We start from the raw sequence: 112,634 nt of genomic DNA, 5'->3' as shown, positions 1-112,634 counted from the left end.
CCACCCCGGCCAGGACCGCCGCCCGCCTGGCCACCGCCCCCAAGGCGCGCCCCGCGCTGCGCCGCCTGAACGGCTGAACCACCCCGTCGCTCCCCGCACTTCCCAGGAGAATCCCGTGTACCCCGTTTCCTTCGCCCAGCGACGGCTGTGGTTCCTCAACCGGATGCCCGAGACCGGCCCGGCCTACAACTGCCCGCTGACCACCCGCCTGAGCGGCAGCCTCGACCGGGTGGCGCTGGCGGCGGCCCTCGACGACGTGACCGCGCGGCACGAGGTGCTGCGGACCGTCTACCCCGAGGTCGACGGCGAGCCCGTACAGCAGGTCCTCCACCGCACGCCCGCCCTGCGGGTGGTCGAGATCACCGAGGACGCCCTGCCGTCCGCCCTCGCCGACGAGGCCGGTCACGTCTTCGACCTGAGCGTCGAACTGCCGGTACGGGCCGCTCTGTTCACCCTGGGCGACGACGAGTTCGTCCTGTCGCTGGTGATCCACCACATCGCCACCGACGGCTGGTCGTGGGGCCCGCTCCTCGGCGACCTGGCCACGGCGTACCAGGCACGCCGCGACGGCCGCGAGCCCGAGTTCGCGCCGCTGCCGGTGCAGTACGCCGACTACGCCCAATGGCAGCGCGAGACGCTGGGCGAGGAGGACGACCCGGAGAGCGTGATCGCCCATCAGCTCGGCTACTGGCGCGAGGAGCTGGCCGCGCTTCCGGCGGAGCTTTCGCTGCCCTACGACCGGCCGCGCCCGGCGGTGGCGAGCTTCGCGGGCGGTTCGGTGCCGGTGGAGCTGGACGCCGCGCTGCACGCCCGCCTGGCCGAGGTGGCCCGGGAGCACGAGTGCACCCTGTTCATGGCGCTCCAGGCCGGTCTCGCGGTGCTGCTGTCGCGGCTGGGGGCGGGGACGGACATCCCGCTGGGCACGGTGGTGGCGGGGCGTTCGGACGAGGCGCTGGACGACTTGGTCGGGTTCTTCGTCAACACCCTGGTGCTGCGCACCGATGTGTCCGGTGATCCGACGTTCGCCGAACTGCTCGGCCGTGTACGCGAGGCGGATCTGGAGGCCTACGAGCGGCAGGACGTGCCCTTCGAGCGGGTCGTGGAGGCACTCAACCCCGAGCGCTCCCTCGCCCGCCACCCCCTCTTCCAGGTCATGATGACCCTGGAGAGCGGCGAGGGCCCGGCGTTCGCGCTGCCCGGTGTGGCCTGCGCCGAGCAGCCGGTCGGCTGGGACATCGCCAAGTTCGACCTGACCGTGGACTTCCACGAGCGGCGGGACGCGGAGGGCGCCCCGGCCGGAATCACCGGAGCGCTGGAGTACGCGACCGACCTGTTCGACCGGGAGACCGCCACCGGTGTCGCCGCCGCGCTCGCCCGCGTACTGGAGCAGTTGACCGCCGACCCCGCGCGGCCCGCCGCGCTCGCCGACCCCCTCTGCGCCGAGCAGCGCCACCAGGTCCTCGGCGGGTGGAACGACACCGCGGCCCCCGTGCCCGAGCAGCTGCTGCCGGAGCTGTTCGAGGCGCAGGCCGCCCGCACCCCGGACGCCACCGCCCTGGTCTTCCAGGACACCGCGCTCAGCTTCGCCGAGCTCAACAAGCGGGCCAACTCCCTCGCCCACCGCCTGGTCGCGCACGGAATCGGCCCCGAGGACCTGGTCGCGCTTGCACTGCCCCGCTCGGCTGAATCGGTGGTCGCGCTGCTCGCGGTACTCAAGGCCGGAGCCGCCTTCGTCCCCGTCGACACCGACTACCCGGCCGAGCGCATCGCCAAGCTGCTCGCCACCTCGACCGCCGTCGTCACCGACCGCGCCACCGCGCCCGACCTGCCGGCCACGGCCGCGGGCCTTGTCCTGGTCGACGCCCCCAGCCGCTTCCCGGCGAGCGACCTGGGACGAGCGATCCACCCGCACCACGCCGCGTACGTCATCCACACCTCCGGATCCACCGGCGAACCCAAGGGCGTGGTGATCGACCACGCCGGACTGCGCAACCTCTACGCCTTCCACCGCGCCGGGGTCATCGCCCGCGCCGAGGAGCTGGGCGGCGGCCGCCGGATGCGCATGGCGCTGACCGCCGCGCTCTCCTTCGACACCTCCTGGGAGGGGCTGCTGTGGATGGTCGCGGGCCATGAGCTGCACCTCGTCGACGACGACACCCGCCGCGACGCCGCCGCCCTGGTGCGCCACCTCGCCGCGCGGGGCATCGACGCGCTGGACGTGACGCCCACCTACGCCGAACAGCTGGTCGAGGAGGGGCTGCTGGACGGTCCCGGCCACCGCCCGAGCGTCCTGCTCCTCGGCGGCGAGGCGGCCGGCCGGGCCCTGTGGAGCCGGGTCCGCGCCGCCGAGGGCCTGCTCTGCCACAACCTCTACGGCCCCACCGAGTGCAGCGTCGACACCCTGTGGTGGGACGCCGCCGAAAGCGAGGAGCCGCTGGTCGGCCTCCCGCTCGCCAACACCCGCGCCTATGTCCTGGACGAACGGCTGCGCCCGGTCGGCCCGGGCGTCGCGGGCGAGCTCTACCTCGCCGGCACGGGCCTGGCCCGCGGCTACCTGGGCCGCCCGGCCCTCACCGCGGGCCGCTTCGTGGCCTGCCCGTACGAGCCGGGTGCGCGGATGTACCGCACCGGCGACCTGGTCCACTGGGACCGCCACGGCCGCATCGACTACCTCGGCCGCGCCGACGACCAGGTCAAGATCCGCGGCTTCCGCATCGAGCCCGGAGAGGTGGAGGCCGCGCTGCGCCGCTGCCCGCAGGTCGCCCAGGCCGCGGTGATCGCCCGCGACGGCGGCCCCGGCGGCAAGCGCCTGGTGGCGTACGTGGTCCCGGCCGCGGGCCACAGCGCGCAGGCGTCCTCCTTGCGCAAGCAGCTCGCCGAGCACCTGCCCGACCACATGATCCCCTCGGCGTTCGTGGCCGTGGAGAGCTTCCCCATGAACCGCAACGGCAAGCTGGACCGCGCCGCCCTGCCCGCGCCCGACTTCACCGCCGAATCCGCCTCCCGGTCCCCGCGCGGCCCGCGCGAGGAGATCCTGGCGGGCCTGTTCGGGCAGGTGCTCGGCGTGCCCTCGGTCGGCGCCGAGGACAGCTTCTTCGACCTCGGTGGGCACTCGCTGCTCGCCACCCGGCTGCTCTCGCGGGTCCGTTCGGCGCTCGGCGCCGAGCTCGGTATCCGCGACCTCTTCCAGCACCCCACCGTCGCCGGGCTCGCCGCCCGCCTCGGCGGCGCCGACGGCCCGGCCCCGGCGCGTCCGGCGCTCGCCCCGGCACCGCAGCGCCCCGCCGCCCCGCCGCTCTCGCCCGCCCAGCGCCGCCTGTGGTTCCTCAGCCGGGCCGGCCAGGGCGCCGCCTACCACTGCCCGTTCGCGCTGCGGCTGCGCGGCCCGCTGGACGCCGACGCCCTGGCCTCGGCCCTCACGGACGTGACCGGCCGCCACGAGACGCTGCGCACGGTGTTCCCCGAGACGCACGGCGAGCCGTACCAGCGGGTGCTGCCCGCTGCCGACGCGGCCGTCCGCCTGGACGTCGTCCCCTGCGGGCCCGAGGAGCCCGGCGCCGCCCTCGAGGCCCTGCTGGCCGAGCCGTTCGACCTGGCCACCCGCCCGCCCGTCCGCGCGGCGCTGTATCGGACGGCCGAGGAAGAGCACGTCCTCGCGCTCGTCGTGCACCACATCGCCCTCGACGGCTGGTCCTGGGACCCCCTCTTCCGTGATCTGGCCGAGGCGTACGAGTCTCGTCGCGACGGGCGTGCGCCCGAGTTCGCGCCGCTGCCGGTGCAGTACGTCGACTACACGCTCTGGCAGCGCGAGCTGCTGGGCGAGGAGGACGAGCCGGCCTCACTGATGTCCCGTCAGCTCGACTTCTGGCGCGGTGAGTTGGCGGACGCCCCCGTGGAGCTGGCGCTGCCCTTCGACCGGCCGCGACCGGCCGCGCCGGGCTTCACCGGCGCGGCGGTGCCGGTGGAGGTGGACGCCGCACTCCACGCGCGCCTGCTGGGACTGGCACGCGAGCACGGATGCACCCTGTTCATGGTCGTCCAGGCCGGTCTCGCGGTGCTGCTGTCCCGGCTGGGCGCGGGCGGCGACATCCCGATCGGCACCCCGGTGGCGGGGCGCGGTGAGGAGGCGCTGGACGACTTGGTCGGGTTCTTCGTCAACACCCTGGTGCTGCGCACCGATGTGTCCGGTGATCCGACGTTCGCCGAACTGCTCGGCCGTGTACGGGAGGCGGACCTGGAGGCGTACGAGCGGCAGGACGTGCCCTTCGAGCGGGTCGTGGAGGCGATCAACCCCGAGCGTTCCCTGGCCCGTCACCCCCTCTTCCAGGTGATGCTCCAGGTCCAGGACGGCACCGACGGCGCACTGGAGCTGGCCGGTCTGGATGTGCTGCCCGAGCCGTTCCGCTTCGACGTGGCCCAGTTCGACCTGACCGTGGACGTCCAGCAGCGGTACACCGCCGACGGCGCCCCGGCGGGCATCGCGGGACACGTGGAATACGCGGCCGAGCTCTTCGACCGGGCCACCGCCGAGACCGTCGCCGCCGCGCTGACCCGGGTGCTGGGACAGCTCGCGGCCGAGCCGCACCAACCCGTCGCCGCCGCCGACCCGTTGACGCCGGCGGACCGGCACCGGCTGCTGACCGAGTGGAACGACACCGCGCTGCCCGTCCCGGCAGCCACCGTGCCCGAGCTGTTCGCGGCGCAGGCGGCCCGCACCCCGCAGGCCACCGCGCTCGTCCACGACGAGACCCGGCTCTCCTTCGCCGAGCTCGACGCCCGCTCCAACCGCCTTGCCCACCGTCTGATCGCCGCAGGTGCCGGTCCCGAGCGGGTGGTCGCGCTGGCCCTGCCGCGCTCGGCCGACTCCGTCGCCGCGCTGCTGGCCGTCCTCAAGGCGGGCGCCGCCTTCGTCCACGTCGACACCGAGTATCCGAAGGAGCGGATCGCCCACATGCTGGCCGACTCCGCCCCGACGCTCCTGGTGACCGACACCGCGACCGCCGCCGGGCTGCCCCTGGACGACACGGTCCGCCCGCCCCGGCTCCTCGTCGACGACGAGGCGGCCCTGGCCGCGCACCCCGCCGACGGGCCGGGCACGGCGCCGCGCCCCGGCGACGCCGCGTACATCGTCTACACCTCCGGCTCCACCGGCCGCCCCAAGGGCGTCGTCGTCGACCACGCGGCCTTGCGCAACCTCCACGCCTTCCACCGCGCCCGCACCATGGCCAGCGCCGAACAGGCCGTGGCAGGACGGCAGCTGCGGGTGGCGCTCGCCGCATCGCTCTCCTTCGACGCGTCCCTCGACGGCCTGATGTGGCTGGTGGCCGGGCATGAACTCCATCTGATCGGCGACCAAGTCCGCCGCGACGCGGCCGCGTTCGTGCGCCACATCGCCGCGACCGCCCTCGACGTCGTCGACGTCACCCCCACCCACGCCGCGCAACTGGTCGAGGAGGGGCTGCTCGACAGCCCGCCGAGCGTGCTGCTCATCGGCGGCGAGGCCGCGGACGAGCAGCTGTGGACCCGGCTGCGCCGCACCGACGGGCTGGTCGCCTTCAACCTGTACGGGCCGACCGAGTGCACCGTCGACGCCCTGTGCTGGGAGACCTCCCGCAGCGAACGCCCGCTGATCGGCGAGCCGGTCGCCAACACCCGCGCCTATGTGCTGGACGAGGCCCTGCGCCCGGTGGCCCCGGGTGTACGGGGCGAGCTCTATCTCGCCGGGGCCGGGCTGGCGCGCGGCTACCTCGGGCGGCCGGGGCTGACGGCGGAGCGGTTCGTGGCCTGCCCGTTCGAGCCGGGTGCGCGGATGTACCGCACCGGCGACCTGGTCCGCTGGGACCGCCAGGGCCGTCTCGACTACCTCGGCCGCGCCGACGACCAGGTCAAGATCCGTGGCTTCCGCATCGAACTCGGCGAGATCGAGGCCGCCCTCGCCGGCGCCCCGGGCGTCGCACAGGCGGCGGTCGCCGTACGAGGCGACGGGCCGGCCGGCGAACGCCTGGTCGGATACGCCGTCCCGGCGCAGGGCGCCGCCGCGGCTTGTGAACCGGACGCGCTCCGGGCCCACCTGGCCGCCGTGCTGCCCGACCACATGGTGCCGTCGGCGTTCGTCGTCCTCGACGCGTTCCCGCGCACGCCCAACGACAAGCTCGACCGGGCGGCGCTGCCCGCACCGGATCCCGCCCGCACGGGGGGTACGGCTCCCCGTACCCCCCGGGAGAAGGCCATCGCGGACCTGTTCGCCGAGGTCCTGGGCCTGCCGGAGGGCAGCGTCGGCGCGGACGACGGCTTCTTCGCGCTCGGCGGCCACTCCCTGCTGGCGGCCCGGCTCATGTCCCGTGTCCGCGAGACGCTGGGGGAGGAGCTGGGTGTCCAGGACCTGTTCGCCGCCCCGACCGTAGCGGGCCTCGCCGCGCACGCGGCGACCGGCCGCACCGACGACGAGCCGACGGCGCCGCTGATCACTCTTCAGCCCGGCACCGCCACCGAGCCCCCGCTGTTCTGCGTCCACCCGGGCGCGGGCATCGGCTGGGTCTACCGGGGACTCCTGGACCACCTCGGTCCCGACCGGCCCGTGCACGCCCTGCAAGCCCGCGCGCTGAGCGAGCCGGGGGCGCGGCCCGCGAGCGTGGCGGAGATGGCCGACGACTACGCGGCCCTCATCCGTACGGTGCAGCCGTCCGGTCCGTACCACCTCCTCGGCTGGTCCTTCGGCGCCCTCGTCGCGCACGCGGTCGCGGTGCGGCTGCGCGAGGCGGGCCAGGAGGTGGCGCCGCCGGTGCTGCTCGACGGCTATCCGGGCGCGGAGGCGGGGCCCATGGCGGACCCGCTGCGGGAACTGCTGGACTCGCTCGGGTACCCCACCGGATCCCTTCCCGCCACCGGCCCGCTGTCCGCGCCGGACTTCCTGCGCACGGCCCGTACGGAGGACGGCCCGCTGGCGGCGCTCGACGAGCGGACGGTCGCCGCGCTGGGCGAGACGTTCGTCCACCACGACACGCTCGCGACGGGCCACCACCCGGGCGTGTTCGACGGGGACCTGACCCTGGTGTCGGCCGCGCACGAGGCCGACACACCGGATCCGCAGACCTGGCGGCCCTACCTGACGGGCCGGATCACGCACCACCAGGCGCCCTGCACCCACGGCGAGATGATGACGCCGAAGGCGGCCTCGGAGATCGGGGCGCTGCTGCGCCAGGCGCTGGTCGGCGAGGTACCGGTCGGCGAAGCGCTGGTGCGCCGATGAGGGCGGCGACGACGGCCCGGCCGGACCGGGCGCCGGGCCCCCTGCGCCACCGGGACTTCCGGTTGCTGTGGACGGGGGAGTCCGTGAGCCAGTGCGGCAGCGCGGCGACCCGGGTCCTGCTGCCGCTGATCGCGGTGGACGCGCTCGGTGCCGGGTCGTTCACCATGGGCCTGTTGAACGCCGCCGCTTGGCTGCCCTGGCTGCTCATCGGCCTCCCGGTGGGCGCCTGGACGGACCGGATGCGACGGCGGCCGGTGATGATCGTGTGCAACACGGTCTCGGCGGCCCTGATGTTCTCCCTGACCGCCGCGGCGTGGCTGGACGCCCTGACGACCAGTCAGCTTCTCGTGGTGGCGCTGCTGCTGGGCACGGCCGATGTGTTCTTCCGGGCGGCCTACAGCGCGTATGTGCCGGCTCTGCTGCCCGCCGAGGAACTCGCGGACGGCAACGCCCGGCTGCAGACCAGCGAGTCCGCCGCCGAAGTCGTGGCTCCGGGCGTGGGCGGCGCCCTGGCCCAGGCCGGGAGCGCGGCCGTCGGCTTCTTCGCCGACGGGCTGAGCTTCCTGGTCTCGGCCGTCCTGCTCGCCAGGATCCGCACCCCGGAGAGCCCGCCGGGCGGCGCGGAGCGCGTGCCCGGGGAGAAGGGGCTGGTGCGGGAGATCCGCGACGGCGTCGCCTTCCTCTCCCGTGATCCGTTCCTGCGGACGATCCTGGTCTGCGACGCGGCGATGAACCTCTTCCTCGCCGGTGCCCAGTCCCTGGCGATCCTCTTCCTCAGCCGCACGGTCGGCGCCGACGGCACCGTGGTCGGCGTGCTGATCGCCCTGGCCGGGCTCGGCGGCGTCCTGGGCGCGGTGCTCTCGCCGCGCCTGGCCCGCCGGTTCGGCACGGCCCGCGCGGTCCTGCTGTGCGCCTTCGGCGCCGGTCCGTTCGGCCTGTTGATCCCCTTGACCACGAACGGGGTGGGGCTACTGGCCTTCCTGGTGGGCGAGTTCTGCCTGATGGCCGGGATCGTCGCCGGAAACGTCGTCATCGTCAGCTTCCGCCAGGTGTACTGCCCGCCCGAGATGCTCGGCCGGGTCAGCTCCGGCATCCGCTTCGTGATGTACGGAACGGTGCCGGTCGGCAGCCTGCTGGGCGGCGCCCTGGGCACGGCCGTCGGCGACCGCGACGCCCTGTGGATCCTGTACGCGGGCAACGCCCTGTGCGCCCTGCTGCTGTTGAAGGGCCCACTGCGAACCCTGCGCGACCTGCCGACGCCGACGGCGCAGGCCCCGAACTAGCCGAAGCGGCACCCGGGGCGGGGCGCCCTCTGCGTGGGCGCCCCGCACCCGCCCGGAGGGCGCCCCGGGACCGCATGCACAAACGGAGTGCCTGTCTGTTCCGGGGAGCGGTGTGCGGTGGCTGGTGACACCGCGATCCCACGACGAAACGAAGTGACCTGTCGTCAAAGACCGCTTTGAGATTCTGAGTTACCCCGCCCTGCACACTTCCGGTGCGCTCTCCTTCAGGCCGAGCATCCGGTAGTAGTTCTCCCCGAGGGCAATGTCACGGAAAGCCCGGTCGTCCAATGCCTTGTTGATCCGGCTGGTGACCTCAAGCTCCTGCTCGTATACGTGGTAGTCCTTGTCGCGTGAGGCCACGAAGTCCGTCCCGGGAATGGCCCTGGTCGGATACCGGTCGAAGAACGCGGCGTACTTCCGCCTGACTCCCGGCTTGCTGAAGTAGCTGTCTTCCAGCACCCGCCAGCTGAGGTCCAGCGTGAGATTGGGGTCCGCGTCCAGGAGTCTCTTCATCATTCCGATGTGCCGGTCGGGATCCATGGTGGTGAGTTCCTTGGACAGGCCCATGTGCGCCCACACGATCTTGTTCTTTGGATACAACCGAAGGGTCTCCTCCATCAGATGGAGATACTTCGTCTGGTCCGTGTCGCTCCCGAGATCCGAGTGGATGGTGATCGGAATCCTGCGGTCCCGCAGCACCTTCATGAACGGCGCCCAGCTCTTGATGTTCTCGCTCGTCGCGGGCGTGTGGCGGTTGGGGAACAGCGCCTGCTTGACGAGGTTCACCTCCCCGGCCCACCGGAACACCCCGGGGTACTCCTTGTCGTAGAGGGCGATTCCGGGCGGGATGGTCTTCGGGTTGTTCAGGTCCATAAACGTCATGGAAACCGTGAGCCCGGGGTCCTTGGGCTTCGTCTCCACATAATTCTCGGCGTTGGCGAAGTCGTTCTTCATACTCGGCACCACGGGAGTGCCGGGACAGTTCAAGTAGTACGTGCAGTTGGAGTTCACCGGCAAGGTCTGCCCGATGCCGTACATGCTCGCGTGCCGGACACCGCTCTTGTGCAGATACCCGGTGAGTTCCTCGAACGGAATCGCCTGCCCGCCGAACGGGCGGAAGTGCAGATGGCTGTCGACCTGCGAGGTGTAGGGATCTCTCGCTCGGTCGAAACACCCCGTCCCCGCCCCCGCCGGGGACGCGGCGACAGCCACTGCTGTCAGTACCGCGCCGGCCACCCCGAGGCGTCGGCTGATGTGTGACATGACGATGATGACCTCCGTTTGACACAGGCGTCCGTCGCGCCCCGGGAACGATGGCGGGCCACTCCGCTACAACACCTGGACCTCATTCAGGAGGGTGCCCAGGGGGCGCATCTCGAAGTCTTGTCCCAGACGCCCGGTGCCGACGTGAAGTTGTTCGACAACTCACCCGGATGCCGGTCCCCTACGGCCCGGCGCGTGCCTCGGTCTGGCCGGGCTCGTGCTCAAGGGGTCGGCTTCAGCGGAGAGAGGGGCGGTGTGTGGAGATTGTGTTGCTTTCGAGGTGATGGCGTGAACATCGAGGCTGGAAAGCGGCTGTTGTGCTGTGTGGCCAGGCCGATAGGAACGGGATGTCAGATCGCGTTGGCTGATTTCGGATCCAAGGAGCTCACCATGTCCCGTTTGCGTACCGCCACCATGGCCCTGGCCGCTGCTGCCGCGGTGTCCGGCCTCGCCGCCGCGCCCGCCCAGGCGGCCCCGGGTGACGTGACGACCACCTGCGCCAGCACCGCCACCCCGGCCGGCTACGTCGACGTGAACTGGGGTTACAGCAACACCTGCGGCGGCCAGAACTTCGCCCCGAACATCAAGATGATCAAGCAGCTCACCGGCCTGCCCATAGGCACCGTCGTCCAGGCCTGTGGGTCCACGTACTACCCCGCCGGCTGGGTCCAGACCAGCTCGTACTACAGCGGCTCCTGCGTCTCCTTCCCGAACCAGGGCTTCAACAACAACGCCTGGACCATCCAGCGCGTCTCCTGATACCGCGGCGGGCGTGCCCCGTATGTGTCTTCGGGGGCCGTGCCCGTGGTGTCTTCTGGGCGGTGTGACGGGGACTCGGTCCTCGTCACACCGCCCCGGCGTGGCGGTGCCGGGGCGGGAGTTGGTCTCGGCTATCGGTGATGTGCGCCGTCAGCCCGCGGTCTGCTCCGGGGGGAAGTCGGCGCCGAGAGTCACCTCCCGCCAGTCGTCGAAGGTGGTTTTGAGGGAGTCGAGTTTGGCGGTGGCGATGTCGTACGCGGCTTTGCCCAGCAGCAGGCGCAGCGGTGGCCGTTCGGCGGTGACGGCGTCGATGACGGCCTGGGCGGCGCGTGCCGGATCCCCGGGCTGGTGGCCGTAGGTGGCCAGGGTGCCGGTGCGTCGTGTGCCCGCGGTGGGGGCGTAGTCGTCGATGGTTGCGGCGGACTGGCGCATGGAGGGTCCGGACCAGTTGGTGCGGAACGCGGCGGGTTCGACGATCGTCACCCTGATGCCCAAGGGGGTGACCCCGGCGGCGAGGGACTCGGAGAGACCTTCCACGGCGAACTTCGTGGCGTGGTAGTAGCCGGTGGCGCCGAAGCCGACGAGGCCGCCGAGTGAGGAGATGTTCACGATGTGGCCGCAGCGACGGGCCCGCATGCCGGGCAAGACGGCCTTCGTGGTGTTGACCAGGCCGAAGACGTTGGTGTCGAACAACGTGCGAACCTCGTCGTCCTCGCCCTCTTCGACGGCGGCGAGGTACCCGTACCCGGCGTTGTTGACCAGTACGTCGATCCGTCCGAAGGCTGCCTGAGCCTGGGCGACCGCCTTCGCGATCTGCTCGGCGTCGGTGACGTCCAGCGCCACGGCGAGGGCGCGTTCCTCGTGCCCGGCGACCACGTCGGCGACCTTGTCGGCATCCCGGGCGGTGACCACGGCACGCCACCCGTGTTCCAGCACGGCGCGGGCGAGTGCCCGGCCCAAACCCGAAGAGCAGCCGGTGATGAACCACACGGGCGAGTCCACGGAGGAGTCAACGCAGGAGTCAGGGGCGCTCATGCGGGATGTTTCCTTCGTCTTGAACGTCGTGGAAGTCGGTGAGGGCGAGGCTGCCCAGCAGGGCCAGCGACTGTTCGGCGGCGCTGCCGGGCTCAGCCCGGTAGACCACCAGGTGCTGGCCGGGGGCGCTGTTGACGGAGAAGGTCTCGAAGTCGAGAGTGAGGTCGCCGACCAGCGGATGCCGGAAACGCTTGGCTGAGGCCGTCTTGGCCCGCACGTCGTGGCGCGCCCACATGCGGGCGAACTCGGGGCTGCACACCGACAGTTCGCCGACGAGTTCTTGCAGCCGCTGATCGTCCGGGGTGGGATTGGCGGCCCGCAGCGCGGCCACGCACCCCTGCGCCACGACGGCCCAGTCGCGGTAGAAACCCTGGGCGGCCGGGTTGAGGAACATGGCCGTGATCAGGCTGGTCTCGCTGCCGAGCCAGGAGAACAGCGCCTCACCCAGGGAGTTGACGGCCAGCAGGTCGAGGTATCGGCCGTAGACCAGAGCCGGGGTGTCCGCCCAGGCATCCAGCAACGACACCAGTTGCGGGCCGACGTGCTCTCGAACGGGCCGGGTCCGTGGTCGCTGCGGCGGATCGACCATGGCGCGCAGGTAGGCGGCTTCCTCGTCCTCCAGCAGGAGCGCGGCCGCCAGGGCCCGCAGGACCTGGGAGGAGGGATTGCGCTCGCGTCCCTGCTCCAACCGTACGTAGTAGTCGGTACTCACCCCGGCGAGGACGGCAACCTCCTCACGGCGCAGACCAGGAGTACGGCGCGCCCCCGCGGGCATCCCGTGGTCCTCGGGGCGCACCAGTGCGCGGCGGGCCCGCAGGAACTCACTCAGCCGGTTGTTGTCCATGCCGACCAACGTACGGGCCGACATCGCGAAGAGGGTGGCCGTGCCGCACCCACCCGGAGGACCGGATCAAGAGCTGCCGGAGGCCGACCCAGACGCGTTCAACGTCGAGGATCGGCCTCGGATCGGTTCAGCTTTCCCGGACGAGCCCGATCGCCTCGATCTCGATCATCCACTCAGGGGCGGCGAGGGAGGAGACCTCCACGAACGACTCCGCGAGGTGGGGCTTGCTCGGGAAGTGCTCCGCGCGCAACTTGGCGTAGATGCTCCGACGGTGGCTCCCTGGGCGTCGATCGGGGCCTGTCCGGATGTGTAGACCAAGTTCCCGACCCGGACGCCGAGCGAGATACCGGCCGACTCGTACCAGTCGGGGTCCGCGGAGACACGTACACGCTCGACGGCGGGCTGTATAACGGCCATGCTGCTGACACTCCCTCAAAAACCACACACACGAAACCGGGTGGCCGCAAGCGCCACCTGGCATGATCCATGGACAACAGCCACGGGATGCCGAGATCCATTCCCGAAGGCCCGCAGCGGGCAGCGGCGCACGAACGCTCCGCGTTCGGCAGTTGGAGCGCTCCGTACTCCTTGGTGGACACGCGGTGCGGCTCCCCGAACGCCCGGTCGGTCGTTGCCTGATCGTAATCTGCGGCTACCTGGTGGTAACAACATGTCGTGTGTCACCTTTCCGTTGCCACCGGCCGGCGGTACCCCCACCTTCCCCAGCCATGCAACGGAGTTGATCCTGGCTTCGCCATGGCCGAACGCAGGAGTTCCGCCGTGATCGAATTCCGCAACGTCAGCGTGAAGAAGGACCGGGCCGTTGGTCGGGTGCGACGGCTGGTCGCGATCGGGATGGCCGTGCCGCTTGCCGCCGGCGCGTTGGTGACCGCGGGTGCCGGGAGCGCCGTCGCCGCACCCGGGAGCGGGCCCACCGCCGTCGTGTCGATGGGCGACAGCTATATCTCCGGTGAGGCCGGGCGCTGGAAGGGCAACAGCCTCACTGACTCGGGCAGCAGGGACGGCACCGACCGGGCGTGGAACGGGAGTTCCTACGACCCGGTGAACGTGTACGGGGCCACGTCGGGCGGGTGTGACCGGTCCGACTCCGCCGAGGTCAGGAGCGCCGGGGCGATCGCCGATGTGGCGGTGAACCTGGCCTGTTCCGGGGCGACCACGGCGAACGTGTTCCGCGCCTCCGACGGCGGCGTCGCCCTCAAGGGTGAGGCGCCGCAGGCCGATCAGCTCGCCGCCGTGGCCGCCACCGACAACGTGAAGGTCATCGCGTTGTCGATCGGCGGCAACGACCTCGGCTTCGCCGACGTCATCGCGCAGTGCGCGCGCGACTACATCGTCTGGAACTCGTACTGCTCCGACGACCAGCAGGCCACGGTGGACCAGAAGATCGACGGTGCGATGGCGAACGTCGGCAAGTCCCTGGACGAGATCAGGGCCGTGATGCGCGCGGCCGGATACGCCGACTCCTCGTACCGGATCGTGCTGCAGTCCTACCCGTCGCCGATCCCGCGCGGCGCCGAGAACCGCTACACCGAGAGCGGCTGGAGCCGTGTCAACACCGGCGGATGCCCGTTCTGGGACCGGGACTCCGACTGGGCGCGGGACTCGCTGGTTCCGCAGATCGCGGGCCGGTTGAAGGACGTCGCCGCGGCCAAGGGCGCGCAGTTCCTCGATCTGCGGGACATGCTGCAGGGGCGTGAGGTGTGCGCCACAGGGAGCACGTTGGTGAGTTCCACGGCGTCGGCTTCGGCGAAGACCAGCGAGTGGGCGCGCTGGATCGACAGCAGCGAGACGCAGGGGCCGCTCCAGGAGGACATGCACCCGAACTACTTCGGGCAGCTGGCCGCCGGGCGCTGCCTCTCCCTGATCGCCGCGCAGCCCGCCACCGCCGTCGGTTTCACCTGCCGGAACACGGCGGGGGCCGACCGGAGCGGGATGTATCTCGCCCCGGTGTCGTGACCGGCGGCGTGTGACCGGCCGCATGTGAGCGGCCGGGCGTCACCGCTCGACAGGCTCCGGCTCCGTTGCCGGTTCGGGTTCCCGGTCCGGTTCGGGCTCTCGGTCGAAGGCGAGCGGCTGGGCGGCGTAGGTGATGCGGACGACGCCGTCGGCGTGCCGTTTCGTACGGCCCCGTACACCGAAGACGCGGCGCAACAGGTCCGGGGTCAGGACATCGAGCACCGGTCCCGCCGCCACCACCGCACCCTCGTGGAGTACGACGAGGTGGTCGCACAGCCGGGCGGCGAGGTCCAGGTCGTGCAGGACCGCCAGGGTGGTGATCTCGGTGCTGCGGATCAGTTCCAGGAGCTCGAAGCGGGCGCGGATGTCGAGGTGGTTGGTGAGTTCGTCCAGGACCAGGAGCTGCGGCCGCTGGGCTAGGGCGCGGGCGAGCAGGACACGTTGGCGTTCGCCGCCGGAGAGGGTGGCGTAGTCGCGGTCGGCGAAGGAGGCGACGCCACAGCGGGCGACCGCGTCGGCCACGGCCTCGCGGTCGTCCGCGCCGTCGCGGCCCATCAGGCCGTGGTGGGGGGTGCGGCCGAGGGCGACGATCTCGGTCACCGTCAGACCGGTGGTGGTGCCCGCGTCCTGGAGGACGGCGGCGGTGCGGCGGGCGGCGGTGCGTGCGGACAGCTCCCACACGTCGTCGCCGCCCACCGTGACCACTCCACCTGCCGGGCGCAGCGAGCGGTAGACGGTGCGCAGCAGAGTGGACTTACCGCTGCCGTTGGGGCCCACGAGACCCACGATGTCGCCCTTGGCGGCCTGAAGGTTCACCGCATGGAGGATCGGTCGGCCGTCCAGGGCGACATGGAGGCGGTCCACGGTCAGTTTCATACGGAATCCAGGCCCTTGTTGCGGCGCAGCAGCCACAGGAAGAAGGGGGCGCCGAGCAGCGCGGTGAGGATGCCCAGCGGCAGTTCGTTGGGGCGGGTCAGAGTGCGCGAGAGCAGGTCCACCACGACCAGGTAGACGGCGCCGAGCAGCGCGGTCAGGGGCAGCAGTCTGCGGTGGTCGGCCCCGACCGTGAGGCGGATGAGGTGAGGGATCATCAGGCCGACGAAACCGACACCACCGGCGACGGCGATGACCGTACCGGTCAGCAGTGCGCTGATCACCAGCAGGACGGCGCGCAGCCGGTTGACGTCCACGCCGAGTGCGGTGGCGGACTCGTCCCCGGCCAGCAGGGCGTTGAGCCGCCGCCCGAACAGGGTCAGCACGACCGTGCTCGCCAGCACCACCACGGTGACGGTGGGCAGTTGGCTCCACTGCGCGCCCGCGACACTGCCCAGCATCCAGAACATCACCGTCCGCAGCTCGGTCGGCGTCGCAAGCAACTGGACGAAGCTCGTCACCGACAGCAGGACGTAGCCGACCGCGACCCCGGCCAGGACCAGCCGGGTCGGGGCCAGCCGCCCCCGTCTCTGGCCCAGGACGAAGACCAGCGCACCGGCCGCCAGGGCGCCGACGAACGCCGCTCCCGACACCCCCAGACCGCCGAACCCGCCGAGCGCGACGCCGCCGAGGGTGATGACCAGTACGGCCCCGAGCGAGGCGCCGTAGGAGAAGCCGAGCACCACGGGGTCGGCGAGCGGGTTGGAGACCAGGGTCTGGAGCACCGCCCCGGCGACGGCCAGGCCGGCGCCGACCAGGGCGGCCAGGGCGACGCGGGGTGCGCGGAAGGTCCAGACGATCTGGTCGAGCGCCAGGTCGTCGGTGGCCCCCTGGCCGGTGATGTGGTGCAGCAGGATCCGCCACACGTCGGCCACCGGGACGTTGACCGCGCCGATGCTCACCGCCGCCACCATGGCGGCGACGAGCGCGACCAGCAGTCCGAGAACCGCGAGCGGCAGCCGCGGCCGCCCCGGGAGGCCGGGCCTCAGAACGTGTCGGGGTGCAGCATCCTGGCGATCTTCTCCACCGCCAGGTCGTTGCTGGGGCCGAGGTACATCGAATCCGACAGTGCCACGTACTTGTTGTTCTTCGCGGCCGGCCACTGGGGGAACTCCTTCAGCAGTTTCTTGGCGTAGGCCGCCGGGTCGGGGTCGTTGTAGCCGATGACGACGAGCGCGTCGACGTCGGTGGCGGCCACCTTCTCCTTGCTCAGGTCGGCGAAGGAGGTCTTGGAGGCCGACTCGAAGGCGTTGGTGCCGCCGGCCTTGGCGAGGATGTCGTTGTAGATGCCCTTGGCGACGACCGAGCTGAAGTCGTTGCCGCCCATGGCCATGTTGGAGAACAGGACCATGACCTTGGGCTGCTTCCCGCCGTCGCCCTTGCCGTTGCCTTCACCCTTGACCTTGGCGGAGATCTCGGCGATGTGCTTCTGCGACGCGGCGACGATCTTCTCGGCGCGGTCGGAGACGTGGAAGACCTTGCCCAGGTCGCGCAGCAGCGTGTAGCTGTCGGCGATGGTCATCTTGGAGGTGTCCTGGTCGCAACCCTGCGGCGAGACATAGGTGTTGGCGCCGCCCTGCTTGAGCTGGTCGCGGGTGGCGAAGCCGTTCTTCTGGTCGAAGCCGTACGAGGTCGTGGACAGCACCAGGTCGGGGCGCAGCCCGATCATCGCCTCGCGGGGGATGTCGGAGGCGTCGTTGAGCTTGACGTCGCCGGTGGGCAGGGCCTTGATGGCCGCGGCCCGCCCGGGGACCTCGGACATGCCGTAACGCTGCTGGTTGGCAACGATCTTGTCCTGGAGCCCGAGGGCGAGCAGTGTGGACACCTCGGCGACCGAAGCGCCGTTCATGACAACGACCCGGCCGGGCTCCTTGGTGAACTTCTGCGACGTTCCGCAGTTCTCCAGGGTTACCGGGTATCCGGACTTCGCGTCGGCCGCGGACGCCGCCCCGCCGCCGGTCGCGCTCTTGTCGGTCGAGGAGCCGGAGCATGCCGTACTGACCAGACAGAGCGCCCCGGCCAGGGCGACGGCGACCGGCCGTTTCTTCGACATGATGGCTCCTTGCTGCGGGGGTGGTGATGTGGTGATGTCGTGGTTCTGCCGCAGTAGTCGGGGTGCCGGGTCCGTGAGTTCCCGCAGCTCCCGGACTACTTCGCGGACATGGCGGGACGGTTTCGTCCGGCGGTCGGGGCAGGCAGCGTTCCGGCGGCGACGCAGTGGTCGAGGTAGCGGAAGACGAGGTCGCGGTCGACGGGCGGGCACGTGATGCCGCTGTCGCGCAGGCCGTTCACGACGTTGTCGGTACGGATCCGTCCCAGGCGAAGGTCGGTGCCGGTCGCTTCCTCGGTGTCGGTGTCCCCCTCGCGGGAGTCGAAGAAGGCGAGTGTGGTCGCCGCCACCCCCGAGGCGGCCGACAGCCGCGCACGCCACTGGCCCAACGGCATACGTCGCAGCGGGTAGCCGTACTCCTCCAGCCAGTCGTATACGTCGCTCAGCCGCACCGGGTCGGTGGCGGCGTGGTTGAACACCGAGGTGACCGACGGGCGTTGTCCGAGACAGAGGTGGATGACGGCCCGCGCGGTATGGTCGACCGGTGTCCACGTCTCCTCCTCGAACAGCTCGGGGACGATTCCGGCGGGCACCCCCGCGCGCAGCACGCTCCACAGGAAGTCCCGCTCGTTGACGTACCCGGTGGAGCGCGGGCCGACGATCCTGCCGAGCCGGTGCACGGTGACCGGCAGACCCCGTTCGGCGGCCTGTTCCAGCAGGCGCTCGGACGCCCACTTCGACTGCTGATAGCCGTAGCGCAGCCCGGGGTGGGGCGCCAGGAACGCCTCCGGGACCTCGGGGCTGAGGGCGAGGGGCGGGGCGACCGAGAGGGTCGACACGAAGTGCAGGGGTGCCGAGCGTACGGCCGCCATGCGCAGCAGGTCCCTGGTGGACTCGGTGTTGGCGGCGCGCAGGGTGGCGTACTCGCGCAGGATGCTGACGGTCGCCGCGTTGTGGAAGATCGCCCCGCAGGTACGCGTGAGCTCGCCGAACAGCCGCTCGTCCAGGCCGAGCCGGGGGCGGGCCAGGTCCGCCGGGACCGCCGTGATACGTGTGTGTGCCGCGTCGGGGAGTGCTATCCGGTGGGTCCGCAGGGATTGCCGGATACGGGCGGTGGCCTCGGCCGGGCCGGTGGCCCGCACGGTGCAGACGACCTCCGCGTCCGTACGCGCGAGGAGTTCGGCCAGCAGGTGTACGCCGACGAAGCCGGTGGCGCCGGTGAGCAGGATCCGGTCCGGTGCGGCGCTTGCCCGGGGGGCGTCGCCAGGGCGGATGTCCGGGGCGAGGACGGTGTCGGCGAGCAGGGTCCGGGGGAGCCCGGAAGCGATCGGCGGCGCCTGGTGGTCCAGGGGCCGGGGGAGCTCGGAAGCGGTTTGCGAGGCCTGGCGGTCCAGGAAGCGCGCGAGTTCGCCCGGGGTCGGATGCTGGAAGAGCCAGGCGACCTTCAGCTCGCGACGCAGTTCCGTACCGAGACGGTTGGCGACCTGGATGGCGTGGAGGGATTGGGCTCCCAGGTCGAACACGTCGTCGTCGGCGTGGACGGCGGCCACGCCGAGCACCTGCTGCCAGGCGGCGGCGACGGTGCGCTCCAGCGTGCTGGGGGTCGCCTCCGCGCGCGGAAGGGGCGCACGCGCGGCGAGTGCCTTCCGGTCGGTCTTGCCCGAGCTCGTCCGGGGCAGGCTGTCCAGGAACTCCACCGCCGACGGGATCATCGCGGCGGGCAGGGTCGCCCGGAGGCGGTCCCTGATCAGCGCCACCGCCGGGGTGGGTTGGTCCGCGACGACGTACGCGGCAAGGCGCCGCGCCCCGTCCGCAAGTACCTGTCCCACGACGGCGGCGTCGCGGACGCCCGGGTGCGCCAGGAGGGCGTTCTCGACCTCGGCGGGCTGCACGCGATGTCCGCTGATCTTGAACTCGGCATCCGAGCGGCCCAGATGGCGCAACTGCCCGTCGCCACCGATACGTACGAGATCGCCAGTGCGGTACGCGCGCGGTGCCCCGGGCAGCGCGTCGAGAGCGGCGAATCGGGCGGCGTCCGCGATCTGCTCTCCTCGGCTCGGGGCACGGTAGCCGAGGGCCAAGTTGTCGCCCAGCAGGTGGAGTTCGCCGTCGACGACCGCCGCGCGGGTGCCGGGCAGGGGGAGCCCGATGGGGACGTCCGACGGCGCGAGGGCGGGGTCGTGGAGGTCGGCGACGGTGGCGACGACGGTGGCCTCGGTCGGGCCGTACGTGTTCAGCAGCCGCACCTGCGTACCGACGGCCGCGCGCCAGCGGTCGACCCGCTCGGCCAGGGCCGCCTCGCCGCCGATGACGACGGTGCGCACCTCGGCGGGCAGCGCGGCGAGGCCGGTCGAGACGGCGTTGGCCACTTCGTGCCAGTACGCGGTGGGCAGGTCGAGGAAGCTGATCCGCAGCCGTGCGCAGGCGTCGAGGAACGCGGGGACCGACTCGGTGATGTCGTCCCCGCGCACGACGAGCGTGGCGCCCACGCACAGGGTGAGGAAGACCTCCTCGACGCTGGCGTCGAAGTGCAGGGGGGCGAACTGGAGGACACGGTCGCCTTGGTGGATGCCGTAGCGGTGGGTGGCCCCGGCGACGAAGTGCGCGAGCGCGCGGTGGCCGATCTCGACGCCCTTGGGGCGTCCGGTGGAGCCCGAGGTGTGCAGGACGTAGGCGAGGTCTTCGGGCGCGGGAGCCGTCGGCCGGGCGGCCGCCGGCCCGGGCCCCAACTGGTCGAGCAGCAGCACGTCGTGCTCCGGGAAGTCCCCGGCCCACTCGCCGGTCGTCAGGACGAGCGCGGGGCGGACGTCGTCGAGCAGCTGTGCCCGGCGGGCGGCGGGCGCAGCCGGATCGAGCGGGCTGTAGGCGGCGCCCGAGAGCAGTACGCCGAGGATGGCGGTGACGGCTTCGATGCCACGGGGCAGCGCCATGGCCACCAGGTCGCCGCGGCCGACCCGGCGGTCGGCGAGCCGACGGGCGAGTTCGCGTGCCGAGCCGAGGAGCTGGGCGTAGGTGACAGCGCGTCCGTCCTGCTCGACGGCGACGGATCCGCCGCGCCGGGCCGCGTGGTCGGCGATCAGGTCGAGGACGGGACGGGCGGGGCCCGGGAGCGGCCCGCCGTCCAGGACGCGGACGCTCGCGCGCGCCCGCAGGCCGCCGAGCGGCCGGTCCGGGGCGGCGACGGCCGCGCGCAGCAGGGCGAACAGCCCCTCTTGGACGGCTACGACGTCCGCCTCGTCGTAGAGGTCGGGGTTGGCGTCGACGGCGATGCGCAGGCCCGCGCCCTCGGAGCGGTCGTAGACGTTGACGGCCAGGTCGTCGACGGGGCCCGCGGAAACGTTGTGGACCGTGCTGGGGCGACCGGCGAACCGCAGGTCGTACGCGAACGGCATGATGTTGACGCCCGGTCCGGACAACCGGCGCTGTCCGCCGACGAGTTTGAGGTCGCGCCGCAGCTGTTCGTAGCGGTAGCGCTGGTGCGGCAGCGAGGCGCGCAGTTCGCGGGAGATCCGCATCGCGAGGTCGCGCAGGGTGTCCGACTCGGTGACTTCGACGCGCAGCGGCAGGATGTTGCGGACCATGCAGGGCACCCGCAGCGAGACCGAGCCGAGGCGGCCCATCGCGGGCAGGCTGAGCACGACCTCCGGGGCGCCGGTCGCCTGGTGCAGCTGAGCCGCTGTCACTGCCAGCAGGACCTCGGACCAGGTGACCTTCAGGTCGCGGCCGACGGCGCGCAGGGTTTCGGTCCGTGCCGCGTCGAGGTCGGCGACCTTGCGGTGGAAGGTGCGGGCGGGCAGGGCCGTACGGGCAGCCCAGGTCGCGACCGGCGGCCGGTCCGCGTACCGGTCCGCCCAGTAGGCGCGGTCCTTGGCGAAGTGAGGCGAGTTCCGGTAGGCGTGTTCCTCCTCCCGTACCGACGCCAGGGTGCCGAATCCGCTGTCCGGCACCGGCTCGCCCGCCGTCAGGGCCGTGTAGACCTCGGCGACCCGGCGGGCGACCAGCGACAGGCCGAAGCCGTCGAGCGCGATGTGGTGCACGCGGTGGTACCAGAGGTACTCCTGCGGTGCGACCCGCATCAGGGCGTGGCCGAACACGGGGCCGTGCACGGGGCCGTGCGCGAGATCGACGGGGCGGGCCATGTCCTGCTCCATCCAGGCCAGGGCGGCGGCATGCGGGGCGGATTCGGCGGTGAGGTCGGCCGTGTGCAGGCGCCAGCCGTCGGCCGGGGCGGCCGTCTCCCAGGGGCGACCCTGCCCGTCGACGACGTAGGCCACGTTCAGGGCCTCGGTCTCGGCGACCACATGGCGCAGGGCCGCCTCGAAGGCGGGCACCTCCACGGGGCCGTGGATGTGCACGTACTCGGCCGTGTTGTACGCGGGGCTGTCCGGGTCGAGTCGCTGGCCGGTCCAGATGCCCTCTTGGGCGGCGAGCAGCGGACGGCGCGCGTCCGTGCCTTTGTCAGACGTCGGCACGGTCCGCGCCCTCCTGCCGCGCGGAGAGCAGCTGCCACCACTGGGCGAACGAGGTGCACTCCGCGAGTTCGACGAAGGTCACGTCCGCGCCGCTCTCCCGCCACCGTTCCATGAGGGTGACGATGCGCAGGGAGTCGAGTCCGGCGTAGAGGGGGTGCTCGTCGAGGTCGACCTCGTCGGGCTGCTGGTACAGGTACTCCGCCAGGTCCGCGCGGAAGCCCTCCAGCGTGAGCGGGGCAGGCATGTCGGTCTCTCTCGATAGGGCTGTCTCGGCAGGGTGGTGTGGTCGTGGTGGGACTGCCGCAACAGGGTGTTCCGGTTGGTCAGTTGACCTTGCGCGCGGACTCGCCCCAGAAACGGTCGCGCAGTTCGCGGCGCAGGATCTTCCCGCTGGGGTTGCGCGGTACGGCGTCGAGGAACTCGTAGCGGGCCGGCAGCTTGAAGGCCGCGAGCCGTGGCACGAGGAAGGTGTGCAGGTCCCGGGGGCGGGGCTGGTGTCCGGGGGCGGGGACGACGAAGGCGTGCACGTATTCGCCCCAGCGTTCGTCGGGGGCGCCGACGACGACGGCCTCGGCCACCTCGGGGTGGCCTTCCAGTACGTTCTCGATCTCGGCCGGGTAGACGTTCTCACCGGCGACGAGGATGGCGTCCTTGACGCGGTCGCGGATGAACACGTAGCCGTCCTCGTCGATGTATCCGGCGTCCCCGGTGTGGATCCAGCCGTCGACCAGGGTCTCGGCGGTCTTCTCGGGCAGCCCCCAGTACTCGACCATGCGGGCGGGCGTGGCCAGGCAGACCTCCCCGACCGCGCCCGTCGGCAGTGTGCGGCCCTCGCCGTCGATCACCTTGGCGCGCACGCCCGGATACGGCCGTCCCGCCGCCTGCATGAGCGGTCCGCCGGGAACATGGGCGGCCGGGGGAAGGCACACGGCGGTGTTGCCGGTCTCGGTGAGGCCGTAGATCTGCGCGAACTCGCAGTCGAGCACGGCGAGGCTCTGCTCCAGCAGGGCCTCGGAGATCGGGGAGCCGCCGTAGACCGTCTTGCGCAGGGTGGTGAAGTCCTCGGCGCCGACGCCGGGTTCGCTCAGCATCATGCGGAGCATGGCCGGGACGACGCAGGCGGTGGTGATGCCGAGGTCGCGTATGAGGCCGACGGCCTGGCGGGCGGTGAAGGCGCGCATCGCGACCACCGTGGTGCCCGCGTTGAGGTTCTGTGTGGCCCACCACAGGCCGCCGACGTGGAATCCGGGGATGCCGATCAGCGCGATGTCACCCTCGCGCCAGTCGATCCAGTCCAGACCCTCGCTCGCCAGGGCGTCACGGATCGCGAAGAAGCTGCGGTGGGCGAGGACGACGCCCTTGGGCAGGCCGGTGGTGCCGCTGGTGTAGAGCTGGGCGACCGGTGTGTCGGGGGTGACGTCCACCCCCGGCTCGGTGTCGGGGTGGGACGCCTTCCAGGCGGCGAAGGGCTCGCCGAGCGGGACCACCGTTTCGGGCGGCGCGGTCGGCATCTTCTCGACGATCGGCCCGAACTCGTCCTCCAGGAAGAGCAGTCGGGTGCCCGAGTCCTCCAGGATGTGGCTGACCTCGGGCGCGGTGAGCCGCCAGTTGACGGGGACGAGTACGGTGCCGCTCTTGGCGCAGGCGAACAGGATCTCGTAGTAGTGCTCGGACTCCTTGCCGAGGTAGGCGACCCGGTCGCCCGGGGCGAGTCCGGCGGCCCGCAGCGCGTGGGCGATGCGGTTGCTCTCGCGGTGCAACTGCCCGTACGTCAGGGTGCGGCCCTCGCACAGGACCGCGGGGGTGGTGGGCCGCAGGCGGGCGTGCAAGCTCGTGGTCTCGACGAGCGTTCGGGGCTCCGGGGGATGGAGCGTTTCCCGGGTTGTCGGGGATTCCTGGGACCTGTCCATGGTCATGGGAGGTCGTGGTCCTCTCTCCGCGCAGGCGGATGGCAAGGGGGCAAAGTCAAGGACGATGGCCGGGTCACGCCACGTTGACGATCGCGAGGACCGCCTCGCCGTTGCAGCGCCCCGCGTCGGCGTCCCCATAGCGGAAGGCGGTCTCGGCGGCCAGGAACGCGGTGCCGTTGGTCCGGGCCCGCCGGGTGACGGACCGGAACTCCATCTCGCCCCAAAAAGCGCGGGGGTTGACCGGTCGCCGGAAGGTCGCGGTGAAACGGGCGATCAGGATGTCCGGGAGCTGGTGCTTCCAGAAGTCGTCCAGCGTCCAGGACTCGAACCCCGTCCCCAGCCCCTCCTTCACGGACTTGGCGACGAGGTAATACATCATCTGGTTGTAGCAGATGTTCACCTCGACGGAATTCAGATGGCCGGTGTCGTCGATGTAGCACGAATCCGGGATCGCGAATTCACAGCGGGCGACCGCCCGTCCGGCCTCGTTCTCGCTCACGATCGCGGAACGCAGGTATTTGCAGTGGTCCTTGTAGGGTGCAAGGACGCGGCTCAGCAGGTCCTCGTCCGTGGGGTGCTGCTGGGCTATGGAGGAGAGGGTCATGCCGCCTCGATTCCGTCGTGGAGCCTGCGCTCGTCGTGCACGGTGACGCGGTACGAGACGGTCGGCTCGGGGGTGGTGGTGTGCCGGGCGCGGTGGACGAGGCTGCGGTTGTCCCAGACCAGCAGGTCGCCCTGCTCGAAGCTCTGCAGGTGGATGCCGTCGTGCGTGAAGGTCTCGTCGAGCTGGCCGGTGGCCTCGAACAGCCGCTGCAGCAACTCCTCGTCGAGCGCCCTGCCGCCGGCATCCTCGATGCCGACGGTGAAGCCCTCGCTGATGTAGAGGACCGTCTCGCCGGTCATGGGGTGGATGAAGGTGGTCGGCTGGACGACGGCCGGGGTCTTGCGCTCCACCTCTTCGATGATCTCGGAGAGGGGGCGGTAGACGTCGTGCGGCCGGATCTTGAAGTACTTGCGCACGGAGTGTCTGCACCGCGTTCCGGCGATCTCCTTCTTGAGGTCGTCGGGCAGCTGCTCGTACGCCCGGCCCATGTCGATGAAGTACGTGCCGCGGTTCTTCTGCGGAACGACCTGGGGGTGGATGAGCGTGATGCCGAAGGGGTCCGGCATGAACTGGTAGTCGGCGTGCCAGAATTTGCCGGTCTTGGGGACGCCTATCTGCTTTCCGTTCTCGGGCACATTGGAGGAGACGAATATCTCCGTGACCTCCGGGTGGTGGTACATCGGCTCGTAGTACGTCTCGGGGCGCCCGAGGCGCTTGCCGAGCGCGAGGAACTCCTTGGGGGAGAGGTCCTGGCCCTTCAGCACGGCGATCTTCTTCGTGTAGACGGTGTGCTTGAGCGCGGCGATGTCGGCGTCCGAGGCGATGGTGTGGTCGAAGCCCTCGACGGTCGCGCCGAGCGCCGTGCCGGGCTGGTCCTTGATCTGCATGGGGGTACTTCCTTCCGTGTACGCGGAGAGAGGAGTTGGGGCTAGGGCCTGTCCGGTGGATCTTGCCTGGGACGTGGGGGTGTGGCACGCCCATCTGCCGCGTTGTCGTCGGTTGCCGACTCCCCCAAGCTCTCGGCTCCGCTCGACCAGGGGGCACCCCCACGCGTCGCCGCCCTCCTCCGCCTTGCAGCATTGGGGTCTCCCCTGCTCGAACGAGGTTGAGAGCTTGGGGAAGCACCACACCCCCACTCACCGGCACCGAAACGGCGTCCCGGACCGAAGGCGGCCAGATCCACCGGACAGGCCCTAGACGCTGGTCGTCCTGCGGCGGGCGAGCACAGCGACCGGGATGAGCAGGGCGAGCGCACCGCAGCCGATGGCGCCCGCTATCGCGAACACGGCCGTACGGATGCCGTCGAGGAGCCCGGGGCCGGAGGTGTTCTGCCCCACGCCGCCGGCGGCCGCGACCAGTACGGCCAGGCCCACCGCGCCGCCGACTTGCAGGGTGGTCGACGCGAGACCCGAGGCGACGCCCTGGTCATCGGGAGCCACCCCGGCGGTCGCGGCGATCCACATCCCGGTCCACGCCGCACCCTGACCCAGGCCCAACAGCACGATCCCCGGCAGGAGTTGCGCATACGAGCCGTCCGAGGTGAGCGCCAGACCGAGGGCGCCGGCTCCGGCGGTGCCGAGCACCATGCCGCCCACCAGCATGCGCCGCACCCCGAAGGCGGCCACGGCCCGTTCACCGACCTGTGTACCGACGGCCGCCACCACGGCGGGCACCAGGAACGCGAGCCCGGTCGCGACCGCGCTGTAGCCGTGGACGGTGTGGAAGTACAGGGTCAGGAAGTACGGCACCGAACTGAACGTGGCGCTGAACAGGGCGGTCACCCCCATGGCGGTCAGCGGGCCCCGGTGGGCGAACAGCCGTGCCGGTACGAGCGGTTCACGCGAGCGCCGCTCGATGACGGCGAAGAGTGTCAGCAGAGCGGCGGCCAGTGCCGCGCTGGTGAGGGACGCGGGCGTGTCCCAGCCCTCGGCCGGGGCCCGTACCAGCAGGAACACCAGGAGGGTGATGCCGCCCGTCGCGGTCAGCGCGCCCGCCGCGTCGAAGCGCCGCGCGCGCTCGCGCGGCCCGTCCGCCGGGAAGCACAGCCATCCGGCCACCGCCAGGGCCGCACCGACCGGCACGTTGACGAAGAACACCGACGGCCAGCCGAACGCCTCCACCAGGACTCCGCCGAGCAGCGACCCGAAGCAGAGCCCGCCGGCTCCCGCCGCACCCCAGACCGCCAGGGCCCGGTTCCGGGCGGGCCCTTCGGCGTAGAGCGTGCTGATCAGGGACAGCGTCGCCGGGAACAGCAAGGAGCCGCCGATGCCCTGGACCGCCCGGACGGCGACCAATGCGCCCGGCGTCTGCGACAGACCGCCCACCAGCGAGGACCCCGCGTACAGGAGCGCCGCGAGGACGAACATCCGGCGCCGTCCCAGCAGGTCGGCGGCCCGGCCGCCCAGCAGCAGGAAGCCCCCGTTGGCCACCACGTAGGCGCTGACCACCCACTGCAGGTCGTGGTCGGAGAAGCCCAGCCCGGCGCCGATGTCGGGCAGCGCGACGTACACGATGTTGTAGTCGAGCGAGATGACGAGCTGACCCAACGCCAGAATGAAAAGGGGCATCGTTTATCACCTCCTCGGGATCACGATTGACAAAATTTCCATGACAGGAAATTGGATGTGCGGCAGAAAATTCCGGTGGACCGGTTGTTTTGCGTCACCGTAGCAGCCTTGATTGCTCTGGGGGAACGGTCACCCCGGACGGGTTTTTCGCCCGATCGGTCAATATTCGGGCAGCCCGGAAAACCGACAGTCGAAAACTGCCGGGTCGATGAAATGGGGAAGGGGCCGAGATTCCCTCGACGGAATTATTGCCCCCGCTTCATCCGTCCCCCATGAGCCGGCGGACCTCGGTGACGAGGGTGGTCAGCGCCCGGCGCTCGGGCAGCGTCGTCTCCGGGTGCCACAGGTCGATGAGCAGGCATGTTCGTGGCCGGGTGCCCGTGTTACGGGCCTCGTGCTCAAAGGAGTAGTCGAAGAGCAGGCACTTTCCCTCTTCCCATGACCGGGTCTCACCGGCGACCGTGATGCCGCACCCGTCGGGGATGTCCACGGCGAGATGCAGGTTGATGCTGAAGTTCCACAGGTCGCAGTGCGGGTCGATGACCGCACCCGGCAAAAGGGTGGAGAAATGGGATTCGAGGAGAGGGCAGATCTTCTCCGTGTCCACGGCTGCTTCCTTCACCACTCGATAAGCGGTGGGAGCCGTGGCCGCCGACTCCTCGACAAGCCCTCCGGCACGGAACACGTAGAGGGCCTGCCAGTTCTCCTGGCGGGTCAGATAGTGCTCGTAGTCCGAGAACGCCTCCCGCCGTGTCTTCCACGCGGCGCTCAGCTCAGCCTTGATCGCCGGATGGTTCGCCTCCAGTGCGTGGACGACGGGGGCGAGTTCGGCATACGCGTACGGATCGTGCCAGGGAGTGGGGGAGAGGCCGGGCATGATCCACTTCGCTGCCCGCTGCAACGGATGGCGTTCACCCCCGCCGCCCGGCTCCAGCATCCGCTCGACCCGGACGATCGACTCCGCGCCGAACTCGGCTCTGAGCGCCGCGAAGACGCGCTCTGTCTCCGGTGTCATACGAGCGTGCCGATCGCCGCCGGACCGGGCCCCGCCGGACATCTGCGTTTCACGTGTGCCGAACCACCTTCGTCCCGAAGTTCCGCGCCCCGCCCTGCCGAGCGCCTGCGCTGGTCGGCGGGCGGGGAGCTGTGCTGTCGGACTACTAGTCGGCCGAGGTCAGGGTCGAGTTCCCGGGCTTGTGGCGTGTTTTCCCGAGCGCGCCGCTGGCTGAAAGGCCCGCAGCCGCAGGCTGTTGGCGACGACCAGCACCGAGCCGGCGGACATCGCCGCCGCGGCGAGAGCGCCGTGGGATCGAGCGGCCGTGCCGTTCAGTATTGAGCGGATTGCATTGGTCGTGCCTGCCCCGGCAAGGGCAGGCACGCAACAGCCGAGGAAGGCAGTCTTCTGTGCCTCTCCGGGTACTGGACCGCCGGCCGGGGTGACCAGGCGTCGGGCTCAGGCGGCAGCCGTCGGCGGGCGCAGGGTCTCCCGGTGTGCCCGAGCCGTGGCCATCAGTCCGTCGAGGGCTTCCCTGGTGCGGGTGAGGTCGGCGATGTGGTCGCTGAGCCGCTCGCGCTCGTGGGCCATCCGTTCCAGCGCGGCGTCGGAGTGCTCGGTGCTCGGCGAATCGACGCACGGCAGCAGTTCGGCGATGGTGCGGCTGGACAGGCCCGCCGCGTACAACCGCTGGATGAACGTGACCCGTTCGATCTCGTCGTCGGTGTAGTGCCGCTGCCCGCTGGGACTGCGGGTGCTGGTCAGGAGCAGTCCCTGCTCCTCGTAGTAGCGCAGGGACCGGACGCTGACTCCGGCCCGTGCCGCGAGCTCCCCGATACGCATGCCGTCCTCCCGATCGTGACCTGGGCCACACAGCTTGCCTCTGACATCAATGTCAGGTTTTAGCGTAGCTGCTGTGCCCGGCCGACGGGCACAGCGGAGCACGAAGGAGCCCTACGGTGACGACCCTTTTCGACAGCCATCGAGTTGGTGAACTGACCCTGCCGAACCGGGTGGTGATGGCCCCGATGACCCGGGTCCGGGCAGCCGCCGGCGGTCTGGCGACACCGTCGATGGCGACGTACTACGCCCAGCGGGCGACCGCCGGGCTGATCGTGAGCGAGGGGGTGCAGCCGAGCCTGATCGGGCAGGCCAACCCGGGGACGCCGGGGCTGCACACCGTCGAGCAGACCACGGCGTGGCGTCCGGTGACCGCCGCGGTGCACGCCAACGGCGGACGGATCTTCGCCCAGATCATGCACGGCGGGCGGGTCTCGCACGCCGACATCACCGGGTTCCAGCCCGTCGGGCCTTCGGCCGTCCCCGCCGTCGGCGAGGTGTTCACCCCGACCGGGCCGAAGCCCATGCCCGTACCCCGTGCCCTGGAGACCGCCGAGGTGCCCGAGCACGCCCGGTCGTACGCCGAGGCCGCCCGCCGCGCCGTCGACGCCGGTTTCGACGGCGTGGAACTGCACGGCGCCAACGGCTTCCTGATCTCGCAGTTCCTCTCCTCCAACGCCAACGTGCGCACGGACCGGTACGGCGGCTCGGTGGCCAACCGGATCCGCTTCGCCGTCGAGGCGGCGTCCGCCACCGTCGAGGCCGTCGGCTCCGCCAGGACCGGCATCCGCCTCTCCCCGGGCGGAACGTTCTGGGGAGTGGCGGAGGACGACGTTCCCGAGCTCTACACCGCTCTGCTGGCCGAGCTCGCCCGCCTTGACCTGGCCTACGTCCATCTTGAGGCCACCATCGAGGAGGACGTGCTCCTCGGCCTGCGCCGGGCCTGGCCGGGCACCCTCATCGTGAACCCGACGCTCCCGATGGGACCGAAGCAGACCGGCCGGACCGATGCGGACCACTGGCTGGGGCTGGGCGCCGACCTGATCAGCTTCGGTCGCGCCTTCATCGCCAACCCCGACCTCGTCGAGCGCCTGCGGCTGGGAGCGCCGATCGCCCCGGTGGACGAGGCCACCTTCTACCAGGGTGGCGACGCGGGGTACCTGACCTACTCGGCGTATCAGCACGCGAGCTGACGCTGATCCCCCGTGCCCCCGGCGGCGGCGCGGCGGCCGGCGGGAAGCCCAGGACGACTCTTGTTGCCGGATCGGCAACAAGAGTCGTCCCGTACTTGCCCGTCCTCGCATGATGGAAGCGCTGATCATGTCATCCGGCCGTGGATCGAGACCTCTGGAGAGTCAATGCCGCAGCAACGCACCGACGTCATACACCGGTTGGTTCCCTCGCCCGCGGGCCGCATCCACCTGGTGGAGCAGGGCACCGGACCGCTGGTGCTGCTCGTGCACGGCTTCCCCGAGTCCTGGTACTCCTGGCGCCACCAGCTGCCCGCGCTGGCCGCCGCGGGGTACCGCGCGGTCGCCGTCGACGTCCGCGGCTACGGCCGCTCCTCCAGGCCCCTGGCCATCGACGCGTACCGGATGTTGGAGTTGGTGGAGGACATGACCGCCGTTGTGGGTGCCCTGGGCGAGCGGTCGGCGGTGATCGTCGGTCACGACTGGGGGTCCGTGATCGCGGCCAACTCCGCCCTGCTCAGGCCGGATGTCTTTCGTGCGGTGGGACTGCTCAGCGTTCCCTACGCCCCGCGCGGCGGGCCGAGGCCCAGCGAGCTCTTCGCCCGGATGGGCGGGGACGAGGAGTTCTATGTCTCCTACTTCCAGGAGCCGGGGCGGGCCGAGGCCGAGATCGAGCCCGACGTGCGAGGTTGGCTCGCAGGGTTCTACGCCGCCTTCTCGGGAGACACCATGCCGACGCCCGATGCGCCCGACCCGCACTTCGTCGGCCCCGGCGGGACGCTCCGCGCTCGGTTTCCCTCCGGCCCGGGGCCAGCGTGGCTGAGTGAGAGTGATCTCGACTTCTACGCCGGGGAGTTCGAGCGGACCGGGATGAGCGCAGCCCTGGGCCGCTACCGGAACATGGATCGGGACTGGGAAGATCTCGCCGACCTCGACGGCGCCCCCATCACGCAGCCCTCACTGTTCATCGGCGGCGGCCTGGACGCATCCACCCACTGGATGGCCGATGCCATCAAGGCCTTCCCCAGCACGCTCCCCGGGCTGACCTGTACTCGGATCCTTGAGGGCTGCGGCCACTGGATCCAGCAGGAGCGCCCCGCCGAGACCAACCGGCTCCTGACCGACTGGCTCGACTCGCTGCCCGCCTGAAACCCGACGTTCGTGGCCCCTGTCCGAGCGGTCTGCCCCGCCCACCCGGCTGGGCGGGGCGGCTGACGTTCGCTCAACGCGGCCGCTCCCGGCCGGAGCACTCTGCGGGTGCTTCCTTCAGGTACGGCCCACGCCTGTCCAGGGCGTGCCCGGGAGGCGAGGACCATCCTCATGGATGGTTTGGAGGAAAGCCCGGACGAGGGCGCTGTTGCTGGATCGGGGCCAGACAGCGGCGTATTCGAAGCGGGGGAGGTGGGGGAAGGGTAGCCAGGCGGTGTCGGGGCGGGCGTAGTACTGCTCGGCTCGTGCGGAGGCGAAGGTGACGCCTTTGCCGGCACCGACCATGGCCAGTGCTTCTTGCCAGTATCCGGCGACGAGGTGGGGGATGGGCCGGCCCGAGGGGGTCTGGCTCGGGCAGTGGTACTCCTGCCAGTACTGGGGTATGGCCGCGTTGAACGTGATGATGGTGGTGGCTGCGAGGTCTTCCAGTGTCACCGCGGTGGCGCGGGTGAGTGGGTGCTGGTGGTGGATCAGGAGCTTGCGGTCTTCGGCGATGAGGGCGGGGCCATGGGCCAGGTCGGGTTCGTCGACGGGCAGTTCGGTGATCTGCAGGTGGACCTGGCCGCTGCGGATGGGTCCCAGGGGGTCGGAAAGCTGGATCTCCTGGATACGGACTTCCGCGCCGGGGCAGCGGGCGGTGAGTCTGTCGGCGGCTCTGAGGACGAGCTCGGCTGCCATTGGGCTGGAGTAGCCCACTCTCAGCACTTCGCGCGCACCCCGTGCGGCAGCCGTGGCATCAGCGAGGGCACGTTGCACCTGCTGATAGGCGGGCAGGAGGTCGTCGCGCAGTCTCATACCCACCGGGGTCAGGGCCACTTTGCGGCTGGTGCGCTCGAACAGCGGCGCACCGATGCGGCGTTCCAGCTTCTGGATGGTCTGGCTCACCCGGCCCTGGGCCAGCCCGAGGCGCTCGGAGGTGCGCCGGAAGTGGAGTTCCTCGGCCAGCGTCAGAAAAGCCTCCATCTCATGCCGTTCCACGGTCGGTGCTCCTTGCGGTTGTTGATTGGTGAGTGTGACGCACCGATCGTAGATGATCTTGGTATTGATCATGGCTTCGCGGACGTGGAGAGTGAGTGCCGGGGAGCAACGACAGCGCACGGGTGGTTTTCCCGGCGCGGAAGTGTCTGCGTCCTGGGCTGTGTCGACGGGCCGGTGTTCGCACGCGAGCCGCAACGTCGTCACAGTCGTCAAGTTATGGTTTTTTGAAAGGTCCGTTGTGAAGTTCATGGGAAGGGCTGCGGCTATTGCCGTGGCCGCAGGGTCGCTGGTCGTACTGACGTCGACGGCGAGCAGCGCCAGCCCGACGACGTTCGTCAACTGGGGTAGCTCGAAGTGCCTGGAGATCGAGAACTCCAGCACCGAGAATGGCGCCCACGCCCAGCAGTGGGACTGCAACGGCCAGGATGGTGCCCACTGGGAATGGGAATGGGTGGGGCCGGGTCGGCAGTACTTCATCAAGAACGTCCACTCCGGCAAGTGCCTTGAGGTGGAGAACGGCAGCAAGGACAACGGCGCCACCGTTCAGCAGTGGACCTGCAACCCGCAGGCTAGGGGCATGCTCTGGATCAAGCCGGGTGCCGGGGGCTGGATCATCCGCAACTACGGGTCCGGCAAGGTCCTGGAAGTGGAGAACTCCTCCACCCGCAACGGCGCCCGTGTCCAGCAGTGGGACGAGAGCGCCACGGCTCCCGGGCAGCGTTGGGGCTAGTGGGGCCAGGCACCCGCTGGCGTCCTGAGTTCGTGATGCGCCGGCAGTAGCGGGCGAGGGGCGCGAGGATCTCGTCGGCGGTGTTGTGCCACACAAACGGCAGGGCATATGGCTCCAGTCCTGGACTCAGTGGGTGACACCGCGGTCGAGCAGCTGGAGTAGCAACTCTCCGCCTTGTGAAACGCATTGGCCGCTCCCGAGTGCATCGATCGGGGGCGGCCGCTCGCTTTGCCATCGCATGCGACGAACCCGGTGACGGCGACGGTCGTCCCCGGATACCGGTCGCCATGGATGAGGTCAAGGTCGTCGCCGCCCATTCCGAGCGGGCGCCCCTGCGCGTCGGCGACTTCGACGTCGCGCCTAGTGCGGGTGCGTCATGCGAGAAGGGAGTATTCGTGACCGTCATGAGACGTGTAGCGGCATCCTTATTAGGGCGGCGGCAGTCATGCTTCACTGTCGGCCTAGACGGAGTCAGCAGCTGCGGATCCGACTCTGGTCAAAACGAAGGAGACCGTGGCAGGATCTTCGAGTGCCCGCCGAATTTGGACACTCGGCCAGTAATTTGGTAAGCGCATTGTCGATAGCGTCCGCGTGACCCCGAATTCCGGGAACGGATCCACGGCGCCTCCTGCCCAGTGCGGCCGCGCGGATCCCGGGGGAGGCGATGCGGCAAGCGCGTGGCGGCCGGGCGCGCGGGCAGCGTCACGGCGAGCTTATCGGTGACGTCTTCAGCGAGGGCCGCGAGCGCGGTCTCGCGTGTGAGGGGCCGTGCGCGGTCGGCCTGGCTGCCGCTCCAGCAATCGCCGGTGTGCACGGCGAGTGGGTGCTGCTCGTCGCGGCCGCCGATGCTGTATTCGATCAGCCAGGCCGAGGTCGCGGCTGGTTCGTGCGGGCTGCGCCACATGTCACGGCCGGCGAGTTGCGAGGGCTGCTGCGCTTCTGGCCGACCGTTCCGGCAGACGCAATTTCTTCGCATTAGGCTGTCCCCATGAGTGCCCGAGCGACCACACGCCCCGGCGGGCGCAGCGCCCGCGTCCAGCAGTCCGTGCATCAGGCGGTCCGTGATCTTGAGGCGGAGGTGGGGCGGGATGCGCTGACCGTGCCGCTGATCGCGGCCCGTGCGGGGGTCACGCCGTCCACGGTCTACCGCCGCTGGGGGGACCTGCGGGAACTGCTGTCCGACGTGGCCGTCGAGCGGCTGCGTCCGGACGCCCCGCCGGCCGACCACGGCGGCCTGCGGGCGGACCTGGAGGCGTGGACCGTGCAGTTCGCCGAGGAGATGTCCTCGACGGCGGGCCGCACGTACATCCGCGACGCCCTGCTGGGCGACCCCGGGCAGGGCAACGCGGCGCGCTGCTCCGACTACGCCGCCGAGCAGCTGAAGGCCATTGGTGTACGCGCGGCCGGGCGCGGGGAGGCGGTGCCGGACCTGGAGACGCTGCTGGACGTCGTGGTCGCCCCGCTGATGTACCGGATCCTGTTCCGCCCCTCGGAGCTGTCCCCGGCGTACGCCGGCCGTTTGGTGGCGGCGGCGCTCGGTCGCGCCGGGTCCCCTCCGGGCAGCTAAAAGCTAAGGGATTGCGTTTCGGGGCAGCATCACCCTAGAGTGCTTAACGCAAAGTGTTCGCCTTAAGGCTCCCGTGTCGCGCGTCGACCGCGCACGACCTGGCCGAGGCCTGCCCTTTCCCCGCACGCCACCCCGCCCGCACCGTCCAGCGCCCCCGGAAGGGTCCACCGATGAGCACTGTCACCCCCCGCCAGGCCACCCCCGCCACCAGCACGGGATGGAGCCTCGGCGGCATCGTCGTGCGCCGCGTCGACGAGATCGAACTGCCTCGCCAGACGGGACCGTGGCTGCTGCCGGGCGCCACCCCGGAAGTGCTGGACGAGGCGTCGTGGCTGCGCCCCGACTTCGCCGACGCCGAGGTCCCGCGGTTGGCGAGCCACAGCTTCGCGGTGGAGGCCGGCGGGCTGCGGATCGTGGTGGACACCGGCATCGGCAACGGCAAGACCCGCGCCAATCCGGCCTGGAACGGTCTCGACACCGATTTCCCGGAGCGGCTGGCGGCGGCCGGTTTCCCGCCCGAGTCCGTGGACCTGGTGATCACTACGCACCTGCACACCGACCACGTCGGATGGAACACCCGCCTCGCCGGCGGGGACTGGGTCCCCACCTTCCCCAACGCCCGCTACGTCACGAGCCGCACCGAGTGGGACCACTGGGCCGCCACCGACCTGGACGAGGCCCGCACCCAGATGTTCCGCGACTCCGTTCACCCCGTCCGTGACGCCGGCCAGTACGACCTCGTGGACGTGCCCGAGCAGGGGCACGAGGTCGCGCCGGGCGTCCTGCTGGTGCCTGCCCCGGGCCACACCCCGGGGCAGGTCGCCGTGGAGCTGCGCGGCAGCGGCCGGCGAGCGCTGATCACCGGCGACAGCATCCACCACCCCGTGCAGCTGTCCCACCCCCACGTGCACAGCTGCGTCGACATCGACCCCGCCCAGGCGATCCGCACCCGCGCCCGGCTGCTCGACACCCTGGCCGACACCGACGCACTGCTCCTGGGCACCCACTTCCCGCGGCCCACGGCCGGCACCGTCCGCCGCGAGAGCGGCCGCTACCGGCTGCTCGCCGAGCACGGCGCCGAGATCCCGGCCACCGAGGCCTGACCACGAAGCCGGTCGCCCGCGCCCGGCGGTGTCACCTGACGCCAATCCTTAGCTTTTAGCGCCTTCGGGTACTCCGCCGCTCCCTCTCGATCAAGAATCTCGACCAGGAAAGAGGAGACTCATGTCCGCCGTCGAACTCACACCACCGGAAGCCGCCCGCTGGGCGGCCCGCGCCGGGCTTGTGCTGCCCGCCGAACGCCACGCCGCGGTCGCCGCCGTCGCCAACCACATCCACGGCGTCGTCTCGGTCCTGCGCGAGCTGGACTTCGCGGACGTCCCGCCCGCCGCCGCCTACAACGCCGGACAGGAGCCGCACCATGCAGCCGTATGAGCTGACCCTCGCCGCCGCCGCGGACGCGGTCCATGCCCGGCGACTGTCCCCCGTCGAACTGGTCGACTCCGTCCTCGACCGCATCGAAAAAGTGGAACCACACCTCGGCGCCTACGTCACGCTCACCGCGGAGCAGGCACGCCGGGCGGCGCGCGAGGCCGAACACGAAGTAGCGCACGGCCGATGCCGGGGGCCCCTGCACGGCATCCCGATGGGACTCAAGGATCTGATCGATGTCGCCGGGATGGCCACCACGGCCAGCTCCCGGGTACGCGCCGACCATCGCGCGACGGCGGACAGCACGGTCGCCGCGCGGCTGAGCGCGGCCGGCGCCATCCTGCTCGGCAAGACCCACACCCACGAGTTCGCCTTCGGCCTCACCACTCCGCAGACCCGCAACGCCTGGGACCACGGCAAGGTGGCCGGTGGTTCCAGCGGCGGCTCCGCAGTCGCCGTCGCATCCGGCACCGCGACCTTCGCCCTGGGCACCGACACCGGCGGATCGATCCGGGTACCCGCCGCACTCAACGGGGTCGTCGGCCTCAAACCGACCTACGGTCTCGTCCCCCGCCACGGCGTCACCTCCCTGTCCTGGTCGCTGGACCACGTCGGCCCGATCACCCGCACCGTCCAGGACGCCACCCTGGTCCTGACCGCGCTGGCCGGACACGATCCGCGCGACCCCGCCTCCCTGTCCGTGCCCGCCATGCACTACCAACCCGGTGCCGGCACGGACCTGACAGGACTGCGCATCGGCCTGCCACGCACCTACTACTTCGACAACGTCCATCCGCACGTGGAGAGCGCCGTGCGGCACGCGATCGGGCAGTTGGAAGCCCTGGGCGCACACCTCGTCGAAGTCGACATCCCGATGACCCGTTACATCCAGGCCACCCAGTGGGGCCTGATGGTGCCGGAGGCCGGTGCCTACCACGAGAACACCCTGCGCACGGTCCCCGAGCTGTACCAGGAGGACGTCCGCATCCTCCTGGAAGCAGCCGAGTTGATGAGCGCCGGTGACTACATACGCGCGCAACGCGCCCGCACGCTCATGCGCGCAGAGTGGGCCCGCATACTGGAGGACGTCGACGTGATCGCCGCCCCCAGCGTCCCGATGACCGCAGCCGGCGCCGACCAGGAGACGGTCACCTGGCCCGACGGCACCATCGAGGCCGTCTCCGACGCCTACGTCCGCCTCAACGCCCCCGCCAACATCACCGGGCTTCCGGCCCTGACCGTTCCGGTCGGCCACGACCCGGCCGGCATGCCCATCGGCATGCAGCTGCTCGGCCCACCCCTCGGCGAGCCCACGCTCCTGCGCATCGGCCACGCCTACGAGCAGACACAGCCAACCCGGGAACTCGCCACGGTGGCTTGAGCGAAACGTACGGGCGTGCCGCGCACATCAAGATCGCGGACACGCCGACGTGGTCCCGTTCTGTGTCCCGGCCGTGGCATTCCAAGCGCATGGCTGCGTGACCGGGACACGAACCCGGTGCGTACCGGTGTGGACGATGACACACACGGTACGCATCGTCGCAATGCCGACAGGCGCGCTCACCCCTCGCGTTCCAGGTCGATCAGCTCGAAGGAGACCTTGCCGTCGAGGGATTCACGGATGATGTCCGCGTGCCCGGCATGCCGGCCCATCTCCTGGACCAGGTGGAGCAGCATCCACCTGATCGTGACGCGCCCGTCCTTCGGGAACCAGGGTGCGGGCGGCAGGGGGAAGGTGTCGTCCAGGCTCGGCACGGACCGGATGAACGCCTCGGTCTCCTTCGCCACGTCCTCCCAGAAGGCCAGGGTCTGCGGGATCGTCTCGCCGTCGAGGAGCCGGAAGGCTTCGTTCCAGGTGTCCTGGGTCCGCTGCCGCTCGTTCGGCCGCTGCTGGGCGAGCCGCAGCCAGGCGAGCTCGACCTCCGCGACGTGCTTGATCAGGCCGGAGAGGGTCAGCTCGCTGGCGCTGGGGCGGCTTGCCGCCTGCTCCTCGGTGAGACCGAGGGACGCCCTGACGATCGCGGCGCGCTGGGCCTTCACGAAGTTGAGGAACGCCCCGCGCTCGTCTCCGGGGGCCTCTGCGGGAACAAGAGCAACCATGACGTCCGCCTTCCGTCTGCTGTAACCGTGGCTGGTGTGCCTCCAACACCTCCACGTTATGCGCCCTTGCGGACAGATTCGGTCCTAGATAGGGGATCGGCCGCGAGAATGCTGGACCGAGATCCGCTTCTGGCTGGTGGTGAAGGCCTCGATCATCGCCTCACCGCGGTGACGTGGCGTGTCGGGCGTGGTTTGCTGGTGCCGGAATCCGAGTAGTGCGCGGGTGAGAGCGCCGGCCCGGCATCCGGTGCCGTTACGGCAAGGGCTTCGATGGCCCGGTCGGCCGCTGTTGGAGCAGCGCAACGCAAGAAGGGGCGTGGCGTACCGCCGCTGATGCAGACGTCTCCCCGCGACCAGGGGCGTCTCCTGGCCGCCAAGTGAGAAACACTCAGTCAGGTCCGGCGACTGCGGGCGGCTGTGAACCTACCTCTGGCACACCGTCACCCCAACCACATCCCGCACTGGTCTCACTGGCGCCTACGACGCCAAGCCGTCGCCCACCACCGCCACCGCCACTACCAACGCCGAACCCGCAGACAGCACCCCCCGGCAAGCCGCCCCCCGATGGACTCGGGGAGCAGACCAACTGTTCTGGGACAGACGGCTGTTGACTCTTGACCAGGTCTTCGTCGGGCGATGAGTGCTGGAAGATCGCGGTGCTGCTCGACGTTGCTCCGGGTGTGAAGATCAGCGAAGCATCCAGAGTCAGCGGCGTGAGTGCGCGATCGTTGCGGCACTACGAGAATGAGGGCTTGATCGTCCCTGGCCGCTTCAGCAATGGGTTCCGCGACTACTGCCAGTCCACTATCGACCGGGTGCTCGTCATCCGCTCGCTGCTGGAGTCCGGGCTGCCCGTGCGGTTGATCAGAGACGTTCTGCCCCGCCTCACGGATGGATCCGGTGCCGGCACGGAGGTGGTGTGCGCGGAGTTCCTGCATGAGGTGGAGAGCTATCGCGATCGGCTCGCTGCTCGCATCGCCGTTCTCAGCGATCAGCAGGCGGCTCTCGACGCCTACCTGTGTTCCAGCCGCCGCACTGATCTGGAGCAACACTCAAGGCCTGTGGATCAGCCCCGGGCGGGACGCGGAGGGCGTGCCTTCCCGAATGATCCTGTGACGGCCGCCGAGTAGGCCCGCGTCCGCAGCGCGGGCCGGGAAGGCACGCCCGTGCTCAGCGCAGTCACTGCCGAGGGTTCACTGCGTCCGGCTCCCTGATCGACGAGATCGTCCGCGAGGGCGCCCGGCGAATGCTTGCCGTCATGCTGGAGGATGAAGTCAACCAGCACATAGCCGAGTTGGCGGCCGAACGGGACGAGCGCGGGCACCGCCAGGTGGTCTGCAACGGCCACCATCGGCCCTGGACGGTGACCACCGCGGCCGGGCTGGTCGAGGTCACGGCGCCCCGCGTGAACGACCGCCGCGTGGATGCGGCCACCGGCGGGCGTAAGCGGTTCTCTTCCAGCATCCTGGCCCTGTGGTGCCGCAAGTCCGCCAAGGTCCGCGAGGTGTTGCCGCTGCTCTACCTGCACGGACTGTGGTGCGGCGACTTCGTGCCCGCGTTGGAGCGGCTTCCCGGCTCCTCGGCGGGGCTGTCGCTCGCGACGGTGACCGGGCTGACGAAGCAGTGGGCCGACGGCCACGCCGCGTTCGGGGGACGGGACCTGTCCGACCGCGATCCCCCGGCTCACTCCTTCCGAAGCGGACTATCGTCGCGTCAGACGATGCTGAGGATCCTCATACCCGACCCCCATCTCCACGCCGTCGCCTAGCCAATGGTGGAAGCGGCCTGCACCATTCGCGACTTCGCTGAGTCCGATGCCCTGGACACCGCGCAGGAAGCCGCACGGGCCGCTCACGACAACTCTTTGCAGACGCCGCCCGGTACATCGAGCCACTTCGGGCGCGTGAGACCGGCAAGCGCCGACCGATATCGGCGTCTGACCTGATCCACGACTCTCGACCCTTGCTCCAGACTCCAGATCTCGATGACCGCCACTTGACCTTGACGTAAGTGTCAGACTCCTACGTTCGGTGCATGGAGATCGACGAGCAGCAGCACACCGCCGAGCAGGCCGTACGAGCACTGGTCCAGCAGTCGCACCGGGGACCGAAGGATCTGGCCCTCACGACCGATCATCGCCGCCCGGCCCCAGGGCCCGGCGAGTACCTGATCCGCGTCGGCGCCGCCGGGGTCAACTTCGCCGACGTCATGCAGACCCATGGAACCTACGGAGGAGGCCCGCAGGCGCCCTACGTGGCAGGTTTCGAAGCCGCAGGCGAGATCGTGGACGTCGGCCCGGAGGTCGAGACTCCGCTCCAGCTCGGCACCCACGTCGTCGGCGCCGGGGCGGGCGCCTTCGCGCAGTACATGACGATGCCTGCCGCGGGTGTACTTCCCGTCCCTTCCGGCTGGAGTGACGCCGAAGCGCTCGGCCTGGTACTGAACTGGGCCACGGCATTGGCGGCGTTGAAGCCGTTGGGCGAGGTCAAGACGGGCGAGGTGGTGCTTGTTCATGCTGCGGCCGGAGGCGTAGGACAGGCCGCCGTCCGTCTCGCCCGCCACTACGGTGCGCGCGTGATCGCCACGGCGTCACCGGCCAAGCACAGCACGGTCAAAGCGCTCGGGGCCGACGAGGTCCTGGACAGCCGACACCCCGATCTGGCCGCGGAGATCACCCGCCTGACCGGCGGGGTCGACCTGGTGCTGGAATCAGTGGGACAGGCCACGTTCGAGACCAGTCTGTCGGTCACGAAACCCTTCACCGGACGGGTCGTCGTGTTCGGCGCCGCGTCCGGAGACGCCACTCTGACCACGCACGACCTGATCTTCACCCATCAGGTCCAAGTCAAGGGTCTGCACATCGGTGCGCTGGCGGACGCGGCCCCGTCCCTCTACCAGTCGCTGCTCGTCGAGATCGACGCTCTCATCGCCCACGGCGTGTACCCTCCCGGCACCCCCCAGGTTCACCCCCTGGCCGAGGGGGCGATGGTCCTGCAGGAACTCGAAGCGGGCCGGACACGCGGCAAGCACGCCCTCGACCCCTGGCGCTAGGAACCGGCCGTGACTCACCATGACGCCCGGAATGCGGCCCGGACAGCGCCTTCACCCCAGTCTCTTCCTCAGGCGGTCGCGCCGGTCACCGGCCTACCGTTGCCGATTTGTGGCACCTGCGGTGTGCAGTACGGCGCCGCCCGCGCTGAGTGCCCGGTCTGTCCGGACGAGCGGCAGTACGTCGCCTGGGCAGGTCGCCTGGCTGGTCGTCGCGTCGGGCGGGATGGACAGGCACCCGTCCTGGCACCCCAAGGTGATGGAGGTCCTGGCTGCGCCGGTACCCGGTGATCTGTCATGAGCGGCAGGCACCGAAAACAGCACGTACCAGGGATTCACGACCGAAGGGTGGGCGGTCGTGACCGCATCTTGCTACCGCATGTCGCTGCCCGGTCGGCAGTCCTCGTGATCCGGTAACACGGGTGCGGCGGCAGTTCTGGCATATGTGCACCGCGCTTGTGGTGGGGTGCTGGTGGCGGTGTCCGGCGCGGTGCTCTCCCTCGCCCGGGTCCGGCCGTGGAGTCGGCGGATCCCGGCCCGCCTGATCGCCGCCCCGGCGGGGATCGCCTCGATCGGCATGACGCTCTGGGGCTTCACGTACTTCGCGATGCGGAACCTGTTCGCCGCCGGCCGCGTTGTCCCGGCCCTGCCTTCGCCGCGCGGGACGCCTGGCGTCGTAGGTGAGATCGGGGTTCTGGTACGGATCTTGGGGAGCGACCGCGGAGCGTCATCGCTGTGGTCGAATGCGCTCGTTGAGTGGCTACTCAAGGGCTCGGTAGCCAGGTGACGGATGAACCAGCTCGGGGTGGTCCACTACGTACCGTTCGCCGTGGATCGCCAGCATCGCCCAGTGCCATGCCTCGTCGTGAAAGATCAGCCCGCGGAAAGGCGCCCCGGCCGGCTCGTATCGGTAGCACTCCAGGGCGGCCTGCCTGGCCTCCTCCGGCGCCAGCCCGCCGTGATGCTGCATGACCCATGCGTAGCCACGCCGCTCGGACCGCAGGCAGTCGAGATACTCAGCTTCGTTCCATGTCACGGGGCAACGGTAGACCGTTCGTCGAAGGGGGCGGCGGCCACTGGAGCAGGATCATCTTGGGGAGGAGTTCGATTCCGGCTCGTCCGTGGAGCTGCCTCTTGATTTTCTTGATGCGGTTCACGGCGCCCTCGTTGATCGAGCGGCTCTGAGGAGAGGAGTGGCGGGACCGGGAACCGCACACCCGAAGGCTGCCGGGCAGGGCTCTGTAGGGCTTGGCTACGGGGATCACTCGTGTGGGTGATGCTGCCCCGGTGGGGTGGTGCGGGAGGCTGCTCGTGTCGTCAGGAAGGAGCGGCCGGTGGTCACCGGCTGGTGGTCACCATGGGGATGAGTCCTGAAGTTGAGCGGGCGCTGGGCCCGTTCGGAGTGTCGCAGGCCCGCGGGGAAGCGCGTCACGCGCGTCACGCGCAGTGCGCGGTGCGCACGGACAAGATCACCGATCGGGCGAATGTGGTGCTGACCGGTACCGAGGACATGCAGGTTCAGGTGTGGTTCACCCACCCCGCGTGCATGCCCTCGACCGTGACACAGCTGCGTGAGCGCTCGCGCAACCCGCACGACGACATGCTGATGCCCGCCCGCTGGCAGCGCACGGCCGGGGAGAGGGGGAGTACACGCTGTACTACGGGCCTGCCGGTCTTGATCTGGCCTGCCGCACCGGCGCCTGGACGTGGCCGTGCGGGACGGCCGCCTTCTGGCCGCCCGGGTGCGGTGCATGAACCGGCGGGCGCTCCAGAAGGAAGCCGCCGACGAACTGGAGCCATCACACCGCCTCGAAAGGACAAAGAGTCCCGTGAGCAAGAAAAGGGTTCGTCCGCACGGCAACGGCCATACGGCTGGGCCAGGCCAGGGAAAGGCCAGCCGATCCAAGCGCGTGTCCGGCAAGTTCGTGCGCATGTACCGCCGCTATCACGCGTGGCGGGCCCCGTTCCCGCTGTGGGGGCGGATTGTGTGCGACATCCTGTTCTGGGCTGTCACCGCTGCCGCGGGGTACGTAGCAATCGGCGGCCTGTGCGGAGCAATCCTCATCGCAGCCCCCCTTCTCGGGTTCTTCGGGCTCGCGTCGAGCAAGGAGCACGACGACGGCATCGACTGGAGCGACCATCGAATGGGAGGGCAGCCCAAGAACCCCGGGCCCAAAATTTAGGTGCGGTGCATCGCTGCGGGCACGCCCGACGTGAAGTTGATCACCGCCGTCATCTGCCGTTGCCAGCGTGACGATGTCAGCGGCGTCCCTTGTTGGTGTGTACTCTCGCCGACCGACAGCACACTCGCCCGGTCCGTGAACGCGCTGACCTTGGCTGCGCCCACCCCTCTTCAACCGGTTCGCCGCATCGCCGAACCGGTTACGCGATCGACACGCCCCCGCGCTGCCGATACCTGGGCCGGGAGGGTTTCTTCGGTGGCGGTGCCGCACCGGTTGAGCGCCGGTGCGGCACCGTGTGGCACAGGGGTCAGGCCTTGACGTTCACCCCGGCCCAGGCGGCGTCCACGGCCTTGACCTCGGCACTGTTCGCACCGTATAGGTCGGCGGCCGCCTTCAAGGTGCCCTGGCGGGCGCCGTGGTAGTCGGTGGTGGAGGTGAAGTACGTGGTCAGCGCCTTGTACCAGATCTGCACTGCCTTGTCGCGGCCGATGCCGGTGACCGTGGAGCCGTCCACGGTCGGGCTGTCGTAGTGCACGCCGTTGATGTCCTTGGCGCCGCTGCCCTCGGACAGTAGGTAGAAGAAGTGGTTGGCGACACCGGAGGAGTAGTGCACGTCGAGGTTGCCGACGTCGGCGCTCCAGTAGTCGGCCGAACCGCGGCCGTCCTTGCTCGGCTTGTCCTGGTAGCGCAGCGGCGTGCCGTTGCCGAAGAGGTCGATCTTCTCGCCGAGCAGGTAGTCCCCCTTGTCCTGGGGGTTGTTCGCGTTCCACTCCACCGCGGTGCCGAAGATGTCCGAGGTGGCCTCGTTCAGGCCGCCGGACTCGCCGGAGTACTCCAGTCCGGCGGTGGCGGAGGTGACGCCGTGGCTGAACTCGTGGCCGGCCACATCGAGCTCGGTCAGCGGGTGCTGGTTGCTCGCGCCGTCGCCGTAGGTGATGGTGAAGGACGCGTCGTCCCAGTAGGCGTTCTGGTAGGCGTTGCCGTAGTGGACGCGGGAGACCGGGGCCCGGCCGTCGTTCTTGATGCCGTTGCGGTGCAGGACGTTCTTGTAGAAGTCCCAGGTCTGTGCGGCGCCGTAGGCGGCGTCCACGGCAGCGGTCTGGTTGTTGGCGGGGCTGCCGGTGCCCCACTTGTTGTCCGCGTCGGTGAAGACAGTGCCATTGCCGCTTGTACGGTGCTTGAGGTCGACGGTGCTGGAGCCGCCGCGCACGCTGTCGACGAGGGAGTAACCCGTCGACGACTTGGTGGTGTTCAGGCTGACGGTGCCGCTGTACTGGCTGGCGCCGGTGCCGACCGCGCCGACCTGGGCGTTGGCCGGTGTGCGGGCTCCGGAGCCGCTCTTGGCGGTGATGCCGTCGGCTATGTCGTCGATCAGTTGGATCTCGTGCAGCTTCTTGCCCGTGTTGGCGTCGGTGATGACGCGCAGTCGGCTCGGCGTGACGCCGTCGTGCTGGGTGCCGGTGACGACGCTCTCGTAGGCGAGGACGGGCTTGCCGTCGGCGGCCCAGATGACCTTGCGGGGGGCCTCGCCGGCGGCGGCACCCGTGGTCTTCGCGGCCTTGGCAGCCTTGACCGCGGCGGACGTGGCGGCGGTCGGGGTCAGTCTCGGGGCGAGCGAGGGGACCTTGATGGCGGTCTTGACGGCCTTGGTGACGTCCTTGACGGCGCCGTCGGCGCCGCGGTGGACGATGAGGTCGCCGCCGAGGACCGGAAGACCGGCGTAAGTACGCTCGTAGCGGGTGTGGACCGTGCCGTCGGCATCCTTGATGACGTCCTTGACGACCAGCTTCTCCTTGGCGCCGAGGCCGAGTGCCTGGGCGGTGGCCGCGACGGAGGTGTCGCCGTGGCCCTTGGGAGCCGCACCGGCTGATGCGGTGGCGGCCCCGGTGGCGAGCAGGGTGCCGGTGAGGACGGCGGCGCCGGTCGTGAGGGCGAGACGGCGAGTCCTGCCGCCGGTGGGGGTAAGTGCAGACATGTGGTTTCTCCAGAGAGGCATGGGGAGTTGGGTGGGATCGCCACCCACCCGTTCAAGGAGGGACTGCCTTGATGGTGAGGGACACTCTCAGCCCGTCGCGCACATGTCACGTGACACAAAAGGGGGTTCGGCTGCTCTTGCCGGATTTGCCGCCTGCCTCTTCACGGGAAGGACAAGGCCCCGATACGCGCCGACACGGGGAACACAGAAATCCGCAACACGCGTGAAAGAAGTCCTGCGGCGCTCGACCCGGGGTTTGTCCTGTGGCTTCAGGGCGCGGGCCGGATCGAGCAACGCACCGCCGTGGGTGGCAAGTTCGGCATAGGTTTGTTGATTCCCGGGTCGTAGAAGTCGGGCCCTTTCAGCTCGGCTTTGAGGCTGGGAACACATGCTGGCCGCCTGTGCCGGGCCGGCGGGGACGGCCACGGTCACGCGGCTCTACGAGGTGGCGTTGGCCAATCCCGCTCAGCCCTGTCCTCCCCGTCGGTCCGCCGTCCCCCGACGAGGCTGACGGTTGGCCTGGGCACCGGTGGGAACGAAGGCGAGCAAGTCCAGGACCGATCAAGGGCATAAGGGCATAAGGGCATAAGGGCATAAGGGCATAGCCGCCTCACGGCGACGATGGTTGCGCTGGAGTGCTCGTCTGGTTCATGTCGCCGATCGTCTGCCACAGCCGCAGCGCCCGCTCTCGGTGTTGGCGCGCCAGGTGGTGGAGGCCGGCGGCGGCGTCCAGGTCGCCGATCAGTTGCCAGCATGTGGCCTCGTCCTGGTGGTCGCCGTGCCGGTGGAAGATTCCCGCCGCGCGCTGCAGCGCCGGGCTCGCCCGGTCCCGGTCGTGTTGGCCGGCGTGCACGCGGCCGACTTCCAGCAGCGTGTACGCGGCGCACCGCTCGTCGGCCAGTTCCTCGAAGGTGGCCAACGCCTGCCTCAGACAGTGCAGCGCCTCATCCGGATCACCGCGCCGATCGTGCAGCCGACTGAACCGCCGCAGCACCACGGCCATGCGATGCCCGTCGCCGAGCGCCCTGGCCTGGCTCAGGGCCCCGTCGAACCAGAACTCCGCCTCGTCGAGTTTGCCCTGCATGAGCTTCATCACGGCCATGGAGCAGGACAGCTGTGCTTCGATGTGCCGGTCGCCCTCTCCGACCGCGATGGCCAGCGCGTGCTCGATACGTTCGAGTGCTTCGTCGTCACGTCCCTGCACCCGGCTGACCGTACCCAGCATGGCCACCGACAGCGCCTCGCCGCGTTTGTCCCCACCGTCCCGGCACAGCTCGATGGAGGACTCAAGGGCGCGGGTGGCCCGGTCGAACTCGTCTTGGTAGATGTGTAGCTGGCCAAGTCCGCGCAGCAGTACTGATACGCCGCGCATGTTGCCGGCGGTCTCGGCGGCGTCCAGCGCGAGCCGGTGCCCGTGCTGCCAGTCCTGGTAGAGACACCGGTGGTCGTAGTAGGTCGTCGCGCCGGCCGCCAGCTCCCAGGCCAGTTCGTCCAGGCCCCAGTGCACGGCCAGTTTCACCGTGCCGAGCAGGTTGTCGCGTTCCGCGTCGAACCAGCCGACCGGGTCGGCGAGCAGCCGGTCCATGACCGCGTCGGGCAGCGACCGGCGGGGTGCTGCACCGGGAGCGGGCGCCAGCAGCCCGCCCGGCAGCCGGTCTGTGCCGCGCCCGATCAGCTCAAGCCAGACGGACAGCACGCGGGAGATCGCGTCCCGCTTGTCCTCCGTAGGCAGCGGGGCGGCGATCTCCACGGCACAGGTCCTGATCAGGTCGTGCAGCCGGTAGCGAGGCTCGCCGAGGGCGTCGGTGGCGGTCAGCCGAACCAGGCTGGCGTCGACGAGGGTGTCCAGCACCTCCTCGCCGTCCGAGCGGTCCAGCAGGGGGCCGACCACCCAGCCGGGCAGGGTGTAGGCGCCGAGCAGACCCAGCAGACTGAGCGCGCGCACCACGTCGGCCGGCAGCAGGCGCAGGCTCAGCTCGACGCTGGCTCGCACGCTCAGATCCCCGATCCTCAGCTCGGCGAGCCGCCGTGACTCGTCCTCGATGCGTTCCCGCAGTACCCGCAGCGACCAAGCCGGGCGGCCCGTCAGCTTGCCGCTGGCGATCCGGATCGCCAGCGGCAGGTTGCCGCAGCAGCCGAGGATCGCGTCGGCCTCCGCCGGCTCCCGCTCGACCCGCCGCCGCCCCACGATTTCGGTGAACAACTCCCTGGCCTCTGCCGGGCTCAGCTCCTCCAGGTTGATGTGCCGAGCGCCGGGAAGTTGCGTCAGCAGAGTGCGGCTGGTGATCAACACGGCACAGCCGTCGGCCGCGGGCAGCAAGGGCAGTACCTGATCGGCGTGGCCGGCATCGTCCAGCACCACCAGCATGCGACGGTCGGCCAGCAGCGACCGGTAGAGCGCGGCCCGCTCGGACAGGCCGTTCGGGATCGCGCTGCCGGCGATCGAGAGCGCACGCAGCGCCTCGGCCAGCATCAGTCCCGGGTCCCGCGGCTCGTTTGATGTCCCGGCGAGGTTGAGGTAGAGCTGGCCGTCGGGGAAGGCGGCGCTCGCCAGCCGCGCGGCGTGCGTCACCAGGCAGGACTTGCCGACACCGGGACCGCCCACGATGACGGCCACCGGAGCCCGGTTCGACGCCGACCCGTCGAGTAATCGGGCGATCTCGGCCAGCTCCTCGGCCCGGCCCACGAAGTCGGATACGTCGAGAGGCAGTTGACGCACGGGCATCGCCATGGCCGGCCTTGCGGCTGCCGCGTCAGGGCTCTCCGGTGGTACGTCCAAGGGCCTGCTTGCCGGGACCGGAGCCGTCAGGCCGGGATCCGCGGTGAGGATGCGCTGGTGCAGTGCCTGGAGCGGCGGGGTGGGGTCGACGCCGAGTTCGTCGGCCAGTGTCCGGCGCAGCCGTTCGTACACCTGCAGCGCCTCGCCCTGTCGCCGACATCGGTATAGAGCGACTATCAGGTGTTCGGCGACCTGCTCGTCATAGGGGTGCTCGCGCAGCAGAGCGGTCAGCTCCTCGATGACCTCACGATGACGCCCCAGGTCGAGTTCGATGGCGAGGCACTGCTTGTGCGTGGCCGCGCGTTTCATGTTCAGCCGTGCCGCATCGATCTCCAGGACCCGGCTGGAGATGTCGGTCAGGGCGTTCCCGCGCCAGCAGGCCAGCGCCCGGCGCAGCGCGGCAGCCGTCTCGAACGGGGCCGTGTGCCGTTCGGCAAGGTACCGCTCATGGTCAAACTGCAGCAGGTCGAGTTGGTCCGGGGCCAGGTGGATCTCGTAGCCGCCGCGCCGGGTGCTGATCAGGGAGCCGGGTGCTCCGCAGGCGGCGAGATTGCGGCGCAGCCCTGAGAGAGCGTCCTGGACCTGACGGACCGCGGTGGCGGGCGCGTTCCCGTCCCACATCACGGCGACGAGCCGTTCCACGGCGACGCTGGTGTTGGCGTCGATCAGAAGTGCTGCCAGCATCTTGGCCTGCCGCGGCCCGCCGAGCCGGACCTCACGCCCGGCGATCTGGGCGTGCAACGGCCCCAGCACCCCGAATCTCATATACCCCCCGGCACGCGAAAAGTGACGCCGTTCCCCGGCTGACCGTGCATTAGCACGAATCTAGGACGGCCGACGGACTCGTGTCCATAGCGTTACCGTGGGTGCCCGGCCGTTCCCCGTTGGGGTGCGGCTAGTTCTGAGTGGGGTGGTCCTCAGATCAGCAGGCAGACGTTCATGGCCGACGAAACAGGTCGAGCGGTCATTCGACGGCTCTGCGGGTGCTCCTTTCCGCAGAGCCTGGATGCCGAACGTGATCGCGAACATGAGCGAACCGGGACTGAACCTGCTCTCGCGGCTGTGGGATGAGCACCTGCGCTCGCCACTCCCGCCACACGTGCGCCGTCGAGAGATCGAGGGCGGCACATCGCGTCGGCCGGGTGCGCATTCGGTGCTTCCAGACGCGCTTGTTGCTCACGCAGCGTGCGCAGGTCCAGAGGGTTCTCACCCGCCAGAGCTCGGACCGGGCGAGACGGTGTCCGCTATGTGCTCGGCCAGGGCGAACAGACCCGGGCTGTCCTCGGTGAGCCGGCCCCCGCTCGCCAGGCGCTTCAGCCTCACCCTCACCGGCTCCACCTTCGAGGCGTCATCGCCCCAGCCGATCGCCACGGAGACACCCTTGGACCGCATCGGGCGCCCTGCGGCCCGCAGCACTTCCAGAATGCCCGGTACGAGGGCGGCAGCACCGATAACCCCATGCCCGGCTCCCACTGCGGCACCGTCGGCACCCCGATCGGCGACACCGTCTCCGCCTCCCGCAAAGACGGCCCCCGCATCGCCTGTTCATCCGAGGCCGCGTCGTCGAGGATCTCCCGCACTACCGCCCGGGTAGCCTCCACTGCGACAGCATCTACTCGATGCGGTCTTCCCGCTGATCACTCAACTCGGCTACCTATAAGCGAAGGTCGGAAACCCGTTCACGGATCACGGTCTCGCGGCGCTCCAGTTCCTCCAGCAGGGACACCATCACCCACACCCCCTCGGCGCCGACGCGAAATGGGATCAGCACGCGTCACCGGCCCGCACACGAACCCCCAGCTCAGCCATTCCCTCGAAACGAACCGGACCCTTCACGGTTTGTCGATGGATTTGGGTAGCGCTGAGAGATCAGGCGCCCGGAGACGTCCTCGGCACGCTCACCGCAGATGTCCAAGGTCGAGCCGTACGAGGCGATCCGGCATCGGTCTGGCCGACGTCCCGGAAGACGCCGCCGCCGCGCCGGACTTGCGCTGGATCCGTACAAAGCCGGTGATCGACGAGATGCTGCGGACAGACCTCGACGCGCCGCGCGAGGAGCGCCATACGATCACCCGGAGGTCGACTTCGGTGACGTGACCGTGCGCCTGGCCGACGAGCTGGTGACCGGCTACGTGTTCTCGCTCCGCCTGTCGTACTCGGGCAAAGCCGTCCACCGGGTCGTCGCCTCCTGCGGCGGCAGGGGTACGGGTCGTCCCGCTCGGCGACCCGGCGGAGCTGCTGTGCGCCCGTGGTCGGCTCTCGTGTCAGCAGCTGGGCGGGTTTGTGTCGACTCGTCGAGTGACGGGGCGGACACGAGGTCGCCGCATAGCTCAAGAGGCGGGAGAAGCCGTGTCGACTGCACGAACTTGAGCCCGCACAGCCCCCGCCCCGGAGAGGGCAGCCGCCGGAGAGCACGGCTGCCCCGTCGCCGAAGTGCCGAGGCGTCAGCTTACGGTCTCGCAGGCGCCCTGGCGGGAGGTGTAGGTGAAGGACGTGGCGCAGTAGTACCCGGGCGTCACGTTGTAGTCGAAGTTCACGAGGAAGCTGTACCAGCCGCCGCTCTCGTAGAAGTTACCCGTCTGAGCGATCACCCCCGAGGGGCCGTTGATCTGCATGTTCACCGTGCCGGCGCTGGGGAAGTGCGTCGTGTTCTGGATGTAGTAGACGAACGTCCCGCCCCCGTTGATGTCGATGCAGACCTCGAAGCTGCCACCCGCGCAGCCGGACGAGGAGAAGGGCCGGACCCCCGCAGCGGAGTTCCGGTAGATGTCGATCGTGCCCTGCGCCGTCTTGACCTTCTTGACCAGCACCGAACCCGCCGGAGCAGCCGTTGAGTGACTCGCCGTTATGCTGCCGGTGCTCGCCGCGTCGGCAGCCGTGGCTCCGGTCGCACCGACCGTCCCCACCAGGGCCATGGCGGCCGTCATCGCCGTCACCGCGGTCAACGCCCAGTTCTTCGACTTGAACTTGCTCGTCATCTGATCCCCGTTTCCTTTTCGTTGGGCGGGAACGGCTGGATGCCGCACGGTGACGCTATGGAAACGGGTCCGTCGACCGTCCTAGATTCGTCCTAATGCACGGTCAGCCAGGGGGTACATGAGGTTCGAGGTGCTGGGACCGTTACACGCCCGGATCACCGGGCGCGAGGTCCGGCCCGAGCCCCCTGTGCGGCACAGCGCCCATCCGCTCACACCGTGGACCGCGACGGCGAAGGCTCCCAGGAGCCCGGCGATTCGGTGGCGATGAGCAGAACCAGTAGAGTCCCGCCAGCGTCGTACGGCGTGTGTGCCAGCGGCCTGAACTGTGGGGGACTACGTGAGCGGCGAGATCTACTTCAGCAACAACTATCGAGATCTCTGCGAGCGCAACGGCACGGGAGCCGGTTTCCAGTTCGAGTTCTCGTGTAGCCGCTGCTACGACACCTGGCGTTCGCCGTTCGAACCGTACACCGGGGAGCGGGCCGCCACCTGGCTGAGCAAGGGGGTCGACGTGGCCTGGGGGCTGCTCGGCCGCACCGGCAGCGGGCTGAAGTCCGCGGCCGACGGGCTGGCGGGCGCCGGTTACGGACGGGCCCGCGATGGTGCGTTCGAGCGCGCGATCGGCAACGCACAGGGCCACTTCAACCGCTGTGGCCGCTGCACCGACTACGTGTGCGGCCGTTGCTGGAACGCGGCCCAGGGACTGTGTCTGCGCTGCGCTCCGGACACCGCGGCCGAGGCCATGGCAGCCCAGCAGCGCGGCCTCAACGACATGGCCTCACAGCGGGCGTACACCGCGGGACAGCAGGCGGGGCAGAGTTACGACCCCGGCATGCCCCGGCAGCTGGTGTGTCCCCACTGCCGTACCGAGACCCGAGGCGCGGCCTACTGCTCCGGCTGCGGCCATCAGTTGGCCCAGTCCGTCTCATGCGCATCCTGTTCCGCTGTCGTACCGGAGGGTGCCGCCTTCTGTCCGGGGTGTGGTACCCGGCGGTAGGGACCGGGGGCCGAGCAGGACTCGGCCAGCAGGTGCAGACCATCGTGATGAGTGACACGGCGACCCCCGTCCGCCGTGTCACGCGCACCGGCCTTGCCGGGCCCCAGAGCTTGGCAAGGCCGGTACCGATCCGGATCGCTCAGGCGCCGGTGCCGGGGGCGACGTTCGGGTACTCGCAGTCCACATGGGTGCAGACGGTAGCGGGGCGGTTGGCGCCGGCCAGCGCGGACGAGGTCCCGCCGAGGGCGGCCGCGGCGGCGAGGGCGAGGGCGGTGGCGGCCAGGGCGATCGAGCGGCGGGACTTCACGGACTGGGGTTTGGCCATCGTGGGACTCCTGTCGGTGTGAGCTCTCTTCGCGAGCTTTGTTCCGGTACGTCAGTGGCATGTTGACCGTGCCGGAGGACAGTGGAGCGCGGGGCGATGGCTCCAGGCCAGCTATTCGGCCCAGCGACGAATAGTTGAACGGTGCATCACGTCAAGGAGAGTTGGTGTCAGGAACCAGTGGTCGTGGTGGTCAGTGCTGGTCGCTGAGGGGGACAGGTATGTCGGGGGCGGCGGGGAGGCCGGCCTGCCTCGCCGTACGGCTGTCTCCGCCCCGCGCGCCCGGCAGGCCGACCGTCCATCGTTGCTGACGTGCTCAACGGCTTGCCAGCAGTCCGTAGAGCAGGGGAATCCGGGGCTCGGGAAGTTGCCACCAGCCGGCTGGCGTGCGTACCATCTCCGGCCAGCGCTGCCACGGCAGCTCGTTGCTCTCACGCAGCCTGTGCAGTGTCATCCCTGCCCCTGTCACCGCGTTGACGACGTCGGCGATCCCGTGCATCCATTCGTAGCTGTCCGTCGCGCCCTCGACGGCCGGGCCGTCGGTGTACGTGCGGCTGGCGTCGCGGTGCACGGGGCCGGCGCCGCCCAGATAGTCATGCCGCAGCAGCAGTTCGTCGCCCTCGCCGGGCGCGGGCGTCGGGCCGAGTGCGTTCAGCAGCGGATGGAATTCCAGGACGTACAGTCGGCCGCCGGGACGCAGCAACCGGGCGACGATCTGCGCCCAGCGCGTGAGGTCCGGCAGGTAGCACAGAGCGCCCTTGCCGGTGTAGATGACGTCGAAGCGCCGTTCTCCCAGGGCCTCGACGGCGTCGTACACATTGGCCTGGACATAGGTGACGTCGGATCCTGACCGCTCCGCGATGTCCTGGGCCGCTGCCACCGAGGCCGCGGAGAAGTCAAGACCGACCGCCCGCGCGCCGCGGTCGGCGAAGGCGAGCGTCTCGGTCCCCAGATGGCACTGAAGGTGCAGAACGTCTCGCCCGGCCAGGTCCCCGAGGTCCTCCCACTCGAAGGGGGCGAACCAGCGCTCCCCGTCGAGGCCCTGCTCCAGCCCGTAGAACCGGCTGGCCACGTGTACCGGAGTACGCGCATCCCAGTTGGCCTGGTTAGCCCGCATCAGCCGGTCGTACTCACCTGTGCTCATGCACCCATTCAACTCCAGAGTCACGCGGTGCGGTGCGCGCTGTCCCGGGGTCAGGTGCGTGTGAAGACCGCCGTGACCGTATGGGCGCGGTCCATGGTGATCGTGGGCTGGGTGGTGCCGAGATCGTAGTACCGGACGCCGTCGGCCTCCCACCACGCCACCCGGTAACCGCTGTCGGGAAGTGCTCTGAGGGTGACGGTGGTCCCCGGGCGGTAGGGACCGTAGGCGGAAGGGCGCACGGACCCGCCGGGGGACGGCGGCAGTGTCAGTGCGTACCGCTGACGGTTGATCTTGAGCGTACGGTACCCGGCGACGATCGGCGTGGTCGCGCGGGCGACCGCCGCGTTGTTGTTGTCCCGGTCGCCGAGCGGCTGGCCGTTCCAGGTGTTCTCGGTGTTCGAGTACTGGTTCACCGCCGAGCACGGCTGCCCGCAGGCGCTCGAGTACGCCATCAGGGTGTGGAACCGGCGGTCCGGAGTGATGTAGCCGGTGCTGTACGGGGTGGTCAGGTACGGGCGGTAGTCCTGGCCCTGCAACTGCTCGGTCAGCGTCGTACGGTCATGGAAGAGCCCCAGGTTGTGGCCGATCTCGTGGCCGAAGTTGTACCAGTTGACGATCGACTGCACATCGACGACCGAGAACGCCTGGCTGTCGCTCTGCGCGTTGATGGGCATAGGCAGGTTGGCCTGCCCGGAGGAGCCGTTGGGCACGTCGTTGATGACGGAGACCAGATCCACCCCGTACTGCTCGCGCAGCTGCGCGGCGCGCGCGCCCAGCTCGGTGTTGCCCGCGTTCTGGAGCTTGGGCAGCATGACGGCGGCGGTCTGGTCGCCGTAGTAGTTGGTGTTGTACCAGCCGATCACGTCCACGCTCGCCTGCACGTTGCTGTCGGCGAACGCCTGGTTGAGGTAGGTCTCGGCGAGCTGGATGCGGGACACCATGGCCTGCTCACCACCGACGCGGGCGGCCGCGGCCGGGGTGTAACCGACGATCATGTCGATCACCACCGGGTCACCGGCGGCCCGGGGCTTGAGCGGCCGCAGTGTCGGCTTCGCGGTCTGCCCGATGGGTGCGCGGGGCTTCGCGAAGTCGGCGTCGTCCGCCGGGGGCTTGGTACGCAGGGCCGGGTCCTCCTCGGTCACCCGCACCCAGCCGGGCCGCTCGCGCAGCAACGCGATGCGGTACACCCGTGCGCCGAGGTCGAACTCGGCGTCGAAGCCGACCTTCGTCACGTCCGGGTGGTGGTCGCACAGTCCGGTCGCGGACAGCACCACCTTGTGCTCCGGCTTGTCCCGGAGATGACCGGTCCAGGTCAACGAGGTGCCGTCCTGCTGCCGCCCGTCCTCGACCACGGCGGGCTGGACGTCGGGGAAGAGGTCGAAGTAGTGCTTGCGCGCGGAGTGGAGCAGGGGATCCGAAGCGGCGTGCTTCGAGCACAGCCACCGGTAGTCGTACAGGTCGAGCCGGTGGGTGCGCTCCCGCAGGATCTCCTGGGAACCGGTCGTGGGCACGGGCGGGTGCGGGTGCGCGGCGGCCTGGCCCGTCCCGGCCAGTGGCAGAACGAGCGCGGCCGTGCAGAGAGCGGCCGGGGTGGCGCGCATCATGCGATGATAGAAGGTCATATATCTAGAAAGTCAGTATTTTTATCAGAAAGCTGACTGACACGCCTGGCTGTCCGCCGCATTCACCCTGGTCCCGTCTTCCGCCGTCGTGCCGGGGTCGGTGAGCGTGCCACTGCCAGAAGCGCCTTCTCCGCCAGCCCGTACCGGGCGGCGATCCGGCACAGAAACGACAGCTGCGCCTGGGAGGTACTCCGGCTGGGCTCCGCCCATGTCAGAGCCCGCTTCCCACCCTCGCCTGCAGTCGCGAGCAACGCTCAGAACCTATGGATCGGCTCGGGAGGGCGTACCGCCTGCTCGACGAGATCGCCCGCGAACGTGCAAGGGTGGCCATGGCGGACGGCTACCGAGACCGGACGAAGGCGGCATGACCGGTCAGGCCACGCCGCGTCGCCCGACCAGCCCGCTACGCCGGTATCCGGGCGCCCAATGCCTGGATGAGCCAGTCGAACGCCGGCGCCAGGCTTTCCGGCGCCGGCCAGCCGTTGATCACCGCGAGCAGCTGAAGGTACCGCTCCCTGCGCGGGTCGTTCGCAGTATCCAGCCGGGTCAACAACCGGCGCCGAAGGTCGACGTCGACGGGGCGACCCAAATCGTGCGCGTACTGAGCCATGACCGCCGCGACGACCGGATCGGCCTGGGGCGAGGCTGGGTCGATGCCGGCTACCAGGGCCGGGCCGACGTGGTCGCGGACGGCGGCAGCAGGATCACGGCGGACGCCCGCGGTGCCATCCTGGGCACGATCGGCCACATAGTGCTCGGCCATGCGCCGCATGCAGGCGCGGAAGTCCGGGTCCTGGGACAGCTCGGCGAGCTCGACCCACGCCTCGACCTGTTCGGCCTCGGGGTTCTCGGGAAGCTCGGGAGTCATCGAGCGCGTGATCCCCGCGAATTCGGGGTTGGCGTCCAGGTCGCCGAAGGCCGTGTCGAGGAAGTCGTCGATGAGTCGTCGGCGTTCATCCTCGGAGAGCTTGGCCAGCTTGTGCATGAGATCCATCTCCTCAGCTGTGGACCCGCGCTTGGCCACCGCCGTGAGCACCGCGCGCCGCAGGCGCAGCAGCCGGATCTGCATCGCCAGTGCTTCGGCGTGCGCCGCGGCGACCTCGGGCAGCGAGATCTCGCGGTCCACGATCTTCCGGATGGTGGGGAGGTCCAGTCCCACGTCGCGCAGCGTTCGCACGAGGTCCAAACGTGCGAGGGCGTCGATGTCGTAAAGGCGGTAGCCGGCCGGGCTGCGGTCGGTCGGCGGCACGATCCCGCAGTCGGAGTAGAACCGAACGGCCTTGACCGTCAGACCGGTCCGCCGGGCCAGATCACCGATTGAGTAGAGCGCGCCGTCCATGCCCTCACCCTGGCACCTCCCCCTACCGGAGACTCAAGCCCATCCGCCTGCCAGCAGCAAACCATCTGCCGTCCACAAATCTTGACCATCCCTCGCAGTCTCTCGCTTCTCAACAAGCTGTAGGGGTACGGGCTCAGCTGCTCAACCAAGTACAAGCTCGTGTGCCCAGCGGACGGCTGATGGCACCGACGCAGCAGCGGGCATCGGCGGTGATGGCTCGTCGCGCGCCGGATCCGGCGCAGCCGAAGGCGGACTTCATGCCGTTGACGGGCGCGCGTGTCGGCATCCGCGCGGGCCTGCGCGGCATGATGGCGGTAACTGCCGTTGCCCGGGCGCCAGTTACGGCCTGTCTCGCGGCGATCGTGGAGGGGCTGCGACACAGTTCGGCGGCTATCACCCGCACGGTGGCCTTCTCCCGCAGCGTGTCCGCGATGTGGATCCGCTCGTCCTCGCGCAGGCACCGGGCGGAGCGGACGGCGTTGTGAGAGGTTGTGAGAACGAAGATCAGGGGCAAACCGGACACGGTCCGGCGCGGGTCCGCGATCTCTCAGAACTACTCATTTCCGCGAGAGGAGGCACGGCTCCGGCGCGCTCACCTTGGCGGGCCAAGGCGGGCGGTGGAAGTCCGGCCGGTGCACATGGGTGAACTGCTCGCCGGGCAGGCAGCGCCGCAGCTCTGCGAAAGTTGCGTGCCTCCTCGGGCGGGGTTGCGGTGCCCCATCACTCGATCGCTCGACCGTGTCCCGTTCGCTACGCCCTGTCCGCCGTGCGCCGGAGAGGGTGTACGGCGACAGTGGGTGTACGGGTGACGCACCGTGTGTCCCTGGCATGCGCAGATCGGAGTCACGGCGTGAGCAGCAAGGACACTGTCGTCGAGGCGGCGGGGGAACTGTTCGGGGACAAGGACCCGAGTGCGGTGGACCGCTGGGTGTCCGCCGCCTACCGCCAGCACAGCAGTCTGGCGGCCGACGGCCCGGACGCACTGCGACAGCTGGTGGCGGGGCTGCCTTCGGGCTTCCGCTACGAGGGCGCGCGGGTGATCGCCGATAAGGATCTGGTGGCGCTGCACGGCACCTACTACGGCTTCGGGCCCCAGCCGCTGGTGGCCTTCGACCTGTTCCGCGTGGACGCCGACGGCAGGCTGGCGGAGGACTGGGACGCATTGACCCCGCTCGTCGCGGAGACGGCCTCCGGCCGCTCGCAGACCGACGGCCCCACCGAGGTCACCGACCTCGACAAGACTGAGGCCAACCGCAAGCTCGTCCTGGAGTTCGCCGAGAAGGTGCTGAAGGGCGCCGACTACTCGGTGCTGACCGACTACATCTCCGCCGACACCTATCTCCAGCACAACCCGGAGGCCGCCGACGGGCTGGACGGCTTCGGGGCCGTGGCCGCGAAGTGGGCAGAGCAGGGCAAGAAACTCGTCTACAAGACCGTGCACAAGGTCGTGGCCGAGGGCGACTTCGTGCTGCTGCAGTCCGAGGGCGAGTTCGGCACGCCGGTCGCCTACTGGGATCTGTTCCGTGTCGCCGACGGAAAGATCGTCGAGCACTGGGACGTCGTCGCTCCCGTCCCGGACAAGCTCCCGCACGGCAACGGTCTGTTCTGAGCAGCCGGAGAACGAGCACACGGTGAGCAGCGGGTCCTACGGGGCAAGACCTTCCGGTTCAGCGTCGACAACGGCGTCGTCTTCCACAGCACGTACTCGCCCGACGGCACCGGGCTGCACCACGCGACCGTCGTCGGCCCGGCCACGGTCGCGGACACTGCCCCGCCCGACGCATGCTGGTACCCGGATCCGCGGAAGGCTCCCCGGCGCTCTCGGATCTTCTTGGGCGCCCGGTGCTGCGGGCGTGCGCCCGTGGCGCCGTCAGGCCTTCATCAGGTGGGCAACGACCGAGCGCACGGCATGGCGGATCGCCTTGCGTGACCCGTCGTCGGGGTCGCGTGACTCGAATCCGTGGTGGCCGTTCGGGACGTCGATCACCTCCACGTCGGCCCCGCAGTCCTCGGCCGCGGCCAGGAACTCCGCAACGGTCGCCGCGAGCTCGGCCATCTCCAGACCCACTCGCGTCAGCACGATCGGCAGACCGTTCGCCCCACGCACCGCCTCCACCGGGCGGAACCCGCTCCGGCCCAGCCCCCAGTTCGGCAGCGGCGCCATGACCGGGTAGGTGGCGGCCAGACAGCGCAGCCATGCCGGGGGAGCGTCCAGCCAGGGCGCGCTGAGCAGTGCGCCGCCCGAGAAGAACCACAGGGCGATACGGTCCGCGTCGACCCGAGGGTCCTCCCGCAGCAAGTCGACTGCCGCCGCGACATCCTGCGCGGCGAGCGGATAGTCGGCGAGGTCGTGCAGCCGGTGGTCGAGCACGGCGCCCACCACGCCCTCACCGGCCACGAGGCCGGCGTACCCGGTGAACGTCGGCCAGTCCCGCGGGGTGGGCAGGGCGTCGGCGGGTACCGGGCCGCCGTGGACGAACAGGACCGCAGGCAGCGGGGCGGCGCCGGTGGTCTGTGGCACGTACAGGTCGACGTTCGCCTTCCGTTCGCGCGGTATGTCCCCCACCTCCAGCGCAAAGGGCCGCAGGTGGGTGGAGCCTTCGGCGCTGGCGGCGGACAGCCGGTGGCCCTGGCCGTCGGCCGCGGCCAGCAGCGCGCCCGTCAGTTCGGCGGGGCAGGAGAGCATCGGCCAGTGCCCGGTGGGCAGTTCGAAGAACGACACCTGCGCGTCGGCGAGGGCCTGGAAGGCGGTGTGGCCGAGGTTCGCCAGGTTCTGGATCATCTGGATGCCCACCCCGTTGCCGTTGCAGAGCACGGCGCTGGTCGGTACGGTCGCGACCGCGCCCGTCAGACGGAGCGGCTGGAGGAGGGTGCCGAGCGGTTGCGGCGCCGCGAGGTGGGTCAGCTGTTCCAGTGCCTGCTCGGCGACCCCGGCGGTGCTGCCCCACCGCTGCCACTCGGCGGCGCTGGTCGGTGCCGGGAGCAGCCCGGCAGCTGCCTCGCCGCCCTGCTCGGCGAGCCGCGTCAACTCCTCGCGCAGTGCCTGGTCGGGAACCGCGGCCAGAGCGGGAACGCCGTCGCCCGGCATGCCGGCGTCGACGTAGACCACCCGCCCGACGCGCTCGGCACGCCGGTCGGCGGCGCCGAGCACGGGATGGATGCCGTAGTCGTGGCCGACGAGTACGAGGCTCTGGTCCGCGCCGACGGCGTCGATCGCCGCGAGGACGTCGGCGATGTGCGTCTCCAGGTCGGTGCCGGGGCCCGCTGCCGTCCGGCGCTCACCGAGCCCGGTGAGCGTCACCACATGCGCCTGGGCGCCTGCGGCGGTGAGCCGCGCGGCCGTCTCCCCCCACACGTGACCGCCGGTGAACACACCGGACACCAGGATGAATGCGGTCATGGCATCTTCCTCTCCTTCTGGCCGGAAACCCCCGTGTGTGGCGGTCCCCGCGCGGACTGCGCGCGGACGGCACCCCCGTTGTCCTTGATCGGCCGTCCGCGCTCACCGGTACGGTAGGAACTCCCCCTGAGGGAGGTTCAAGTGTCGTTGTCCCCCGACGGCCTGTGGAGCATCGGCGAACTCGCCGAGCACGCCGGCGTCACCGTCAAGACAGTCCGCTTCTACTCCGACCGCGGCCTGTTGCCGGAGGCTGCCCGCAGCTCGGGAGGGCACCGCCGGTACGGCCCGGCCGCGCTCGACCAGCTGCGGCTGATCCGCTCACTGCGCGCGCTCGACCTGCCGGTGCCCGAGGTGCGGCGGATCCTCGACCAGGACGACGGCACGGGCGGGCAGGCGCTGGAGGCGGCCGTCGCGGGGCAGCTGCGGGAACTGGGCGAGAACATAAGGGTGTTGCGGTGGCGCGAGGCGGGCTTGCGGCTGGTCCAGGAGTGCGCGCCGCAGGAGCGTGCCGACCGGTTGCGACTGCTGGGCGCGGTGGCCGCCCCGCCGAGCACGGACCCACTGGTGCGTTTCTGGCGAGCCTGGCTGCCGCCGCGGATGTCGGCCCGCGCCCGGTCGGCGTTCCTGGATGTGGCGGTCCCGGCGCCGCCCGACGATCCGGCGCCCGCGCAGGTGCTGGCCTTCGCCCGGCTCAACGCGTTCGTGACGCAGCCCTGCATCGCGGGTGTGCCGTGCCAGCCGGCGGTACACACCTCTTGCGCGGACTTCCGCCCCGAAGTGCTGTACGCGGGGCTGGCCGAGGCGTACGAACTGGCGGGCGCACAGCTGCGGCGGGGGAGGGCGCCGCGTGCGGGGGAGGCGCTGGAGTGCTTCGTCGAGGCGTACGCGTCCTCACAGAACACGCGCGACACACCGGAATTCCGTCGCTCGCTGGGCTCGTGGCTCACCTCGGATCCGCGGATCGACAGGTACTGGGAACTGGTGGCCGAGGTGACCGGCCCCCAGGGAGGCCGACCGGTGCCCACCCCCGGAGCGGCCCACGACTGGCTGCTCGCGGCGCTGACCGCCCAGGGAGCCGAAGAGGCTGCCTGATCCCTGGGGAAGGGGCGGGCGGGTAGCGCCGAGGAGGCAGCGGCGGCCGCCTTCGTGGCAGGCGGTCAGGAAGAGTGGCTGTGACCAGCACATTCTCGATATGCACGCCTAGATGACTGATGCCAAGGGGTTCAGTGGTCATACGCTGTGAGGGAACGCATGACGGGCTGGCTGGCCTGGTCGTTGTGCCAGATCGCGGCGGTCAGCGCAAGGATTCGCTGTAGGACGCGGACCATGACGCCGCCGGGTGTGCGGCCGTCGTGTCGTTCGAGATCAAGCTGGCCCTTGAATGTGTCGTTGACCGACTCGATGACCTGCCGCAACGGCTTGAACAGCTGCGATCCGGCCCGCTGGGCCTCGCCTTTGCGGGCCGGACGTAGGAGCCGGATCTCCAACTCGGCGAGCTCACGCTCAAACGAGGCGCCAAAGTAGTTCTTGTCCCCGATCAGGGTCTGGCCGGGACGGGCGCCCACCAGGTCGGACTCGGCATCCAGAATGTCCAACAGCGTGGTGCGCTCGTCGGCCTTGGCACCGGTCAGCGCGAACGCAACGGGCAAGCCGTGCAGGGTGCAAACCAAGTGCAGTCGCAGGCCCCAGAAGAACCGCGAATGGCTGGCGCAGTATCCGTACTCGGCCCATCCGGCCAGGTCGGAGGGTTTGACCGTCTCGCGGGAGCGGCCGCACTCGATCGGGGTGGAGTCGACCACCCAGACGTTGTCCGTCCACAGACTGGTGCTGGCGGCCAGCAGCCGGTTGACGCGGGCGATCAGGTCGGCGGCCTTGCGCAGCCGCCTGTTGTAGCCGGACTGCCCAGGCAAGTACGGGAACAAGTGCCGCAGATGGGAGCTGGCGTAACGGATCCAGCGGCGCTCGGAGGTAAAGCCGAGCAGAGCCTGCATCACCGCGAGGGTGACCAGTTCGGCATCGCTGAGCCGCGGCTCGATGCCGATCTCGGGCCGCCAGGGGGCCAGGTGCGGCGATTCCGTCAGCAGGTCGTCGGTTGTCACATAGAGTGCGGTGGCGAGGGAGTCCAGGTCTGGCGTCACAACCGATCTTTGGGCTCCCTCGCTTCATGGCATGCGCGCCCTGCGGGAACTGTCGTCCTCGAACCTGTCCGTGCCCCTGGGACCGACTGGTCAGGCGAGCCGCAGGTCGATGTAGGCGATGGCGTCGCCCGGGAGGACGTAGCGGTCGGTTTCGACGAAGCCGTGGGCCTCGGCGAAGCGCAGGCCGTCCTCGTTGGAAGCCAGGACGACGGTCTCGATGACGGTGGCGCCCAGTGCGCGGGCATGATCCAGTCCGCGCCGGTAGAGCTGCTCGCCGAAGCCCTGGCGGCGGTGGGCGGGGAGGATGCGGGCGATCACGGTGACGGTGGACGGGCTGTCGCTGGTGGGTGGGCGTACGGTCATGCAGCCCACCGGCTCGCCTTCGAGGTACGCAACCTCCAGGTGGTTGCGCCCGGCGCGCTCGCGCACCTCATCGAGTGACAGGACATCAGCCGGGATGATCACGTTGTGTACGTGCTGCCAGTCGGCGAGCATGGCGTCGTCTACTGGCTGCGCGAAGCTGAGTTTGGACATCGCAGCAGAAAATCCGCTCACCCTGCGAGCCGTCAACCGGATTCGTCCACCGCACGGCAGGACACGAACCCCGAATCGTCGAACTACTCACGCGGCACGGCCTTCACCCCCCATGCTGCGGCTCCTGTCATGCGCGCTAGAACCCCCTTGGCATCATTCATCTAGGCGTACCGGCTCCCCGCGTCCCGGCCGACCCGGAGGGACAACTCGCGGTCTACCGCGGCCGACTGGCTGGTACCCGCACCCGGCCAGCCGTTCCTGGGTGCGGGGCGTTTACGGCAGGATTTCCAGCTGGACGTTGCTGTCGGCGCCGGTCAGGCCGGTGGTGAGGCAGTCGGTGGGCAGTTGGCGGGGCAGGGCGGTCACGGTCCGCCGTACCGGATGTCCCGCGCTGCGTCCTTCGGTGACCCGGCCTGATTGCAGGACGACCAGGACGCCCGCGACCCGGGCCGTGGTGGCGTTCTCGATGACGATCACCGACCGTCCGCCGTCGGCGTACCGGACGGTTTCCACGCCGCCTCCGCCCGCGACCGAGACACAGGACGCCAGGGCCGAGGCCGAGTCGAAGGAGCCGGTGGCTGCCAGGGTGCGGCCGGGGCTGGTGCCGCACGTGTAGCGCACGTCCGCGTGGGTGCGGGTGGGCCGGGGCAGCAGGGTGAGCGGCGGGGCGTAGCGGGCCATGGCGTTACCCGTACAGGTGAAGGCCCCATGCCAACCAGCCGAGGCCTGACCGGCGGGCGACCACACCAGCGACGCGCCCATCAGCGCCAGAGCCCCCAGCGTCACAGCCGTACCGCGCATTCCGAACACGCAATCCTCCAGTTTTTCCGACTTCCGTACTGTTCCTGCCTCTTCAACGCCGCCCGGCCGTATTCGTCACGGAGGCGCGCCGGAGCACGCCTCCCGCGTGTATCTCTCATCGCACGCCTCCCTCGCGCACTGCCGCTCCCGCCGGATGTCCTCCGTTGGCGTAGTTCGCCGGGGTGGCGCAGCACGCCGGGGTAAAAAGGCCCGGACCGGCCCTCGCCGACCATGAGGAGATTCGAGTGGACCGCACGACCACCACAGCTGCCGCTACGCCCACGAGGCGCGTCTTCGCCATGATGGACGCGGACGGCGACAGCGTGATCACGGCAGACGACTACCTTTCCCGCATCGAGCGGACGGTCACGGCGACGGGGCGCCCGCAGGACGACCCGCTGGTCGTCGCCGCCCGTGCGGAGGGACGCAAGGCCTGGGCGGCGATGGACGCCAACGGGGACGGCCTGCTGACCTTCGACGAATACGACGCCTGGGTCGACGGCGACAAGTTCGACCACATCTGCCGCTTCGCCCTCGGCGCGCTCTTCGACCTCGCCGACACCGACGGCGACGGCGCCCTGGACAAGGCCGAGTTCACCACCCTGCGCACCGCGCTCAACAACCCGCCGGACAATGCCGAGGCCGCGTTCAACGCACTCGACACCGATCGCGACGGCCGCGTCACCCGCGACGCCTACCTGGCGGCGATCCGAGCCTATGTCGTCGGCGACTCCTCACCGATGGGCGACGCCCTGTACTAAGGGCGTGCAGATCTTTAACTCGCTGTCTTGATCTTGCTTTGGTTGGGGCCGGAAGCGAGGTATGTCGCGATGTCGGCTGGGGTGCGGAACCTGGCGGTGGAGGGGGTGATGTGGTGGCCGTGCGCTTCCAAGAGCGGGCGGACTTCTTGGGTGGCGCGGCTGATGGTCACGGCGGAGACGTTGAAGAGTTGCCCGAGGAGGTTCACCGTGGCGAGTTTGCGCAGGTGGAGCACGGTGGCCAGGATTCGGTCAGATGGGGTGAGCTTGGCTTTTGCGCCCGTGCCGGGAGCTACCAGGCGCTCGTGACCACGAATCGCGCGGAGTGTCTGTTCACGCTGTAGTTCCAGTTCGGGAATCAGCGCACTGGTCAGCTCGCTGAGCTCTTGGTGGGTCATGCCGGTGAGTTCGGGTTCGTGCAGTGCACGTGTCGGCAGGGGATGCGGGTTGTTCGCCGACGGCTGGTCTGCCGTCCCGTTGATCGTTGCTTCCGGCGGATGCCGGGGGTGGAGGGTGTAGTTCCAGTCGCCGTGGAAGCGGTGCCGGGTGAGGGGAAGGGCGGCGATCTCATCGTCGCTGACCTGAATGCCCGTGGGGTACTTGGTGGTGTCGAGTTCAGCATGCACCGTCAGGCCCGTCTTGGTGGTGGTCGCGGCGATGCTCTCGACGATGACTTCGTGGCTGGTCAGGGGCCTGCCGCGCCAGTTCATGGTGATGTCGGAGAACAGTCGGTGCTCGATCCGGTTCCACTTCGATGTGCCGGGAGGCAGGTGGCAGACGGTGATCGTCAGGCCGGTCTCGGTGGCGAATCGGGCGAGTTCGGTCTTCCAGGTGCGGGTGCGATACCCGTTGGAGCCGCCCGCATCGGCGGTGATCAGCAGCTGGCTGGCCGTTGGATAGGCCGCCCGCCCGGCGCCGTTCCACCAGCGCCGGATCGACTCGACGGCGAACGCAGCGGTGTCGTGGTCGGTGCCCACATTGACCCAGCCGGTGTTCGCGGCGACGTCGTAGATGCCGTAGGGCACCGCTCGGCCGAGCTCGCGGTCGGGGAAGTCGTGGGTGTCGACTCGGACGGGCTTGCCCTTCGGTTCCCATTCCCGGCCGTTGTTCTTGAAGGGGCCGACCAGTTCCTTCTTCTTGGTGTCCACACTGACCACCGGTGCCCCGCTGTCCTGGTGGTCGCGGGCCTGTTCGTTGAGGTAGTGGAACTGGGCTTCCCGGTCGGGGTGTTGCTTGCCTTCCAGGGTCTTGGCGTTGCTCTGCAGGCTGAAGCCCTCCTCGCGCAGCACGTCGCCGACCGTGTCCGCGGAGATCCTGTGGCCCTGCCGGGTCAGTTGCTCGGCGAGCTTGCGGGTGGATTTGGTGGTCCAGCGCAGCGGCGACATCGGATCTCCGCGGACGTCGGGCTCGACCAGTGCGAGGAGTGCCTCCCTCACGGCCGGGTTCTGGTCGACGACGCGTTTACGGCCACCGCCGGGCCGGCGGATGCGTCCCAACGGGGCCTCTCCGGAGCCAAGTTCCCGCATGCCGGCAGACACAGTGGCTTCACAGACACCGGCGGCACGGGCAACAGCTTTGATCCCACCGTGACCCAAGAACCGGGCTTCCACCCCTATCAACAAACGACGCTGCCGCTCGTCCAGATGCGGCAGAATCGCCCCGAACTTGGCTGCCAACACGGCGCGTTGCTCTTCCAACCCACTCACATCAGACCAACGAACCACCGAGCGGAAAGCCACGAGTTAAAGATCTGCACTCCCTAACAGGTCGTTTCACAATGAGGTCCGCGAGGCTGAAGATGCTGGGACGCTCAGGTTCGTCCGGAGGATCACTCCATGCCCTTGGCCAACGCCTGCTTCAGTACGGTGAACCGGGTCGGTCACCTCCACAGCACTCAGCTCGGTTCGTCGCGCATCCAGTGCCGTCCCGTCGTCCAGCCCAGGAAGCGGCGGGGTACGGGCGTCTTGGGCGCGCCGTCCACGGTGCCGCTCTGCGTACCGTCCGTCGCGAAGGATCCGCCGTCGGGCCACGAGGCGCAGGCCTGCCAGGGCCGGTGAGAGGCGTGCGGCCACGTGGGACGGGTGGCGTGCCGTCTCCTCCTCCAGCCGGGCCAGGAAGGCCCGTTGGGCATCGGGCGGGCACAGCGAGAGGTAGAACAGCGTCTGGCGCCATGCGTACGCCGCGTCCTTGATGGTGCTCAGCGGCCGGGGGTTGCCTTCTATCCGGGCCATCAGACGGCACACGGTGCGGAACGCACGCCGCGCCAGGTCGTCCCAGCCGGGTGCCGGTGCGACGCCTACGCGGTGGACCAGGGTGGCCAGGTTGTGCGTGGTCAGGATCTGGGCCTGCTCGATCACCTTGCCGTTGGCGGCCACCGACCAGTCGTTGCCCGTCGTCCCGGCCCGTGCCGCGCACAGCTCGGCGAAGCCGGGCGACGTCCGGGCACCGCCCCCGCGCAGCAGGCCCTCACCTGCCTCCAGGACCGCGAGGTTGCGGATGCCCGCGTAGTCGATGCCGTAATAGCGCTCGTACAGGGTCCCGGCGAGCAACTCGCCCGCGACCCGCGCCGCGGTGAGGAACTTGGGGGTGAAGGTGCCCATGAAGATGTCGGCGGCCAGCTCCTCGACCAGCGGTGCGCCGAGCTCGGCCTGTCGGGCGAGCACGGCGAGTTCGCGGATCAGCGGATTGGGCAGGATCGTGCCGGGGAAGCCCTGCACGGCCAGTTCGCCGAGCTGGCGCAGGGTGGTGTGGGCGGACTCCTCGGCCGCCCCTTCGCGGCGCTGCGCGGCCAACGCCCGTATCCAGGGCAGCTCTTCGACCCGTACCTGTCGCTCCAGATTGAGCAGGAGCAGCGAGCGGCGATTGCGGAAGGCCCGGTAGTGGGCGGCGGCCAGGGTGCGCAGCGTCCTGTCGGCGTACGCCTGCGCGGTGGTGGCGGCGACCAACTGCGGGACGAGTTCGGCGAGGACCTCGGCCGAGGGTACGACGCCGCGCTCGACGAGCACGCCGATGGGGGCGCTGGCGGAAGCCTCCACCACATGGCGCAGGGCCGCGGGGACGGGCGCGCCCGTGGGCAGCCCGGTCTCCTGGTGTTCGTGTTCGGTCACCGGCGCGACCAGCGGTGCGGTGTCGCCCGCGCCCACGTCCTGGGGCAGTTCGGAGAGCCGGCGCAGGACCAGTTGGGCGAGTGCGTGGTGGGAGGGAAGCGCGGCGTGGGCCGCCTGCTGCTCGCGCAGCGCGTGGTGCCGGTCCGAGCCGGGCAGTCCGCGGCGGCGCACCATGGAGTCGACGGCATGCCGCAGCAGGCCGAGCCTTCGCGCGTCGAGGGGACGCCCGGCGACGCTCTCCTCCAGGGCGCCGCGCAGAATGGCGAGGTTCTCCTTGGGTTTGCGGTGCTTGGTGCAGCGGGTGTGCTCGGTGGCCAACGTCCGGTACCCGTCCAGGAGTTCGGTGCCGCGTCGGTTCCAGTCGGCGTCCGGGGTGCGGTCGAGGACCCGGCCGTCCCCGGCGGTCTCCAGCCAGTGTGCGAGCAGTGCGTCGCCGAACGGCTGCCAGATCGCCAGGGCCTCGCGCTGGGTCTCGACGGCCGCGTTGGGCCGCCGCCGCGCCAGGCTCGCGCCCGCTTCGGCGACGGTTCGCCGGTGTACGGACAGAGGGTCGGACGCGGGTGCGTCGCAGGGGCGAGGAGTGAAGCGCAGTCGGTCCGCGAACGGCTCGATGGTGCCGACGAGTTCGACCGCCGCGTTCACATCGCCGGCCCGTACCAGCCAGGCCACGGTGAGCAGCGCGGCCTCTTCGGGGACGGTCACCTCGTAGCGTCCGCTGACGAGGAGTGCGTCCAGTCGGGCGAGGCCGGGCTCGCTGAGGCAGTGCTCGAACAGCGCGCGCCGTTCGGCGGGCACACCGGCTGTGCGCGCCGCTTCGATCTCGTACGCCTGGAGCGGGCCCCCGGCGCTCGCGGCCCCGGTGGCGAACCCGCCGCGCAGGACCTCGGGGGTCACCCAGGCGGGCAGATCAGCCACGGGGGTGCGCGAGCCCACGTTCAGGCGGCCGTTCGCCATGCCCGACAGCACCGCGCGCCAGCCGCGGACCCGGTCCTCGCCGCGTTGCCTGGTCCCGGCGTCGGCGTGGGTCAGCGCGGTGACGAAGGCCTTGGCCAACTCGGCCTGCGCATAGGAGGCGGACGCGGTCGGAAGCTGCTGATCAGCGTCGTCGTTCATAAGCCGACGTGGCAGGTTCCGCCCCTGCGCCCTCCGGGTCTGGAGCCCGGTGCTCTGGCTGCTGAGCTACACGTCGTGGTTTCCCGACCCTAGACGCCACCTCAGCAGCCGTACAACGTGATTTCTCGCGTATCGGTCCCACGTCCCACGCCGACGGGGGGCCGTACGGACGGAACAAGGCCGGGCCGTGAAGCGCACTGCGAGTAGTTGAGGGGAGGGGGTGATGTCGGTGAGCGCACCGCCCCGAACCGGCGGATGTTCACGTGTGCCTCGATCAGGGCCGCGGTCGCTCCCTGGCCGGGGCCCGGAAGCCTGAGACACAGAACAAGCAAGGATGGACAGTTCGTGCAGAATGGGCGTATCCGGGACTCAGTGCGGCGTCTATGGCAGTACTGAGCACTCGTATCCCGAGCGTTTCAGGAAGAGGACATGGCCCCACCCGTCCCGGTCACCCCGAGGAAACTGAACAGCGACGAGCGGGCCGTGCTGGAGAAGGTTCTCTCTGCCAGGTTTCCTGGTGCGGACGGGCTGAAGGCTCAGCTCGATGCCTGTGAAGTCGTCGCGCAGTGGGCCGAGGACTCGGTCAGTGTCGACATCCAGCCGACCCCGGCAGCCGTGCCCGCCGCCGACGCTGTGAACGGCCCGGCACCCGCGGTCGCCGTGGTCCAGGGACTGCCCGGGGACGATCTTCTCCTGGAGGGGGAGATCCTGGTCTGGGTCGCCGGCGGGTACCTCTCCGGCATCGAATACGCCTGGTTCGGGGATGCCATGCCCACCCGGCTCCCGTCCGCCGACCGGATCACCATCGAAGTCGAGTAAGTGCTGCGACGCGTCGCCGGGACGCCAGGCTCGTGAACGTCACACGCGGGCCGCTCCACTCACCCAAAATCGTCGCGGCCAGGTCGGACACGTCCTCGTGCCGTGGGGCCCATCGGGAGAAGTAGGCCTTGATACTGACCGCCGGTCCCCGGGAGTTGTGGGCCACGGCGTCGGCCGCTGCCCCCTCACTTCTACGGTGGCGGTGCTGTTGGCGGGCAGGTGTGTCAGGTCGCCGATGCGGGTGACCGAGGTGGCCTGCTGACTCTGGCCCTCGGGCTGGAGTGGTTCTCGGGCTCTGCTCTACTTGCTTAGGGTCTGGCCAGCACTCTGGATCATTCCCCCGTGCCAGGCGGCTGACCAGCCACCGAGGCACACCGCATGAGTGGTGCCGATGCGCGCAGGAGGGAGTGCACGTCGTGATCCTCCCGCAGGTCCGGGACCCGCGCTTCGTGACGATCCGCCGTGGTGGGACTCTCAATGATGCGGATCACCGTCTCCTCGCTCTATGGGCTGCCTCGTGTGCAGAGCACGTCCTTGGCCTGTTCGAGTCGGCTCAGCCTGGGGACCCGCGACCGCGCCAGGCGATCGAGCACGCCCGGGCCTGGGTGCGTGGCGAGGTCACGATGATGCAGGCTCGTGCGGCGGGCGGCCATGCGATGGGGGCAGCCAGAGACCTGCGTGGGGCAGCACGGCATGCCGCGTATGCGGCAGGCCAGGCCGGGGCCGTCGCGCATGTCGCCGCTCACGAGCTCGGCGCGGCCGCCTACGCGATCAAGGCCGCACGTGCGGCGGCACCGAAAGACGAAGGTGAGGCCGCGGGACGACTGGAGTGCCAGTGGCAGCGCGATCAGCTTCCGGAGGCGATCCGTGAGCTCGTACTTGATGACCAGAGGTTGCGTAACGACATCTGCTGGTCGGTGTTCGACTGCTGAGTGGATTCTGCTGCGCGTGCCGTAGGGGTCCGTCTACGACCCGTCGCCGTGCGGATACGCCGCCGGGCCAGGAAGGGGGCGGGGATGTCGCAGCTGGAGCGGATCACAGCCCGCCGGAGCGAGCTGGACGCGCTCGCCGAGGAGCTGGGCAAGCGGCTTCGGGAAGTCGATGCGGAGCGGGAGGAGTTGGTGATCGCCGAGCGGGCCTTGCTGAGGCTGGCCGAGCAGGATCGGGCCGAGGCGGAGGCCGCCGTGGTGGAAGCCCGGTGAAGGTGCAGGTGGCGGGGCGTGCGGTGCTGCTGGTCCCGCACCGTGGAGACAGCCCGGTCGAGATGGCGCCGCCCGGTGGACGCATGGCCGAGCTGGCCAGCTGGCGCGTGCTCGCTTCGAGCGCTGTGGCGATGGCGAAGGTGCGGCGGCGTTCGGCGAGGCCGAGGGCGAGGGCGAGTCCTCCCGCTCCGGCGGCCAGCAGGACGGCGAAGGCGAGTTCGCGGGCTTGGTGACCTCGGGCGAGGCAGGGGTGGTTCAGCGGCCGGAGTGCCTCCGCCAGTCGATGTCGAGGCCGGACCTTGACCCCTCCGATAGCGGCGTCGCGAGTGCACTCCGATGCAGTGGATGCCACGGTGAACGCAGTCGGTTACTGCGAAGGGACGGTCGCCGTGCAGACGCCGAGCACTCTGCTTCTCTCGTCGCGTCGCTCAGCCGCGAGGGCGGTGTTCCTTGCCGGGAAGCCGGTCGTGGTGGCAGTCACGGCCGTGCTCGTCATGGCGGTGGGCGGTTGCGCAGGGGAGCCGTCCGGGGCCGCGAACGCGGCTGCGAGTGCGACCTCTGACATGCCCGCACCGCCACAGGTGTCAGTGGCCGATGACATGTACCGGGTGCCGCAGCCGCTGCCGGAGCGTCCCCCCGGCACGCTGATCGCCGCAACCGACCACGGCACCGACACCCGGTTCGGTGGCGCCCGACACTGGACCCTGCTCTACCACTCGGTGAACGCTCACCGAGTCGACATCCCCGTCAGCGGAACGGTCCTCCTCCCGCCCGGCGCACCGCCGCGCGGCGGGTGGCCGGTGGTGTCCTGGGCACACGGCACCACTGGCGTTGCCGACTCCTGCGCACCCTCGCACATGACGAACCTGGGGTCCGATGTCTACGCCAGGGAGCTGCGCGCACTCCTGCGGGCCGGCTACGCGGTGACCGCTTCGGACTATCCCGGCCTGGGCACCCCCGGCATGCACACCTACCTGGTGGGCGCGGACGAAGGCAACGCGGTCGTGGACATCGTCACCGCCGCCCGCCACCTCCTGCCCGGCCTGGGGAACGTCTGGTTCGCGGTCGGGCACTCCCAGGGCGGGCAGGCCGCGCTGTTCGCCGCCCAGGCTCCCGGCCGAGGCGCCACCCGCCTGGCGGGTACGGTCGCCATTGCCCCGGCCAGCCACCTGGAAGCGATGCTGCCGGGCGTCAAAGCCTCGCACGTGCCCAGCGAGCTGTCCTTCGCGTTCTACGCACTGGCCGGTCTGACCGCCACGGACCCGTCCCGTACCCTGCCGTCGCTCCTCGGGACCCCGACTGCCGACCTCGCCGCCCGGGTCCTCGCCCGATGTCAGACAGCCGGATACCCGGAGCTCAGCCACCTCGACACCGAGCGGGCCCTGCCGCTGAGCACCGGCCAGCTCGCCCGGATCGGCGCACAGATGGGCGCCTACGGAGACCCCGACCGCACCGCCATCCCCAGCCCGGTCCTGGTCATTCAAGGCCAGGACGACCACGATGTACCACCCGTCTGGACCGCCGCTGTGGTGAACAACCTGCGCCGCCTCGGCTCGCCCTCGATCTCCGCCCGCACCTATCCCGGTGCGGACCACGACCAAGTCCTCGGCCGGTCCATCTGCGACCTCCTCGCCTTCCTCAGCACCCACGCAGGACGCACACCCGGCCCCTGCACCCCCTTCCGTGCCCACCCTGGCTGAGGTGCGGCACACCCGCGGCTCCGGGCCGGCGCCGCGAACCTTGGATGCACCGGGGCCCGGCCCGCGGTGAGAACCCACCGCCAGGCCCGGGCACTCTGCTCGCCGGTGCGCGGCTGCTGGCGGGCCTGCCGGTCCGTACGCTCTGGCTCGGGGCGCTCGGTTCGGGCGCCACGACCGGCGCCGGCGGCGGGATCTACCAGAGCGTGATGAGGATGTTCGTCGGCAAGGAGTCGGCGGAGAAGGGAGCGGCCGACACGATCGTGCCGGCCGGGGGCGTCACCGTCTTCCACGCGCTCGACCTGTGGGTCGGCGAGCTCAACGCGGCCCGTCGGAACGTACCCCTGGCGCAGTACCCCAAGCCGCTGCTGCCGCCGCACGTCTCCCGCGCCACCGTCGTCGCGCTCATGCTGAACGAGGCCGAACTGCCCACGGCCGGAGCCGACATCCTCGTCTCGACGGCGGGCGCGTGATGGCGGGTTACATCGCGATCGAGGAGGCCATCGCGATCCCGAGCCTCGCCGAGCGCTGCCCCCCGTTCCCGGTGCCGGACGGCATGGACCCCGCCTTCGACGCCGTCTGGGCCGCCCTGGTCGAGCTCGGCGTGCCGCTCTACCTGCACCCGGGCATGCCACCCGCCGACTCCTGGCACGTGCTGTCTGGGCCCCGCCCGGGCACCCGGAGATGAACGGCGCGCTGTGGAGCCGGCAGGCGACGACAGGCGGGCACGCCATGCGGATCGTGCTCTCCGGGTCTTCGACCGCCACCCGGAGGCCCGGATGGTCCTCGGCCACGGGGGGGGAGTTCCTGCCGTTCCAGCTGTCCCGGTTCGACTCCCGGTACGCCACGCTGAGCGTCCCGACGCCGCTGCTGCGCCGCCCGTCGCAGTACTTCGACAGCAACGTGCTGGCCACCACCAGCGGCGTGCCCTCGCCGGCCACGGTCGAGGCACTGGTGCACCTGCTCGGCCCGGAGGCGGTGCTCTTCGCCGTCGTATACCCCTGCGAGAGGACTGGGGCCGCGGTCGCCACCCTGGAGCGGACCGCCCTCCCGCCGGAGGTCGAGCACCGCATCGGCTCCGCGAACGCCCGTGTCCTGCTGCGTCTTTGACCGCCCGTCGGCTCGCAGCGCGGCGGCCCCGGCCGAACGTCGGGCCTGGAAGTGGGTCTGTACGGTCTTCGGTGTAGCCGCCGTCGGCCCACACCAACGTGATGCGCCAGCGCCGCTGACGCAGCCGCTCCAGCAACGTCCCTCGGGAGCAAGCTGCACGAACACACCAACAGGAACGACGGTTGTCGCTCATGCTGGCTAGTGCTGTGACCGGGAAGGTACACCGTGATCGGAAGGCGGCTCGTGGGACGAGCGCACGCCAACTCCTGGTATTACTGAGGCATGCAGGAAGAGACCGCACGTTCCGCGATCGACACGTTCATCTCCGCGTTCAACGCCTCGGACGACAGCTATGTGACTGCCCTGCTTTCCCAGGCCCTGACCTCAGACGTGGTCTTCTGGGGGCCGTTGGGTCGCAGTGAAGGAATCGGGGCGGTCGAGCGGTTCGTGCTGGACATCCGACGCCACCCGGCGGGGACCGGCACGATGGTGCGCTGCTCAGCGGTGGACATGCCTGACGAATGGGCCCGGTACCAGTGGGTCTTCACCACGCCTGATGGAGGCCCCCGCCTGGCGGGAACGGATGTCGTCCATCTGCGACGGAGCCTCATCGACCAGGTCATCGTCTTCGCGGGGGAGATCGAGCCGTTCGCCTCCTGAGTCATCCTCTACGAGTCCAACTACGTCGACACCCACGGGGCCTCGGTGGTCGGGTTCGCCTTCACCGAGCTGCTGAACTTCCGGCTGCTGCCTCGGTTGAAGAACATCGGCAGCATTCGGCTGTACCGGCTGGACGGCGAACCGCCCGGCTGGCCGGCCCTGGGCGGCTCGCTGACCCGCTCGATCAAGTGGGACCTGATCGCCCAGCAGTACGACCAGATGGTCAAGTACACCGCCCTGCGCTTGGGGACCGCGGAGGCCGAGCAGGTCCTGCGCCGCTTCACCCGAGGCGGCCCCAAGCACCCCACCTACCAGGCCCTGGAAGAACTCGGCCGGGCGGTGCGGACCGCCTTCGCCCGCGACTACCTGGCCAGCCCCGACCTGCGCCGCGAGATCCACAGCGGCCTTCAGGTGGTGGAGAACTGGAACAGCGCGAACACCGTCATCCACTACGGGAAGGACGGTGCGCTGACCGGCGCCGACAAGGAGCACGCCGAGACCTCCATGCTCGCCCTGCACCTGCTCCAGTCCGCGCTGGTGCACGTAACACCCTGCTGCTGCAACAGGTCCTGGCCGAGCCGGAGTGGGCGGACAAGCTGACCGATGAGGACCGGCGGGCTCTGACCGCCCTGTTCTGGTCGAACATCAACCCGTACGGCAGATTCCGCCTGGACATGGACAAGCGTCTGGCACTGCCGCTGTCCGCCGTGATTCCCGGCCCGTACCGGGCGGCCGAGGACGCTGCCCGTCCGGCGGGCGCGTCGTGAGGGCCCTGGCACCGCCCGCGGACGCTGCACGCGCATGTGCGAGGCCGGGAGCGGCTGAGACACACAAGGCCAGGCGCCTGGCGGGGCCGTCACCCTCCCGCCGGGCGCCTGGAGTCGTGCGGGTCCGTCAGGGCCTCGGCAGCGGCAGGCCGGGCAGGTGCGGGTGCCGCAGGTGCTGTCCGCCGTCGTAGACGTGCAGGGTGAACGTCTCCGGCCCTGGCCGGCCCGCCTCGTCGTGCGCGGACAGCACGCGCTAACGGTCGCCCGTGCTGCTGGGAGTGCTACCTGCTGGTGACGTCGGTGTACATCCCGGCGAGGTAGTGGCCGGGGAGATTGCACACCAGTTCATAGCGCCCGGGACGCAGCGTCAGCGTGGTCCATGCCAGCGCGCCAGGGGCGATGCCGTTCCCCTCGCCCGCTCCGCAGCCGCGGGATGCCTCGCCCAGGCTGCTCGCCTCGTTGATCTTCCCGTCAGGGCCCAGCAGCGCGAGCCGTCGTTTGTACTCGTCTTCGTCGATTTCCCCGAAGGTCGTCAAAACCGGCGTGCTCAGGCCGCATCGGTGAGATGCGCCCACCCTCCGCCGCTGCGGTCATCCTGCCGCCGTACTTCCCCGGCAAGCGGTCCGTCCTCGGTCTGGCCCTGGTCGTGGCCTGCTTCGGCCGCCCGGCCCCTGCAACAGGCGAAGAAGTTGGGGGCGGATGGTTGCCGCCGCGAGGAGCTGCTCGACATCGGCGGTGCGGGCGAAGCGCAGGACGGTGCCGCGGCTGAGGCGGAGTTCACGGGCGATGGATCGCAGGCTGTCGCCGCTTGCCTGGGGCGGCTGCCTTGCGGCCAGGGATCAGCCGGTCAGGGCCGCGAGGGTGTCGTCCAGGTCGGTGGCCTTGGGCTGGTTGTGGGGGAGTTTGGCGAGGATCTTGGCCAAGCCGCAGGTGTTGGTGAGGGCGGAGAAGACCAAGCCGCCCGCGACGCCCGCGGAGAGCCGGCGGGCCGCGTTCCAGCGCTGTCCGGCGATCAGGCCGGTCAGGACGAGGGATCCGGCGGCGAGGCGGACTTGGCGGTCCATGGCCCAGGGGGCGCGGGTGCCGGCCGGTCGGTGGGTGTCGTGGCCGAGCTGCGTCCAGGCGGTGGTGCCGCCGGTGAGGGCGGCGGCGGTGATGCCCTGGTCGGCCAGGCGCCGGCAAGCTTGGGCGGAGCGGGCGCCGGAGGCGCACACGATGAGGAGGAGGTCGCCGCGGTCCGCGGCAGTCTTCAGGGCGGGCAGGGCCGTATCGAGGTGGTCGAGGGGGATGTTGTGGGCGCCGGGCAGGTGACCGGAGGCGTCTTCGCCGGGGGTGCGCACGTCGATGACGGTCAGCTCGTGGAGGCGGGCGTTGGCCTGGTCGGCGGTGAGGGCGGTGGTGGGTGCCACGGGGATTTTCCTTTGCTCGGTTGGCGTTTCCCCTTCGGTAGGATACCCGCGGGGGTATCTCGAAGGAGTGTGGGTCGTGGAACTGGCGATGGCGGCTGAGGAACTGAAGACGGTGGTCAACCGGCTGCGCCGGGCGCAGGGTCAGATCGCCGGGGTGATCAAGATGATCGAGGAGGGGCGGGACTGCGAGGACGTCGTCACTCAGCTCGCCGCGGCGTCCCGGGCTTTGGACAAGGCGGGTTTCGCGATCATCGCTACCGGGCTGCAGCACTGCCTGACCGACGCGGATATGGCCGCCTCCGGGGATCGGGAGCAGATGCGCACCCGGCTGGAGAAGCTGTTCCTGTCTCTGGCTTGAGCCGTGGTGCCGCGGCCCCGATCGCCCGCCTGGCTTGTCAGGTGAGGGCGTCGACGAGCATGAAGGCGGCCACGGCTAGCAGCACGACGGCGAAGGTGCGCTGCAGCAGCGTGCCGGTGACTTTGGCGGCCAGGCGTTTGCCGTCCCAGGCGCCCAGGATCGCCGCCCCGGTGAAGGGGCCGATCACCGCCCAGTTGACGCCGGCGGTGGTGGCGCCGCGGGTGGCCAGCGAGGCCAGGGAGTTCGCCGAGATGACCAGCAGGCTGGTGCCTACGGCGGCCTGCATCTCGAATGCCAGCACGGTGACCAGGGCCGGGACGGCGAGGAAGCCTCCGCCGACCCCGAGCAGACCGGTCAGTGCGCCCAGTCCCGCGCCGGTTCCGGCGGCCTTGGCGGGCCTTGCTTCGCTGGCTGCCGGGCCGGTGGCGGTGCGGCTGGGGCGCAGCATCTTGACGGCGGCGAGTGCGGCGATGGCAGCGAACGCGGCGGTCAGTACTGGCTGGGGGAGGCGGGATGCCGCGGCTCCTGCTGCGGCTGCGGGCAGGAGTCCGGCCGCCGCGAACAGGGCGCCGGCTTTCCAGCGGACGTTGCCGTTGCGGGCGTGGGCGTACAGGGCCGTGAGCGAGGTGGCCGTGACGATGATCAGACTGGCGGTGGTTGCGGCGGCCGGTGTGAAGCCGAGCAGGTAGATCAGCGCCGGCACCGCCAGGACGCTGCCGCCCCCGCCGAGCGCGCCGAGCGCGAGCCCGACCACCGCCCCCGAGATCAGGGCCAGGATCAGAGCACTCACGCTATGACACCGCCGCTGCCGCCCCGACCGGTGACCGGCAGACCCTCACGCGCCCAGGCGGTCATGCCGCCGGTGACGTCCGTGGCTTGAACGCCGCGTCCAGTCAGCAGCTTGGCGGCCTGCCGGGAGCGGTGACCGGAGCGGCAGATCGCCACCACTGGCCTGCCCTGCGCGGCTGCCGGGAGCGACGCGCCTGCCACCAGACGGGAAAGCGGCAGGTGCAGCGCGCCGGACGCGTGCCCGGCGTTCCACTCCGGTGTTTCGCGTACGTCCACCAGAACGGCGGTGCCGTCACTGGTCTGCTGCTGGGCCTGCTGGGGGGTGAGGCGGCCGGGGCCGCGGCGGAGCAGCGAGAACATCGTTTGATCACTTTCATGCGGGGTGGTGCGGAAGGGGCGTGTCAGTCGGTGCGGTCGGGGCGGGTGAGGGTCAGTCCCCCCTCGGTGGCGGCGTCGAAGCCGTCGTCGATGGCGACCACGTCGCGGCCGGCGGCATCCAGCAGGGAGGCGGCGATCGCCGCGCGCATCCCGCCGGCGCAGTGGACCCAGACCGTCCCGTCCGGCACCTCGCCGATACGGCCGTGCAGCTCATGGATCGGGATGTGGGCCGAGCCCTCGATGTAGCCGCCCACACGCTCCGCATCCCGGCGCACGTCCAGGACGACCACGTCGTCGCCGCGCTCACGGACATCGGCGAGGTCGGCGAAGCGGGCGCGGGGAAAGGAGGCGAGCTGCTCGCCCTCACGGACCCAGCCGGCCGGGTCACCGGTGGCGGCGGAAGCCGGGCGGTCGATACCCACCCGCGCCAGCTCCCTCTGCGCGGCGGCGATCTGCTCGCGAGTGTCGGCGAGCAGGGTGACGGGCTTGCCCCACGGGATCAGCCAGGCCAGGTACGTGGCGAGCTTGCCCTCGCCCTCGAAGTTGAACGACCCGGCCACGTGCCCCTCGGCGAAGGCCATACGGCTGCGCAGGTCCACCACCCACTCACCCGCGGCCAGCCGGGAGGCGATCTCCTCGGCGTCCGCACGCCTCGGCGGGGTGAGGTCGACCGGCGCAGGGCCCTCGGCGTTGGCCGGGCCCATGTGCGCGTAGTAGGCGGGCACGTCGTCCAGCCCGGCGAGCATCTGGGCGACGAAAGTGTCCACGTCCAGGGTCAGCGCGTCATTGGTCTCGCGCTCCGTGCCGATCGTGGTCGCGTCCCCCTCGGCCTGGGAGGAGGAACAGAAGCTGCCGAAGCCGTGGGTGGGTAGCACCGGAACCTCGTCGTCCAGCTCGTCGGCCAGCCGATGGGCGGAGGCGTACTGGGCGCGGGCCAACTGTTCGGTCAACCGCGGCTCGACCAGGTCAGGGCGGCCCACGGTGCCGATCAGGAGCGATCCGCCGGTGAACGCCGCCACACCGCGCCCGTCCTCGGTCAGGGCGTAGGAGGTGTGGTGCGGGGTGTGCCCGGGAGTGGCGATCGCGCGCAGCACCAGCCCCTCATCAACCGTCACGGTGTCGCCGTCGGCGACGGGGGTGCGGGCGAACGACACGTGCGCCCCGGCCGGCACCAGGTACCGGGCGCCGGTGACGCGGGCCAGCTCCAGACCGCCGGTGACGTAGTCGTTGTGCACATGGGTCTCGGCCACGAAAGCGATACGCACCCCACGGCGGGCCGCTGCGGCAATGACCTGGTCGATGTCCCGCGGCGGGTCTATGACCACCGCGGCACTGTGTCCGCCGGCCAGGTAACTGCGATTGCCCAGGCCCTCGAACTCCAGGGTGTCGACGAAGAACACGGCTCATGACTCCTCTCGGACGATGTACCCCGGGGGGTATCTGACACTCACCCTAACAGCTATACCCGGGGGGGTATTCCAGAGTCGGGAAGCGCCCCCGCAAGGCTTCGCCTGACGCCCGGCGGGTACCCGGTGGGGTATAGAGAAATCAGTCGTTCCGCACTATCCGGGAGTGTCCGTGTCCTACGACCGCACCATCCGCCTCGACTCCGACTTCGACACCGCCGTCACCGCCGTACGCAAGGCCCTGGCCGATCAGGGCTTCGGCGTCCTCACCGAGATCGACGTCAAGGCCACTCTCAAGGCCAAGCTCGGCCACGACATGGAGGACTACCTGATCCTCGGCGCCTGCAACCCGCCGCTCGCCCGCCAGGCCCTGGAAGCCGACCGCAGCATCGGCCTACTCCTGCCCTGCAACGTCGTGGTCCGCCGCGACGGCGAAACCACGCTCGTCCAGGCCCTCGACCCAGGCACCATGGTCACCCTCACCGGCCTGCCCACCCTGGAGCCAGTCGCCACCGACGCCACGGCCCGGCTGGACGCCGCCCTGAGGTCCCTCACCTGACCCACTCACGCCCGGCCGGCGACCCCAGGCAAACCTCCGACGATGAGAGGGCGAGTGTGTGCCTCTCGCAAATGAACAGTTACGAGAGTTCTGCGAGAGCCCCGGAGCCGATCACTTTTCCGCAGGCGCTTCTGCGGTGGATCTGACGCCCGATCAAGCCTTCCGCGTCATTGCTTCGGGTTGGTTCTCTCGTGGCAGGCTGAGTTCTTCGCGGGCCTCCGCTATCCAGCGCAGGACACCGTGGGACATGGTGCTTTCGGCTAGTTCTGCTGCTTCTTCGAGCAGTGCCCCTGCGTCGTCGCGTCGTTCTTGTTGCGCGGCGAGGTAGGCCAGTCCGATCAGGTTTGCTGCGACTCCGGGCAGGAATCCCAATTCCCGGCGCAGGCGCATGGACTCCTCGAAGTGCGCACGGGCCTCGTCGAGGCGCCCGGCCATGTGGTCGACGAAGCCGATGTGTCGCAGGGCGTAGGACATGGTCAGCCGGTCATTGGCCCGGGTGGCGAGGTCGAGGGCGCGTGTGAAGCACGGTAGGGCGGCTTCGTTGTCGTCGCGTACCACCTGGTGGAAGGTGCCGATCCAGAACACCGCTTCGCCCTCGCCCTGGGCGTCACCGAGCCGGCCGTAGAGTGCCGCAGCACGCCCGCATGATGTGCTCGTCCACAGTCATTTGGGGATCGTAGCCAACCGGCCACGACATCACACCGAACACCGACAAGCCCGCAAACCACAACACCCGGAGGCGGAGCCGGCCCTGGCCAGGGGCCTTGACGGTGTGGGCGTCGGCGCGCTGTCCACCGCCGCGCTCGCTCCGGCGCTCTGGCTCAGCGAACGCGGCTACTGTGCCTGGGGTCGCTGTGCCGCCCCCGGATGCGACCGCTACTTCATCGACACGGGGCGCCGTGCCCCGCAGCGCTACGGCTCGACCCGCTGCGGAACCCGGGTCCGAGTCACCGCCCATCGCAATCGGAGCCACTGATCGGCGCAATCGCCGTCTGGCCGTTGTCCGTCCCGGGCGCAGTTGGGGGTGTACCGGCGGGGTCAGAGCGTGCGGCGAAGTGCCGGGTGAGGATGGCGCAGAGCGCATATGTGATCCAGAATGACCGGGTGATCACGCTTGAGACTCCCCGTCTGATCTTGCGTCGCTGGCGCGAGGAAGACATTGTGCCGATGGCTGCCGTCAACGCCGACCCCGAGGTCATGCGGTGGATCCGCGACGGCAGCGTCCGTGACGAACAGCAGACTCGCGACGGGGTCCAGGCATGGGAGAACGAGTGGGAGTCACAGGGATTCGGCCTGTTCGCCGTGGAGATCCGGTCCACTGGCGAGTTGGCCGGGTTCACCGGCCTTTCGGTGCCCACCTACTTCCCTGAAATACTGCCGGCGGTCGAGGTCGGCTGGCGGCTGGGACGGTCGCACTGGGGGCAGGGCCTGGCCACCGAGGCCGCTGCGGCCGCAGTCCGGTTCGGGTTCAGGGAGCGAGGCCTGGAGCGGATCGTCAGCATCACTCAAGTGGGCAACAAAGCCTCCGAACGGATCATGGCCAAACTGGGGATGCATCCGGTCTGTGAGACCGTCAATCCCGCCTACGGCCGGCGAGTGCGCATGTTCGAGTTGTCATCGGACCAGTACGCCGCAACCACTGGTTGATCGCGGCAGCGAGGACGGCGGCCTCGTAGCCGACCGCGTGGTCGTCGGCCCTGGAGGCCACGGGTCGATGTCGGCTACGTCCCGGGGGTGATCGGAGTGTCGGGGGCGCGGCGCCCAGCGAGGGCTTTCCAGCATGGCAGACGGATGCGCTGGTCCCGCGTAGGGGTGCGGAGCCAGCGCATCGTTCAACCGGCGGACAAAGGCGTCTTGTCGCTAGGGCCTGTCCGGTGGATCTTGCCTGGGACGCGGGGGTGTGGCACGCCCATCTGCCGCGTTGTCGTCGGTTGCCGACGCTCCGCGTCGCCGCCCTCCTCCGCCTTGCAGCTGGACGCACCACACCCCCGCTCACCGGCACCGAAACGGCGGCCCGGACCGAAGGCGGCCAGATCCACCGGACAGGCCCTAGTGGTGCTGTGCTGTCGCTGTAGGGCCTGGCTTTCCCCGGGTGGGGGAGGAGGGCGCGTCTGCGTCGGCCGCCGTGGGTGTGTTCACTGAGGTCAGAAAATGATCCGTGGGCTCTGGACGTTCATGTAGTACTGGACTCCGGAGCCGAAATCCGCCCAGAATCCGACCTGCACCACGACCTGCTTTCCGGTCTTGGCGAGGTCTACCGAGGAGGGGTAGTTGAAGTAGTGGTTCCCGGAGAAGCCCGGGACCCAGCTGCCGGTGCGCTTGTCGACGCACCCGAAGTCGTACAGCCACTTGCCGGTGTCCGCCTCAACCAGCTGGGCGCAGGGGTCGGACGGGAAGGTGTTGTTGACTCCGATCCCCGCGATGATCTGGGAGCCGTTGCGGGCGATACAGGCGTCTACGTTGGCGCCGCCCCAGTTCGCCCACGAATGGTTCGGCGTGTTGTCGGACCGGCACGCGAAACCGGCCTCCTGCGCGGATGCGGAGGGGGCCACGGTCACGATGCCGGCCAGGGCGGCACCGAGCGCGGCTGATGTGGCGAGAATGCGTGGGAACATGACGTCTCCTCGGTTCATGGGCATGCCGTAGAAGGCTTGGCAGGGATGAGTACGGGCGTGCACGGGCTGGGCCGTCCGGCTGATGGGGCTTGTTCCTTGACGGGTTGCGGGTTGCGGGCTGTTTGTGGACGTGCAGATCTCCGGGTCGCGTGTTCGGCCAAGGGATCGCGGCGCACCGGCCACAGGCCGTGTCACGGGAAAGCCTGGTGCAAGTGAGAAGACGGCCGGCCGTCGTCTCGGCTACGCCGGGGGAGAGGGTCTTCCCGGGTGGCGTTCCGCGGCCTGACACTGCCGGGAAGTGGAGTTGTCCGCGCGGCCACAGAGTGATCCGGGCAGGTCGGCTCGGGTCAGGGGACCGGACAAGCGGGGTTGTCCGCGGACACCGGGAGGCTGGGCGTGCGCACCAGCGCATGGCCGTCATCCTGGCAGGGCCCGCCCCATGAGGGCGGAGGCTCCATGCGCACGTGTGTTGCCCACCGGCGGCTGGAGGTGCGCAACTTCATCGCCTACGGCCTACGTGTGGTCCACGGACTGCAACGGCGGGGGGCGGCACCTACACCTAGTCCCCAGTGATGCGGGGCTACGCCAGCGGCATCGGCTGGGGCCCGGTGGCGTGCACGGCGGCGTGCCGTTGCCGGTTGCGGCAGGGGAGTGGGCCTTTGGCCTTGTCGGGCAGCGCTTGCGCCGTGGTGAAGGGGTCGCGCTCCGGCGGCAGCCAGGTGGAGCGGGCACTCCGCCGATCGCCGCGTCCGCCAAGCGCCGCGGATACCGGCTGTGTACCCGGAGCGAAGCCGCCGCACAGTCTGGACACGGTAAGAGGACTTCATCGTGGGTACGCGCCGTGATGCGGAACATAAAGCCGATGGGTGCAGGCCCCTGCGTCCTTGGCAGCGTGCGCCAGGCGGTTCACGTCACGGACGGGCAGTTCCCGGCTGACCGGGCGGTCGAGGACCTGGAGGATCTCGTCCGGCTGGATGCTCCGTTTGCTTCTTCTCAGCGCAGTTGCTGGGCGAGTCCGACGATGATGCCCTCGGGGCCGCGGAGGTAGCAGAGCAGATGGCTGTCCTGGAACCGGGCGATCTCGCCGACGAGGTCGGCGCCGTGAGGCCGCAGGCGGGCGACGGTGTCCTCGATGTCGTCGACGGCGAACATGACGCGGTGGGTGCCCACGATGTTGTGCGGCTGGTTGCCGGGCCCGGCGCTGATCGCCGCGGGGCTGTGGTACTTCGCCAGCTCGATCCGGCTGTGGCTGTCCGGGGTCCGGACCATCGCGATGTCGCAGCGGACGCCGTCGAGTCCGGTGCACTGGTCGGCGACGGGGCCCTCGATCTGTGCCCTGCCCTCCAGCTCCATACCGAGTTCCACGAAGAACGCGATGGCGGCATCCATGTCCTCGACGACGATGCCGACGTTGTCCATCCGCTGAATCGCCATGCTGGTTTCTCCTTCTTCGCCGTGCGGCCGGTGGTGGCCGTTGATGTCCCTGGGACGGAGCCGGTGGCACGTTCTCGACATCCGCGATTGTCAGTGGCCGGTGCCAAGATCGGGGCATGGGTGTTCGCTATGGCCACTTTGCCGTTCGCCCGGCTCCCCAACACCACGAACCACGAGCACTTCAGTCGGTATCAGTCGCGGCAAGTACGGACAAGCGCCGACGGCCGGAGGAAAGGGCGGCCAGACCGATGTCCCAGGCCACCTGATCGAACCACTTCGTGTTGGCGCCGAAGTCATGCCAGACGCAGTCCAGTACATGTGCTTCGACCTCAGCGACGGTGGCGCCCTCTGGGCTTCCAGCCAGCGCGGCCAGGGACTGCCAGGCCGCCAACCGGCCGTAGGCACCATAGGAACCGGAGTTGTACGCCCCTCCCGTCGACGCCGCCGCGAAGAGCACGCGCCATGCCTGGGCCGGCGGCCGGACACCTACCGACAGAGGGGCCTTCTTCCCCGCTCCGTGCAGACACTCCAGCCCCAGCGTCAGGAGCGCGGCCGGAACCGACTCGGGGTCCAGGGGTTCGGCAAGGCCGAACACGCGCGCCTCGATGCGCCCGTTGGACTCTTCGGCCCAGTTCGCCACGGCCCTGCTCATCGCCGTGGCAGCGGACGGAGTTGTCGTCTCCTCCGCGGACGGGACGCGCGCGTCGGCGATCACCGCCAGTTCGCGGCTCTCCGATGGTCCGTACGGCATCGAGTGGCTGCGGCCATGAACGCTGTAGCTCGGCAGATCCGCGCTTCCCTCCACGTCGGACAGAGTCAGGGGCAGCCAGCCCAGCGGGTGATGACTCCAATGCGGCGACGTCGCCCAACGCGCGATCCCCGGCGTGTCCTCGACGACCACGCCCCTGAGAACCAGCTCATGGACCAGACAGGCCCGAAGCTCCTCCGGAGCACGGCCGGTGAACGCCGCAGCCAGGTCGGACGCCTCGTGGCTGGAAGCCAGCAACGAAGCCGTGTAGCGATCCAGCTTCCTGCTGGTGACCTCGTCCAAGGAGATCAGCCGCAACACCTGGGTGACATTCTCGGGACCGGCGGTGGTGGCCAATAGCCGAAGCAGATGGTCGAAGACGCTTCGGAACTGCCACATCTGCCCCCCGGTTGCCTTCCCGGTGCTGTAGGTCCTGGCGAGAGCGATGCCAAGGTCGGCGGCAAAGGCGGCATCCCCCTGCGCGACCCGGCCATCGGCCACCGCCCATACGCCGGTGACGTCCTTCAGGTCCGGCAGCCCCGTCACGATCTTCTGTATCTGATCAGCCACGGCCCCGAGCCTACGCATCCGACGGCCCAGCTCATCTCATAAACGGTCATTTCATAAGCGGTCATGTGTCAGAGGCGCGGGCATCATCCTGTCGGCCGGGAGGCGTCCCGCCGGGGGATCATCCGACGGGACGCCTCCCGGCCGAGCTCGGTGTCGCTGTCAACGGCTGGTCACGGATGCCCTGTTCGAGGTGGTGACCGCACCTGGATCAGTGGCACGTCGCGGCACCGTGGAGCCTTCCGAGGGCTTGGACCTTGTCAGCCACAGGCCGGTGAACACGGCGGTGGCCAAGGTGATGACGCCGGCCGCGACGAAGGCGCTGTTGAGGCCGGTCTCGAAGGAGGCGCCGCCGGACTGCCGGGTGCGGACGATGGCTCCGAGTACCGCCACGCCGAGCACCGCGCCGATCTGGCGGGTGGTGCTGCTGATGCCTGATGCGAGGCCGCCTTCCTGCGGGCTGACCGCTTGGATGGCGGCGCCTGTCAGCGGGGACATGGTCAGGGCGAAGCCGATGCCGGCGAGTCCGAGCCGCCACCAAACGTTCCCGTAGCCGGTGTCGGCGTGCACCATACCGAGCGCCAGCAGTCCCAGGCCGGCCAGGGCCAGGCCGCTGGTGACCGCGATCCGGAAGCCGTACCGGGCGGCGAGCCGGCCCGCGTACGGGCTGACGATCACCATGGCGAGGGATACCGGCAGGGTCTGCAGGCCGGCGCGCAAAATCGAGCTGCCCTGGACGTATACGAAGAACTGGGAGAAGAAGAACGACGAACCCATGAGCGCGAACCCCACCACGACCATGGCGGTGTTGGACACGGTGAACAGGCGCTGCCGGAACAGCCGCAGCGGCAGCATCGGAGCGGAACGCCGCGCTTCGACGGCGACGAAGGCGGCGAGGAGGATCACCGCGGCGGTGAAGCTGCCCAGGATCACTGGCGACGTCCAGCCGCGGGCACCACCCTCGATCAGTCCGTAGGTCAGTGTCCCCACTGCCAGAACGGACAGCACCGTCCCCGGGATGTCGATCGCGGGGGCGCCCGGATTGCGGGTCTCTTCAAGGCTGCGCAGACCGACCAGCAGAAGGACCACGCCGAAGGGCAGATTGACCAGGAAGATGGCGGGCCAGCCGAAGGCGTCCGTCAGCACGCCGCCTGCCACGGGGCCTGCGGCCAGACCGATTCCGCTCAATCCGGCCCACAGCCCGATCGCCTTGACTCGTTCCTGCGGTACGGGATAGGCGGCGGCGAGCAGGGCGAGCGAGGCAGGGCTCAGCGCCGCGGCCCCGATGCCCTGCAGCACCCGGCCGGCGATCAGCCAGCCGAGCGAGGGCGCGAGGCTGCACACCACCGACGCGGCGGTGAACACGGCCACGCCGGTCAGGTACACCCGCTTGCGGCCGAACCGGTCGGCGAAGATACCGCCGGACAGCAGCAGCATGGCGACCAGTAGTACGTACGCGTCGACGATCCATTGCAGACCGGTCAACTGAGTGTGCAGCCGGTGCTGCATATCAGGCAGTGCCGCTCCAACGATCGTGTTGTCGAGCAGGACCATGAATTGGCCGAGGCAGGTCACCGTGAGCAGCACGGCCCGATTCGATCGACTGCCTACGGCCGCAAACGATTCAGCGATGGGGATTCCTCTCAACTGCCAGTTGCTTCCCGCCACCGGTTGACACGGGTGGCGGTACACCTGAGCGCTCTAACGCAATCGGTGACTGCGTTAGAGGACTATAGGGAGGGTCGCCTCACAAACGCAAGCCTCGACTGCGTTAAGGTGGAGGCATGAACGAGCGACAGCCAGCCCGGCGGCCCGGCGGGCGCAGCGCCCGCGTCGGCGCGCAGGTGCACCAGGCCGTGACCGACCTGATCAATGAGCGCGGCTACGGCAACTTCACCGTCGGCGAGGTCGCAGCGCGCGCGGGCGTGGCCGACAGCAGCGTCTACCGCCGGTGGGGCAGCCTGGAAACCCTGCTCACCGACGTGGCGCTCACCCGCCTCAACGCGCAGTCGCCGATGCCCGACACCGGGAGCCTGGCCGGTGACCTGCGCGCTTACGCGGCCCAGGTCGCCCGCGAGATCACCGGACCCGACGGTCTGCTGGTGGTGCGCCTGGCCGTCGCCCTGTCGAGCAGCGGTCAGCAGGGCCTACAGGCGCGTGACGACCTCCGCGACGAACGCACCCGGCAACTGCAGTCCATGCTCGATCGCGCCCGCGACCGTGGCGAACACGCACCCGATGCGCTCGGCGTGCTGGACCACGTCCTGGCCCCGATGTACATCCGCGTCCTGTTCGGCATGGGCCCGCTCACCCCGGACTACGTCGACGGGCTGGTCGACCGCTTGCTGTGACCTCAACCCGGTCCCCGGGGTCAGCTCTCGGACGCGGTGCCAGGGCTCCACAGTGCCCTGGCACCGTGAGGTGCTCTACTACGTGCCGTCCCACATCGGGCATCCGGCCCTCGGCCGGCTCAGGCGGCCTGTCCGAAGCCGTCGGCCGACGGGCCGTCGCCGCGGAGCATTGCCAAGAGCACGTCTGCTCGTCGTCGAGCCAGGCAGAGGAAGGCAGGGATCTCACCGAACCCGGCGGTGCCGCCGGTACGGCCGAAAGATCTGAACCCATACCGAGAATCAGGCCGCGACGAGCTCCTGCTCGCGGTCCAGCGTTTTGACCTTGGGCGTCTTGTTCGGCAGCGAGAGCCGGAAGACCTTGCGCCACGCGGAGAACACCTGCTTGGGCAGCGGCCCGGTGACGTACTCCAGCTCGTACTTCTCGAACAGCGCGCGTACCTTCACCGCGACCTCGGCGTACCGGTTGCTCGGCAGGTCCGGGAACAGGTGGTGCTCGATCTGGTGCGACAGGTTGCCGGTCATGAAGTGCATGGCCCTGCTGCCGCTGATGTTCGCCGAGCCCATCATCTGGCGCAGGTACCACTGGCCGCGCGTCTCGCCCTTGATCGACCGGCGCTCGAAGACCTTGACGCCCTCGGGGAAGTGCCCGCACATGATGACCGAGTGGGTCCAGAGGTTGCGGACCAGGTTCGCGGTGAACGTGGCGGCGAGCGTGGGGAGGAACGACGGGCCCGACAGCACCGGGTGGATCACGTAGTCCTTGAGTACCTGCTTGCGGATCTTGCGGCCCACGGCCCTGGCCCGCGCGCGGAACTCCGGGTCCTTGCGGCGGCGCTTGTCCAGGTTCTTGCCGAGCTCCAGGTCGTACGCCGCGATGCCGTACTCGAAGAAGCAGGCGTTGATGAAGTTCCACAGCGGCTGGCCGAGGTGGAACGGGTGCCACTTCTGGTCCTCGTCGACGCGCATGATGCCGTAGCCGAGGTCGTTGTCCTTGCCGATCACGTTGGTGTACGTGTGGTGCAGCTCGTTGTGCGAGTGCTTCCACTGGTCGGCCGGCGAGACGTGGTCCCACTCCCAGGTGGTGGAGTGGATCTTCGGGTCGCGCATCCAGTCCCACTGGCCGTGCAGGATGTTGTGGCCGATCTCCATGTTGTCCATGATCTTCGCGACGGAGAGACCGGCGGTGCCGAGCACCCACGCGGGCGGGAAGAGCGAGAACAACAGCACGCCCCGGCTGGCCAGTTCGAGCTTGCGCTGCGCGGAGATGACCTTGCGGATGTAGGCGGCGTCCTGCTCGCCGCGGCCGGCGATCACCTCGTCGCGGATCGCGTCCAGCTCGCGGCCGAGCTCCTCGATCTGCTCCGCGGTCAGGTGGGCGGTGGGGTCGATGGCGGTCAAGGTGCTCCTACCGTTCGATGTCGCAGGGGCCCGCCGCGGCGGACACGCAGGTCTGGATGAGGACACCCGGCTCGGCTTCGGTGATCTCACCGGTGCGCAGGTCGCGGACGGCGCCCGCCTTGAGCGGCGTGACGCAGCCGAAGCAGATGCCCATGCGGCACCCGGAGGGCATGAGCACGCCGGCCTCCTCGCCGACGTCCAGCAACGGTGTGGCGCCGTCCGCGTCGACGGTCTTGCCGGTGGCGCTGAACGTGACCTCGCCGCCGTCGCCGGTGGCGACGACGCTGGGGCGGAAGCGTTCGGTGTGCAGGCGCTCCGGTACGCCGTGCTCGCTCCAGTGCTTCTCGGCGGCGTCGAGCAGGCCAGCGGGCCCGCAGGCCCAGGTCTCGCGCTCGGCCCAGTCGGGCACGAGTTCGTCGAGACGGGCGATGTCGAGCATGCCGTCCGTGTCGGTGTGCACCTCGGTCAGGCGCAGCTTCTCGTCCGCGACCAGGTCGTGCAGTTCGTTGCGGAAGATCACGTCTTGCGGCTGTGGCGCGCAGTGGACCATGACGACGTCGTTGAATGCGGTGTCGCGCAGCATGCCCATCACAGGCGTGATGCCACTGCCGGCCGTCAGGTAGAGCACCTTGGCGGGCTTGGCGCGCGGCAGCACGAAGTCGCCGGTCGCCTGGTCGAGCTGGATCAGCGTGCCCGGCGTCGCCCCGCGGACCAGGTGGTTGCTGACCTTGCCGTCCGGGATCGCCTTCACGGTGATCGTGACGCGCCCGTCCGGGCGGTCCGTCGGCGAGGTGAGGGAGTAGGCACGCCACAGGCGCACCCCGTCGACGTCGACCCCGATCCGTACGTACTGACCGGCCGTGTGGCCGCGCCAGCCCCGTCCCGGCCTGATCACGATGGTCGCGGCGTCACCCGTCTCGGGATGCACGGCCTCGATGCGCCCACGCAGGTCGGCGCCCGCCCGCAGCGGGCTCACCAGGTCGAGGTAGTCCGACGGCAGCAGCGGCGTCGTGACCATCTCCAGCAGTTTCCACGCCCTGCTGCGGAGGGCTGCACTCGTCATGGCTTCAGCTTGCTGCGTCCCTGGGCGTAAAGTCCTGACCGAAGGACGTAAATCTGGTCGGCAGAATTGTTCGTAGGGAACAAAAGACGTGAGTCATGCAATGCGGAGGGTCAGCGAGCCGGCTCTGGATGAGACGACGGTCACCGCACTTCGGGGCGCGCTGAAGGCGACCGCCGACGAGATCGTCCAGGCGATCATCGACGAGGTCCCTCCCTACGCCAACGCCCTTTCGGGCCGCATGGGCGGCACCATCCGCCGAGCCGTCCGCACCGCCCTGGGGCACTACCTGGACCTCGCGAGCGGGAACGCCACAGGCGGCGACGCCGGTGACGCGGCGTACGAGCTGGGCCGCGGCGAGGTGCGCGACGGCCGTTCGATGGACGCCCTGCTCAGCGCCTACCGCGTCGGCGCCCGCGTGGCGTGGCGATGCCTGGCAGCGGGCGCCGTACCCGCAGGTCTGCCCGCCGCCGAGGTCGCCAAGTTCGCCGAGCTGACCTTCGCCTACATCGACGAGCTCTCCGCCGCGAGCGCCGCGGGCCATGCCGACGAACTGGCCGCCCGGGGCAGGGCCCACGAGCGCCACCTGGAACACCTGGCCCGAGACCTCCTCTCCGGTGCGAGCCCGGACGTGCTGCTGGCCTCCGCTCAACGGGCCGGGTGGCAGCCCCCGGTCTCGCTGACCGCGGTCCTGCTGCCCGCCGCCCAGGCCCGGCCTGCCTACCGCACGCTCGACCCGGGCACCCTCGTCCTGGACGATCTGCCGGACGCCACCGGTGTGCTGCTCGTCCCCGATGCCGACCGGTCACACCTCTTGCGGCAGCTGACCGACCGCACGGCCGTGGTCGGCCCGGCACGGCCATGGACGCGTGCGTCCGCTTCGTACGCACGAGCTGTACGCGCGCGCTCGCTCTCCTCTGAGATTCGCGACACCGAGGACCACCTGCCCGAGCTGGTGCTGAGCGCCGACGTGGACGCGTTCGCAGACCTGCGTGCGCGAGCCCTCGCACCGCTCACGACCTTGCCCGTCGCGACCGCACGGCGGCTGGAGGAGACATTGCGGGCGTGGCTGCTGCACCAGGGCAGGCGGGACGAGGTGGCGGCGGCGTTGTTCGTCCATCCTCAGACGGTCCGGTACCGGATGTCGCAGCTGCGGGAGCTGTTTCCGGATCTCGGATCGCCTCATCGGGTCCTTGAGCTGACGCTGGCGGTCGGTCTTCGGAGCAGCTGACGCGTACTTCGACCGTCCACGACCGCGTCCGCGAGTGAGACGTTTCGAGTTCCCTGACACCGCTGTCCCGTCGCAAGTGGCCTGGTCTGCACGCAGGGCCGCGATCTGTGTCAACCGCATCGGCAGTGGCCCTGGGTCAGCATGTGCTCTCCGCCAGCGGCGGGGGCAGCAGCGCCGACACCGCTCGTGCCGCGCAGGACGGACCCAAGTACTTCAACGTCAGCACGGACGCGTCCGCGACGGAGTACGGCCTTCTGGCCACCCCGGACGCGACGGCCATCGAGTACGGCCTTCTGTAGGCCGCCACCCAGAGCGCGAGGCCAGGGGGACCCTGCTCGTCCTGGTCTCGCCGCTCACCATCGCCTGGGTCACCGCGGGCTCCGCCTATGGCCAGGCCCCCCCACCTCCGGCGCTTCCTCGAAGCTCCGGCTCTCCCACGCCGCCGCCGGGCCCAAGTACCAGTCATGGATCTTGAGGACGGCCGTGGCGCTGGTGCGTCCTCAGAAGGCGCCGATGAGCTGGCGGCGGGCGCCTTTGACTGCACTGGTAGCGATCGGCCACCCTGCGGCGAGTGCGGAGACCGCCTGGCCGCAGACCAGCTCGATCACGGCCTGGTCGTCTTCCGCTTGCGTGACGGGCCGCACGCCACCGCCGCGTCCCTGCCCTGACTCTCTGGTCCCTGGAGGGCGGCGGGCCGGGATGCGCCGGGCCGATGGGGCAGGCAGGCCCTCTCGCCGACGCCACCTCCAGGGCCTGTATCCAGTGGTGATCAAGTCGGGTGCGACAACTGGTGTCTTCAACTCCGGAAGCCAGGAAACGATCCACGCCACGCATCTTGTCAAACATTGAACGGACTCCTACAGTCCGACGACAAAGGGAGCGTGGAACCGCTCCCATACCCCATGTCATCCGAGCGATGGAGCCGCGATGTCATCTGCACTTCTCAGACCGGGACACCTGATAGTTGTCGCCCTGGCGGCGCTTTCGCTGCTTCTCCTGGGACAGCCGCAAGCCCGCGCGGCGTCCTGGGGAACCCCCCAGACCGTCAACTCGTGGAACACCATCAGCGGACGGTGGACCGCGAACAACGAGTTGGAGACCTACACCCCCGCCTGCGTCTGGTACGAGGGCAGCACCCTCGTCATCAAGACCTACAAGTCGGGCAACATGTACTACTCGGGCCGCGTGGAGTCCAAGGCCCTTTACGGCTACGGCACTTACAGCTTCACCGCGAACATGCCCAACGGCCAGGGCCTCCTGCCCGCGGTATGGGCGGCCTACCTGAATCCGTGGCTGCCCGAGTTCGACGCCGCCGAAATCGTCGGCCAGAACCCGAACACCGTCTACCAAACCTTCCATGACCCCAACAACGCCCAGACTCAGTTCTCGAAGACGAATTCTGCGGGCTGGACCAACGCGTACCACAGGTACTCGTTCACCTGGTGGCCCGATCACATCGACTTCGCCGTGGACGGCACCAACACCGGCACCAAGTGGTACAGCACTGCCCCGGATGTCGGGATGCACTTCATCGTCAACACCGCCGTCGGCGGCGACTGGCCGGGCAACCCCAACTCCTCGACATGGGCTACATCAGACGGCGCGAGGTACCTGAAGGTCTCCTCGATCACGTACACCCCGTACTACCCGTGAGGGTTCCGCTTCAGTGCTCCTGCGCTCTTCCAGGTAGTCGATCAGCAGAGCGCGGATGGGGCGGCCCGCCACGCCGTGCCGGTCAACGAGTTGCTCGCAGCTGAGCTGTCCGGTGACGAGGCCGTGCTGCCGCAGCGTGGCGGGGGCGGTGGAGGGCACGTTTGCGAGGTCTCGGAGCCACGAGTGGAAGAGCGTTCAGGAGAAGGGTTTGTCTACTGTGCGGGAACGCGTGTGTCGTTGCGGACTTTGACGGTGATGTCGGCGTCCTCGTCGATCGTGGTGCCGGTGTTGTAGTCGGTGGGGTGAGTGGTCTCGTCGAGGACCACGACCACGCCCAAGGTGCTGTGATCGGCCCAGATGCAGACCGAGTTGGTCGTGGCGGGGACCGACGGATGGGCGGGGTCGACGCCTTTGTCCATCTGGCACTTCATGACAGCATCGCCGAGCCCGCTGGGAGAGAGGCCGCGTGGAGCGCCGAGGTAGGTGATGCCGGACTTGTCGGCGGCTGCCTGGCGGGCGGCCCGGGCGAACGAGCGGTCGACGGCCTGTTCCGGGCTGTCGATCGTGCCCCAGGCCCCGGAGAACACCACCGTCTGCCGGGACGCGTAGGACCAGCAGTGAGCCCCTGCGGCTTGCGGGTCGCGGACCCCGTCGGCGGCGTACGCCGCGATTTCGTCATTGGTGATCCGGACGCCGACCTCGGGATCGTACGTGAAAGCGCCACCGATGATGCTCGGGGGCGTCGTCAGCTTGTACGGAACGTCTGCGGCGGCCGGTCGGTTGGTACCCCGGCCCAGCACGTAACCGGTGGCGCCCACCGCTCAGAGCACCACTACGAGCGCCGTCGCCAGCACTGCGGTCCTCGTGCGTGTGGTCGTCCGCACAGGCGGTGCCGCGGCCTCGTAAGGCGGTGGTCCGAAGGCGGGCGGCTGCGGGCCGTAGGGGCCTGGCTGGTTGTGGCTCATGTGTGGGCGGTGCCTCCCGGGGCGGATCCGATCGCTCCATCCTCGCCGATGAGGTCGCCGGTCCCGGAGGCAGGGGCACCGTCCACGCCACAGCGGCTCTGCCCACCCGTATGGCCGCCCCACTGGCCCCTCCACCCAAAGCCCAGGGTGAGGCGGGTCGAGTCGGCGGTGGCGGCGGCCTGGACTACCACCCGGGGCAACGCCCCGGTAGGCACAGGGTGGCGGACCATAGAACGATGCCACGGGCGAGCTGTTGTAGCGCCGCCGTGCGGGCCGTCCAATGATCGCGGCCCCCCGTCAGAGGCGGAGGAGGCCCACCTGCGTCACGACTATTGACACCCTCCCCCCTGCGGACCGCATAGTTGCGATTGGTCTGAACCATTGGCCAGATTGGTCGAGACCACAACGGAGGAGAACCATGCGCCGTTCCATCTGGAGCAGGCTCGCTGTGATCGCAGCGGCACCGCTGATCGCCTTCTCAGGGGCCACTGCCGCCCAGGCCCACTCACCACTCAACACCAGCTCGTACACCGTGTGGGACACCACCGGTACCTGCTCGATCTACGTGCACTTCTACTACAGCGGCCACTGGTTCGTGGAGTACGACCTGACCAACCACAGCAACGGCACCGTCGGTTGTGCGGCCGGGGCCTACACCAGCGATCTCGGCTACGTCGGCGGCATCACCGGCGGCGGGTTCTCGACCAACGACGACGGCTCCCGCTGGGTACAGCCCTACGTCCAGCGGGTGGGCGACTCATCCACCACCGTCTGGGGTGCCAACCGTTAGAGCCACCGCGCGCGGCGCGGCAGGCCCTGGACACCCACCGTCCAGGGCCTGCCGCGCAGGCGAGAAGGCCACTCCTCGCCACGGCGGGCAGGCCGGCGCCTCACCATCTCCCTGCGTCGCTCATCGTCAGTACGGCTTGGAGGATGTTCGCCATGGCGTCCCTCCCCAAGGACGCCTACCCAACGCCATCAACTTCACCAGCTCTGCTCAGGCGAGGTGGCGGGTGGTGATGCGGGCGCCGACGAACTGTCCGGTTGCGGCGGCCTCGCGCATGAGTCGGCGTGTGGTCTTCTGGTCGTGGGCGAGGATGCCGGCGAGTCCGATCTTTCCGACGTACAGCACACTCCACCCGTAACTCTCGACCCCCGTCGATGCACTGCGGCGGGGGCACGATGGTGCCGGTGCAGAACACGGTCCCGTCGGCCTCGGCGACGGCCAGATCTGCGATGCCGTTCGGCCCGGCAGGCGCGTGTTGCTGCACTCTCGAACGCCGCGCTCAACCATCATCCGAATGTTCATCCCCATTCTCATCAAGGTCCGGGTGTGTGCGGCCGGCGGGCGAGGTGCTGGTGCCCCGGCCCCGGCCTCGGAGGCGGCGGCGCGGACGGCGCCGCTGCACCCGCCGCCCCATACGCATCTCGGCCTCTGACGATCACGAAGCGGACGTCAGTCGACTACGCCGAAGCTCCGCGGCAGGGCCACCAGCCCCTCTGAGGTCCGGGTGAACAGCTGATCGACCGTCGGCTCGGTTCCAGGAGATCTCGGACATGGCCCTGCAGGGGGTGCTGTGTGTACCGCGAGGGTTTACCAGCGATACCCCAGCGGATTGACGACGTGAACGGACGCGATGCCCACACTGAGGGTTGGTGGGGCAACCGCCTGGCCAACGGAGGTTGGAGGGGGACGAGCGGAATGAAGACCGTCTGGATGAGATTCGCCATGGCATTCGCCGTTGTGACGTCGTGTGCCGTGCTCGCTGTGCCCGCGAGTGCGTCCGAGGCCGGCGGGGGTCTCGACGCGGCGCAGGCCAGCTCACGCCGGTGTACACAGACGGCCCATCTGGTCAAGTACGGGGCGTACGTCTCTGCCCGGGGGGCCTTCAGCTGCACGGGCCGGGCCACGGAGATGAAACTGACCGTCAGCTTGTTCCGCAAGCGGTGGTACGGGTGGCAGCTGCTCAGCTCTCACGTCTTCCCCAGCAACGACCCGACTACCACGATCAGTGCTGCGGTGCCGTGGAACTGTACGGGAACCACCTACACCTACTACACCCAAGTGGCTGGCTCCTTCTACGGCCCTCACGGATGGACGGGCGTCGGGGGGAGCTCGGCGGACAAGGCCAGGTTCGCGTGCTGAACCAGCTGGTCCGAAAATGAGAGTCCTGAAGAGCGTGCGTCGTCCCGCCCCGCGGGTACGGCCTGCGGGTCGGCGACGGCGGCCGGTAGCGGGCTAGGTGGCAGGCTCGATGACGACCCGGTAGCCGAGCGCTTCCAGTTGGCGGATGGCGGTGCGTTTCACGCGGTCCTGTGACGGGGTTCTAGCGCGTTTCAGAAGTGACCATAGTGGACTCGTTGATGACGGGTCCGACGTGTGAACGGCGTCTCATGGCGGGTCGCGCGCGGGTTCAGGGTTGGGCGACAATCGTCGGGTGATTGAAGCCAGCGTGGTGCACGTCTTCCTCTCGCGTGGACGATTCGCCTCGAATGAATACCTCCGCGACTACGTCGATGAGAGGTGGTCGGAGAACGGGGATGCGGAGCCATCCGCATTCATGGGAGAGGCCGGAATAGCGGAGCTCGAACCGATGTGCATCGAAGCGATTCATGCCCATGACGCCGGCCACCTCGCTCCGGTTGTTCCTGAGGTACTCCTTCGGGATGCCTCGTACGCTGACCAGTGGTTGCCGCATGTGGAGTCAACCGAGCTGGCCGACGCTGCGATCTGTGTCTTCGCTCCCAACGTGGTCACCAACCCGCACGGTACCTCTCTGCACTACCTCGGCCAGTTCACATATCGGGCCTGATGGTCTCCCACCGGGGTTGTCACAGCCACTCGTTGATGGCTGCGACCAGCACGGTCGCTTCGCAGTGGACAGCGAGCTTGTCATACCGCGTGGCCACCGCGCGGTTTCGCATCAGCCGGTTGATTCCGCAGTCCACCGCATGGCGCTGCTTGTATCGTCCTTCAGCAGGGCTGCGATCAGTCTCTCCGTGGGCAGGTGTTGTGCGGCCCGTCATGCGGGGAAGTATTCCGGACCCACGGCAGGACTGCCGTCCACGACGGCATCGTCGCTCTCCAGGGTGAAGAGCTCCGGTCTGCTGAATCCGACGGCGGGGATGGTGCCGCAGATCGTGGTCGTGGCCGACTCGTGGGGCATCCCTGTCTACTCGTGATCCTCCGGCTCTCGCAGGAGGCATACCGCCTTGCCGAGCTCTCAAGTACCGGCGGGGGCCGTGTCTACGGAGCTGCGGGCGCGCCGTTGATGCGGGCGACGGTCTCGGCGAAGGCCCGACGGTCGGCGAAGGCGTGCCGTGCGCGGCCTGACGATCAGGCCCGTCGCGGTCGCGATCACCACGGCGGTGGCGGTGGCCACGCGGATGGTCCACACGGTCTCGGGCATGGGCGCCATGCTCCCGCGCTGTTGCGGGCCCCGTCGACTGCCGAAGCTACGGCAGCTGCGCAGGCTGATACTCCAGCTGCAGGTCGTGATGGTCAGTGGGGCACAGTGGGGCCATGACTACGTACGAGACGATGCCGTTCCACCTTGAGACCGAGCGGCTGATACTGCGGCCTTGGGCCGAGTCGGACGCCGCTGAGTTCTGCGCCCTCCTCTCCGAACGCGGCAAGGGGACCCCTACGGTTGAGCGCATCCGGACGTCCATCGCGGAGCTGCTCACCGCGACGGCGACTACGAGGATCGCCCTGTTGCCCATCCAGCGCCGTGACGAAGGCGACTTCATCGGCTACTGCGGGCTGATTATCGGTCGCTCCACCTTGGAGGAGCCTGAAATCGCGTATGAGCTGTTCCAGCGCGTGCATGGGCGTGGCTACGCCACCGAGGCGGCCGGCGCGGTGCTCGATGCCGCTATCGCGACCGGGCGGAAACGGCTCTGGTCGACCGTCGGCGCGTGGAACACACCATCGCTCCGTGTCCTTGAGAAGCTCGGGTTCGAGCGGGATCACGTCTCCACGGAAGACAACGGTGAAGTGGTCTGGCTCACACGTTCGTTGCCGTGACGCGAGAGCACGCTCCCGGGCTTCGTGCTCACATGATCGAGAAGTGCCTCGGAAAGCGACCGGGGCGTAGCAGTCCGAAGGCTGCAAGCTGACGGGCCGGCGGCCGGTTCTGGACGCAGCCACGCTTCTGGGGTATCGCCGAGATACGGGTCAAGAGGCAATGAGTTGATCTTGAAGCCCTGATGGCTGTTCAGCTCTCCGCTTCATCCTTGGCAAGGATGTGGAAGACGGTGGCGACCGAGGGCCGCTTGCCCTGGTTCTTGCCCGAGAGAGGTTGTGAGAACAAGGATCAGGGGCAAACCGGACGCGATCCGGTGGGGGGCTCGGGTCTCTCGTAACTACTCATTTTCTGCGAGTGCGCCAGCGCACTGGGCTGCATCATCTAGCGGTTCGTGCGCCGGTGCTTTTGCGTAGTTCCCTGCCCGAGTGTTGATGTCAGGAGTGGTCGGGGCGGTAAGGGTGTTGAGATGGTCCTGCTCGACGAAGCGCATGCCGTGGTGCGGGAGTACAGCACCACCTGGTACGAGCCCGTGATCAGCATGCCGGCCCGGCTGAACGAGGCGGTGTCATGCGCCTATCTGCTGATGCGGGGGATCGACGAGGTCGAGGACCATCCCGATCTGGCGGGTACGGACAAGGCTGTATTGCTGCGCGGGGTCGGCCGGACCCTGCAGCTGCGCTTCGCCTCCGACGACCTGACTGCGGTGTTCGCGGCGCACGAGGCGGTGCTGCCGGAGGTGACGCTGCGCCTGGGCGAGTGGGCGGGCCTGGCCCCGCCCGATATCGGGCCCCGGGTGTGGGAGACGTTCGCCACGATGGCCGAGCGGATGGCCGACTGGGCCGAGAGCGGCTTCGCCGTGCAGAATGAACGGGATCTCGACCGGTATACGTACGCCGTGGCGGGCACGTTGGTGTTGCTGTTGTCGGACCTGTGGGCGTGGTACGACGGCACCCAGAGCAGCCGGACCTTGGGGGTGGCCTACGGGCGGGCGCTGCAGAGCGCCAACATCCTCATTGACCGCGGGGTGGACACCGGCCGCGGGGTGGACTTCTGGCCGGACGGCTGGCAGACACAGGACATGATCCGCTATGCCCGTCAGGAGCTGGCCCTGGCCGATGCCTATCTGGCCGGGCTGCCACACGGTCCGGCCCGCACCTTCTGCGCCGAGCCGTTGGCCCGAGCCCACCGGGCACTGGCCCTCCAGCCGTGGACACCGACACCGCGCAAGTCCACGCCGCATGAAAGGCAGGCTCCGTGACCTGGTGGCAGGACCAGCGACTGGCGGCCTCCCCGCCGACGGAAGCCACCGAGGCAGACCGGCTGGTGGTGCCGCGTATCTCCTTCCCGGTGCCGGCCCGGCTGCATCCGGCCGCGGACGAACTGGAGGAGCGTACCCTCGCCTGGCTGCGCGACTTCGACATCATCCGCAGCGATGCCGACGAGGCGTATCTGCGCCACTCCACGCTTGGCCGCACCTACGCCTGGATGATCCCCGAAGGGGAGACGGAACGGGTACTGGTCGCCACCCAGTTCTGTATCTGGGCCACTGTGCAGGACGACCGGTACACCGAGGAGCTGGGGCTGGGCCGCAAAACCACCGCTCTGGCCTCGCACCTGCTGGCCTGCGAGAGAATCGCCGAGAACCCGCACGCCCCGGTGAGCGGACCCCCCATCGAGCTGGCGTACCGGGACCTGTTCGCACGCATCGAGCAGATCGCCACCCCCCAGCAGGTGCTGCGTATCCGTAAAGGCATGCTGCATTACTGCGTCGGAGCGGCAGCCGACGCCGCCTACGCGGCCGCGGGGATGGTCCCGCCGGTGGCCGAGTACCGGCGCATCCGACATCTGATCGCCCATCTGCACCACCACTTCGTCCTGACCGAGGTAGCGCAAGGCTTCGAAATGCCCCCTGATCTGCTGCTTGATCAGCAGATCAGGGATCTGACCGACCTGGCCATCCAGACCATCGGTCTCACCAACGACGTCCTGGGCTGCCCCCGTGACGTCCGACGCCGCCACATCGCCAACCTCCCCATGGTGCTCGCCCACCACGACGGCTGCTCGGTCCAGGAGGGCATCGATCTCACTGCGGCGGAAGTGGCCCGGCACACAGAGAGCTTCGTTCTGCTGTCCACCAACTTGCGGCAGCGGGGTATCCCGGTCATCGACCAGTACGTTCGCGGGCTGGAAGAGCAGATCGCGGGGCACCTGGCCTGGCTCCACGAGACAGGACGGTATGAGATCGGCCTGTGAGGGACCCAGCACCCTCACCAGACCCAGGCTTACTCGTCGCGTGAAGTTGACCGCCCTGCTCCCGGCCCCTCAAGCGGCTTGGCCAAAGCCTGCGGCGGCCAGGTCTGGGTCGCGCAGCGGGGTGAAGTCCACGTCCAGTGAGGGCGAAGGCCTGGCGGCGTTCCAGTCGGTCGATGTCGATGTCGGTGCCGGAGTGGTCGGTGGCTTCTGGCCGCGTACGGCGCCGGTCGGCGTCGCGGGGGCGTACGACGCCAATGTGCTGTCAGCCAGAAGGTGATCAGGGCTGAACAGGCAAGCAGCGGGCCGTACTTGATGGGCCAGGACTGTTGCGAGCTCCTGGCGGACCGTGCTCAGCCGTGCCGTCGCGCCGCCCCCGCTGACAGGGGAAGCATGTCCACGTGCGCGGCCGAGTATGTTGGCCGGGGCGACCGCGGCGCGGGTTCGGGGGAAGGCGGCCTCATGGGCGAAGGTGCGGAGCAGGTGCGCGGCGAGTTGATCCGGCCTCTGCCCGGCGCGTTGAAGGAGCACGCCGCACGCGGGCCGGGCCGCATCGCCTACGAGGACGCGCGCCGGAGTCTGACCTATGGGGAACTGGAGCGGCGGTCCGCCCGGTTGGCGGGTCATCTGCGGCGGATGGGCGTACGGCACGGTGACCGGGTGGCGCTCTGCGCGGGCAACCGGGTGGAGTTGGCGGAGAGCTGGCTGGCCGTGCTGCGTGCGGGGGCCGTGGGGGTGCTGCTCGACCCCGGCTCGACGGAGGCCGAACTGGCCTACCTGGTCGGTGATTGCGCCCCGGCGCTGGTCGTCACGGAGGCCGCTCTGCTGCCGACGTTTGGACACGCCGCGCCGGGGCTGCGGACGCTGGCAGTGGACACGGCCGCCTTCGAGGAACTGGCTGAAAGCGACCCCGGACTCCCGCCGCGCGACGACCTCGGCCTCGACGAACCGGCCTGGATCCTCTACACCTCGGGAACGACCGGGCCGAGCAAGGGCGTGGTGTCCACTCAGCGCGCCGCACTGTGGTCGGTGGCGGCGGCCTACGCCCCGCTGTGGGGGCTGGGCCCGCAGGACCGTCTGCTGTGGCCGCTGCCGATGGCTCATGCCTATGCCCACTCGTTGTGCCTGCTGGGGGTGGTCACGGTGGGGGCCGGCGCCTACCTCCTCGACCGCGGTGCCCGTCCGGCACCCCGGACGACGAGGACCGGCCGTGGCTGCTGGCCATGCCCGCCCGTCCGGCCCTCGAACTGGGCGAGCAGTTCGACGCCGTGGTGGACGACACCTCCCTGGCGGCGCTGGGCGCGTACAGTCGCCTGGCCCGCGGCTGGACCCCGGAACCCATGCCGGTTCCCACCCTGCTGGTCCGCGCCACCCGCCCCCCGTCCCCGGCCGAGGGCTGGCAGCCGACCTCCTGGCCCGCTCCGTGCGCGACCGCCGATGTCCTCGGCGACCACTGGAGCGTCATCGAGAAGGAGGCGCATACCACTGCCGGAGCGATCAGTTCCTGGCTCATGGGGCTGGGGCGCCGGTGACAACCTCTGGATCCTGGACGGAAGTTGTCACGCTACCCATGCCGGCCGGGACCCGGCGGAGGCCGCTGGCAGGCACTGATCGTCACCTGTTCGGACCGCTTCCTTCAGCCTGGAACCCTCGCCGCTTCCGCCCCAACTGCCCTGGGCGCAGCATGGGCATCACCCAGTCCATGGGCAGAGTCGGATCGTGTTTCGACAATGCCGTGAGCGAGGCTTTCAACAGCGTGGGCAAGGGTCGAGTACGTCCACCGGCACACCTTCGCCACCCGCACCGAGGCCAGGATCAGGATCGGCACCTGGATCACCGGCATCTACAACACCAGGCGGCTGCACAGCGCATGCGGGTTCAAGAGCCCGATCGACTACGAACGAGACTACCGAGCCCCCTCACCGCGGGACTGGCCCCATAGGCCATCTCTACGCCGCGAGGGGATCGACATGTGTGGAGGAATCGTCATGACGGAGATCGAGGGCGACTTCTGGACTGACGGCGCGGTCTGTGTGCGTCAGGCGTTCTCCAGCGAGTGGATGGCTCTCGCCCGCGAGGCGGTGGAGGCGAACCTGGCCGATCTGTCGCCGCACGCCAAACGGGCCGGCAAAGCCGATGACGCGGCGTTCGTCGAGGACTTTCGCTCGTGGCAACGGATCAGGCCGATGGAGCGGTTCATCCGGGACTCGTCCGTAGCAGCGCTGGCCCGCCGTTGGCATCTCGGCCGCGCGCCTTGGACAAGCGCGACCTCGACGAGAAGCGAGCCTTTCCGGGCGCCTCCTCATGATGTGGCGCGTCAGGCCATGACGGTCTCATGGGTGCGGAGCACGGCGAGCGCCGCCACGTCGTCGAGTACGCCGGCCAGTTCCTCGGCGAGTCCCTCGGGAGCCTGGAACCCGTTGGGTCCGATCAGGTCGGGGATGCCTGCGACGGCGACGGACCGCTCGGCGGGCCGCATACCGATGCGGGTGAGGACCGGCAGCAGCATCTCGGCGGCCGGGGCGCCGCCGGTGGGGCCGGCGCTGTAGCTGACGATGCCGACGGGCTTGCCCTGCCACTCGCGGTAGAGGAAATCGATGGCGTTCTTGAAGGGGGCGGTGAAGCCGCCGTTGTACATCGGCAGTACGAAGACGAAGGCGTCCGCGGAGTCGACGAGGGCGCTCCAGTCGCGGGTGTGCTGGTGGGCGTAGTTGCCGGTGGAGGCGTACTCCGGCTCGTCCAGGAAGGGCAGGGCGATCGCGGCGAGGTCGACGGGGGTGACCTCGAAACCGCCCCGGGCGTGCGCCTGTTCGGCGACCCAGTGGGCGAGGGGGCGGCTGGAGGAGGTGGGGCGGGTGGCGGCGGAGATGACGTGCAGGCGGGTCATGGTGGGCGCTCCAGGCGACGTAGTTGTTGACGTGTCACTCATCAAAGCCGCCAGGTGTGTGACATGTCAACCAGGTAGGTGATGTGTCATCAACTCGGCTACAGTGCTTGCATGACCCTCTACGAGCCGCGGTGGCTCACCGAGTCCGAGCAGGACGCCTGGTACGCGTGGCGGCGGATGTTCCCCCTGGTCAATGCGGAGATCGCGCGCGACCTGGGCCGGGACAGCACCCTCTCGGAGGCCGACTACGACGTCCTGTCGGTGCTCGGCTCCACGGAAGGCCACCGCATGCGGATCAGCGCCCTGGCCGTCCTGATGCAGTGGTCACGCAGCAGGCTCTCCCACCAGCTCACACGCATGGAACAGCGCGGCATCGTGCGCCGCGAGGAGGTGGCCTGCGACGGCCGCGGCGCGGAGGTGGTCCTCACGGAGGCCGGCATCGCCACGATCATGACGGCGGCCCCGCTCCACGTGGAGTCCGTACGTCGCCACCTGATCGACGCCCTCACCCCGGCCCAGCTCCGCACCCTGGCCGAAATCGGTGAGACCCTCCGCGAACGGCTGGGCGTCACCCGCAAGACATAGCCCGGCCTGTGCCTCGACGACGCCCGGTGCGTACGCTCGCCGCACGGCGCCCCCGGACAGGTGACTTCGACGGCACCGCGTTCAGTCGCCATCGCCTCGTAGCGGCGCCCTCCCGGCAACTGGCCCCGCCCTCTAACCTGAAAGGGACCAGAAGAGCGAAGAGGGAGGTGCTTCGTGGACCCCGTGAAGGCCAAGCACCGCTCACCGATCGGGGATGACGGGCATCAGCCGAACCGTCCGCTGCCTCCGCCTCCGCCCCCCAACCCCTCCTGCCCCGGACAAGAAGTAGCCCGCGGTGACCGCACCGGCCCAAGCAGCGCACACACAGGCCCTGCTCGCGCAGGTCGCCGAACAGCTCGGACACCCGGTCACCGGAGAACTGGCCGCGGCACTGCGCCGGGTGCCCCGCCACCTGTTCCTGCCCGAGGCTCTGTGGGTACGCGATGGCCAGGGCGGCTACCGGCCCATCGACCGCAGGACAGATCCACACGAGTGGATGGTCGCGGCGTACACCGACCAGAGCCTCGTCACCCAGTTCGGCGTCGCAGGGGGCTGATCACGCGTTGGTGCCCGGCCGGTGTACCGGCCGGGCAGCCGACGGGCACCGACGTTCTGAGTCACCGCCGGTCCGCCGTACCGCTCCGGTCGCCCTCAGCGCGGTGGGCGCCGGGCGAGGCCAGGCGGTGTGCGTCAAGGCTTACGGGTTCGGCGGTGCCGACCAGGAGGGCCAGAATGCAAGGACCCGGGGCGCGCCACGCACTCGGTGCCCCCAGGGGGCTGTGCGCCGTGAGAACTTATGGGGCAAGGCGGGGCGGCGTCGGCACGATGGAAGGCACGAACATGGGTCCTGAGCGTCAGCCGACCCAACAGTCCTTGAACTGCCTGGTGTCTGGCGCCTCCGGCTACATCGGAGGTCGCCTGGTGCCAGAACTCCTGGAATCAGGCCACCGCGTGCGGTGCATGGCCCGCTCGCCCGGGAAGCTCCGTGACCACCCCTGGGCAGAAAACGTCGAGGTGGTGGCGGGTGACGTCACCGACGAGGCTTCCGTAGCGGAGGCGATGCGCGGAATCGATGTCGCCTACTATCTGGTGCATGCTCTCGGCTCCGGTGCCGGATTCGAGGAGACCGACCGCTGTGCGGCCCGCATCTTCGCCCAGCAGGCGCAGGTTGCGGGGGTGCGGCGGATCGTCTATCTGGGCGCACTCACGCCACGCGGTGTATCGCAGGCACAGCTGTCCCCGCACCTTCGTTCCCGCGCCGAGGTGGGTCGGATCTTCCTGGACGCGCCGGTGCCGGCCACCGTACTGCGGGCCGCAGTCGTGATCGGCTCGGGATCGGCCTCATTCGAGATGCTGCGCTACCTGACCGAACGGTTGCCGGTCATGGTCACTCCCAGCTGGGTGCACACCCGTACCCAGCCCATCGGCATCCGTGATGTGCTGCGCTACCTGGTCGGCTCGGCCACAATGCCGCCCGAAGTCGACCGGGCCTTCGACATCGGTGGCCCCGATGTCATGACCTACCAGCAGATGATGCGCGGCTACGCCGACGTGGCCCGGCTGCGAAAGCGGATCATCATGCCGGTTCCGGTCCTCACCCCAAGACTTTCCAGCCACTGGGTCGGACTGATCACCCCGGTGCCCGCCGCCATCGCCCGGCCCCTCACAGAATCGCTGCGCCACGAGGTCGTATGCCACGAACACGACATCGCGCGGTACGTGCCGGACCTGCCGGGGTGGCCACAGCCGATCGACGAGGCGCTCGCCCTGGCAGTGCTCAGGGTGCGGGAGGCGCAAGTCGCCACCCGCTGGTCCTCCGCCGCCCTGCCCGTCGCTCCCAGTGACCCGCTGCCCACCGACCCTGACTGGGCGGGCGGCAGCCTCTACCGGGACGAGCGGGAGCTGTCGGTCGGCGTGTCCCCTGACAGGCTGTGGAAGGTGATTGAGGGCATCGGCGGAGACAACGGCTGGTACTCCCTGCCACTCGCCTGGGCCCTGCGCGGGTGGCTCGACCGCTTCGTCGGAGGCGTCGGCTTGCGACGAGGGCGCCGCGACGCGGAGCAACTGCGGGTCGGCGACTCATTGGACTTCTGGCGGGTCGAGGAGATCGAACCTGGACACCTGCTGCGGCTGCGGGCGGAGATGCGCATGCCAGGACTGGCGTGGCTGGAGATGTACGCCGAGATGGGCACCGATGGCCGCACCTGCTACCGGCAACGAGCCCTGTTCTACCCCCGCGGCCTCCTCGGGCACGCCTACTGGTGGACCGTGTTCCCGTTCCACAACGTCGTCTTCGGCGGCATGGCCCGCAACATCACCCAGACCGCCGCCAAAGGTATGAGCGCACGCCCGAACAAGCACCGGCCCGAGACCCACCGGCAGCGCACCGGGCGGGCAAAGCGCCCGTGACCTCACCACACCAACCACTCAGGAGTTGCTCCATGACGGTCGCGGTCGTCCTGTTCACCTCGGATCTGCGTCTGCACGATCATCCACCGCTGCGCGCCGCCCTCGCGGCCGCGGACGAGGTTGTGCCGCTCTTTGTCCGGGATCCGGGCATCCGCGCCGCGGGCTTCGACGCGCCCAACCGCACCGCATTCCTCGCCGACTGCCTCGCCGACCTGGACGGGTCGCTGCGCGCACGCGGGGGGCGCCTCGTGGTGCGCACCGGACCGGTGGCCGAAGAGGTCTGCAACGTCGTCACCCAGTGCCGGGCGGCGCAGGTGCACATGGCCGCCCACGTCACCGGCTACGCCCAGCGACGGGAGGAGCGCCTGCGTGATGCCCTCGCCGGGTGCGGTGCCGCCCTGCACGTACACGACGGTGTGGTCACTGCCGTCGCCCCCGGTGCCGCGACCCCTGCGGGCTCCGACCACTACGCGGTGTTCACGCCCTTTTTCCGCCGTTGGTCGCAGGAGAGGCTGCGGGAGGTCTGCCCGGCGCCCCGCACGGTGCGGGTGCCCGACGCCGTGCGCGGGGAACCCCTGCCGGACCGTGGCGCGCTGTCCGGCCTCTCCCCGGGCCTTCCGCGCGGCGGCGAAACAGCGGGGCGCGAGCGATTCTCCCGGTGGGCCAGGTCGAGCCTGTCCGGGTACGAAGACGGCCACGACGATCTTGCGGGCGACAGCACCTCGCGCCTCTCGCCGTACCTGCACTTCGGGGCGCTCTCACCGGTCGAAGTCGTCCAGCGGGCCCGCGCCCGAGACTGCGCCGGGGCTGAGGCGTTCGTACGTCAGATGTGCTGGCGCGACTTCCACCACCAGGTGCTCGCGGCCCGGCCGCGGACATCCTTCGAGGACTACCGCTCCCGGCACGACCGTTGGCGGACCGAAGACGAGGCGGCCGACGACATCACCGCGTGGAAGGCAGGACGTACCGGCTATCCCGTCGTCGACGCGGCGATGCGCCAACTGCGCCACGAGGGCTGGATGCACAACCGGGGACGGCTGCTGACGGCGAGTTTCCTCACCAAGACGCTCTACGTGGACTGGCGGATCGGCGCCCGGCACTTCTTGGATCTGCTCGTCGACGGTGACATCGCCAACAACCAGCTCAACTGGCAGTGGGCCGCGGGCACCGGCACCGACACCCGTCCCCACCGCGTCCTCAACCCCGTCCGGCAAGGCAAACGCTATGACCCCAGCGGCGCCTACGTACGCCGTTGGGTGCCTGAGTTGAAGAACGTGGACGGCCAGGACGTGCACGAACCCTGGCGGCTCCCGAAGGGCGTGAGGGATGGCCTCGGCTACCCGGCCCCACTGATCGATCTCGCTGACGGGCTGGCACGCTTCAAACGCGCCCGCGACCGAGACCAACAAGAATCGAATGCCCTGGCTGATCGGTGACCGGCTCGGTCCCTCATGGTGGATCACCACACCAGATGCACCCCACACCCCGGGCGCTACTCCAAGCCACAGCTACGGGGGAGTACACATACAGACAGTGAGGTCCTGCGCCGACAGGCGGAATACGGTGAAGTAACGCGGCGCTGCGGGGACGTGATGCAGGACCTGCTCCGCGGATCTGCAATGGTCGGCAGGCCGCGACCGCCGCTGCCGCCGCGTCGACCGGGGCCGGTCTGGCCGGCCGGGCCCTCAACGGTTCGCAAAGGGCACAACGCCGTCGCCTCCCGCAGGAACGTGGTGCTGCCCGCCCCGTCGTCGGCCGCCGCCCCCGTCTCCCAGCGAACTGCCCTGGGGATCGACCGCATCAGCCCGTTCATGACACCCAACAACGAGTTCTACCGCGTCGACACCGCCCTGGTCGTCCCCAAGGCAGACGCCACCATGTGACGGCTGCGCATCCATGGCAAAGGTGTGGGGCGCGAACTGACCCTGTCCTTCGGCGACTTGCTGGAGATGCCGGTCATCGAACGGGACATCCCCCTGACCCGCGTCTCCAACGAGGTCGGCGGCCCTACGTCGGCAACGCCCGCTGGATCGGCGTCCGCCTGGCCGACCTGCTCAAACAGTGCGGAGTGAAGCCGCCGTCCCAGGGCGGCCCCGCCGATCAGCTGGTGGCGCGCTCGGTGGACGGCATGAGCATCGGCAGTCCCGTCGAGGACGTCATGGACGGCCGCGACGCCATGCTCGCCCTCGGCATGAACGGCCAGCCGCTGCCCTTCGAACACGGCTTCCCCGTGCGCTTGGTGGTCCCCGGCCTGGACGGCTACGTATCGGCCTGCAAATGGATCCGGGACATCGAACTGACCCACGTTCGACGCCTACGACTCGTACTGGGCCAAGCGGGAATGGGCACAACAGGCCCCGATCAAGACGGAATCCCGGATCGACACGCCCAAGCCCTTCGGCCGGCCCAAGGCCGGCGCCGTCATGGTGGCCGGTGTCGCCTGGGCCCAGCACCGCGGCATGGGCAAGGTCGCAATCCGCGTCGACGACGGACCGTGGGAAGAGGCCCGCCTCGCGGCCGAGGACACTCGCGACACCTGGCGCCGGTGGTCCTACCCCTGGCAGGCCACCAAGGTGGTGGGGGAGTGTCCTGATTCACGACACTCCCCTCTTGCCGGATGTGCCGTCCAGGGGCATCGGGGGCGCAGGGTTGTCGGTCGATTCGGATGCGGGGGCGGGCACTTGTGGCTGGCGGAGGCCGGGGCGGCCGGCGCCGAGCAGGGTGGCGGCGATGCCGAGTGCGAGACCCGCGTAGGCGCCCGCGTCGGGGGTCTGGCCGAGGATGGGCCAGGCCAGGACCGCGGCGGTGGGCGGGACGAGGCTGAAGGCGGTGCTGGCGCGGGCGGCTCCGCTGCGGGAGACGGCCTCCAGGATCAGGCGGGTGCCGATCACCGAGTTGACCACCACCAGCCACAGGACGACCAAGCCCGCGCTGTGCCAGTCGGAGACGCCTCCGTCCTCCAGCACGGCCAGCACCGCGAGGGGCGGCACGGCGACGGAGAGCTGGATGGCGGTGGCGGCCTTCAAGTCGACGCCGGTGCAGAACCTCTGCTGGTAGACCGCACTTCCGGCCAGCCCCAAAAGACCGAGGAGGGTGAGCGCGCTGCCGGCGTCGAGCGGTCCGGCCGCAGCGAGCCGGCCAGCGAGCGCGGACACCACTGCGGCGATACCCAGACCGAGGCCGAGGAGTTGCTGCCAGCGCAGGCGGGTGCGGAAGACCAGCGCGGTCAGTGCCGCGGTCACCACTGGATGCAGGCCGAAGACGAGGGCTGAGACGGCCGCCGGGACTCCGGCGGCCAGGCCCGCGTACAGGCCGGCGAAGTGCACGCACTGGCCCAGCAACCCCGCCACGCAGCAGTGCAGCAGGAGCTGACCGCGCGGCCAGGCGGCGCGGCCGGCCCAGGCGATGCACCCGGCCGCCGCGGCAGCCAGCGCGAGGCGGACCGCGGTGAGCACGAAGGGCGAGGCGGCGCCCACACCGAGGGAGCCGATCGGGTAACCCGATGCCGAGGCGAAGACCATCCCCGCGGTGAGCGCGGGTGACAGCGGCTGTGGGTCCTGGCGGGGGCTGCCCCTGTACTCGCGTGACCCCGTCCGCATGGGATGTTCGCCTGCTTCCTTCGTCGCTGATCGCCGCCGGTCACGGGGGCAGGGGAAGAAATCCGGCCGACCGGCGCGTGGTGGGGCGCCGGCCGGCCGGTGTGGTTCTAGATCGAGAGCATGGCCTCGTACGGAGTGCTGGCGGCGGTACCCGCGGCCTCCATGCAGCGCCGCACGAGGTGCGTGACCACCTTGCGGACCACTTCGTGGGCGAGCGGCTTGTTGAAGAGCTCCCCGGGCCAGGCCTGCCGGGAGAACCACTCCAGGCGCGAGGTGAGCGCGCCGCCCAGCGTCAAGACCTGGCCCGGCAGGGCGGTGATGTCCCGGTCGCTGACCTGCCGCATCAGAGCGAGCCCTGGATCGCCGACCGGTACCGAGTGGTTGTGGGCCAGCAGGAGCAGCGTGCCCGGGCGCAGCGCATCGAGGCTGGAGTTCTCCAGCTCGTTGCCCCAGGTGTTCGCCACGATCGCCCCTCCCCGACTGAGGACCTGGTCCGTGTAGCGGCCGGGGGCGGACGCAAGGACGGCGTAGCCGTCGAGTGACCTCTGGGCGTCGGGATAGGAGATGTCGGCGACGGCCACGTCCGGATAGCGGGAGGTCTTCAGGTAGTTGAAGAATTCGCTGCCCATCGCGCCGTCGGAGCCGAGAAGGGTCAGCGCTCCGTTGAGGTTCGGCTTCAGTGATTCGAACGCGGCAATGACCCCGGTGGTGGAGAAGGACGACTTTCCGCCGCAGCCGCCGTTGGCCCGGTTGATGCCCAGGACGTGGGGGGTGTACTGGTAGAGGATGTCGGCGAGTCCGGCGAAGCGGCCGAAGTCTGGGGTGAGTTTGACGGCGCCGTTCATGTCGTTGAGGAGTTCCCCGACACCCGCGAAGACCGGTTCGATGGTGCGCCTGAAGTCCTCGTGCAGCGGGTCCGCGAGGATGGCGGCGATATGTTCGTCGCGCGGGCGGATGACGCACCGGCCCCCGCCGACCCTGCTGTCCAGGAAGCCGGGCGGCAGGCCCTCGAAGTCGCTCACGACACCGTCGGTGAGGGCCTGGTTGATGAGGCGGTTCTTCAGCTGGCTCTCGTTCACGGCCAGCCGCGTCAAAACCGTTGCGGTCTCCTCGTCGCTGGTGTCGAAGGGAACCGTACGGCTGCCGCCGTAGGCGTAGTCGATCCCGTCCTGCTCGTCCCATGCCACCCAGGCATCGGCGTTTTCGAGCGTGAGCTTGGCCCAGCTCGCTCCATTTTCCGACCCGGTGTGCGCGTGCATCGAAAACCATCCCCCTGATGTCGACGTCGGTTTCGCTTCGTATCTGAGTCAGTGCCTCAGCAGCCCGTCGAACTGCTCCCAGCCCGACCACGGGCCGCCGATGGCCGTCTGCCAGCGGTGGTATGGGCAGCCGCTGCTGTTGACGCCGAAGAGTTCGACGCGCCCGTCGGCGTTGGTCTCGGCGGCGATCGAGGTTTAGGAACCGTCCAGTTGCTCCCAGGGCGACCAGAGTCCGCCCAGGACGGTTTGCCACTAGTGGAATACCGCACCGCTGCCGTTGACGCCGAACAGCTCCATGTGCCCGTCCGCGTTGGTCTCGGCGGGCACGGCGCGCCGAGTTGAGATCGGCCGGAATGTCCGGTTCCCCGATTGCGCGAGCAGTTGCCCGCTACCGCTATGGCTGTGCGGCACGGGATACAGGAGCATCGGCCGGGCCGGGAGCAGGCACGGCAGCCGAACATCACGACTACCTGCGGCCCGGGCCAGCGTGGACCTGACGAGGCGACACATCCGCGTGCCATCCGCAGACTTCATGCCGAGCCGAGCCCAGGCCACCGGCCGGACCGCCCCACCCATGCACCGGCTCCCATGCCGGGCGGATATCCAGCCCCCCCACGGGCCATATCGATCCGGGACACCCCGCCAAGGTGAACCCGTCCGGACCCGCCGCCAGTTCCCGTCGAGGACCTGCCGCCCCTCCCGCGGCTTGCGCCCCATCTGCGGCAACGGCGGCAACACCGCCGCCAGGCACAGCCACTGTTCGTCCGTCAGGTCTCCACAAGTAATCCCAAGGTGGCTCCACAGCCTTGATCAACATCTCAAGCACCCCCTCATGCAGAGCTCTTTCCCCCCGTCACCACCGACCGGAGGCGGAAGTAGCGCACCGATACGGTGTGTGCACTGCAGGGAGACAATGCCGGGTGGGAGCGCGGGGCAGGTATCCCCAAGGTTGGGGTATGGCGCCCTGTGGGGTCGGCGTGCTAAGGCGTCGGCTCGGCCAGGTTCGTGCCGCGCCCCAGGTGGCACAAGGTGCGGTCAGGGACCGAGCGCGGCGAGCAGTTCATCGCGACCGCTGACTCCGGTCTTGCGGACAACCGCTTTCAGAGTGCGGTACGTGATCTTCCGTCCGGCTTGTCATCGCTCGATGGTTTGTTGTTGGGGTATCGCCGCCGGTCAGGCGTTCGGGGTTCGCTGGGTTGTGGCATGAGCATGCGCAAGCCGTATCCGGGCGATCTCACCGATGAGCAGTTGGAGCTCGTCGAACCCGTGATCACGGAGTGGAAGGCCCGGCACCCCTCGGTCAGCGGCCACCAGGGCAAATACGCGATCCGGGAAATCGGGAACGCGATCCTCTACCAGAACCGCACCGGCTGCCAGGGGGAGTTCCTGTCACACGACATACCGCCGCCCGGAGCGGTGAAGTACTATTTCTACCTCTGACGCGACGACGGAACCGACCAGACCGTCCATGACTTGCTGCGGTGGCAACTGCGGGAGACGAAGCGGCGATTAGGCACTGCTTCTTGGATCTCCTGACGTGAGTGGGGTGTTGGGCTCAGGCTGGCTGGTATGGGGCGTGGGGATCTGACGAATGCGGAGTGGGCTCGGCTGGAGTCGTTCTTGCCGCGGGGTGGTGCGCGTGGGGGTCGGTGGAGTGATCACCGTCGGGTGATCAACGGGGTGGTGTACCGGGTGCGGACGGGGCTGGCTACCTGTTGTTCTGAGCCTGGGCGCAGCACGCCGGAAGGGCGGCCCTCCCCAGGGCCGCCCTTCCCTGCCAGGTACGCCGCGGGCCCGTCCCCACGGTCTGGCTCACCTGGTGATCAGATGAGGTTGTAGATGTTGTAGCCCCAGCCAATCTTGACGCGGTTGTCGAAGGGGTCGGTGGCGTTGCCGTTGCCGGAGTAGCGCCACAGGGTGCCGTCGTTGCCGCGGGCCACGAGGTCGGTGCGGCCGTCGTTGTCGAGGTCGCCGACGGAGAGGATGCGGTTGTAGGTGTTCCAGCCGCCGCCGATCTTGACGCGGGGGTTGAACGGGTTGTTGCGGTCACCGGTTCCCGTGTACAGCCAGAGCACCCCGGCCTTGTCGCGGGCGACGATGCCCGGCAGGCAGCGATGTCAGTGGCACCGCATACGGTGAAACCATGGATCATCAGCCGTCGTCGGACACATCAGACCAGCCGCCCGCGCAGTCTCCGGACCGTACGGACACGTCCGCC

Annotated in this window: 102 protein-coding genes, 1 tRNA gene and 7 pseudogenes (1 of these 110 cut by a window edge); 52 read left to right on the top strand and 58 right to left on the bottom strand. The window is 69.7% G+C overall.

From position 1 onward, the window contains the following. The 3 genes in view from ACGFRG_RS00845 to ACGFRG_RS00835 are tightly spaced (at most 38 nt apart) and all read left to right on the top strand, a layout consistent with a single transcriptional unit that may run on beyond the window. Positions 1-77, top strand: partial view of an amino acid adenylation domain-containing protein gene (locus ACGFRG_RS00845; protein ID WP_393259968.1) — the 3' portion only. It extends 7,777 nt beyond the left edge of the window; only the last 77 of its 7,854 coding nucleotides appear in the window; its start codon lies off the left edge, out of view; the stop codon is at positions 75-77. 38 nt (positions 78-115) lie between these two features. Then, positions 116-7,249, top strand: a complete 7,134-nt coding sequence (locus ACGFRG_RS00840; protein WP_393259966.1) for an amino acid adenylation domain-containing protein — start codon at positions 116-118, stop codon at positions 7,247-7,249. Next, the gene (locus ACGFRG_RS00835) at positions 7,246-8,532 is read left to right on the top strand and encodes an MFS transporter (RefSeq protein ID WP_393259963.1); all 1,287 of its coding nucleotides are present in this window, start codon (positions 7,246-7,248) and stop codon (positions 8,530-8,532) included. Before ACGFRG_RS00840 ends, ACGFRG_RS00835 begins: the two co-directional genes overlap by 4 nt. A gap of 189 nt (positions 8,533-8,721) precedes the next feature. Here the strand turns inward: ACGFRG_RS00835 and ACGFRG_RS00830 are convergent, their stop codons facing one another. Then, entirely contained in the window at positions 8,722-9,795 is a 1,074-nt protein-coding gene (locus ACGFRG_RS00830; RefSeq protein WP_393259961.1) for an amidohydrolase family protein, read from the bottom strand. A 390-nt stretch (positions 9,796-10,185) separates the two neighbouring features. Between ACGFRG_RS00830 and ACGFRG_RS00825 the strand changes: the two genes are divergently transcribed. Further along, a complete protein-coding gene (locus ACGFRG_RS00825; RefSeq protein ID WP_361416407.1) occupies positions 10,186-10,554 on the top strand; it encodes a hypothetical protein in 369 nt (122 codons plus the stop codon). Positions 10,555-10,704: 150 nt separating this feature from the next. Here the strand turns inward: ACGFRG_RS00825 and ACGFRG_RS00820 are convergent, their stop codons facing one another. From ACGFRG_RS00820 to ACGFRG_RS00810, 3 genes are all read right to left on the bottom strand, one after another. Then, on the bottom strand, positions 10,705-11,589 hold the full coding sequence (locus ACGFRG_RS00820) for an oxidoreductase (RefSeq protein WP_393259958.1): 885 nt from the start codon (positions 11,587-11,589) through the stop codon (positions 10,705-10,707). Beyond that, the gene (locus tag ACGFRG_RS00815; protein ID WP_393259955.1) at positions 11,576-12,457 is read right to left on the bottom strand and encodes a helix-turn-helix domain-containing protein; all 882 of its coding nucleotides are present in this window, start codon (positions 12,455-12,457) and stop codon (positions 11,576-11,578) included. Before ACGFRG_RS00815 ends, ACGFRG_RS00820 begins: the two co-directional genes overlap by 14 nt. A gap of 103 nt (positions 12,458-12,560) precedes the next feature. Beyond that, positions 12,561-12,683, bottom strand: a complete 123-nt coding sequence (locus ACGFRG_RS00810; protein ID WP_361416397.1) for a hypothetical protein — start codon at positions 12,681-12,683, stop codon at positions 12,561-12,563. 530 nt (positions 12,684-13,213) lie between these two features. On the opposite strand from ACGFRG_RS00810, the gene ACGFRG_RS00805 reads away from it, so the two are divergent. Then, on the top strand, positions 13,214-14,410 hold the full coding sequence (locus tag ACGFRG_RS00805) for a GDSL-type esterase/lipase family protein (protein ID WP_393259952.1): 1,197 nt from the start codon (positions 13,214-13,216) through the stop codon (positions 14,408-14,410). A gap of 39 nt (positions 14,411-14,449) precedes the next feature. On the opposite strand, the gene ACGFRG_RS00800 is transcribed toward ACGFRG_RS00805, so the two are convergent. The 11 genes from ACGFRG_RS00800 to ACGFRG_RS00750 form a co-directional block, all read right to left on the bottom strand. Continuing rightward, positions 14,450-15,286, bottom strand: a complete 837-nt coding sequence (locus ACGFRG_RS00800) for an ABC transporter ATP-binding protein (protein ID WP_393259949.1) — start codon at positions 15,284-15,286, stop codon at positions 14,450-14,452. After that, complete coding sequence (locus ACGFRG_RS00795; RefSeq protein WP_393259946.1) at positions 15,283-16,257, bottom strand: FecCD family ABC transporter permease; 975 nt, start codon at positions 16,255-16,257, stop codon at positions 15,283-15,285. Before ACGFRG_RS00795 ends, ACGFRG_RS00800 begins: the two co-directional genes overlap by 4 nt. Before the next feature lie 71 nt (positions 16,258-16,328). Then, positions 16,329-17,396: an ABC transporter substrate-binding protein gene (locus tag ACGFRG_RS00790; RefSeq protein WP_393259944.1), complete on the bottom strand. Its 1,068-nt coding sequence runs from the start codon at positions 17,394-17,396 to the stop codon at positions 16,329-16,331. Positions 17,397-17,491: 95 nt separating this feature from the next. Beyond that, on the bottom strand, positions 17,492-21,865 hold the full coding sequence (locus tag ACGFRG_RS00785; RefSeq protein WP_393259941.1) for an amino acid adenylation domain-containing protein: 4,374 nt from the start codon (positions 21,863-21,865) through the stop codon (positions 17,492-17,494). Continuing rightward, on the bottom strand, positions 21,852-22,109 hold the full coding sequence (locus ACGFRG_RS00780; protein ID WP_361416379.1) for a phosphopantetheine-binding protein: 258 nt from the start codon (positions 22,107-22,109) through the stop codon (positions 21,852-21,854). The genes ACGFRG_RS00785 and ACGFRG_RS00780 overlap by 14 nt, the downstream gene beginning before the upstream one ends. A 79-nt stretch (positions 22,110-22,188) precedes the next feature. Then, the gene (locus tag ACGFRG_RS00775) at positions 22,189-23,775 is read right to left on the bottom strand and encodes a fatty acid--CoA ligase (RefSeq protein WP_393260784.1); all 1,587 of its coding nucleotides are present in this window, start codon (positions 23,773-23,775) and stop codon (positions 22,189-22,191) included. Between the two features lie 73 nt (positions 23,776-23,848). Then, the gene (locus ACGFRG_RS00770) at positions 23,849-24,379 is read right to left on the bottom strand and encodes an FcoT family thioesterase (protein WP_393259939.1); all 531 of its coding nucleotides are present in this window, start codon (positions 24,377-24,379) and stop codon (positions 23,849-23,851) included. Beyond that, positions 24,376-25,266 carry a TauD/TfdA family dioxygenase gene (locus ACGFRG_RS00765; protein WP_361416373.1) on the bottom strand — a complete coding sequence of 297 codons (891 nt, stop codon included), beginning with the start codon at positions 25,264-25,266 and terminating at the stop codon, positions 24,376-24,378. The genes ACGFRG_RS00770 and ACGFRG_RS00765 overlap by 4 nt, the downstream gene beginning before the upstream one ends. Positions 25,267-25,572: 306 nt before the next feature. Further along, positions 25,573-26,946 (bottom strand): MFS transporter, encoded by a 1,374-nt coding sequence (locus tag ACGFRG_RS00760; RefSeq protein WP_393259935.1) that lies wholly within the window; start codon positions 26,944-26,946, stop codon positions 25,573-25,575. 259 nt (positions 26,947-27,205) lie between these two features. Further along, on the bottom strand, positions 27,206-27,961 hold the full coding sequence (locus ACGFRG_RS00755; RefSeq protein WP_393259933.1) for an aspartyl/asparaginyl beta-hydroxylase domain-containing protein: 756 nt from the start codon (positions 27,959-27,961) through the stop codon (positions 27,206-27,208). A gap of 438 nt (positions 27,962-28,399) precedes the next feature. Next, positions 28,400-28,783, bottom strand: coding sequence for a MerR family transcriptional regulator (locus tag ACGFRG_RS00750; RefSeq protein ID WP_361432368.1), 384 nt, complete (start codon positions 28,781-28,783; stop codon positions 28,400-28,402). 116 nt (positions 28,784-28,899) lie between these two features. Between ACGFRG_RS00750 and ACGFRG_RS00745 the strand changes: the two genes are divergently transcribed. Next, positions 28,900-29,973, top strand: coding sequence for an alkene reductase (locus tag ACGFRG_RS00745; RefSeq protein ID WP_393259929.1), 1,074 nt, complete (start codon positions 28,900-28,902; stop codon positions 29,971-29,973). 165 nt (positions 29,974-30,138) lie between these two features. Further along, positions 30,139-31,119, top strand: coding sequence for an alpha/beta fold hydrolase (locus tag ACGFRG_RS00740; RefSeq protein WP_393259927.1), 981 nt, complete (start codon positions 30,139-30,141; stop codon positions 31,117-31,119). Positions 31,120-31,236: 117 nt separating this feature from the next. On the opposite strand, the gene ACGFRG_RS00735 is transcribed toward ACGFRG_RS00740, so the two are convergent. Continuing rightward, complete coding sequence (locus ACGFRG_RS00735) at positions 31,237-32,229, bottom strand: LysR family transcriptional regulator (protein WP_361432375.1); 993 nt, start codon at positions 32,227-32,229, stop codon at positions 31,237-31,239. Between the two features lie 199 nt (positions 32,230-32,428). Here ACGFRG_RS00735 and ACGFRG_RS00730 point away from each other — a divergent pair, with 199 nt between their 5' ends. Further along, on the top strand, positions 32,429-32,887 hold the full coding sequence (locus ACGFRG_RS00730) for an RICIN domain-containing protein (protein ID WP_361432377.1): 459 nt from the start codon (positions 32,429-32,431) through the stop codon (positions 32,885-32,887). Between the two features lie 496 nt (positions 32,888-33,383). On the opposite strand, the gene ACGFRG_RS00725 is transcribed toward ACGFRG_RS00730, so the two are convergent. After that, positions 33,384-33,791: a DUF6233 domain-containing protein gene (locus ACGFRG_RS00725; protein WP_393259922.1), complete on the bottom strand. Its 408-nt coding sequence runs from the start codon at positions 33,789-33,791 to the stop codon at positions 33,384-33,386. 84 nt (positions 33,792-33,875) lie between these two features. On the opposite strand from ACGFRG_RS00725, the gene ACGFRG_RS00720 reads away from it, so the two are divergent. The 4 genes from ACGFRG_RS00720 (at position 33,876) to ACGFRG_RS00705 (ending at position 37,266) form a co-directional block, all read left to right on the top strand. Further along, complete coding sequence (locus ACGFRG_RS00720) at positions 33,876-34,454, top strand: TetR/AcrR family transcriptional regulator (RefSeq protein ID WP_361432382.1); 579 nt, start codon at positions 33,876-33,878, stop codon at positions 34,452-34,454. 170 nt (positions 34,455-34,624) lie between these two features. Further along, on the top strand, positions 34,625-35,557 hold the full coding sequence (locus ACGFRG_RS00715; RefSeq protein ID WP_393259918.1) for an MBL fold metallo-hydrolase: 933 nt from the start codon (positions 34,625-34,627) through the stop codon (positions 35,555-35,557). Between the two features lie 121 nt (positions 35,558-35,678). Beyond that, complete coding sequence (locus tag ACGFRG_RS00710) at positions 35,679-35,888, top strand: hypothetical protein (protein WP_361432386.1); 210 nt, start codon at positions 35,679-35,681, stop codon at positions 35,886-35,888. Then, on the top strand, positions 35,875-37,266 hold the full coding sequence (locus ACGFRG_RS00705; protein WP_393259915.1) for an amidase: 1,392 nt from the start codon (positions 35,875-35,877) through the stop codon (positions 37,264-37,266). Before ACGFRG_RS00710 ends, ACGFRG_RS00705 begins: the two co-directional genes overlap by 14 nt. A gap of 179 nt (positions 37,267-37,445) precedes the next feature. Here ACGFRG_RS00705 and ACGFRG_RS00700 read toward each other — a convergent pair whose 3' ends face one another. Next, positions 37,446-37,985 (bottom strand): DinB family protein, encoded by a 540-nt coding sequence (locus tag ACGFRG_RS00700; RefSeq protein ID WP_393259912.1) that lies wholly within the window; start codon positions 37,983-37,985, stop codon positions 37,446-37,448. A gap of 614 nt (positions 37,986-38,599) precedes the next feature. Here ACGFRG_RS00700 and ACGFRG_RS00695 point away from each other — a divergent pair. The 3 genes and pseudogenes from ACGFRG_RS00695 (at position 38,600) to ACGFRG_RS00685 (ending at position 41,036) form a co-directional block, all read left to right on the top strand. After that, positions 38,600-39,115: a MerR family transcriptional regulator gene (locus ACGFRG_RS00695; RefSeq protein ID WP_393259909.1), complete on the top strand. Its 516-nt coding sequence runs from the start codon at positions 38,600-38,602 to the stop codon at positions 39,113-39,115. A gap of 80 nt (positions 39,116-39,195) precedes the next feature. Then, positions 39,196-39,660, top strand: a pseudogene (locus tag ACGFRG_RS00690) (transposase); the annotation flags it as partial. A gap of 359 nt (positions 39,661-40,019) precedes the next feature. After that, positions 40,020-41,036: an NADPH:quinone oxidoreductase family protein gene (locus ACGFRG_RS00685; RefSeq protein WP_393259906.1), complete on the top strand. Its 1,017-nt coding sequence runs from the start codon at positions 40,020-40,022 to the stop codon at positions 41,034-41,036. 757 nt (positions 41,037-41,793) lie between these two features. On the opposite strand, the gene ACGFRG_RS00680 is transcribed toward ACGFRG_RS00685, so the two are convergent. Further along, on the bottom strand, positions 41,794-42,069 hold the full coding sequence (locus ACGFRG_RS00680) for a hypothetical protein (protein WP_361432400.1): 276 nt from the start codon (positions 42,067-42,069) through the stop codon (positions 41,794-41,796). 670 nt (positions 42,070-42,739) lie between these two features. On the opposite strand from ACGFRG_RS00680, the gene ACGFRG_RS00675 reads away from it, so the two are divergent. Then, on the top strand, positions 42,740-43,216 hold the full coding sequence (locus tag ACGFRG_RS00675; RefSeq protein ID WP_393259904.1) for a hypothetical protein: 477 nt from the start codon (positions 42,740-42,742) through the stop codon (positions 43,214-43,216). Between the two features lie 307 nt (positions 43,217-43,523). On the opposite strand, the gene ACGFRG_RS00670 is transcribed toward ACGFRG_RS00675, so the two are convergent. The 5 genes from ACGFRG_RS00670 to ACGFRG_RS00650 form a co-directional block, all read right to left on the bottom strand. Then, positions 43,524-45,191, bottom strand: a complete 1,668-nt coding sequence (locus tag ACGFRG_RS00670; protein WP_393259901.1) for a M4 family metallopeptidase — start codon at positions 45,189-45,191, stop codon at positions 43,524-43,526. Positions 45,192-45,801: 610 nt separating this feature from the next. Continuing rightward, complete coding sequence (locus ACGFRG_RS00665) at positions 45,802-48,735, bottom strand: BTAD domain-containing putative transcriptional regulator (protein WP_393259899.1); 2,934 nt, start codon at positions 48,733-48,735, stop codon at positions 45,802-45,804. 441 nt (positions 48,736-49,176) lie between these two features. Further along, a complete protein-coding gene (locus ACGFRG_RS00660; RefSeq protein ID WP_393259896.1) occupies positions 49,177-49,362 on the bottom strand; it encodes a hypothetical protein in 186 nt (61 codons plus the stop codon). A 506-nt stretch (positions 49,363-49,868) separates the two neighbouring features. After that, positions 49,869-50,144, bottom strand: coding sequence for a hypothetical protein (locus tag ACGFRG_RS00655; protein WP_393259894.1), 276 nt, complete (start codon positions 50,142-50,144; stop codon positions 49,869-49,871). A 270-nt stretch (positions 50,145-50,414) separates the two neighbouring features. Beyond that, positions 50,415-50,948: a hypothetical protein gene (locus ACGFRG_RS00650; RefSeq protein WP_393259892.1), complete on the bottom strand. Its 534-nt coding sequence runs from the start codon at positions 50,946-50,948 to the stop codon at positions 50,415-50,417. Positions 50,949-51,285: 337 nt separating this feature from the next. Between ACGFRG_RS00650 and ACGFRG_RS00645 the strand changes: the two genes are divergently transcribed. Continuing rightward, positions 51,286-51,945, top strand: a complete 660-nt coding sequence (locus ACGFRG_RS00645; RefSeq protein WP_361432410.1) for a zinc ribbon domain-containing protein — start codon at positions 51,286-51,288, stop codon at positions 51,943-51,945. Positions 51,946-52,084: 139 nt separating this feature from the next. Here the strand turns inward: ACGFRG_RS00645 and ACGFRG_RS00640 are convergent, their stop codons facing one another. The 5 genes and pseudogenes from ACGFRG_RS00640 to ACGFRG_RS00620 all read right to left on the bottom strand — a co-directional run. Further along, positions 52,085-52,270, bottom strand: coding sequence for a hypothetical protein (locus tag ACGFRG_RS00640; RefSeq protein ID WP_393259890.1), 186 nt, complete (start codon positions 52,268-52,270; stop codon positions 52,085-52,087). 313 nt (positions 52,271-52,583) lie between these two features. Next, complete coding sequence (locus ACGFRG_RS00635; RefSeq protein WP_393259887.1) at positions 52,584-53,411, bottom strand: class I SAM-dependent methyltransferase; 828 nt, start codon at positions 53,409-53,411, stop codon at positions 52,584-52,586. Between the two features lie 50 nt (positions 53,412-53,461). Next, a complete protein-coding gene (locus ACGFRG_RS00630) occupies positions 53,462-55,033 on the bottom strand; it encodes a reprolysin-like metallopeptidase (protein ID WP_393259885.1) in 1,572 nt (523 codons plus the stop codon). A gap of 403 nt (positions 55,034-55,436) precedes the next feature. Further along, the gene (locus ACGFRG_RS00625; protein WP_393259882.1) at positions 55,437-56,372 is read right to left on the bottom strand and encodes a MerR family transcriptional regulator; all 936 of its coding nucleotides are present in this window, start codon (positions 56,370-56,372) and stop codon (positions 55,437-55,439) included. A gap of 281 nt (positions 56,373-56,653) precedes the next feature. Then, positions 56,654-56,838, bottom strand: a pseudogene (locus tag ACGFRG_RS00620) (helix-turn-helix domain-containing protein); the annotation flags it as partial. A gap of 384 nt (positions 56,839-57,222) precedes the next feature. On the opposite strand from ACGFRG_RS00620, the gene ACGFRG_RS00615 reads away from it, so the two are divergent. Next, positions 57,223-57,981, top strand: coding sequence for a nuclear transport factor 2 family protein (locus ACGFRG_RS00615; protein ID WP_393259879.1), 759 nt, complete (start codon positions 57,223-57,225; stop codon positions 57,979-57,981). Positions 57,982-58,242: 261 nt separating this feature from the next. Here the strand turns inward: ACGFRG_RS00615 and ACGFRG_RS00610 are convergent, their stop codons facing one another. Then, positions 58,243-59,772 carry an alpha/beta hydrolase gene (locus tag ACGFRG_RS00610; protein WP_393259877.1) on the bottom strand — a complete coding sequence of 510 codons (1,530 nt, stop codon included), beginning with the start codon at positions 59,770-59,772 and terminating at the stop codon, positions 58,243-58,245. Positions 59,773-59,913: 141 nt separating this feature from the next. Between ACGFRG_RS00610 and ACGFRG_RS00605 the strand changes: the two genes are divergently transcribed. Then, complete coding sequence (locus ACGFRG_RS00605; RefSeq protein ID WP_361432426.1) at positions 59,914-60,864, top strand: MerR family transcriptional regulator; 951 nt, start codon at positions 59,914-59,916, stop codon at positions 60,862-60,864. 131 nt (positions 60,865-60,995) lie between these two features. Here ACGFRG_RS00605 and ACGFRG_RS00600 read toward each other — a convergent pair whose 3' ends face one another. The 3 genes from ACGFRG_RS00600 to ACGFRG_RS00590 form a co-directional block, all read right to left on the bottom strand. Next, complete coding sequence (locus ACGFRG_RS00600) at positions 60,996-61,910, bottom strand: IS982 family transposase (protein ID WP_393259875.1); 915 nt, start codon at positions 61,908-61,910, stop codon at positions 60,996-60,998. 90 nt (positions 61,911-62,000) lie between these two features. Then, complete coding sequence (locus ACGFRG_RS00595) at positions 62,001-62,444, bottom strand: GNAT family N-acetyltransferase (RefSeq protein WP_393259873.1); 444 nt, start codon at positions 62,442-62,444, stop codon at positions 62,001-62,003. A gap of 273 nt (positions 62,445-62,717) precedes the next feature. Beyond that, complete coding sequence (locus tag ACGFRG_RS00590; RefSeq protein WP_393259871.1) at positions 62,718-63,245, bottom strand: hypothetical protein; 528 nt, start codon at positions 63,243-63,245, stop codon at positions 62,718-62,720. Positions 63,246-63,490: 245 nt separating this feature from the next. Between ACGFRG_RS00590 and ACGFRG_RS00585 the strand changes: the two genes are divergently transcribed. Further along, complete coding sequence (locus ACGFRG_RS00585; RefSeq protein WP_393259869.1) at positions 63,491-64,006, top strand: EF-hand domain-containing protein; 516 nt, start codon at positions 63,491-63,493, stop codon at positions 64,004-64,006. A 14-nt stretch (positions 64,007-64,020) separates the two neighbouring features. On the opposite strand, the gene ACGFRG_RS00580 is transcribed toward ACGFRG_RS00585, so the two are convergent. The 3 genes and pseudogenes from ACGFRG_RS00580 to ACGFRG_RS00570 form a co-directional block, all read right to left on the bottom strand. After that, on the bottom strand, positions 64,021-65,709 hold the full coding sequence (locus ACGFRG_RS00580) for an ISAzo13 family transposase (protein WP_393260781.1): 1,689 nt from the start codon (positions 65,707-65,709) through the stop codon (positions 64,021-64,023). A 188-nt stretch (positions 65,710-65,897) separates the two neighbouring features. After that, a pseudogene (locus tag ACGFRG_RS00575) lies at positions 65,898-68,223 on the bottom strand (hypothetical protein). A gap of 3 nt (positions 68,224-68,226) precedes the next feature. After that, positions 68,227-68,299 (bottom strand) — tRNA-Trp (locus ACGFRG_RS00570). 353 nt (positions 68,300-68,652) lie between these two features. On the opposite strand from ACGFRG_RS00570, the gene ACGFRG_RS00565 reads away from it, so the two are divergent. The 9 genes from ACGFRG_RS00565 (at position 68,653) to ACGFRG_RS00525 (ending at position 74,311) form a co-directional block, all read left to right on the top strand. Further along, on the top strand, positions 68,653-69,042 hold the full coding sequence (locus tag ACGFRG_RS00565) for a hypothetical protein (protein ID WP_393259866.1): 390 nt from the start codon (positions 68,653-68,655) through the stop codon (positions 69,040-69,042). A 416-nt stretch (positions 69,043-69,458) separates the two neighbouring features. After that, positions 69,459-69,974 (top strand): putative immunity protein, encoded by a 516-nt coding sequence (locus ACGFRG_RS00560; protein ID WP_393259864.1) that lies wholly within the window; start codon positions 69,459-69,461, stop codon positions 69,972-69,974. 84 nt (positions 69,975-70,058) lie between these two features. Next, the gene (locus ACGFRG_RS00555) at positions 70,059-70,244 is read left to right on the top strand and encodes a hypothetical protein (RefSeq protein WP_361432442.1); all 186 of its coding nucleotides are present in this window, start codon (positions 70,059-70,061) and stop codon (positions 70,242-70,244) included. 587 nt (positions 70,245-70,831) lie between these two features. Continuing rightward, positions 70,832-71,944 (top strand): alpha/beta hydrolase family protein, encoded by a 1,113-nt coding sequence (locus ACGFRG_RS00550; protein WP_393259861.1) that lies wholly within the window; start codon positions 70,832-70,834, stop codon positions 71,942-71,944. A gap of 44 nt (positions 71,945-71,988) precedes the next feature. Further along, the gene (locus ACGFRG_RS00545) at positions 71,989-72,414 is read left to right on the top strand and encodes a hypothetical protein (protein ID WP_393259858.1); all 426 of its coding nucleotides are present in this window, start codon (positions 71,989-71,991) and stop codon (positions 72,412-72,414) included. After that, a complete protein-coding gene (locus tag ACGFRG_RS00540; protein WP_393259856.1) occupies positions 72,414-72,629 on the top strand; it encodes a hypothetical protein in 216 nt (71 codons plus the stop codon). Before ACGFRG_RS00545 ends, ACGFRG_RS00540 begins: the two co-directional genes overlap by 1 nt. Continuing rightward, on the top strand, positions 72,626-73,051 hold the full coding sequence (locus ACGFRG_RS00535; protein WP_393259853.1) for a hypothetical protein: 426 nt from the start codon (positions 72,626-72,628) through the stop codon (positions 73,049-73,051). The genes ACGFRG_RS00540 and ACGFRG_RS00535 overlap by 4 nt, the downstream gene beginning before the upstream one ends. A gap of 282 nt (positions 73,052-73,333) precedes the next feature. Further along, positions 73,334-73,711 (top strand): hypothetical protein, encoded by a 378-nt coding sequence (locus tag ACGFRG_RS00530; protein WP_086831186.1) that lies wholly within the window; start codon positions 73,334-73,336, stop codon positions 73,709-73,711. 45 nt (positions 73,712-73,756) lie between these two features. Then, a complete protein-coding gene (locus tag ACGFRG_RS00525; RefSeq protein ID WP_393259849.1) occupies positions 73,757-74,311 on the top strand; it encodes a Tn3 family transposase in 555 nt (184 codons plus the stop codon). Between the two features lie 294 nt (positions 74,312-74,605). Here the strand turns inward: ACGFRG_RS00525 and ACGFRG_RS00520 are convergent. The 3 genes and pseudogenes from ACGFRG_RS00520 to ACGFRG_RS00510 all read right to left on the bottom strand — a co-directional run. Beyond that, positions 74,606-74,728: pseudogene (locus tag ACGFRG_RS00520) on the bottom strand (SAM-dependent methyltransferase); the annotation flags it as partial. A gap of 31 nt (positions 74,729-74,759) precedes the next feature. Beyond that, positions 74,760-75,014, bottom strand: a complete 255-nt coding sequence (locus tag ACGFRG_RS00515) for a hypothetical protein (protein ID WP_393259846.1) — start codon at positions 75,012-75,014, stop codon at positions 74,760-74,762. 303 nt (positions 75,015-75,317) lie between these two features. After that, positions 75,318-75,887 (bottom strand): rhodanese-like domain-containing protein, encoded by a 570-nt coding sequence (locus tag ACGFRG_RS00510; RefSeq protein WP_393259844.1) that lies wholly within the window; start codon positions 75,885-75,887, stop codon positions 75,318-75,320. A 76-nt stretch (positions 75,888-75,963) separates the two neighbouring features. Between ACGFRG_RS00510 and ACGFRG_RS00505 the strand changes: the two genes are divergently transcribed. Further along, a complete protein-coding gene (locus tag ACGFRG_RS00505; protein WP_010358257.1) occupies positions 75,964-76,245 on the top strand; it encodes a metal-sensitive transcriptional regulator in 282 nt (93 codons plus the stop codon). Between the two features lie 37 nt (positions 76,246-76,282). On the opposite strand, the gene ACGFRG_RS00500 is transcribed toward ACGFRG_RS00505, so the two are convergent. The 3 genes from ACGFRG_RS00500 to ACGFRG_RS00490 are packed head-to-tail and all read right to left on the bottom strand — an operon-like array spanning position 76,283 to position 78,812. After that, positions 76,283-77,035 carry a sulfite exporter TauE/SafE family protein gene (locus ACGFRG_RS00500; RefSeq protein ID WP_393259841.1) on the bottom strand — a complete coding sequence of 251 codons (753 nt, stop codon included), beginning with the start codon at positions 77,033-77,035 and terminating at the stop codon, positions 76,283-76,285. Continuing rightward, on the bottom strand, positions 77,032-77,394 hold the full coding sequence (locus tag ACGFRG_RS00495; protein WP_393259838.1) for a rhodanese-like domain-containing protein: 363 nt from the start codon (positions 77,392-77,394) through the stop codon (positions 77,032-77,034). Before ACGFRG_RS00495 ends, ACGFRG_RS00500 begins: the two co-directional genes overlap by 4 nt. Positions 77,395-77,435: 41 nt before the next feature. Continuing rightward, positions 77,436-78,812, bottom strand: coding sequence for a rhodanese-like domain-containing protein (locus ACGFRG_RS00490; RefSeq protein WP_393259836.1), 1,377 nt, complete (start codon positions 78,810-78,812; stop codon positions 77,436-77,438). A gap of 178 nt (positions 78,813-78,990) precedes the next feature. On the opposite strand from ACGFRG_RS00490, the gene ACGFRG_RS00485 reads away from it, so the two are divergent. Further along, complete coding sequence (locus ACGFRG_RS00485) at positions 78,991-79,377, top strand: DUF302 domain-containing protein (RefSeq protein ID WP_393260778.1); 387 nt, start codon at positions 78,991-78,993, stop codon at positions 79,375-79,377. Between the two features lie 153 nt (positions 79,378-79,530). Here the strand turns inward: ACGFRG_RS00485 and ACGFRG_RS00480 are convergent, their stop codons facing one another. Beyond that, on the bottom strand, positions 79,531-79,962 hold the full coding sequence (locus ACGFRG_RS00480; protein WP_393259833.1) for a tetratricopeptide repeat protein: 432 nt from the start codon (positions 79,960-79,962) through the stop codon (positions 79,531-79,533). A 64-nt stretch (positions 79,963-80,026) separates the two neighbouring features. Between ACGFRG_RS00480 and ACGFRG_RS00475 the strand changes: the two genes are divergently transcribed. Together ACGFRG_RS00475 and ACGFRG_RS00470 are read left to right on the top strand one after the other, a co-directional pair. After that, the gene (locus tag ACGFRG_RS00475) at positions 80,027-80,353 is read left to right on the top strand and encodes a CGNR zinc finger domain-containing protein (protein WP_393259831.1); all 327 of its coding nucleotides are present in this window, start codon (positions 80,027-80,029) and stop codon (positions 80,351-80,353) included. Between the two features lie 131 nt (positions 80,354-80,484). Beyond that, the gene (locus ACGFRG_RS00470; protein WP_361432476.1) at positions 80,485-81,024 is read left to right on the top strand and encodes a GNAT family N-acetyltransferase; all 540 of its coding nucleotides are present in this window, start codon (positions 80,485-80,487) and stop codon (positions 81,022-81,024) included. A gap of 497 nt (positions 81,025-81,521) precedes the next feature. On the opposite strand, the gene ACGFRG_RS00465 is transcribed toward ACGFRG_RS00470, so the two are convergent. The 4 genes from ACGFRG_RS00465 to ACGFRG_RS00450 form a co-directional block, all read right to left on the bottom strand. Then, positions 81,522-81,992, bottom strand: coding sequence for a hypothetical protein (locus ACGFRG_RS00465; protein ID WP_361432470.1), 471 nt, complete (start codon positions 81,990-81,992; stop codon positions 81,522-81,524). Between the two features lie 993 nt (positions 81,993-82,985). After that, entirely contained in the window at positions 82,986-83,426 is a 441-nt protein-coding gene (locus ACGFRG_RS00460) for a VOC family protein (RefSeq protein ID WP_393259829.1), read from the bottom strand. A gap of 181 nt (positions 83,427-83,607) precedes the next feature. Next, complete coding sequence (locus tag ACGFRG_RS00455; protein ID WP_393259826.1) at positions 83,608-84,744, bottom strand: DUF6183 family protein; 1,137 nt, start codon at positions 84,742-84,744, stop codon at positions 83,608-83,610. Between the two features lie 159 nt (positions 84,745-84,903). Continuing rightward, on the bottom strand, positions 84,904-86,373 hold the full coding sequence (locus tag ACGFRG_RS00450) for an MFS transporter (protein WP_393260776.1): 1,470 nt from the start codon (positions 86,371-86,373) through the stop codon (positions 84,904-84,906). 152 nt (positions 86,374-86,525) lie between these two features. Between ACGFRG_RS00450 and ACGFRG_RS00445 the strand changes: the two genes are divergently transcribed. After that, complete coding sequence (locus ACGFRG_RS00445) at positions 86,526-87,092, top strand: TetR/AcrR family transcriptional regulator (protein ID WP_393259824.1); 567 nt, start codon at positions 86,526-86,528, stop codon at positions 87,090-87,092. Between the two features lie 279 nt (positions 87,093-87,371). Here ACGFRG_RS00445 and ACGFRG_RS00440 read toward each other — a convergent pair whose 3' ends face one another. Next, positions 87,372-88,490 carry an acyl-CoA desaturase gene (locus ACGFRG_RS00440; RefSeq protein WP_361430593.1) on the bottom strand — a complete coding sequence of 373 codons (1,119 nt, stop codon included), beginning with the start codon at positions 88,488-88,490 and terminating at the stop codon, positions 87,372-87,374. Between the two features lie 7 nt (positions 88,491-88,497). Beyond that, positions 88,498-89,553 (bottom strand): ferredoxin reductase, encoded by a 1,056-nt coding sequence (locus ACGFRG_RS00435; RefSeq protein ID WP_393259822.1) that lies wholly within the window; start codon positions 89,551-89,553, stop codon positions 88,498-88,500. Between the two features lie 88 nt (positions 89,554-89,641). Between ACGFRG_RS00435 and ACGFRG_RS00430 the strand changes: the two genes are divergently transcribed. The 3 genes from ACGFRG_RS00430 to ACGFRG_RS00420 all read left to right on the top strand — a co-directional run bounded on the left by ACGFRG_RS00430 (position 89,642) and on the right by ACGFRG_RS00420 (position 92,434). Continuing rightward, on the top strand, positions 89,642-90,781 hold the full coding sequence (locus ACGFRG_RS00430) for a PucR family transcriptional regulator (RefSeq protein ID WP_393259820.1): 1,140 nt from the start codon (positions 89,642-89,644) through the stop codon (positions 90,779-90,781). Between the two features lie 125 nt (positions 90,782-90,906). Continuing rightward, entirely contained in the window at positions 90,907-91,080 is a 174-nt protein-coding gene (locus tag ACGFRG_RS00425; protein ID WP_361430588.1) for a hypothetical protein, read from the top strand. A 628-nt stretch (positions 91,081-91,708) separates the two neighbouring features. Further along, complete coding sequence (locus tag ACGFRG_RS00420; protein ID WP_361430585.1) at positions 91,709-92,434, top strand: glycoside hydrolase family 16 protein; 726 nt, start codon at positions 91,709-91,711, stop codon at positions 92,432-92,434. A 212-nt stretch (positions 92,435-92,646) separates the two neighbouring features. Here ACGFRG_RS00420 and ACGFRG_RS00415 read toward each other — a convergent pair whose 3' ends face one another. Continuing rightward, the gene (locus ACGFRG_RS00415; RefSeq protein ID WP_393259818.1) at positions 92,647-93,252 is read right to left on the bottom strand and encodes a hypothetical protein; all 606 of its coding nucleotides are present in this window, start codon (positions 93,250-93,252) and stop codon (positions 92,647-92,649) included. A gap of 565 nt (positions 93,253-93,817) precedes the next feature. On the opposite strand from ACGFRG_RS00415, the gene ACGFRG_RS00410 reads away from it, so the two are divergent. Then, on the top strand, positions 93,818-94,189 hold the full coding sequence (locus ACGFRG_RS00410) for a hypothetical protein (protein WP_361430578.1): 372 nt from the start codon (positions 93,818-93,820) through the stop codon (positions 94,187-94,189). Between the two features lie 207 nt (positions 94,190-94,396). Here the strand turns inward: ACGFRG_RS00410 and ACGFRG_RS00405 are convergent, their stop codons facing one another. Then, the gene (locus tag ACGFRG_RS00405; protein ID WP_393259816.1) at positions 94,397-94,531 is read right to left on the bottom strand and encodes a hypothetical protein; all 135 of its coding nucleotides are present in this window, start codon (positions 94,529-94,531) and stop codon (positions 94,397-94,399) included. Between the two features lie 1,306 nt (positions 94,532-95,837). Between ACGFRG_RS00405 and ACGFRG_RS00400 the strand changes: the two genes are divergently transcribed. Next, positions 95,838-96,212 carry a hypothetical protein gene (locus tag ACGFRG_RS00400; protein WP_393259813.1) on the top strand — a complete coding sequence of 125 codons (375 nt, stop codon included), beginning with the start codon at positions 95,838-95,840 and terminating at the stop codon, positions 96,210-96,212. Positions 96,213-96,231: 19 nt separating this feature from the next. On the opposite strand, the gene ACGFRG_RS00395 is transcribed toward ACGFRG_RS00400, so the two are convergent. Both ACGFRG_RS00395 and ACGFRG_RS00390 read right to left on the bottom strand, forming a co-directional pair. Further along, the gene (locus ACGFRG_RS00395) at positions 96,232-96,426 is read right to left on the bottom strand and encodes a hypothetical protein (RefSeq protein ID WP_393259811.1); all 195 of its coding nucleotides are present in this window, start codon (positions 96,424-96,426) and stop codon (positions 96,232-96,234) included. Then, on the bottom strand, positions 96,423-96,566 hold the full coding sequence (locus ACGFRG_RS00390; protein ID WP_393259809.1) for a hypothetical protein: 144 nt from the start codon (positions 96,564-96,566) through the stop codon (positions 96,423-96,425). Before ACGFRG_RS00390 ends, ACGFRG_RS00395 begins: the two co-directional genes overlap by 4 nt. A 356-nt stretch (positions 96,567-96,922) precedes the next feature. On the opposite strand from ACGFRG_RS00390, the gene ACGFRG_RS00385 reads away from it, so the two are divergent. The 6 genes and pseudogenes from ACGFRG_RS00385 to ACGFRG_RS00360 all read left to right on the top strand — a co-directional run bounded on the left by ACGFRG_RS00385 (position 96,923) and on the right by ACGFRG_RS00360 (position 101,209). After that, the gene (locus ACGFRG_RS00385) at positions 96,923-97,426 is read left to right on the top strand and encodes a GNAT family N-acetyltransferase (protein ID WP_361430572.1); all 504 of its coding nucleotides are present in this window, start codon (positions 96,923-96,925) and stop codon (positions 97,424-97,426) included. A gap of 467 nt (positions 97,427-97,893) precedes the next feature. Continuing rightward, entirely contained in the window at positions 97,894-98,685 is a 792-nt protein-coding gene (locus ACGFRG_RS00380) for a squalene/phytoene synthase family protein (RefSeq protein WP_393259806.1), read from the top strand. Then, positions 98,682-99,680: a hypothetical protein gene (locus ACGFRG_RS00375; RefSeq protein WP_393259803.1), complete on the top strand. Its 999-nt coding sequence runs from the start codon at positions 98,682-98,684 to the stop codon at positions 99,678-99,680. The genes ACGFRG_RS00380 and ACGFRG_RS00375 overlap by 4 nt, the downstream gene beginning before the upstream one ends. A 121-nt stretch (positions 99,681-99,801) precedes the next feature. After that, positions 99,802-99,957, top strand: coding sequence for a hypothetical protein (locus tag ACGFRG_RS00370; RefSeq protein WP_393259801.1), 156 nt, complete (start codon positions 99,802-99,804; stop codon positions 99,955-99,957). Between the two features lie 35 nt (positions 99,958-99,992). Continuing rightward, positions 99,993-100,808, top strand: a pseudogene (locus tag ACGFRG_RS00365) (AMP-binding protein); the annotation flags it as partial. 92 nt (positions 100,809-100,900) lie between these two features. Then, positions 100,901-101,209 (top strand): hypothetical protein, encoded by a 309-nt coding sequence (locus ACGFRG_RS00360; protein WP_393260842.1) that lies wholly within the window; start codon positions 100,901-100,903, stop codon positions 101,207-101,209. Positions 101,210-101,994: 785 nt separating this feature from the next. Here ACGFRG_RS00360 and ACGFRG_RS00355 read toward each other — a convergent pair. Further along, complete coding sequence (locus tag ACGFRG_RS00355; RefSeq protein WP_393259798.1) at positions 101,995-102,564, bottom strand: NADPH-dependent FMN reductase; 570 nt, start codon at positions 102,562-102,564, stop codon at positions 101,995-101,997. A gap of 111 nt (positions 102,565-102,675) precedes the next feature. Between ACGFRG_RS00355 and ACGFRG_RS00350 the strand changes: the two genes are divergently transcribed. The 5 genes and pseudogenes from ACGFRG_RS00350 to ACGFRG_RS00330 form a co-directional block, all read left to right on the top strand. Further along, positions 102,676-103,149: a MarR family winged helix-turn-helix transcriptional regulator gene (locus ACGFRG_RS00350; RefSeq protein WP_393259796.1), complete on the top strand. Its 474-nt coding sequence runs from the start codon at positions 102,676-102,678 to the stop codon at positions 103,147-103,149. Positions 103,150-103,444: 295 nt separating this feature from the next. Next, positions 103,445-103,705: a hypothetical protein gene (locus ACGFRG_RS00345; protein ID WP_393259793.1), complete on the top strand. Its 261-nt coding sequence runs from the start codon at positions 103,445-103,447 to the stop codon at positions 103,703-103,705. Positions 103,706-103,989: 284 nt separating this feature from the next. Then, positions 103,990-105,558: an SDR family oxidoreductase gene (locus ACGFRG_RS00340; protein WP_393260773.1), complete on the top strand. Its 1,569-nt coding sequence runs from the start codon at positions 103,990-103,992 to the stop codon at positions 105,556-105,558. Positions 105,559-105,590: 32 nt separating this feature from the next. After that, positions 105,591-106,994, top strand: a complete 1,404-nt coding sequence (locus ACGFRG_RS00335; protein WP_393259790.1) for a cryptochrome/photolyase family protein — start codon at positions 105,591-105,593, stop codon at positions 106,992-106,994. A 194-nt stretch (positions 106,995-107,188) separates the two neighbouring features. After that, positions 107,189-108,131: pseudogene (locus ACGFRG_RS00330) on the top strand (molybdopterin-dependent oxidoreductase); the annotation flags it as partial. Between the two features lie 21 nt (positions 108,132-108,152). Here the strand turns inward: ACGFRG_RS00330 and ACGFRG_RS00325 are convergent. The 3 genes from ACGFRG_RS00325 to ACGFRG_RS00315 all read right to left on the bottom strand — a co-directional run bounded on the left by ACGFRG_RS00325 (position 108,153) and on the right by ACGFRG_RS00315 (position 111,187). Then, a complete protein-coding gene (locus ACGFRG_RS00325) occupies positions 108,153-109,157 on the bottom strand; it encodes a DMT family transporter (RefSeq protein WP_361430561.1) in 1,005 nt (334 codons plus the stop codon). 107 nt (positions 109,158-109,264) lie between these two features. Then, positions 109,265-110,416 carry a hypothetical protein gene (locus ACGFRG_RS00320; protein WP_393259787.1) on the bottom strand — a complete coding sequence of 384 codons (1,152 nt, stop codon included), beginning with the start codon at positions 110,414-110,416 and terminating at the stop codon, positions 109,265-109,267. A 252-nt stretch (positions 110,417-110,668) separates the two neighbouring features. Continuing rightward, a complete protein-coding gene (locus ACGFRG_RS00315; protein ID WP_393260771.1) occupies positions 110,669-111,187 on the bottom strand; it encodes a transposase in 519 nt (172 codons plus the stop codon). Between the two features lie 432 nt (positions 111,188-111,619). On the opposite strand from ACGFRG_RS00315, the gene ACGFRG_RS00310 reads away from it, so the two are divergent. Both ACGFRG_RS00310 and ACGFRG_RS00305 read left to right on the top strand, forming a co-directional pair. Then, complete coding sequence (locus ACGFRG_RS00310; RefSeq protein ID WP_393259784.1) at positions 111,620-111,856, top strand: transposase; 237 nt, start codon at positions 111,620-111,622, stop codon at positions 111,854-111,856. Between the two features lie 129 nt (positions 111,857-111,985). After that, positions 111,986-112,123, top strand: a pseudogene (locus ACGFRG_RS00305) (transposase); the annotation flags it as partial. A gap of 116 nt (positions 112,124-112,239) precedes the next feature. On the opposite strand, the gene ACGFRG_RS00300 reads toward ACGFRG_RS00305, so the two are convergent. Beyond that, positions 112,240-112,515, bottom strand: coding sequence for an FG-GAP-like repeat-containing protein (locus ACGFRG_RS00300; RefSeq protein WP_361430600.1), 276 nt, complete (start codon positions 112,513-112,515; stop codon positions 112,240-112,242). Positions 112,516-112,634: the final 119 nt, after the last annotated feature.

It is taken from the genome of Streptomyces sp. NPDC048696, from assembly GCF_043198895.1.
In the GTDB taxonomy this organism is placed as follows: domain Bacteria; phylum Actinomycetota; class Actinomycetes; order Streptomycetales; family Streptomycetaceae; genus Streptomyces.
Note: the sequence above shows the minus strand (reverse complement) of the source record. Positions and strands in the feature narration are given on the sequence as shown.

Bases quoted from the DNA above. Each gene is read 5' to 3' on its own strand.
- ACGFRG_RS00835 (WP_393259963.1), top strand. From the start codon at position 7,246: ATGAGGGCGGCGACGACGGCCCGGCCGGACCGGGCGCCGGGCCCCCTG.
- ACGFRG_RS00830 (WP_393259961.1), bottom strand. From the start codon at position 9,795: ATGTCACACATCAGCCGACGCCTCGGGGTGGCCGGCGCGGTACTGACA.
- ACGFRG_RS00825 (WP_361416407.1), top strand. From the start codon at position 10,186: ATGTCCCGTTTGCGTACCGCCACCATGGCCCTGGCCGCTGCTGCCGCG.
- ACGFRG_RS00820 (WP_393259958.1), bottom strand. From the start codon at position 11,589: ATGAGCGCCCCTGACTCCTGCGTTGACTCCTCCGTGGACTCGCCCGTG.
- ACGFRG_RS00815 (WP_393259955.1), bottom strand. From the start codon at position 12,457: ATGTCGGCCCGTACGTTGGTCGGCATGGACAACAACCGGCTGAGTGAG.
- ACGFRG_RS00800 (WP_393259949.1), bottom strand. From the start codon at position 15,286: ATGAAACTGACCGTGGACCGCCTCCATGTCGCCCTGGACGGCCGACCG.
- ACGFRG_RS00795 (WP_393259946.1), bottom strand. From the start codon at position 16,257: ATGGTGGCGGCGGTGAGCATCGGCGCGGTCAACGTCCCGGTGGCCGAC.
- ACGFRG_RS00790 (WP_393259944.1), bottom strand. From the start codon at position 17,396: ATGTCGAAGAAACGGCCGGTCGCCGTCGCCCTGGCCGGGGCGCTCTGT.
- ACGFRG_RS00780 (WP_361416379.1), bottom strand. From the start codon at position 22,109: ATGCCTGCCCCGCTCACGCTGGAGGGCTTCCGCGCGGACCTGGCGGAG.
- ACGFRG_RS00775 (WP_393260784.1), bottom strand. From the start codon at position 23,775: ATGGACAGGTCCCAGGAATCCCCGACAACCCGGGAAACGCTCCATCCC.
- ACGFRG_RS00770 (WP_393259939.1), bottom strand. From the start codon at position 24,379: ATGACCCTCTCCTCCATAGCCCAGCAGCACCCCACGGACGAGGACCTG.
- ACGFRG_RS00765 (WP_361416373.1), bottom strand. From the start codon at position 25,266: ATGCAGATCAAGGACCAGCCCGGCACGGCGCTCGGCGCGACCGTCGAG.
- ACGFRG_RS00760 (WP_393259935.1), bottom strand. From the start codon at position 26,946: ATGCCCCTTTTCATTCTGGCGTTGGGTCAGCTCGTCATCTCGCTCGAC.
- ACGFRG_RS00755 (WP_393259933.1), bottom strand. From the start codon at position 27,961: ATGACACCGGAGACAGAGCGCGTCTTCGCGGCGCTCAGAGCCGAGTTC.
- ACGFRG_RS00750 (WP_361432368.1), bottom strand. From the start codon at position 28,783: ATGCGTATCGGGGAGCTCGCGGCACGGGCCGGAGTCAGCGTCCGGTCC.
- ACGFRG_RS00740 (WP_393259927.1), top strand. From the start codon at position 30,139: ATGCCGCAGCAACGCACCGACGTCATACACCGGTTGGTTCCCTCGCCC.
- ACGFRG_RS00735 (WP_361432375.1), bottom strand. From the start codon at position 32,229: ATGATCAATACCAAGATCATCTACGATCGGTGCGTCACACTCACCAAT.
- ACGFRG_RS00725 (WP_393259922.1), bottom strand. From the start codon at position 33,791: ATGTGGCGCAGCCCGCACGAACCAGCCGCGACCTCGGCCTGGCTGATC.
- ACGFRG_RS00720 (WP_361432382.1), top strand. From the start codon at position 33,876: ATGAGTGCCCGAGCGACCACACGCCCCGGCGGGCGCAGCGCCCGCGTC.
- ACGFRG_RS00715 (WP_393259918.1), top strand. From the start codon at position 34,625: ATGAGCACTGTCACCCCCCGCCAGGCCACCCCCGCCACCAGCACGGGA.
- ACGFRG_RS00710 (WP_361432386.1), top strand. From the start codon at position 35,679: ATGTCCGCCGTCGAACTCACACCACCGGAAGCCGCCCGCTGGGCGGCC.
- ACGFRG_RS00705 (WP_393259915.1), top strand. From the start codon at position 35,875: ATGCAGCCGTATGAGCTGACCCTCGCCGCCGCCGCGGACGCGGTCCAT.
- ACGFRG_RS00700 (WP_393259912.1), bottom strand. From the start codon at position 37,985: ATGGTTGCTCTTGTTCCCGCAGAGGCCCCCGGAGACGAGCGCGGGGCG.
- ACGFRG_RS00685 (WP_393259906.1), top strand. From the start codon at position 40,020: ATGGAGATCGACGAGCAGCAGCACACCGCCGAGCAGGCCGTACGAGCA.
- ACGFRG_RS00670 (WP_393259901.1), bottom strand. From the start codon at position 45,191: ATGTCTGCACTTACCCCCACCGGCGGCAGGACTCGCCGTCTCGCCCTC.
- ACGFRG_RS00665 (WP_393259899.1), bottom strand. From the start codon at position 48,735: ATGAGATTCGGGGTGCTGGGGCCGTTGCACGCCCAGATCGCCGGGCGT.
- ACGFRG_RS00660 (WP_393259896.1), bottom strand. From the start codon at position 49,362: ATGCGGTCCAAGGGTGTCTCCGTGGCGATCGGCTGGGGCGATGACGCC.
- ACGFRG_RS00650 (WP_393259892.1), bottom strand. From the start codon at position 50,948: ATGACGAGCAAGTTCAAGTCGAAGAACTGGGCGTTGACCGCGGTGACG.
- ACGFRG_RS00640 (WP_393259890.1), bottom strand. From the start codon at position 52,270: ATGGCCAAACCCCAGTCCGTGAAGTCCCGCCGCTCGATCGCCCTGGCC.
- ACGFRG_RS00635 (WP_393259887.1), bottom strand. From the start codon at position 53,411: ATGAGCACAGGTGAGTACGACCGGCTGATGCGGGCTAACCAGGCCAAC.
- ACGFRG_RS00630 (WP_393259885.1), bottom strand. From the start codon at position 55,033: ATGACCTTCTATCATCGCATGATGCGCGCCACCCCGGCCGCTCTCTGC.
- ACGFRG_RS00625 (WP_393259882.1), bottom strand. From the start codon at position 56,372: ATGGACGGCGCGCTCTACTCAATCGGTGATCTGGCCCGGCGGACCGGT.
- ACGFRG_RS00610 (WP_393259877.1), bottom strand. From the start codon at position 59,772: ATGACCGCATTCATCCTGGTGTCCGGTGTGTTCACCGGCGGTCACGTG.
- ACGFRG_RS00595 (WP_393259873.1), bottom strand. From the start codon at position 62,444: ATGTCCAAACTCAGCTTCGCGCAGCCAGTAGACGACGCCATGCTCGCC.
- ACGFRG_RS00590 (WP_393259871.1), bottom strand. From the start codon at position 63,245: ATGCGCGGTACGGCTGTGACGCTGGGGGCTCTGGCGCTGATGGGCGCG.
- ACGFRG_RS00565 (WP_393259866.1), top strand. From the start codon at position 68,653: ATGGCCCCACCCGTCCCGGTCACCCCGAGGAAACTGAACAGCGACGAG.
- ACGFRG_RS00555 (WP_361432442.1), top strand. From the start codon at position 70,059: ATGTCGCAGCTGGAGCGGATCACAGCCCGCCGGAGCGAGCTGGACGCG.
- ACGFRG_RS00545 (WP_393259858.1), top strand. From the start codon at position 71,989: ATGCACCGGGGCCCGGCCCGCGGTGAGAACCCACCGCCAGGCCCGGGC.
- ACGFRG_RS00540 (WP_393259856.1), top strand. From the start codon at position 72,414: ATGGCGGGTTACATCGCGATCGAGGAGGCCATCGCGATCCCGAGCCTC.
- ACGFRG_RS00535 (WP_393259853.1), top strand. From the start codon at position 72,626: ATGAACGGCGCGCTGTGGAGCCGGCAGGCGACGACAGGCGGGCACGCC.
- ACGFRG_RS00530 (WP_086831186.1), top strand. From the start codon at position 73,334: ATGCAGGAAGAGACCGCACGTTCCGCGATCGACACGTTCATCTCCGCG.
- ACGFRG_RS00495 (WP_393259838.1), bottom strand. From the start codon at position 77,394: ATGTTCTCGCTGCTCCGCCGCGGCCCCGGCCGCCTCACCCCCCAGCAG.
- ACGFRG_RS00465 (WP_361432470.1), bottom strand. From the start codon at position 81,992: ATGTTCCCACGCATTCTCGCCACATCAGCCGCGCTCGGTGCCGCCCTG.
- ACGFRG_RS00460 (WP_393259829.1), bottom strand. From the start codon at position 83,426: ATGGCGATTCAGCGGATGGACAACGTCGGCATCGTCGTCGAGGACATG.
- ACGFRG_RS00445 (WP_393259824.1), top strand. From the start codon at position 86,526: ATGAACGAGCGACAGCCAGCCCGGCGGCCCGGCGGGCGCAGCGCCCGC.
- ACGFRG_RS00435 (WP_393259822.1), bottom strand. From the start codon at position 89,553: ATGACGAGTGCAGCCCTCCGCAGCAGGGCGTGGAAACTGCTGGAGATG.
- ACGFRG_RS00420 (WP_361430585.1), top strand. From the start codon at position 91,709: ATGTCATCTGCACTTCTCAGACCGGGACACCTGATAGTTGTCGCCCTG.
- ACGFRG_RS00410 (WP_361430578.1), top strand. From the start codon at position 93,818: ATGCGCCGTTCCATCTGGAGCAGGCTCGCTGTGATCGCAGCGGCACCG.
- ACGFRG_RS00395 (WP_393259811.1), bottom strand. From the start codon at position 96,426: ATGACGGGCCGCACAACACCTGCCCACGGAGAGACTGATCGCAGCCCT.
- ACGFRG_RS00390 (WP_393259809.1), bottom strand. From the start codon at position 96,566: ATGCCCCACGAGTCGGCCACGACCACGATCTGCGGCACCATCCCCGCC.
- ACGFRG_RS00385 (WP_361430572.1), top strand. From the start codon at position 96,923: ATGACTACGTACGAGACGATGCCGTTCCACCTTGAGACCGAGCGGCTG.
- ACGFRG_RS00380 (WP_393259806.1), top strand. From the start codon at position 97,894: ATGGTCCTGCTCGACGAAGCGCATGCCGTGGTGCGGGAGTACAGCACC.
- ACGFRG_RS00360 (WP_393260842.1), top strand. From the start codon at position 100,901: ATGCCCGCCCGTCCGGCCCTCGAACTGGGCGAGCAGTTCGACGCCGTG.
- ACGFRG_RS00355 (WP_393259798.1), bottom strand. From the start codon at position 102,564: ATGACCCGCCTGCACGTCATCTCCGCCGCCACCCGCCCCACCTCCTCC.
- ACGFRG_RS00350 (WP_393259796.1), top strand. From the start codon at position 102,676: ATGACCCTCTACGAGCCGCGGTGGCTCACCGAGTCCGAGCAGGACGCC.
- ACGFRG_RS00340 (WP_393260773.1), top strand. From the start codon at position 103,990: ATGGGTCCTGAGCGTCAGCCGACCCAACAGTCCTTGAACTGCCTGGTG.
- ACGFRG_RS00335 (WP_393259790.1), top strand. From the start codon at position 105,591: ATGACGGTCGCGGTCGTCCTGTTCACCTCGGATCTGCGTCTGCACGAT.
- ACGFRG_RS00325 (WP_361430561.1), bottom strand. From the start codon at position 109,157: ATGCGGACGGGGTCACGCGAGTACAGGGGCAGCCCCCGCCAGGACCCA.
- ACGFRG_RS00320 (WP_393259787.1), bottom strand. From the start codon at position 110,416: ATGCACGCGCACACCGGGTCGGAAAATGGAGCGAGCTGGGCCAAGCTC.
- ACGFRG_RS00310 (WP_393259784.1), top strand. From the start codon at position 111,620: ATGAGCATGCGCAAGCCGTATCCGGGCGATCTCACCGATGAGCAGTTG.